This is a genomic window from Bacteriovorax sp. HI3 (assembly GCF_059738875.1).
Genome location: NZ_AP026946.1, coordinates 1,080,120 through 1,190,886, shown reverse-complemented (window position 1 = coordinate 1,190,886; position 110,767 = coordinate 1,080,120). Strand labels below are relative to the sequence as shown.

The following is a 110,767-nucleotide window of genomic DNA, read 5'->3' as shown; positions in this document are numbered from 1 at the left end:
ATGGAACGATTTAAAAATTGTCCTGGGGTCGCTGAAACAGATATCCCGAAGGCCTAAGCAATCTTTTTAAATGGATTGGTCACTTCTAAATTCTTTTTCTCCTGGAACATATCTTCCAGTTTCATGCGGTTTAAGAAATTAGAAAAGGCCATCCAGATCGCCAGACCATTGAGGTCTTTGATTTGTGGTGGAAGATATTTTGGCAGGGTAATCACACCCTCGTCATGAAAATCTTTTAATACCGGAAGCTCATCCAACGTCACTTTCCCGGCAAATAAAAATGGAATGAGGTCCGCTCGTCCTTCTTTAATCGACATACGCATGAAATTGTAAATCATAACGAAGCCTTTTAAATAAGAGATGTCTTTAGTGAAAGGAGATCCGCCTGTAATAGGCGCTCCTCTAAAAATACGGCCGGCGTTTTTAACGGCCTGGTAATCTTCCTGTCCTTTATCTTTAAAGAACCTGATGACTTCTAAAAGATCCGCTCCGTCTTCGGCCATCTGACAGGCCACAAGGCGATCGTTTAGCCTCTTTGCTCTTCTTGGGAACATGGCAAAGTTAAAGAGCTCCATCGTTACCGCAAGGCCTTCTTGTGTCGCCGTCGAGCACGGTGGCCCCTTCGCAAGCCATTTAGCGTAAGGCTGGTTTTGTCCATTGAGAGTTGTCCCTAAATGAACCCATCCTTCATGAACTTCAAAAATATCCAGGTCCTTTTTCGAAAACTTCAAATCACTTTTAATTTTAATATAGTCAGACCCGGCAGACGCATCAGAGATAATCCCGTCGGAGAGTTTAACTTTTATGCGTTCGTCTTTAAAGTATTCACCTAAACGGATTTTAAGCTCACCGACCACTTGCTCTGAAGAGAGTGTACGCTCCAGGCTCTCTCCCAGCATATTTTCATCAAGTGAATTTAAAAGTCCGCTCATCACATGGGCCAGGTCACTGAGTTTCGTTTTACCGTCGCCCATAACTTCATTAGCACTGCCATAAAGCTTTTTTGAATAATCGTAAAAATCGCTCTTTCCTCTGGCCATCAGCATGCGGATGACATCCTCATACTGGATGCAGTTTCTCGTCATGATCAATCCCAATGGATCGTTTGCTCCGAGCTCGCGCTGGATTTTCAAACGCAGCTCTTTAAACTCCTGGAGTTTTTTAAGCGGATCATACTTTAACGGGCGATTGTCGTAGGAAATTTCGGGAAGTTCTTTGAATTTATTTTTAACCAGAAAGTCTTCAACACCTTCTGACCATTTCACTGAATCGAGAATTTGAATGGGTTTTTGCAGCTCATTTAAAATGAGAGAAAGCTCCAGGATAATATTCTTGTACTTCTGGTCCTTCATCTATTTCTTTTCTGCTTCCTTAAAGCTGACATTGTAGCCGCTTCCCCAAAACTTTTTATCGACTTCTTCTTTGCTGGAAGGCTCGCCAAAATGTTTTACTTCAATTCGGTATTTATCTGAGTTGATATCCCTCTTATAAAACTTCACTTCAATCAAATCCTCTTCCCCTGCTTTAAGCTTGGGAAGATTTTTTAAATTAAGTGAAATTTCTTCATCCACATATTGAGTCATGTACATTAAACAATCGATAATGATTGAACCGTTGTACGGGTTAGAACCAAAATAAGTTTTTGCACACGTTCTGTAGTTATTTTTAAATGGCAGATCAACCTTCGCCGGTGTTTCACTCGTGCGTTTGATAAAAACCACATAAGGCTCATTATCGCGGCGGTAAAATGGTTTTCCTAAATCAACACTCTTTTTATCAAGCGTCACTTTTAAATCAGGTTCTTTCTCGGCGCACCCCGGGCATTTAGCTGGAAGAGTTCCGGCCGCTTTAACTTCCTGGTTAATGGTAGTGACGTCATGGAGATTTTTAATCATCTCATGACCGGCCTCCTGGGTATTTTCCTCGGCGTAAGAGCGAGTAACACCAAGAAACCCCAGTGATAAAAGCGAAAGAAAAGTAATGGTATTTAGGCTTTTCATAGTGGACTTATCGGCGTCTTTAAGGCTAAACTTGAGCGAGTTAATAAGGTTTATTTTCTCTATTAATTTCAAATGGTTAAACAATGAAAAACCGCCAGGGTTCCTACAAAAAAGTCCTGATGGCCGAAAGCTTTTTGGCCCCGCACAGGCACACCCTGATTAAAAATATTGATGCTCTCCTTGAACGCGGACTCTCACCCTTTGAACTTTGCACACTCTATATTTTATTGTTTCTAAGAGTCCGCCACCAAAAGAACTGGCTGCAAAAAAAAGAAAAATTCACTCCCTCTCATGAAGGAAAAAAACTGCTCGATCTTATTCCTGAGAGTTTTCAATTAACGGAATGGGAAAAACAAAAACTCGAAGGCATTAGCGCCGTCGAACTTTTTCAATACTTCAACTTAAAAGGCATACCTTTGGCCGTCAATCGTACGATGGTTAACTGGGCCCAGGGCACATGGAAGATTGAAGTGCTCACTCATATCCCAAGTCCTCGAGAGCTTCTTCGCATGCAGGTAAAAAACACCAGATGCATTACTCTCACAGTAAAACACGAAGAGATCGACCAACTGGTTCTCTCTTCGCGCGATCCTTTAAGTTTCGTGCTTCACGATCTTCACCATGCAGATCATTTCTTTAACAGTGAATACAGCTTAAAAGGACAGTTAGGTTTTTATTCACTCGTGGATAAAGTCTACGATCAGCCGCTTTTAAAAAAATCGCTTAAAGAAGATTCACAATTTAAATCTGAATTCGACTACGTGGTTTCAGACATGAATGCTTACGTGATTCATCTTTTTAAGTGCTTTAAGTCCGCTTTCACCAGAACAGATGAAAAGCTGGAGACAAAAGTTTTCCCTGAACTTCTAGAATGGTGGCAAATGCCTCTTGAGGCGAAGTCAGCGGCCCACAAACTCAACACACCAGATTTTCAGGAAGAAGATGAAACCCATTTGAGACTTTTCTTTGAAAACTCTCAGGAGATTTTTGCATGAAAAAGATTCTTATCTTAAACGGAAGTCTCACTGGAAAATCCGGCAACACTGAACATTTAATTACTGAATTAAGAAAGCACTTAAAAAACAGAAGCACTTCATGTGAAGTTGTTGAACTCAACGAGTTCATGGATAAAAAAATCTCACTTCCTGAGTTAAAAGAAAAACTTCAAGAGGCCCACGGTTTTATTTTTACCAGCGGAACTTACTGGGACAGTTGGGGGAGCCCGATGCAGTACTTCCTGGAAGCGACAACGGAGTTTGAAGCTTCTGATGTCTTCGTTGGTAAGTCTGCGGCCGTTTTAATCACAATGCACGCAGTGGGTGGAAAAGGTGTTTTATCAAGGCTTCAAGGCGTCTTAAACACCCAAGGGCTCCTTATCCCGCCAATGAGTGGAATGGTCTACTCCCTTGCCCAGCAACTGGCGCTCACAACAGAGTCGACTTTTGCTGAAGATTTCTGGAGTCTCGAAGACACAGAAATTATCGTCCACAACTTACTTGTAAGCTTAAATCAACAAACTGATTATAAAACCTGGCCGGTCGATCACAAAGACCCAAAAAGAATTTGGATCAAATAGCCCATAACCTGGAAAAAAAATGCTGACAAAAAAATCTGTGTTCATTAACTTTTTTGCTTTCTACGTCGCTTGGTGGGCCATGCTTATCTCTAACTGGAAAGGACAACCACTTATTGGCTGGGTTGTTTTCGCTCTGGTTATGGCCATCCATTTCTTGCGCGTTTCTATTAACAAGAAAAAAGATGCTATCGAAGTAACTCTGATTGCTCTCGTTGGTATCATTCTGGATACAGTTCTTTTTAAAACGGGTATCCTGACTTTCAACAACCCACTTCTCGGAACACTTCCTCCTGCATGGCTTTTAGGGATTTGGTTTCTTTTTGCCACAACGATTTCTTACACTTTTATTTTAATCAGAAACAAGATCCCGGCCCAGGTTATTGTCGGAGGTTTTTTTGCTCCTGTGAGTTATATCACTGGTGCTAAATTCATGCTTCTAAGCCTGTATCAGCCTTTTGGAGTCTATTACATGATTCACGGGGCCTGCTGGTTGGTTTTCTTCCCTCTTTGCTTTTTTATTTCTAAAAAGGTTAAGGGATATTAATGATTAAAACTCTCTTCATCCACATTCTACTTTTGGTGAGCACTGCGCTTTTGGCAGATGAGATCACCATTAAAGGTGAAGCCTTTGATAAGGATAAAAAGCTGATCTTTATCGAAACTCAACAGGTCAGAAGATCACCTCTGGGTGAATGGAATGAAGTTCAGGTTAAATACACACAAACCGACGGAAAACTCATTGCCGAGCTAAAGGCCGACTTCTCTAAAGACCTCTATGTTCCGGAGACCGTTCTTATTGATCATCGTTTCAATGAAAAAACAGAAGTGCATTTTGATATTCATAAACAAAACGTCATGATCAAAACGACAAACACTAAAACTGGCAGCATCAACGCTAAAAGTTTTAAATATGAGTCTACGATGGTTTCAGCACTGGGTCTGCACAACTTTGTTATCAAGCACTACGATACAAAAGAGGCCAGCATCAAGCTCTTGATTCCGGAAAAAACAGAGGCCTACACTTTTAACCTGGAAAAAGAAAAAGGTGTCATTGAAGGTCATAGCCGTTTTGCCTTCACTGTTTCAAGTTGGGTCCTGCGCGCTATTCTTCGAGAAATCATGATGGACTACAAAGACAGCGACCGCACCTTAGTTCAATATAGCGGTCTCACTGACATCGAATCAGATGAACATAATTCACAAAATCTAACTATCAGAATGAGTTACCATGGAGCAACCAATGACAAATAAAGTATCTGACATTTTCGACCCGAACCTATGGAATGAAATCCCTGGCTTCAATTTTAAAGACATCACTTACCACCGTGCTAAAGACCAAGGCACAGTGAGAATTGCAATCAACCGTCCGGAAGTAAGAAACGCTTTTCGCCCGCAGACTGTTGATGAACTTTACACGGCCCTTGAGCACGCGCGCATCTCTGCTGACGTTGGAGTTGTTCTCTTAACTGGAAACGGCCCCTCACCAAAAGATGCCGGATGGGCCTTCTGTTCAGGTGGGGACCAACGCATCCGTGGAAAAGATGGATACAAATACGAAGGACAAGACCATAACGGCACAGGCAATAACAAAGTTGACCTGGCACGCTTAGGACGTCTGCATATTCTTGAAGTGCAACGCTTAATCCGTTTTATGCCAAAAGTAGTTGTAGCCGTTGTTCCTGGATGGGCCGTAGGTGGAGGCCACAGTCTTCACGTCGTGTGTGACCTGACTCTTGCTTCAAAAGAGCACGCCATCTTTAAACAAACTGACCCGGACGTCGCAAGCTTCGACTCTGGTTACGGATCAGCTTACCTTGCCCGCATGGTGGGACAAAAGCGTGCACGTGAAATTTTCTTCCTGGGAAGAAACTACACTGCTCAGGAAGCTTTTGAGATGGGAATGGTTAACGCTGTTATCGCTCACGATGAACTAGAAAAAGTCGCTCTTGAATGGGCACGCGAAATGAACTCGAAATCACCAACTGCAATGAGAATGTTAAAGTTCGGCTTCAATATGATTGATGACGGTTTAGTTGGTCAGCAGCTTTTTGCCGGTGAAGCCACTCGCTTAGCTTACGGGACTGAAGAGGCCCTTGAAGGACGCAACTCGTTTGTTGAAAAGAGACCTAAGGATTTTACTAAGTATCCTTGGCACTATTAATTTTAAGATCAATTCCGATCTGGCCCAGGAGTGTATTCATGGTCCAGATCGGGCCTATTAAAAGAAAAAATAAATCTTTAAAAAAGCTCGGTTTTTTCCCTTCAATTTTGTGACCAATAAACTGCCCGATCCATGCCACAATAAAAATCCCTAGGCTGATCAAAAGAAAGCGCGGTCTCATGAGTTCAAGAATGAGCATCATCGGGATCACTAAAACTAAAATAGCAGCGATCACTCTGATGTTTTTAAAAGTGGCGTAATAGATAAAAGAAAGAAGGATAAAAATCGTGCTGCAATCAAGCCACAGAGGCCAGCTCGCAGGCACAGGAAGCGCCTTTAAAATCCCAAGTAAGCTAAACATAATCGCCGGCACACAAATCTTGTGGATCATGATATTAGTCGGGTTCTGGTGTGACTCAGAATACTCGTTAATGTAGCTTTCTAGGTTTCTCATAACTACTCAATCAGGTTATCAATCTGAACATTTGAAATCTGTCCAAATCTGTTAGTGATTTTTTCTGTCGTCGTATGGATGTCTTTAACATCTTTACTAACGTTATCAATGTGCTGAGCAAGTTTGTCCCAACGGATTTTGTAGCGGCCAAACTCCTCACCTAGTTTGTTTAATTCCTGGTGAATGATATTGGTGTACTTACTTCTCTCTACGTTCTGGATCACGACCTGAATTGTTGTCAGTGTGGCCATAAACGTTGTCGGGCTCACCAGCCAGACGCGCTTGCCTTGAGCGTGAGAGATGATGTCGTGGTGATAAGCATTGATTTCAGCAAAGATCGCTTCCGCTGGAAGAAAGAGAATCGCCTGGTCAGTTGTCTCACCTGGGATAATGTATTTTTCAGAAATATCGTTAATGTGCTTTTTAACGTTTGCTTTAAATTCTTTCGTGAACTCTTTTCTTTCGATCTCTGTAAAATTCAAATCGATCATCTTGCGGTAGTTTTCTAACGGGAATTTTGAGTCGACAACAATATTCCCCATTGTCCCCGGCATGAAGATAATAGAGTCACAGATGACACCTGTGGAAAGTGAGAACTGAAGTTTATAAACATTGTCGTTTTTCTCGCCAAAAACAGAACTTAGAATCTGGTGAAGTTGAACCTCTCCAAAAATACCGCGGCTCTTTTTATCCGTTAAAACATCTTGCAGGGACACAACGTTAGTTGAAAGAGACTCGATCTTCTTTTGGGCCTCATCAATTTTCGCCAGGCGCTCAATAACGCTGGTGAATGTTTCGTTGGTTTTCTTAAAGCCTTGATCCAGGTTCTCGCGAACGCGGTCAGAAATCTCATTAAGCTTATCCTGCATACTTTTTGTAAGTTTTTCGTTGGTGTTGGTTAACTCAAGGGCCATCTTCTCTCTCATGGCCACAAGTTCCTGAGTCATCTTTTCACGCATTCCTACTAAGTCTTGAGTCATGCGCTCTTTCATCATCACCAGGTCTTGAGTCATCTTCTCTTTCATCACGACCTGTTCACCAGTCATCTTTTCGTTAACCGCCACAAGCTGTTGAGTCAGGACGTGCTGGAAGTTACCAAACTTCTCGATAATCTCCTGAGACGTCTTATTTTGTTCGGCCGCAATTTTTTTAAATTTCTCTTCGATAATTTCTGAAACCTGAAGCCTGGTTACTTCTTTCTGGTTTTCAAAACGGGCCAGCATATTAGTTTCCAGCTGAACTAATTTATCTGAGAGAGGCTTCATTTCTTCTTTTAAGAAACTGAAGTCTTGGTTTTTAACTTTTAAGAAAATAAGGGCCACACCCAATAAAACAGCAACTAATAATACAACAAGGACAATTTGCATGAAGTCTCCGGTTTCTACTCTAAAAAGCGTAGAAGTTTAAAAGCAAGCTTACTCAATGAACTCGAATAAGGGGGAAAGTATAAATTTGAAAGAGTGAATCGCCCTTGGTGCAGGACTGCTCTTTCGTGAGAAAAAGTCTTAAAACCAAACACACCATGATAACTTCCGAGCCCCGAATGCCCCACTCCACCAAAAGGCAGATGAGGATTGGCCAGGTGAAGAACCACGTGGTTAATGGCAGCACCACCAGAAGTCGTACTTTTTAAAATCTTCTTAATCATCTTTTTATTTTTTGAGAATACATAAAGCGCCAGTGGCTTCGGGTTCTTTTGAATGTACTCAATCACCGTCTCAACGTTCTTATAAGTTAAGAGCGGCATAATCGGCCCAAAGATTTCATCTTCCATAATCGGGCTATTAAGACTTACGTCCGTTAATAACGTTGGTGGGATATAACGTTCATCTTTTAACGGCTGGTCTGCCAAGAGCTTTTTTTCATCCTGAATCTTCTGCGCCAGACGTTCATAAGCTTTCACGTCAATAATGCGGGCAAAGTCTTCAGTCTTTAAACGATCAAGAGAAGTCTCTCCAAAGCGTTTTTCGATTTGCTCTTTAAAAAGCTCAATAAATTTTTCTTTTAACTCTTCCGGGATATAAACGTAATCCGGGGCCACACAAGTCTGTCCCCCGTTCATAAATTTTCCCCAGAACAATTTCTCTGCGCAGTCTTTTAGATCCACCTCGCGGTCGATGATCACTGGAGACTTTCCACCCAACTCTAAAGTCACAGGAGTTAAGTTCTTTGCTGCTGCCAGCATGATCTTCTTTCCAACCTGCGTGCTTCCCGTAAAGAAAATATGATCAAACGGAAGCTCCAGAAGCTTTTCGGCCAGGTCAATTTCTCCAATCACCACACGGGCAATAGTCTCGGGAAAAACTTCATCAATAATTTTTTTAAGGATCAGTCCTGTTGCCGGAGTTTTTTCCGAAGGTCTGGCAATCACACAGTTTCCCGCAGCGATGGCAGCGACCAATGGATTGATCAAAAGGGCAAAAGGGTAATTCCATGGCGCTAATACCAGCACCACGCCCTTTGCTTCATATTGGATGTAGGATTTAGAACCAAAAAGAGCAATGGGAGTTCCCACGCGCTTTGGTTTCATCCAGCAAGACAGTTTTTTAACGGCAAAATTGATTTCATCAATCACCGTGTGAATTTCTGTCAGCTCACTTTCTGGATAAGGCTTTTTAAAGTCCGAATACAAGGCAGCCTTGATCTCTTCTCTTCTGGCCTCAACTGAAGCTTTCAGTTTTTTGAGAAGATCTTTTCTTTCTGCAGCACTCGTCTGAGACATGGCCCAGCGGTTATCACTTTGAAGTTTAAAAAGAGCGTTTAGATTTTCCATCGTACCTACGGTCTTAGAATATGGCACATATATCCCGAAGGATTTTTGATTAAATAGTCCTGGTGATAGGCTTCTGCCGTGAAAAATTCCGGCGCCATCATCACTTGCGTGACGACTGGATTTTTAAAAACGTGAGAGGCATCAACCTTTGCCACGTAATCTTTGGCCTTTTGCAGTTGCTCTTCTGAATAAGTGAAAATCACTGAACGGTATTGAGTCCCAATATCATTGTGCTGGCGATTTAGTGTCGTCGGGTCATGCAGTCTGAAAAAGACATCGAGCACACCTTCGTAAGAAATCACTGATGGATCAAATTCAACAAGGACAACTTCTGCGTGATCAGTCGCGCCCGTACAGACTTCCTGATACGTTGGATTTTTTGTCGTGCCACCTGCGTAGCCTACTTCTGTTGAAACAATGCCAGGAATCGTGCGGAAAATATGCTCCACACCCCAAAAACATCCGGCCCCTAAAAGTGCTTTTTCATTTGCCATAAAACCGCCTTATGTTGAAACGTAAATCAGGATTCCCGCCAAGATAAAGCTCAGCAAATCCCCGCCATAGTCTAGCCAAAAATCGCGCTTAGACCAACCATAAATTACCAGGTATTTTGCATTGGTAGCGATGACAAAAACCAGCCAGCAGCCGGCACTTACTTTGATCATATTGGGAAGAGAATCGACCACAAAATCTCTTTGAATGACATCTAGCCCCCAAACATTAAACAGCGAGCCAAAAAGGGCCGCTAGCCACACTTTGGGAGTTCTCATGGCCCTTTGTCTCATTTTTAGGTTCCAGAGATAAATAAATCCCAAATTAATCAGCGCAATGATTGGGATATGAAGCACTTGCATGACATCCAAAACGAAACTCCCTGTTGATTCATTCCACTATTTTAGATAATAAAAAACGAATGATCAAAAATACTCACTACAGTTATGACTATTCTCAGCCCGAGGACTACCGTTTTTCGCTAGACTCAGTGTTTCTTGCCCAGAAAGTCGCCCTAAAACTGGGTTCTCACCCGGAACCTGAGACCTTAAAGGTTCTCGATTTGTGCTCTGGCTGCGGAGTCGTGGGGTTAGAGCTCAATTTTCACCTGCGCGCTTTAAAAAAAATTGATTTCCTAGAAGTTCAGGATGTCTATCTTCCACACTTTGAAGAAAACGTCATCCAGGCCAAAACTGAAGACTCACACTTTCGTTTTCTCAATATGAACTATGCCGAGTTAATGAATGAAGAATTTAAAGAACACTACGACGTGATCATTTCCAATCCTCCCTACTTCTTTTTAGGTGAAGGACTCCTCTCTCCCAACGAATTTAAAAACCGCTGCCGCTTTTTCATCGACAGTGACTTTAACAACCTTATCAAAGCTGTGCTCTTTTCACTAAAACCAGGCGGACGCGCGTATCTTTTAGTGAGACCAGGATCACATCACGGCAGAAATCTTTTCGATGAAATTAAGGATCTATCCCTGGGATTTGCGGATGTTCAGATTCTTGATGAAGTCAGAGGCACTAACATCGTCGAGCTGGTTAAAAACCCGCTTGAAGTTAGCGTATAGTTGCTCTTCTAATTTTTCCACTTCCATTCCAAGACTCTTTGCTCCCTGCTGGTAAATATCAGCAATGGAAAACTCCGTCTGGTCTCCGGTTTCAAACATCAGATTCTTTAAGGGAGTGATCTTGAGCATGGAATCGTTTTTAAAAATCCTCTTCCCATAGGTGAAAGTCACATCGTATTTCAGATAATCATGCATCTCTTTTTCATTGCCGCCAAAAGCATGAAGCATAACGGGTTGCTGAAATTTTATTTTTTTTAAAATCCCCAAGAGATCAGAGTGCGTGCGAACTGAATGAATAATGATGGGAAGTTTTAATTCACGGGCGAGTTCAAAATGCTTAAGTAACACATAGACCTGGTCATCAATAGAAGCGATTCCTTCATGAACGCGGTCCAGACCACACTCTCCGACGGCCACAATGTCTTTGGCACTCGCTTTTACCTCTTCCCACTTTTCATCAAATCGCTGGCGATCAAACGGCAAGGTCAACTCCCACGGATGAACCGCTTTGGTGTGAACACCAACGAGGATTTGCGTATCGTTTGATTTTTGATGGGCATGAACATCTAGGTACATGCTTAAAGGTTATGCCAGATCATTTAATGCGGAAAGAACTTTTGCAAAATGCGGCCCTTTAAACTTCATTTTCGCCTTGGCCATGTAATCTTTCATCGTCCACTTTGGGTGATCCATAATAAAATGAGTCAAGTCATGAGAGACGATAAAGACTGTCGCCAGTGGAGTGATCTTATTGTACGCCAGTTTATTAGGATAACCATTTTCTTTAGGAAGCTCGTGGTGTTGCCTGACAATCATCCCGACATCGGGTGGGATCTCTTTGAGTTCATCAATTTTTTTAGCAGCAATATTCGGATGCTCAAGAACGAGCTTAAAATCCTGTGGAGAGAGCTTCTCTTTTAAAAGCTCCAATTCAAAATAACCACCTTTAATTTTAGCGAGGTCAGGTCTTTCTGAAAGGGCCATATCATGCAGGTAAGCTGCATAAACGAATTTCTCCAGTGTCTTTTCAGTATTCCACTCCATCTTAATAGAGATCCCCGTGGCAATGTTAATAAGCATTCCAATGTGAGACATAATATAATTGTCGGCCGAGCGGTCGATTTTTAACTCTGCAAAAAGCTGCTTGAGTTTGGTGTTCTTTTTTACTTGATCCATGATTTTATTCACTCGCTGCTCTAGCTGAGGAATTGGAAATGGAAGCTCGCACTTAACATCCGGAAGATCGTCATAGACAGGTTCTGGCTCAACAATTTTTCCTTCGCTAATCGCCTTCACCATTTCATGGAGTTTGTCGTGATCAAAAGGCTTCATCACCACTCCGGCAAAACGGCTTCCAAAGCGTTCTGCAAACTGAGAGTTAATGATCCCGCTGAGGATAATCACCGGACATCCATTGTTTTTATTGTCAGGGTTATCGACCAGAAATTTCACGACTTCAGCGCCATTTCGGCCTTCGAGATTAATATCCAGGAGAATGACAGACACAACAGTATCTTCCAGAACTTTCTGGGCCTCGGGGACGCTCCCCGCAGTAAGAATTTTATCAAACAAATCACCCAGAATCGTGGTGACAACATCGATTATCTCTTTACTGTCGTCTACAATAAGTAGTATTTTCTCCATAACTTTTATTTTTTAATTATACAGGGTTTTTACACTATCCGCATCGGTATAAAGAATGGGTCTCTTAAAAGAAAATTCAATCTATGCACTAACTCAAGAAGACCTTAAAAGTTTTTTAAGTGCCAATGATTTCTCTCTGGAATTAGCTCCCATCATTTTGCAGAACTTGTACAAAAAAAACAAAAGAACCAAAACACTTTCAGAAAAATTATTGAGTGCCCTCGAAGGGAATTTTTCTTTTTCTCTTCCTGAAATTAAACAAGTTTCAAAGTCTCCAGACGGAACTATAAAATTTCTCATGGGCTTTCCGGATCAAAAGACAGTGGAAACTGTTTTGATCCCTTTTCACAAACGCTTTACGGTATGTCTTTCTTCTCAAGTCGGATGTGCCATGAAATGCAGTTTTTGTTACACCGGAACCATGGGACTTTCCCGCCATTTAAAAAGCAGTGAAATCGTCGGTCAATATGTAGTCGCAGCAAACTACCTGCGAGAAGAGCTGGGACAAAAGCCCATATCGCCCAATATCGTGTTCATGGGACAAGGTGAGCCCCTTCACAACAGCGAAGAGGTTTTAAGAGCTATAAACGTTTTTATGGAGCCATTAGGTCTAGGTGTAGGGCCTCGTCAGATGACACTTTCAACGGCCGGTTTTTTACCCGGCATGAAAAAACTTGCGGACTTTCCCAAGATTAATATCGCGCTTTCTCTGCACTCACCTTTTAACGAAGTTAGAAAAGAACTCATCCCTATCAATCAGCACTACCCGCTGGAAGATGTTTTGGGAGCTTTGGATGAACTGGACCTGATGAAGAGACAATTCGTCACTTACGAATACCTTTTAATTGATGAACTCAACGACCGCAAAGAAGACGCCGATGAATTAAAAAGACTTCTGGGCAATCGCCCGGCCATCATCAATATTATTCCTTTTAATCCTTTTCCTGGAAGCTCGTACAAGCGCCCTTCAACAAACAAGGTCGAGAGCTTTAAAGAGATGCTGGTTGAGCGCAAACTGCGCACGATGGTGAGGACAACCAAAGGAAGTGATATCCTGGCGGCCTGTGGCCAATTGAAATCTAAAACGTAATCAAATTTTATTCAGAGACTTTTTAAGTTCAATAACAAAACTAGTGTGGCTGTCCTCGCGACGGTAATAAAACTTTCCTTCGTGAGCTTCAATGATTCCCTTGGAAATAGATAGCCCGAGCCCCGTTCCTTTGCCAATGTCTTTGGTTGTATAAAACGGCAGCATCATCTGATCGGCCACTTCTTTTTTTATCCCTAAACCGCTATCAGTCACATGAATGGCCACTTTCTCTTGTGTCTCACTGATGGAAATCTTCACCCATTTAACTGGAAGCTGTTGGATAGCATCGAGAGAATTATTAAGTAGGTTTACCAAAACCTGCACAATCTGCACTTCACGACACTCTATTTCGACTTCCGCCCCAAGCTCTAACTGTATCTCGATACCGTTATCACGGAACTTCTCCTGGCATAACTCAAGGGCCATGCCGACAATTTCACTTATGCGCTTTCGAGCAAAGGCATCGCCATTTGAATCACGAGAAAAAGCGCGTAGACCGCGGATGATTTTAGCAATGCGATCAACTGTCGCAATAATTCTCTCGAGATTCTCCTCATTTTTTTCCAGAGGGATGTTCGGGTCGCGAAGATTCTTTTTAGTCCGAGTTGCCAGGGCCGAAATAATCGTCAGCGGATTGTTGATCTCATGGGCCACTCCACTGGCCATTTCGCCTAATGAAGAAAGTTTAGAGGCCTGAATCGCTTGTTGCCTTTGCGCCTCAAGTTCTGATTGAGACCAAAGATACATAATAAGAAAAGAAGCAAAACCAATGACCACCATCACCATAAAAATAAGGTAAATAACGGTGCGTTTTTTCCACTCCTTTAAGACCTGTTCAACAGAAATACCAACTGATACTACATATGGGTAAAGCGAGAGCTTTCTAATGGTCAAAATTCTCTTCACACCATCAACAGGAGATTGGGCCTCTCTCGTAATAAGTGAATCGTCGCTTTTTACAAAATGCTTATAGCGTTCACTCTGAGGAATAGTCCTTCCGACTTGTTCCTCATACCAGGGAATACGTACGTGTGTGACCAGGTTAATATCATAAAGACCGATGAGCCCATCCTTTCCCAGGTCAAGTTTTTCGAACTGTCCTTTGAAATAAGAAAGTGGAATTGATCCTATGACTAATCCATCGAACTTTCCATGTTTGTCGAGCATCTTTCTGGCGACAACCACAACCCAGATGTGATTAGTCTTGCTGATGACAGGCTTTGAAATATGCATTTCAATCGTTGGATTATTCTTTAAGTATTGGAAGTACTCGCGGTCTTGGATATTGTTGTAATTCTGCAGGCCGCCATCATCGACAAGATAATTCCCGTTTTTATCAATAGCTTTAAAACTTCTTACCTGAGGAAGCCTCAGTCTTCTTTCTAAAAACAATCTATTCAAAAATTCATTGGGAAACTTTGCGCCTTCCGATCTTGCTCTTTGAATGACGTGCTGAAGCTCAAGAAGAACCAGGTCTGTTGAATGAAATGAGCTATCAATATGCTCCTGTAGGACGCGGCTTAAGTTCTCAGTCTCTGTCTCGGCCTTATGAATTTGTGTCTTGTAAGAATTATAGCTTTCATAAACAAACCCTCCTAAAAGTAGCAATGAGAATAAACAAGATACCAGTAAAAACCGGCTGTTTTTAGGATTTTCGATCAAGCTAGAGAGAGAAGTCATATCAATATATAGTAGTTCAAGTCGGATTTTTGTCTATGTAGAAATTACAGGATCAACCAAATTTTTTTTATCCTTGGTATAGTCGTCCAACTTTGAAATCAGGAGTAAAATATGTTTAATAAACTATTATTAGCGACCTCTGTTACCGCCTTGCTTGCAAGCTCTGCCTTCTCAGCTTCTATGCAGAGAAAAAATGAGAAAAAACTCTATGTCGGATCCAACTCAACTGAAGCTGTCCTGACATTTAATGGAGTTGTTGAGTACGAAGGAACGAAAGCTCCAAGCGCAAGAACAATGAATAGAGTGATTGAGTCTCAGATTGAACACACGATCGGACCTATGTCAGTTGCTCAATACACATCTGTCCCTAAAGGTGACCACACTATTTCTAACGTTCAATTACTAGGCAAAAAAGGATCTGCCTATCAAATTGGGTACACTTATGAAGGAACTGTTGTTCTAGAAAACGGTCCAAAAACTACCTACGATATTATTCTCGCAATCAACCCGGCAAAAATCTACGCTGCTGGTTTCGTAGGAGATCACAACCCATGTACAGACGATCACTACCAGTCAGAAGGTGACTTTTGGTATTTCTGGAACCCATACAATGACGGCTGTAAATTAAAAAAAGATAAAGACTACTCTATCGTAAAAGCGAAAGTTGCTCGTTTTGAAAATACAAAACTAACTTACCCTGAGTATCACAATCTTCCAGATGAAGCTGGCAACATCAACATCCACGTTCTATTTGGAATGGACGATAACTCGAAAGGAAGAAACCCGCTTAACAGTGGGGACATCAACGCTGAAAACTACCGCGACTTCAGAGAGTATCTGATCGGGAAAGGTTATACAGCTAAGAAGTGGACAGCTACAGAAATCAACAAAATCGCAAAAACTAAAAACGGCGCTGCTCCTTTCGTTGAAACACTTACAAAGGGAAAAATCGTTTACCGTTTCTTCTTCGGTCCATCAGCAATCGATGAAGATTCACTAGCGTTCCACTGGTTTTATAAAGATGCAATCGAAAACTCTTCTGTAATGGTTTACGGTGGTCACTCTGGACTTGGTGGACACCTTGACCTTGAATCAATCGAAGCGAGCCTGGGTGAAGAAATTAAGTTCAACACGAAAAAATACCAGATCTTCTTCTTTGATAGCTGTACATCATACAAGTACTACAACACTCAGTACTTCGATAGAAAAGCGACGACAAAAGATCCAAAAGGAACAAAGAAGCTTGATATCTTCACTAACGGATTATCAACTTACTTCCACGTAATGCCTGATTCAAACAAAGCTATGGCGATTGCTTTTGAAAAAGCTCTTGGATACGCTCAATCTGGAAACGGATTCGTAAGCTACCAGACTTTAGCAAAGCAGATTGATTCAGATAACCTTTTCGGCGTCAACGGTGACGAAGACAATGAAGCTCCAAAGCAAATTAAGTAATTTACTATTAGTTCTCTTTCTTACTCTGGTTTCTGCAAATCTTTTTGCAGAAACCAAGTGGGAAGTGGCGACTGTTTTTCTCGGTGCCCGAGAAAACGAAGAGTACCAGGCCGATGTTGAGGCCAATCTTAAAGAAATCTCCCGTATTAAAAACTCTGCCTTTTTAAATGTGTCGGCTTACCGTGAAAAAGAAAGCAGACCATCTAAAGCAAAGATTATTGCTTTCTTAAAAAATAGCTTCAAAGACCCAAAATCCAAAAAAGCGCTGGTTATTTATGGACACGGACAAGGCCCAGAAGGTCTTCGCGATATGCCGGTGTCTGAATTAAAATCACTTTTAAAAGATTTAAAAATGAAACTCGACATCACTTGGTTTGATGCTTGTTTTCTTTCAAATATCGAATTCCTTTATGAGCTAAGAGGCACATCGACCTACTCTATCGCTTCGGAAGAAGCAGAATTCAGCTCAGGACTTCCTTTTGAATCACTAAGCGATCTTCCGCAAAATGCTACAGCGGAAGCTGCTGCTTTAATGCTGGCAAAAAGTTTTATCGATTCTTACTCTTACTTAAAAGATGGGAAACAAAGAGATGCTGTTAGCACAAGTTCGGCAACAATCAGCGTAATCGACAACGCTGAACTAGAAGCATTTGTCACGGCCTTTAAAAAGGTCTCTGCCATTATCCAGAAACTCCCGGCAGCTGAGCAATCAGCTCTAAAAAGTAAGCTGGCGAAAAAATATGCTATGGATGAAAAATCCCTCGTGGATTTAGGAAGCCTGCTTATCGAACTTCGTCTGGCAATAAAAGACCAGGCCATCGACCAGGAACTGACGAAATTGATTCGTCTCTTAAATATTGAATCAGTTAAAAAACTAAAAACTAATCCTCGCATTAAGATTGAAGCTCCCGTTCCAGGTGCTCAAATGGTTTTTGGTTTCAACAACTGGGAAAACGGACATAAGGACGAATACCTGGACAATCCTCTCTTCAAAGAAATCCTTAACACTAAAACGTTTATCGCTGGCCCTCGTTCACAAGACTGGCCGATTAAAAAATTCGATGGTGCCAGCACAACGCTTTCTCCTTTTGCTCCAGGTGTGAACTCATTTGATTATTACTTTCTGGATGCCAAGGGAAAACTGATCAGTGAGGCTTTAACTATCACTCGCTCTCTGGATGTTGTTGAAGTGCCACAAACAAAAAAAGCGACCGGAAGCTTTCTTATTTACAGTGCCTACACTCAAAAAGTGGGATCAAAAGCAGAAAAGTACACAGGCGTGAATATCGCGCTTTTTAACTCTGCTCCTTCAATGGATTACTTTGAATTGGAATTCAATCAAACAGTAGGCTGGCTAAAACTATAACCCCATGATGACTCTCATCCCCTGGAGACAATCATTGGATGGAAGTTTAATCTGCACAGGAGCCCTCCCTCCCATCATTTTAAAGTAGCGTCTGGAATGCTCATTCCAGTAGTGGTCTTTTAAATTTAAAAGCTCTTCTTTTTGCTTCATCGCTTCGGCAAAACTCACCTTCCCATCCACAGCTTCCTGATAGGCCTCTTTAAAAGCTCCCATGAGGACAACTAGTTTCTTTTGATTCAGGAGCCATTCTTCATAGGACTTTGGAATGTATTCACCTGAAAGATTGCGCGCTTCTTCGAAATTATCAAAATACTCAAAGGACGTTCCAATAAAAAACACATGATTGCTTTGCAACTCTCTTCCTTCAAAAACAAAATGAGCAGTGTCATCAAACATGATTAACTCGCTCAGGTCCTTAGAGACTTTCGAGAGGTCTTTTTTATGTTTCTCTGAAAAGCGCCATTCAGGAAGTGCACCCGGTACATCAATCAGGTCTTCGTTGTTTAGAATTTTATAAGCGATGTCTTTTAAACTCTTTCCATTTTTAAGTTTGATTTTTGAAAGTAGCTCTTCGTTTCTTGATTTTTTCCCACCGCTATAAAAAGACACTCTCATTTCCGGGTGAGAGAGAATCTCGCTTACAAATTCTTCTAATCCATCGTTGATGTAATAGTGTTTTCCTTGCACTTCGATAATGCGTTTATTCTTTGACGTCTTAGACACCAGGGCCGACTCTCTCGTCACTTCAGTGACAATCGTCCAATCGATATCAAAAACCACATGGCGCGGCTTCGCGCTTTCCTGTGCAGGACTTCTAAACTCCTCATGAGCACATGAGAAAAGCAGAAAGAGGCAGAAGATAAATGTGAAAACAGAGCTCCATTTCATCCCAAACTTATCGGAATCCCAACGATTTAATAAACCGTCTTTTTTGATCAACAAAACGCTTTAAATATGGGATAATCCCCGCCATGGAAAAAGAAAAAATCTTATTATTCTGGAGCGGCGGCAAAGACAGTGCTCTTGCCCTACACGAACTACAAACCAACCCGGCCTACGAAGTCGTGGGCCTGGTGACAACTTTTAACCGCGATCAAAGCCGTGTGCCTTTTCACGGAATCCCGGACGTCATGGTCGTTGAGCAGGCCAAAATGCTTAAGCTTCCCCTGCAAAGAATCTTTCTTCCAACTGATGCCACTAACGAAGAGTATATCTCACAAGTCAGCTACATCCTGGCGATGTTTGCCAAGCGCGGGATTAAAACTGTGGCCTTTGGTGACATCAATCTTGAAGATGTACGCGCTTTTAAAGAAAAGATGCTCGCTGATCTTGGCATGAAAGGACTCTTCCCTCTTTGGGGGCGTTCAACTTTAGACATCACAAAAAAATTCCTGTCCACAGGACACAAAGCTTTAGTCACTGCTGTTATGACTGAGAAACTAAGCGATGAATTTTTAGCTTGTGAGTTCAACGAAAAATTTATCGAAAGACTTCCAGCAGGAATTGATCCTGCTGGAGAAAATGGTGAGTTCCATACTTTTGTGATTTTTGGGCCAAGCTTTAAAATGCGCGTAGGTTTCTCTAAAGCAATCGCTGTCCAGGAAGGTCCTTATCTGGTCACGCTGATAAAAGAGCCCTAATTGTCAAAAAACGGTGCCAGCGTTTCAACCAGTTCATCAAAAAGTACACGCACGCGGTGAGTTTGTCTTTTTCCCACTGAGGAAAGCAGCCACACATCTCCTACTGGATTGATGATTTCATTTTTTAAAATGAGTTCAAGTTTATTGTTATTGACCAGTTCAATGACGTTCCATAGTGGCCTGATCGCGATCCCCATTCCATCTACTGCAAGCTTAGTTAAAACCCCCGGGTCATTAGTGAGAAAGTCGCGGGGTTTAGTGAAGGCCTTAATTTTCATTTTGTTTGATTTGAACTGATACTCACCATGAGTGTTGATAAAAAGCACACGATGGTCCTTTAAATCTTCCAGTTGCCTGATCTTCTTGTGCTTCTTTAAATACTCAGGAGAAGCGACCATGACCATTCTATGCTGGCCAATTTTTCGTCCCTGAAAAGAAGTGTTCTCTCCGGGATTGATCCTGATGGCGAGATCAATATTATTTTCAATCATATCAAGCATACTATCAGTGGCCACAAGTTCGATAGTGAGTTCGGGGTGTTTAAGTTGAAAATCATTGAGCACGCGGGCAAGAATATCCTGGGCCATAGTTATCGAACACGTCACTCTAATAAGCCCCTTCATGGCATCGTCTTTACTAAAGGTCGCTTCAAATTCCTGAACGTGGTCAAGTAAGCGCTGGGCCTCAATAAAAATCCTATCGGCTTCAGGGGTTGGAACAATCTGGCGGGTGCTTCTGCGAAAAAGGCTATAACCCATCTCGAACTCTAAAAGACTCAATCTTTTGGCCATCGCTGCCTTAGACATTCCCATTTTCTTTGCCGCCTTAGTGAGACTCTTGGTCTGGTATATGGCCATAAACGAGCGAATCTGAGTGATATCCTTTAAAATCATTGTCAACCTCTGGTTAACATTAAATCAATTTCAATGAGTATTGTCCACAATTTAGAATTGGTCTATTGTGTAGAGAAGAATGACTAAGGAGCTTATAATGACCGCAACACTTTTATCACCTCTTAAACTTCGCGAGCTGACTTTAAAAAACCGCATCGTTGTTTCTCCAATGTGTATGTACTCGGCCGTTAACGGTATTGCTAACGACTGGCACCTGGTTCACCTCGGTGCACGCGCTTCTGGTGGAGCTGCTGTCGTCATCGTTGAAGCAACAGGAGTTGTCGCTGAAGGAAGAATTTCTGAAAGCTGTCTCGCTCTTTATAACCAGGCCCAAATGCTCGCTTTAAAACCCATCACAGCGTTTATTAAATCTCAAGGTTCCATTCCTGCTATCCAACTTGCCCACGCTGGAAGAAAAGCTTCAATGAGCAATCCATTTAATGGCGAAAGACTTTTAGGACTTAACGAAGGTGGATGGGAAGTTGTCGGCCCTAGTGCGATTGCTTTTTCTGAACGCTATGCTACTCCCAAAGCGCTTTCAGTAAAAGAAATCCATGAACTAGTCGAAAGCTTTAAACACTCTGCCCGCTTAGCACTTGAAGCGGGATTTGAAATCATCGAAGGCCACAGCGCTCACGGCTATTTGATGCATCAGTTTCTTTCTCCACTTTCTAACAAACGAACAGATGAGTTTGGAGGATCACTGGAAAATAGAATGCGTTTTCCATTGATGGTGGCCCAAGCTCTACGCGACGTCTGGCCCGCTCACCTTCCAGTTTTTTTCCGTATTTCTGCAACAGACTGGACAGATGGTGGCTGGAGCATTGAAGATAGTGTTGCCTATGTGAAAGAATTAAAGAAAATAGGAATTGATTTGATTGATGTCTCGACAGGAGGAAATGTTTCGGGAGCGAAAATTCCTCTGACTCCAGGATACCAAACACCGTTTGCTGAACAAGTCAAAGCACAGACAGGAATTGTCACTGGTGCCGTGGGGCTTATCACAGACTTTGATCAGGCCGAAGAAATATTAGAAACTAAAAAAGCTGATGTGATCTTGCTTGCACGCGAACTGCTCCGCGACCCGAACTGGCCGATTCGAGCAGCTCTTCACTTTGGCGAAAAAGCACAGGTGCCTCCACAATATGCGAGGGCCTATAAATAGGAACCAATGAATTTTCCTGCTCTAGAAAATAAGAACTTTAGAATCTATGTCGGTGGACAATTTATTTCCCTCATAGGGACTTCTATGCAGCAATTGGCGATGAGCTGGATGATCTACAAGCTCACCAATTCCCCTATGTGGTTGGGGTTCGCCGGCTTCTCTGCTCAGCTTCCCATGTTCGTCTTTGGCCTTTTTGCCGGAGTCATCGTCGACCATGTGGATCGGCACAAACTTTTGATCTGGACTCAAGCTCTCGCGGCCGTTCAGGCCATTTTACTTGCAATCTTAACTTTCACCGGACATGTCACGCTCGCCCATTTAATCATTCTCGACTTTACTCTCGGTACAATTAACGCTTTTGATATGACGACCCGACAGGCCTTTGTTGTTCAAATGGTTGGTTCAAAAAAAGATTTACCAAACGCAATTGCCATCAACTCGTCTGTCATTAACCTGACCAGACTTTTAGGTCCGGCCATTGCCGGAGCGATGATTGCGATTGTCGGTGAAGGAATGTGTTTTTTAATTAACGGAGTCAGCTACATTGCCGTTTTAATCGCACTCTTAAACGTAAAAGTTTCTCCTTACATTCCACCGGCCTTTAACCCGAGAAAAATTTTCTCTAACTTAAAAGTTGGTTACGAAGCAATCTTTAAAAATGAACACCTTCGCGCCGTCATTTTCTTTTTAACTTTTATTAGCTTCTTTGGGATTCCTTATACAACCTTCTTCCCAGCTATCGCTGCGAAAGTTCCCAATGGTGGGGCCACAGCTTTAGGATGGATTTCAAGCTGTGTTGGAGTCGGCTCACTTATCAGTGCCCTTTATCTAAGTAACCGCAGAGGTGCACCAACTCTTGCTCGCATTGTTGGTAGCGCAGGTATAGCTTTCGGGTTATTCCTCATGATTCTTTCTCAACTGGAACACTTCCAGTTTATTCTCTTTAGTGTTTTTACCACTGGTATGTCGATGATGCTTCAGCTTGCTTCAAGCAATACTATGATTCAAAGTACTGTTGATGATGATAAACGTGGACGTGTCATGAGCTTCTTTAACGTGGCCCTTTTAGGGATTGCCCCATTTGGTAGTTTATTGATGGGCTTTTCAGCTGAACACTTAGGACTGCACTCTGCTTTATTAATCAACGGAGCGATCTGTTTAGTTGGGGCCTTTATCTTCTATAAGAAAGCTCCAAGCATTAATGAGTACATTCTTTCTAAGGCCTAAGTCTCTTGCTAAGTCTCTTGCCAATTCTTCTTTGTGATCAGTCGTGCCCCTCTTGAGAAAGTGAGGTACGACCATGTCCATTGCATCAGAACAAACAGACGGTTTTTAAAACCAATCAGGTAGTAAACGTGAACAAAAAGCCATGCCAACCAGGCAAACGTTCCGCGCGCTTTTAATCCTTTAAATTCCATGACAGCAAGCTTTCTTCCAATCGTCGCCATCTGTCCCTTATCGAGATACTTAAACTCGCGCGCCTTCTCACCTTTAATCATACGGATGATATTTTTTGCTGAATGCGCGCCCATTTGAATCGCCACTGGTGCAAGTCCCGGCAGGACGCGGCCACCTTCTTCTTCAAAGTGTGCCTGGTCACCAATAACAAAAACATTTGGTGCAGCTTCAAGTGATAAATTCTTTGTGACAATAATTCTTCCAGCGCGGTCTAATGGCACACCCAAAGTTGAATTGATCGCTGAAGGCTTAACTCCAGCGGCCCACACAACAGTGCGAGACTTTATTCTTTCTTCTTTCCCATCAGGAAGCTTTAGCGCGACACCTGTGGCATTGATATCAGTCACCATTGTTTGGTTCATGATTTCAACCCCAAGATTCTGTAAGTCTTTTTTAGCATCAAGAGAGAGCTCTTCATTAAAACTCGAAAGGACCTTAGGTCCTGCTTCAACTAAAATAACTCTGGTTTTATTGGGATCAATATTTCTAAAATCTGCTTCCATTGTCTGACGGGCAATTTCTGAAATCGCGCCGGCCATTTCAACACCCGTTGGACCTGCACCAACAATCACAAATGTCAGCCATTCTGCTTTGATATTTTCATCAGCTTCTTTTTCGGCCATCTCAAAGGCCATCAGTATGCGCCTTCTAATCTCTGTGGCCATCTCTAATGTTTTTAACCCGGGAGCAAATTCCTCCCAATGGTCTTTGCCGAAATAACTGTGAGTCGCTCCACAGGCAAGAATTAAATAATCGTATTTAGCCGAGACACCTGTCGTCTCTAATGAATTATGAGCAATGTTAACGGATTTAATTTCTTCTAAATAGACAGTGACATTTTTTGCATCAGAGAGAACATTCCTGATTGGCATCGCAATGTCTGCAGGAGAGAGTCCTGCTGTCGCGACCTGGTATAAGAGAGGTTGGAATAAATGGTAATTTCTTTTATCGACGAGAGTGACTTCTACAAGATCGGGGTAATCGGCCAGGACTTTTGCTGCTTTTAAACCACCAAATCCTCCACCAACAATCACCACTCTTTTTTTCATTTTTTATCCCGGTATGATTTTATCAATTTAAATCCCCAAGGAAGCAGGGCCAGGATGATGAAGGCCAAGGCAACCTTTGGACTTAAAATATCCTCTAATCCCTCTATTTTGGCAAATTGAACACCCGCCCAAGTGTAGACCACTACCATCGGAATACGCCCCACCCAACTCGCCCAAAAAAAAGTCCACCAATGAAGATTAGAAACTCCCATAATAAGGTTGGCGACAAATGAAGGAATGAAAGGAAAAAGCCTGAACGACAGAAGTGCCATAGTTCCTTCGTTCTGCCATTCTTCTTTAAAGATCCTGGCATTTTCTCCGTAGCGTTTTAAAATCCATTCTTGCAGGAAATAGCGGGCGATGAAAAAACCAATAAGATTTCCCAGCGCAGTTGCGATTGATGAGAGCAAAGCGCCTGTGGTGAAGCCAAAAAGCATTCCTCCGATGAAGCTGATCATCGAAATCCCCGGCACCGGAAGAGCGGCCATCATCATGTTAAAAAGAAAAAAGAATAAAAGAATTTTTAGCGGAGCTTGCTGATAAATCACAAGCCAGCGGTCATGGTAACTTTTAATTGATGCCAAACTATCGAGCACTTCAAGTTCTGGCACCAAGTATTTTAATAAGAAAATAATTCCGACAATCGAAACAACAAAGACGAGAGGTTTTTTCACGCGTTCTCGTCTAATGATTCAATGATTTTATTTTCTTTCGGTGGGAAATACTCTTCAACGATAATAGGAAGAGCGCCGTACACCAATGAGGCCAAGAGAGGACCAACGAAAAGTCCTGGAAGACCTAAAACATAAACTCCCCCAATAACCGCAAGAAATCCAATAAAGGCCGGAACTTCTACTTCACCAAGGCTTACCAGATAGGGCCTGACTAAGTTATCCGCCACACCGGCAAAAGTCCCGATAATGGCCATCGCAATCCCCGCTCCCGTGCGTTTTTCCACAAAAGCAATAATGGCCAGAGCAAAGGCCATTGGAGCAGCCCCAATAACTGGAATAAAAGAAATAATAAATGTTAGAAAGAAAACAATGTAGAAATCACCAAGCCCACAAGCAAGGGCCCCTAGGGAAATAATCGTCGACTGAAGAATACCGGTGATAACATTTGAAAGAAAAACTTCACGGCAGCTCGATTTCAACACGTTAATAAAACGATTTGAATGATCTTTTGAAAAATAATAATAACGGTCAAAAATTTCTCTGATTTCATCCTCTTTTAAAAGGAAAAAATAAAAAGAAAGATTCATCACTAAAACCCCGAGTAACAAATCCGGAATTTGTGTGACCATGTCACTGAATGTTTTAAAAATCAATGTCCCGGCCGTCGTGATAAAAGTATTAAACTTCTCCTTCACCATTTCACTTTCTAAGTGATTACTTACGGCAAGCTGATCAATAAATTTATAAACGCTTTCTTGAGTTGTTTGAGTGAGTGTAGAGAGAGATTGTTTCGTAAAGAACTCAGAAATGATTCTTGCTCCTCTCATAAAAAAGATTCCAAAAGGAACAGCAATGAGAAAAAACAAAGCGGCACTCACGACATTAAGCGCTTTCTTTTTACTCCAACTATATTCCTTCATGAATTTGGCCACGAATGGGCTCAAGGCAAGGGCCAGCATCCCACCAAAGAAAAAAGCAATAATGAAAGGACTTAAAACGTAAAGAAAACCAGCGGCAATAACGAAAGCTGTCGCTAGCTTAAAGAAGTTTCTAAAAAACAATTCGTGAAATCCATTACTCATATTAATCTCTTTCTGGTTGATCTTTTTTTGGCTGAGCTCTTTTAGCTTCGCGCTCTTTAATAAAATCTAAAATAAGAAGACTGATCACTGATTCAAGTTGGTTGCCGGCCACTGGTGCCTGAGCAGGAGCTTCCTTTTTCTCAGCTTTAAAAATATCCAGCCAGTTGCTTTTGTTAGTCGCATAGACCATCACTCCAGCACAAATGGCCAGAAAGCCTAAAATAAACCAGATCGATGGAGTGAAAAGGGCCGCTCCGTTGTCGATGTTATTTAAAAATCTTTCAATCAAGTGGCTCATTCCCAGACAAAAAAGAGCTAAGCTTCCCAACATCAGGGCCACAAGAATAAGAATGCGCCTTAGTTGATTTAAAATTTCAGCAGAAATTTCCAGCGACTTCTCGCTGATCATATTTCCTCGGCCGATAAAGTAGTTCAGAAAAAATTCACCGATTTTAAAAATGTCGTTCATGAGCGCCTGCCTGAAAGAAGTTTGCCGATAATAAAGCCAATCCCAGCAGCAATCGCGATTGATGTCAGCGGATGCTTTTGAACAAACTCTGTTGTACGGTCTTTGATTTCACTTAACCTATCCTCGATGTCTTGTAATTGATCGCGATTTAGGCCAGGCAATTCTTGTAGGGTACTCTTAAGGTCTTTGTGGTCCATTAAAACTCCATTTTTTAATAGCTTAGATATGTTTAGTCATTTCGTCCACCAAACCCTTCCAAATATCACTAATTCTGGGATAGAATTTCCTAATGAAAAGTTTAAAACTTCTAAGTCTTCTTTCTCTTGTGATTATGGCGCCAAGCTTAAAAGCTGAGCTTAAGCTAAAACCCTTTGAGACAGACGGATGCACCATGTTCGCCGACGGAACTTACTCAAAGCCTGGGCTTTGGAAGCACTGTTGTACAGAGCACGACCTGCGCTATTGGTTTGGTGGAAGTGAAAACGATATGGACCAGGCCGATCTTCGCCTGCGTTCGTGTGTAGAAAAGGCCGCTGGCCCAAAATGGGGCTATGTGATCTACACTGGAGTACGTGCCGGACACCACTCTCCGATCAAAAATAAATATCAATGGAACTGGGGCTGGGAAGTGGCCCGCGAGAAAAAACCTCTGACTCCGGCCGAAGTTGGCTACGTCATTACAGAACTTCGCTCAATGAGTGTTGAAGATGTGAACATCGACAACTTCATCAAAGTTAACTTTCCTTAACCGAAAAGTTCTTTCGTTAAATCAAACAGCTTATTTTTTGCCAGGTAATTCTTCACGTAGTTTTTATTTTCTGGTTTGTACCAGAAGAAGAATGTTCTTTGGCGAGTCTTCTCATCAAGTGTGATGGCAGTCTTCACTTCTTTAAGAGTGTATGGATGATATCCTGAATAATAAATTTCAGTAGCAACAGTCATTGGTGTCGGAGTAAAATCCTGAACCTGCTCTAATCTGTAACCAAGCTTCTTTGTCTTCACCGCAAGTTGTGCCATATCCTCAGGAGTTGTTCCCGGGTGAGATGAAATAAAGTACGGGATCAATTCCTGGCGCAGACCTTTTTTTAGAGAGATCTCTTCAAACTTCTTCTTAAAAGATTCGAAGTAATGAAACGCAGGCTTTCTCATAAATTTTAAAACATGATCTTCTGTATGTTCCGGGGCCACTTTCATTCTTCCTGAAACGTGATGAGAGATCAATTGCTCGACATACTCTGCATCTTTTTTCGGGTCGCGAGATCTTTCGTTAAACATTAAGTCGTAACGAAGACCAGAACTAATGAAGGCCTTTTTAACTTTTGGATGCTTGGCAACTTCTTTGTAGAGTTCAGTCATCTTTTGAGGATTCGTATCCAGGTTTTTACAGATGACCGGGAAAATACATGAAGGAGCAGCACACTTATCACAGTGCTCTTGATCGATTCCCTTCATTTGATACATATTTGCAGAAGGGCCACCGATATCTGAAATATAGCCTTTAAAGTCCGGCATCTTTGCAATTTGATCCAGCTCTTTCATCACCGAGTCTTTTGAGCGACTGGCAATCATTTTTCCCTGGTGAGCAGAAATCGTACAGAAAGAGCATCCACCAAAACAGCCGCGGTGAGTGTTGAGCGAGAATTTAATCATCTCGTAAGCGGCAATCGCTCCTCTGTCTTTATATTTTGGATGCGGGTATCTCGTATAAGGAAGATCAAAAGAAGCATCAATCTCACTTTCCGTCATCGTCTGGTACGGAGGATTGATGATCAGGGTTTTTCCTTCTACTTTTTGCAGAAGTCTGTTAGCGAATTGTTTATTAGACTCTACTTCTACGTGCATGAAGTTTTTTGAATACGCTTTTTTATCTTTTAAGCACACTTCATGGCTTGTCAGTTCAAAATCATCCCAACCAGGCATCCCCATGGGAAGTTTGTCTTTTTGATCAATCAAAAATGCCGTCTGGGGAATGTTTCTAATTTCATTAAAAGGCACGCCTGCAAGAACCAGTTTCACTAGTTCTTTCATCGGCTGCTCACCCATTCCATAAACCAGAAGATCAGCTCCTGATGTCGAAAGAATGTTTGGCATTAATTTATCTGACCAGAAATCGTAATGAGTCACTCGGCGAAGTGAAGCCTCAATCCCTCCCAGCATAACGGGAGTCTCTGGATAGAGTTTCTTTAAAATGCGTGTGTACTCAGTTGTAGCGTAATCAGGTCTGAAGTCAGGTGATCCACCAGGAGTGTAAGCATCGTTTGAACGAAGCCTTTTTCCCGCAGTGTACTTGTTAACCATTGAGTCCATATTTCCCGAAGTCACTCCGAAGAAATATTTTGGGGCCCCAAATTTCTTAAAGTCGCGAAGGTCATCGCGCCAGTTTGGCTGGGCAATGATGGCAACTCTTAATCCCATTGATTCAAGAATACGGCCCATAACCGCCGTCCCGAAGGCCGGGTGGTCAACGTAAGCGTCCCCTGTTACTAAAATAACATCGAGTTCTTCCCATCCGCGCTTTTTTGCTTCCTTCATTGTAGTCGGAAGCCAGGCAGTAATAGGTAGTAAATCTGGTGATTGGACTCTTTCGTTTGTGCTCATAAGTGATCGCCAAAGTAGGTAAAAAGACAGGCTTTGGCAAGCGAGCATGGTGAAGTTTACAGGGTAAAAACTAGAAAAAACGCTTCCAGAAAGGGCGTTTCTTGTGGATTCTCTGCCACTGGGCCTCAGAAGCATCCCCAGTCTTTTTGACCAGGCCTCGTTTCTCCAGGCTTTTTAAAATAAGAAGCATTTGATCTTTGTCGAAATCGGCGAACTTTTTAAGGAGTTCCGTGTCCATATCAAAGACAATTTTAGAAAAGGACATCGGCTCATAAAATGAGAGTGTTGAAAGAATGAGGTCTTCAATTTCCTGGTTTTTGTCCATAATTCAATCTACACTTTTTTTATGTATAAATACAATATTCCTGAACAAGAATACGAATTAAGTTTTTCCAGAAGCGGCGGCTCTGGGGGCCAGAACGTGAACAAAGTAAACACGAAGGCCACCTTGCATTGGAATGTTCACACCTCTTCTCTGCCGCCAATCGTGCGCGAGAGATTTATCAAAAAATACCAGAATAAACTGAGTGTTGATGGAGTGCTGACGTTATCGAGTCAGGAGCATCGCACGCAGCATATGAACATTGAGTCTGTTGTTGAAAAGCTTCATGAAATGATTGAGTCAATCGCTCATCCGCCAAAAGTGAGAAAGCCAACCAAACCTACAAAATCTTCGGTGAATAAAAGAATCAGCTCTAAAAAGCAAAAAGGCGAAACGAAAAAATCCCGTCGTGAAAAATTTTATTAAATATAAAACTTAATCAGCTCTGGCAGATAGACTCTCAAAAGATCGAAGCTAAACCCAAGAGATAATCCTTTTTTATTAGGCATCATAAAGTCTTTATCAAAGCCAAATGGAGAATGATTAACGTCATTTGCTTCGTTGGCATACACTGCTTTTTTACCTGTGAGATCTTCAATCATATTCATCAATTCTCCCAATGAAATATAACCTGAACTCACGGCATTCACAGCACCAGTAAACGTATGCTCTCCAATGAATTTAAGAAAGGCCCCTGCTTCATGCGATTGAATAAAACCCATCTGTGTTTCAAGATTTGGAAAAAAGATTGGAGTTTGATTAAGTACAGCGTCCACATGAAATTTTAATCTTCCCGTGTAATCATCCTGACCTAAAACAATGGGAAAACGAACCATCACCACTTCAAATGAAGCCATTTGCGAAAAAACGGCCTCTGCCTGTCTTTTTGCTTCCTGATAATCATAAGGATTGGTGTCTTCAAGATTGATTTTATATTTCGTTTGATCAAAGAGCTCTTCAGAAAGCTCAACTCCCTTTGCAGGATCGTAAACGGAGCCTGTGCTGGTAAAAATATAACGCTTGCACTTGCCTTTAAAGGCTTCACAAGCGATGTGTGCGGACTGAGCTGACATACAAACCTGGTCATAGATCAAATCAAAAGGCCCGAGTGTGGCCAGCCTTTGCAGGTCTTCTAATTTGGTTCGGTCTGCTTTTTCAAAACGAACTTGGTCTTTAAATGGAAAATCCAGATTGCCTCGAGTGGCAACAGTGACATCGTGCCCTTCTTTAATAAGGCCTTTCACTAAATGAGTTCCAAAAAAACGGGTTCCGCCTAAGACGAGAATTTTCATAAGATCATCTTGAGTAAAGTCATGGTGTTTCTCTGCTGGTCATATTTTGCACGATACTTCTGCAGAAAGTCCAGTTTGTCAGGACGGTATTTAGTCATGGTCATTAAATGATCGACATTTTTCTCAATGACATAATTCACATTCAGTCCGTGCTCTTTCATCATGGCACTTTTAAGCGACACGACCCCATCGTTATTGCCGGCAAGATCCTGAGTGATATTTCTAAAAATCTCAAGTGGAGTATCCACTCCAAAAGCATTCGGTTTGTAACTTGCGTAATTAAGAAGTTTTTTATCAAGTGACTTTATAACTGAGCGAACGTCCGCTGAATCCATATAACGGCTTCTTTCTTTAATCGTCAGCGCTTCCATGCCCTTAGCACTTCCCCCCATCCATTCAAAAAGAGACTTTCCCGTCTGTCTTAAAAAATCGTTGTCGTACATCAAGCTTGCCACTTCAGAGCCCCAAAATGGACTTTGAACACTCACCCACCCATGAACTTTTGAGACAAGTTCAGGTCTAAGCCTTAAAGCTTCCAATGTATCCAAACCGCCCTTTGAATGTGAGTAAATCAAAACTGGTTTTTGTGATTTTTCAATTTCGCCGATGATAGTTAAAGCATTCACTTCAACCGGACTTTCAGTATCAATGGCCGCAAAAGAAAAATCGATCTTCTCTTTTGTGAGAAAAGCTTTTTGTTCATGAAAAGCATCTTCAAAAATAAATCCGACTTTAATCTGGTTTCCGCTTTGACTATCAAACGACTCGGCCAGAACGCCGGGGACTAAAAGGACTTTATACTTTTTTAATTCTTTGATTTCTTCTGCGGAAAAAGAGCTCTCCTTAAATTTAGAAAAATAGACAGAACTCAGGTCTGAGGCCCATGCAAAATTAAGCGCTAAAAAAAGCAGTCCCACTAATGTTTTCATTGGGGAATTCTACCAATTAGGAAATTTTAAAGGGCTTTTTTGTAAAGATTACAGGACGGAAAGGACTCTGCCGATCACCTCATCCGTCGTAAAAGCGGCCGGGCTCAGGCGAACCCCCGGTCCCCTGATCGCGAAATTACAAGGGATTGCCCTCAAACTCTCCACTGTCGTGGCCTTAGGGATGAAATTGACCATCGGAGTTTGGTGATTCTTAAGCTCATAGGGAGAATGCACTTCATACCCTTTTTGCTCCAGTCCCAGGCGAAGCATCTTGGCCAGGCGAATGGTTTCGGTCTCAATATGAGAGACTCCAGTTTCCAAAATCAGATTCACTGAAGCTCCAAGCGCAGTAATTTCTAAAACCTGTTTTGATCCTGCTTCAAATTTAGAGGCATCCAGTTTTGGAATACACTCCAAGCTTGTCGGATCATCGCATGTCCCAAATGTATAAGAGCCCACATTGTGCGGTTTAATTTTTCCAATGTGCTTTTGATCAATCGCCAGGTACCCAACTCCCACCGGACTAAAAAGCCATTTATGACTTCCTCCGGCCACGGCATCGACTCCCCACTTCTTCATATCAAAATGGTGAAGCCCAAGACCCTGGATGATATCGACAAAAAGAAAGATACCTTTTTCTCTCGTCACTTTTCCTAAGGCTTCGATATCGGTGCGGGCACCTGTTAAAAACTGCACCCAAGACACAGCGATAACTTTGGTTTTATCGGTGATCTTTTCAACAATCTTCTCATAAGGTGTCGCTAGGTTTTTTTCAGAAGAAACCAAAACAAGGTTGGCATTTTTTCTTTTACACGCTTCCTGCCACGGGTATAAATGCGAGCCATACTCTTCGGCCCACATGATCACTTCATCCCCGGCATTCAAAGGAAACTGCATAGCAAGCTGGCTCACCCCACCGGCCGTGCTTTGAAAAAAAGCAATCTCAGTGTGATCACAGCCAATGAGTTTTGCCAGCGATTGTCTTGAATGAAGGACATCATTCATGTAATCCAGGTCAGTGTAAAAGCCCTCTTCGTAAAAACGATTGCCCCAATAAAGAACCTTATCGCGGGCCTGTTTTGAAATAGGAGCAAGACCTCCATTGTTTAAATGGATGCGCTCACTGCCTTGGTAAAAAGAGTCTTTAAACTTTCCGATCACGACTACACCATGGTCTTAATTTCGTTTAATGCTTTTTCCAGACGGTCGTAGTGTAGCCTGAAACCTAGAAGGCAGAAACGAATCGCTAGTTTTCCATCAATCGTACACGACGATAAGAACAGCGTTCCTTTGTTGTTAATGTTTTCCATCAGCTTCTTCGTCTCAGCATCACCTTTTTTATGGGCGAACGTTAAAATCGAAAGCTCTGGTTTTGAAACCACAACCAGGTCAGGAATCTTGGCAATTTCTGTAGATAACCATTCTGCAAGTTTTAACTTCTCTTCCAGGTTTAACTGGAAAGGGCCTACTCCTAGAGTTTTGATTGGAAGCCAAACACGCAGACCTCTAAAGTCGCGCGAAAGCTCAGGCGTGATATCTGCATAATCGACCTGGTCCACTGGACGAGGTGGCATGTAAGAGTCATCTGATAAATAATCAAAAAGCATGTGATCTTTATTCTTAACTAACAAGCATCCTGTCCCATATGGAATTGAAAGGGCCTTATGAGGATCAAGAGCGACTGAATCAGTCTCTTCGATTCCCTTAAGAAGTGAGCGCCCTTTTTCTGTCAGCATAAATAGCGCTCCATAAGCGCCATCGGCGTGCACCCAAAGGTTGTGTTTTTTAGCGATCGGAAGAATTTCTTCCAGAGAATCTACACATCCCGTTTTTGTCGATCCCAATGTCGCAACAATCAGGAATGGTTTAAAGCCACGGGCCACATCTTCTTCAATCTTTTCACTTAAAAGCTTATTGTCCATCTTGTAATTTTTAAGTGGGATTTGTCTTAAGTTCTCTTTTTTAAGTCCTAACATCACCCATGCTTTAGCAATACAGTGATGAGAATCACTTGAAGTGTACGCTGTCACTTTACTGTAATCAAAGCCAGTGATCTTTTCTTTGCGGGCCATGGCCAGCGCAGAAAGAGTTGCCACCGAAGAGCCGGTTGTTAAGAAACCTTGTGAAGAGATTTCATCATAACCAATCATTGTCTGAAACCACTTGATAACTTCCATCTCCAGAGTCACGAGCCCCGGGGCCATCATGTAGTGACCAGAAAATGGGTTGAGTGTTTGAGCGATTAATTGAGCTGTATTAGAAATAAAATTTCCAGCTCCGGCCACATAAGCTGCAAAACCAGGGTGACCAGGGATTTGCGAGTAGCGGGCCATATCTTCAAAGACAGTCTTCATTAAGTTTTGGTAACTTTCCGGGTGTGCTGGGAAATTTTTAGTCGCGTGATAAGGAACGCTGAAATCTTTTTTCAGTCCATTCACTGCCGGATCGTGAGCTTCACCCATTGGCGACTTCGATGGCATACCCTGAAGGTATTTTAAAACCTGAGTTTCCGTTTGTTCGAAAATGGATTTCATTTCCGCATCGCTCATCTCAAGTGGCTGATCAATCTTCTTCCACCAGTCGTGCCCAATCATCTGATCTAAAATATTTGTTCTTCTCGGGTGAATATACTCCTTTTCTTTTACAAGAAAAGTTGCCCCGTTGTCGGCCGATCCATCAAGAGTCGCCGCCATTCTAAATCCAGAGTGCTGGTAAAAGTGCGGGCGGAAATGAAAGCGCGCCCAATGGCTGGCCTCATGACCACAGCTCATAAATGATCCTCCACGGATCATTTGGTGTTTTCCATCAAAGCATGGAGTTGAGAAGTCATCATAAAGACTGTTGACCTCAAAACCTGGCAAAGGATTGAATTGGTCCATTAACCAGTGCCATGTGTTTCCAAAAAGCTCATCACCTACTTCTTTTGGTGAAGACCATAGGAAGTTGAAATTTTCTTTGTACTCGTTTTGGTAGTCAGAGAAACCTTTGTAGTTTTTGTACGGTTGCTTTTGCAGAACCGGGTCTTTCACTTTAGGTTTAATCGCTACAAACTCTGCTTCCGTTAAAAGACGGTATTTTAGTTTCGTTTTATCACTTTCTGTTTTCCAATTACAGTAAGCAATCGCCTCGTGGTAATTCACTTCTACCGGCCAGCTCATTGGCATTGGAATGATTTCAAAAATTGTTCTTAGTTCATACTGGTGAGTTCCTTCCGGTCCCACTCCCACCCAGAATGTCGGGCGTTTAGTGTTTCTGAACTTTCTCCACTGAAGTCCTTCCGGTGCCCAGTACTTGTCGTTGATATAAGCACCACTTGAAACGAAGTCAAAATACTCTCCGTTAGTGATTTGATTTTTTGTGTATTCAAAATCTTTGATTTCAACTGTGCGGCTTCCGTACTCGTTGTCCCAGCCGTAAGACTCGGTCTCAAGTGGCTTTCCAACAGTGACTTTCTCCCCAGACTTCTTCACCCATGAATTTTCCGTCATTGTGTGAGGAGAATTTTTTGATGGATGCAGAGGTGCCCAGAAGCGTGGTGTTTCTAGGTACTCAATCGGAAGCTCGCGCATAAGAACACTTGATGTTTCAAAGTGGATCTTCTCATGCTCAATCCCCATCCACAAAGACCACCATGGAGAATCCTGATTCAGGCTTCCAATCGTATTTAAATCCGGGTGAGTTTTAATTAAGTTAACAATGATGTCGTAGACAGACTTTCTGTAAGCATGAACAGCTGCCACTTTTGGCCAGGCCATTTCATTCTTCGACATATCATCCCAGCTCATTTCATCTACACCTGTTTCTAAAACTTTTTCCAGGTAGATGTTAACTGCGTCTTTTTGAAGACCAGCGATGCGCAGTTTATTTAAGTAAAGAACAGCAGGGTGACCATAATAAAAAATCAGCGGGTGGCGAAGAGCGTGGTATGGAGGTCTGATGTAGGCTTCTTCTACTTTTAAACTTTGAAAAAGAAGTTCTGTCAGTGTCCACGAGTTATTGAAGTAAGCGAGGATATCTTCGCGTGTCGCTGTTTTTAAATTTAAAAGTGGCAGGGCCACTAAACAATTTCTTTCCTGATCAAAACCTGGACACTTCTCTGGAGCAAGACCAGTCCACCATGAATCGCCAAACTCTTTTTTGAGTAAGTGTTCAAACTCAGGATGCTTTCCTGCCTTTGAGAGATTAGGGTTTCTAGTGATCGTAACTGACATATAGCAAAACCTTGAAAAGAGATTAAAAATGTACTCTCATTTTCTTCCTTTTTACTATCTTTGTCATTGGAGAATTCGGCCGTCTGTCTTTTGACTAAGAAGGGTTACCAAACGGTAACCCTAAGGCTGAGGCACGAGTCTTAATATTTGCCCGCTATCCGTAGATAAATAAATGAATCCATCAGGTCCCTGTTTTACTTGCCTAAAACGCTCTTCTAAATCTTCCAGAAGCTTTTCTTCCCTAAGCATTTTGCGGTTTTCATCCATTACGACGCGGTGGAGATGACTTCCTGACAAAGTTGCCAGAAATAGGTTCCCTTTGAATTTAGGAAAGGCCGCTCCTTCATACACCATCAACCCTGAAGGACTAATTGAGGGCGTCCAATAAAACAGTGGCTGCAACATTCCTTCTTTTGCAGTCGTTCCAATCGAGGGTCCCCAGTACTCTTTTCCGTAAGTGATAACCGGCCATCCATAGTTCTTCCCTTTTTCAATCACGTTGACTTCGTCGCCTCCGCGTGGTCCAAACTCTGCTTCCCAAAGTGTTCCTGATGAATCGATCACCAGACCCTGAGGATTCCTGTGTCCATAAGACCAAATTTCAGGAAGAGCGCTCTTGTTGCCAACAAATGGATTGTCTGCCGGAGCTTTTCCTTCTTTGGTAAGCCTTAAAACTTTTCCCTGATGAGTGTCTAAATCCTGAGCGCGGTCTCTTTTATTGCGCTCGCCTACTGACATAAAAATAAATCCGTCTTTATCAATAACAATGCGAGAGCCAAAGTGAATCCCACCTGAAGCAATGGCCTTTGATTCAAAAAGCTTTGCCCCTTCCATTTTTTTCTTATCAGCTGAGAGCTTCCCTTTAAACAAACTTGTCGTCGCTCCACCTTTGACCGGCTCTGAGTATGTCAGGTAAAGAGCATTGTCTTTACTGTCGAAATAAACATCTAAAAGCCCACCCTGCGAATCGGTAAAAACTTTGGGAGATCCGGCAATTTCATGAGTCGCTTTCGTCTTTAGATTTAAGTAACGAAATTTTCCATCGCGCTCGCTAAAGACGATTTCATCGGGACTTAAAAAATCAAATCCCCAAATGACATCTTTGCCGGTAAAAAGTTTTTCAACCGTAAACTTTTGCCCCTCAGAGGTGTATGTTTTTGCCTGCAGTACACTTGAAAAAAGAGCGAGCAGTAAAATTATTTTTTTCATTACGGCAGTCCATTCACATTAGGTTTTAAAGTACAGAAGGCATAAGAGAAACCGCGCAACCAAGCTAAGAAATAAATTTCTTTCGTCTCAATATTCTGTCTTGCCCAATAAACCAGGGCCGGATAACCTTCAGCATCTTCCACATGGGCCGTTGCCGATGTCGGATGCCATGTGATTCGTCCCGCTTCAATCCAGTCCGGGCTCATTTCTCTTTTAGCATCTTCCAGTGACCAATCGGCCATATCATTTTTTTCACCAAAAAACTGCAGCACCGGAGACATATAGGCCCCTTTGGCATCAGTGTTTAAAAGCATTCCAATATAGTGAGTAGTATCCGGGTCCAATGAAGGAGAAAGATGGTTACACTCTCCTGAATACATTCCTGGAATAAATTTGGGGGCCGTCTGTGTGTTTAGAAAAGTCGAATACATCGCCTCCATTTTTTCCGTGCAGCCATCGTAACAGGCATTCTCTAAAATTTCAGGAGCGTCCCAGGCAAAAGCTTTAAAGCTAGTCAAAAGTGCAAGTAAAACCAGTGCATTTTTCATAAATTCCCCTTTTAAACTTTTAAGGTAAATGACAATTTATCTTCGCTGATACCGTTAACTTTGATGTTCCAGAAATGCTGACCACTATAATAAGTTCTCGTCGTCACCGGCTTGAGTGGAATATTAAATTCCACTTTCTTTTTTTCTTTTGGAAGAAGCTCGACACTTTTTCCTTTAAAACACTTAATATTGTGCTTGCTGTTTGCCTTTAACAAATGCACTTCGTGATCCAGGATAACTTTTAATTTTTTTGCGCCCAGATTTTGAAACTCAACTTCCACTTTAAGGGCCTTCCCCAAATCGACTTTTTTCGTCAGAATCTTTTGCGAGAGAACTTTCACTTTCCCCGACTCGACTCCGTGAAGTTTAAATGCCTGCGGATGACCTTTTTTAATCAAAGTCCTGCTAGCGTGACGAATAATCCAGTTGAGATTTTTGTCTTCTGCATTTTCTTTCTGCCATTCCAAGAGCTTCTTCACCACCATGTCCGGGTGATTTTTTGAATGGTCATTTAAGTGATTGGCCACTGATTTTCTGACGTACTCTTCATCATCATGTTTTAAAACTTCTAAAAGATCCCACGTGATCGACGGGTCCTTCACAAAACTTGGAAGTTTCTGTCCCCAAGGCAATAATGGGCGCGAGCCTTCACTCACTAGTCGTCTAACATGAACATTGTCGTCTTTCACCCATTTCTTAAAAAACTTGAGTGTCCGTTTTTCATCGGCAAGGAAAAAAGCGCGGACGGCCCATTCTCCGGTAAAAACTTTTGTCATCTCTTTTAAGACATCCATCGACAGGTCAAATTCATCCAGCCCAAAACGCGCCACATACTCTGTGAGTGGCCAGACTGAAAAACCTGAAAGGCCAATCGTGTCTTTATCGTTTTGCCGAATAGCACCCTCTAAAATTTTCAGAGATTTTTTCTGATCAGCAGGTAGATTTTCTTTGAGTCTCATCGCAACGAGAATCACACGCTCTTTGAGTTCAAGCGCTGCAAGCTCACTGGCAATGTCTTTGAGGAATTTTTTTTGGTTGAAGTCAGGATAATTTCTGGCAATTGCTTTCGCAGTTTGTGAAACAACCTTCTCATTTATCATATTCTTGAATGGTTCCATAGTGGCTAAAGTATAGTGGAGAAAAAAGTGTACGCAAAACGGGGTGCACAATATTCATTCACGTCACTTCTGTCATTGAAAGCACTCCGGCTCCATGTTTAGAATTCTTTAACAACAACTGGAGATTCTTTTTATGAAAAAAACATTCTTCCTCTCTCTTCTCATGGCCCTTTCACTTAAAGTCGTCGCTGAATCCATCGACACCATTCCAGAACGCGGAGAACTTGGCAGTCAGGTAAAAGTCGTTATGTACGGCGATTACCAATGCCCGTTTTCTGCCCGCGGGAATAAAACAATCAACGAAATGTCAGCAGACATTAGAAACGACTTCTCTTTTAGCATGCGCCACTTTCCACTGGAGTTCCATGAGTATGCCCGCTACGCTCACAAAGGATCGATTTGTGCCAAGGAACAAGGGAAATTCTGGGAAATGCACGACGCTCTTTTCAACATTAAATACGGGAGCTTTAATCCTAAAACTATTGATGGACTTGTAACAAAACTTGATTTAAATCTACCGGCATTCAAAAAGTGTATGACATCCAAAGAGGCCGAAGCCATTCTCAACCGAGATATAGAAGAGGCAAAAAAGCTCAAGATTTCAGCGACACCGACTTTTGTTATTATAGGACCTAAAGGACAAAAAATATTAGCAGGCGCTTATCCGGCCGAAGAATTCAAGAAGGCCATGAAAGAGGTCCTGGATTAACTAAAATGGAATGAGATGATTATCAAAGAGTATGTAGAAAACCTGTATCAAGCCACCGGGCTCCTTTCATCTTTTGAAAGACGTAAGGGCCTGGTGATTGAAATGCAGAACCTAGAAAACCAAACGATTCACTGTTTCACTTGCCCCGGCACCTGCTGTACATCACAGGCCAACTCCATGCAGATCACTCCGATCGAAGCCCTGGAGATCTTAGCTTCCCTCAACATCGACACTCTCACAAAAGAAGAAATCAACGACCTCAAAAAACGCATGCAAGACAATATTCAGTCTTACCGTTTGAATGTCGAAATCTATACTGGAAAAAAACACTCACAAGATTTGCGCAAAACTTATACGTGTCCTTTTTTTATGAATGGCTCTAAAGGCTGTGGCCTTTCCCGCAGCTCTAAACCTTACGGCTGTCTGGGGTTTAATCCTAAAGTCAGTGATGACAATGGAAAATCTTGTACGTCCAATATTCCACTGCTTTCTGAACGCGATGATCATTTTCTAGAAAAAGAAAACCTGGTCAATCAAAAGATTAGAGATGAATTAAAAATTTATTGGGGAAAATTGACAATACCTCAAGCGCTCTTGGATATTTTGAATAAATTGTATGCTTAAAAATAGAAGGAGGAGGTGTCCCTGCTAACCTCCCCCCTATATGCTAAAAGTGTTTTACTTAAAAAACTACTTTGTCGCTGCTTCTGTCGTCGCTGGTGCGCTAAGTTTTTCTTTTACGCATGCTTTAAGTTCTTTTTTAGTTTTTCCTTCAGCTTTACAAGCTTCAACTGCAGCTTTTCTAGCTTCTTTGTTAGCGTGAGCTTTTGTTCCAGCGAAAGATGCTGTAGATAGAGTAAGTGCAAGTGCCATTAGAAGTGCGTTTCTCATAAAATCTCCTTTTAGATTTGAGTCTTAAAAACCATTAACGTTTGTTGAATGATTTTGTTCTATGGACTCATGATCACATGAGAGAATTAAAGAAAGATTTAAAAGAGATTAATAAATTTTAATCTCTTTTAATCCTCTATTTATGAATGAATTCGGCTAATTAGGGTCAGAGAAGGATGCCTTTTAAGAATAGGCTCGCCACAGTAAAATAAATGACTAGACCAGTTACATCAACTAAAGTCGCAACAAATGGTGCAGATGAAGTCGCAGGATCGAGCCCAATTCTTCTTAAAAAGAATGGAAGCATTGATCCAGCAAGAGTTCCCCAAAGAACAATTCCCACCAAGCTAAATGAAACTGAAAGAGCGACTAAGATATAGTGCTCTCCATAGAGAGTTTCTTTTCCTGGCCATAGTAAAATTCTAAGTAGACCAATTAAACCTAAGATTACACCTAAGCTTAATCCAGAAATTAATTCGCGAGAAAAAACTCTCCACCAGTCTTTTAAGCGAACTTCACCTAGTGCCATCGCACGAATAATAAGTGTCGTTGCTTGAGACCCAGAGTTACCACCAGAACTAATAACAAGTGGAATGAAAAGAGCAAGAACAACGGCCTTTGCAATATCGTGTTCGTAGTGGCTCATGGCCGTCGCCGTAAACATCTCACCTACGAATAAGGCCATAAGCCATCCGGCGCGTTTTTTAATCATGTTAGGAAGACTGATATCAAGGTACGGCTCACCTAGAGCTTCCATACCCCCGATCTTGTGAATATCTTCTGTCGCTTCTTCTTCGATAACTTCAACCACGTCATCTACAGTAATGATCCCTTTCATCACGTTGTTTTCATCGACAACGGGAATGGCCAGGAAGTTGTGGTTAGAGAATGTTTTTGAAATAGATTCCTGGTCTTCATCCTGAAGGACTGTGACCAGGTCAGTGTTCATATTTTCCTGAACGGTGCTTCCCGCTTTTGCCAGGAAAAGTTCACGCAGGGAAATAACTCCAAGAAGCATTTGAGTTCTATCTAAAACGTAGGCGTAGTAAATGGTTTCAATCTGCGACTTTGATTGAGCGCGCAGGTAACGGATCGCCTCTTCTACTGTCATTTCCGGACGAAGACGGGCAAAACGAGAGTTCATCAAACCCCCGGCCTCATCTTCTGCGTAAGCAAGAAGGGCCTTTACTTCAACCAGGGTTGCGTAATCGAGGTAACGAAGAGCTTCGGCCTGAGTTTCTTCACCCAGGTTCTGAATTAAATCGGCAATATCATCCGGGGCCAGAAGCCTGATCCACGAGCGCTTTTCCCCATGAGGGATCTGCTCGAAAATTTCCGCCTGGTAATCGCTGGAAAGATTAATAAAGAGTTCTTCCTGGTCAATGCGACCAAGCATTCCAAAAACTTCTTCACGTTGAGCGTGCGTCAGCGTCTGCCAGTTATCTAGCAAGTTTTCTAGTGAGAAATCGTCGTTTAGAAGAGTTGTTTCCATTTAAGCACCATAGTATCAAAGTCAGTCGGTGGATCTTAAGTGGAGTTTAGAGTCTGATGGTAGTTAGGCCTTACACTCCACTGAGCTTTTCAATGCAAATGTTCCCTTGGGATCTTCGTCCATTTTCTTAGCCTCAGTTAGTGTTAGTAATATTTATGCAAAATCTAATCTCACTCTTTCTAAATGGCAAACACTTTTATAAGATCCGCCCGCCTATGAGTAAAAAAAACAGACTTAATACCGCTGGGAAAATCCAGGAACACCTGAAAGATTTGAACCGCTGGAGCCTCTACAAAAAAGGAATGTGCGAGACGTGCGAGGGTCTTTGCTGTTATATGCCTGTAGAAATTAAAACGGCCGACCTCATCCGCATGGGAATCCTAGATGAGTTTCATTTAGAATTGTCATTGAAGGAGCAAATTAAAGAGGCCTTAAAACATCCCGGGGTCACTCGTTATACGCCCTCAACTGAAAAATTCACCCTGGCCCAAAAGCCGGACAGCTCATGTTTTTTCCTGGACGCTCATAAAAGATGCACCATCTATGATAAGCGCCCGGACACTTGCCGAAACCACCCTAAGATCGGGCCTCGCCCCAATTATTGTGCTTACATGAAAAAAGAGAATTAGGAATTTTTATACTTATCACGGCAGGCTTCGGACTTGGCCTTGTATGTTTTCTCTAGACTCAGCTTCCCCTGACTTCTTGCGGCCATCCCCATTAATCGATAATAAAGAAAACGATAGCGGTTTGAGACTTCTGTTTCGGGCATGGCCAGCAGTTCTTTTTCTACAGCTTCAAATTCAAAGGCCAGGAGTCTATCGACTTGCTCCAGAGCTTTTTTACTTTCCACTGGAGACTTCAAATCTTTTAAGAAAGACTCCATCGCCTCTTTAAATTGAACTTCTTTGACGATCACCGAATCTTTTAGGGCCTTATCAAATTGCTCTTCTACAATCAATCTTCCATAAAAGCGCCCGTCCCAAACTAAAAGGGACTTAATATATTCCGGGTCGCTGATTGTTTCATAAGCACCACCACAAATCTTGCAGGCACTCAGTTTTTTATCTCCAGTCATCTCTCCAAAGCAGCACTCCTCACAGGCCGAAGTCACTTCCATATCGTCTGGATGGTGAAAGTAGCGGATGTTATGAAGCAGTTCATGAAAGACGACCCCTTGAAAGAAAGCAGGCTTCTCTTTGAATTCTTTATTGCCCATATTTGAAAGATATATATAAGGGTGTCTGCGAGAAGAGCCTGGACTTGAGCCAATGGCATAGGCCGTATCTGGAAGAGGTTTATCGCACTCGAGTTTTGAGAGATTTGATTTGTTGGAAAGAAGTTTTTGAAAAGACTCTAGGTCTCTTTTTACATTTTCTCCGCGCTCTTCGCGCTTCATGCAAGAGAGTCCTCTTACTAACATCTTCTGAAAAATGACTGCGATTTCTTTTTGTGGGTAAAGCTTAAAACAACTCTGATCAACCGCGATCCCCAGACCCAATTCATAATAACCCTGGGCATTTTTCTTAGAGACCAGTGCTTTGGAATCCAGGACAAAATCAAACCCCAGGGATTTTAAAATCTCCTCGTCTTTTTGCTCTTGGGCATAGACGGCCGACGTACTTAAAAAGTAACTAAGGATAAGGGCCGCTAAAGGGAGTTTAAACGTCCAAAACATGATTTCTTTTCGGCTTTATTTTCAATATCTTAACCATTCTTTAGAAGCCGGCATAAATCATTAAAATTTCTTTCAGGGGGCCATTTTAAAACCCTTTGCTTTGAAGTAATCTGCCCCCCATATGGAAAACAAGCGCGATTTTATTTTTGTCCAAGGGCCAAACTACCACATCCAAAGAAGACGTGAGATTCTCGCACGCCATCCGGAAGTCAGAGATCTTTACGGTCCTTATAGGCTCTCAGCTCTTTACATTGTTCTTGTTGTTTCATTTCAATTTGCCATTGCTTATTTATTAAGAGACCAGGCCTGGTGGGTGATTGGTCTTGTCGCTTACCTTGTTGGTGCTTTTGCCAACCACTCTCTTTACGTTATGATCCACGAGTGCACGCACAACGTGGTTTTAAAATCTGCTTTTGGAAATAAAGTGATGGGGATCGTTTGCGACTTCCCACTCGTTCTTCCTTCGGCCATGGGTTTTAGAAAGTACCATATGATTCACCACAAGCACTTAGGTGAATACTCTTACGACCCGGATATCGTCAGCTACAGAGAAGGTCACTTCATTGGAAACTCCGCCATTATGAAAGCACTATGGCTGATGTTCTTTTCTCTTTCTCAGGCGCTTCGTCCATTAAAAGTAAAATTCTATAAGCCCCTTAACGTATGGATGATCATTAATGGGTTAGTTAACGTTGCTATCAACGTGGCGATTTATATCTACGTGGGGCCGGCCGCTTTCTGGTACCTTGCCTTCTCAACTCTCTTTGCTCTAGGTCTTCACCCATTGGGAGGAAGATGGATTCAAGAGCACTTCATTACCAAAGAAGGTCAAGAGACATATAGCTACTACGGACCACTTAATAAACTTTGCTTCAACATGGGTTACCATAATGAGCACCACGATTTTATGAACGTGGCGTGGATCAACCAACCAAAGATCAAAAAAATGGCACCGGAATTCTACGATTCACTAGCAAGCTATGATTCGTGGACAAAAGTTCTCTTTAACTTCTTGTTCAATAAGAAAATGGATTCATTCACTAGAATGGTTCACCCAGACCGCCACCCAAAAGCGGCCGTTGATAACGAGAAGATTCTTTATTCTAAAGAAGTGATTGAGACTTTCTACTAAGTTTCATTTTTGTAACCTAAACGAATTTTGCTTTTCTCCTAAAGTTAATCAATAATAGGATTAATCACATCAAGGAGGATTGTCGTGTTTCAAAAAATTGCACTCGCTTCACGCCTATTGTTAGGTCTTATGTTCACCGTCTTTGGATTAAACGGTGTCCTACTTTCGTTCCTAGGTAAGGGTTTCATCCCAATGCCACCACCAGAAGGCGTAATGGCGACAATCATGGCCGGCTTCATGGCCACAGGCTACATCCTACCTCTGGCATTCTTATGCGAGCTCCTTGGCGGACTAGCACTTCTATCAGGACTATTTGTTAATGCTGGGATTATTTTCTTAGGGCCAGTGATCGTAAACATCCTGGGGATTCACCTTTTTGCTGAGCCAACAGGGCTTCCAATGGCGATTGTGGTGGCCGTGCTCTTTGTCATCGTTGTGAAATCGAGATGGGCGTACTTTAAACCAATGCTTAATATGCGATAGAAATAAAAAGGGCCTCACACGAGGCCCTTTTTTATAATGCTTTTCCGCTAAAAGTTTCTTTTGTAAGTGAATTTAAAAACTGAACCAGCTCCTCTTGTCTGCCTTTCGCTAATTCTTTGCAGGCATCACTAATACATTTTCCCGCCATTGATTTAGCAAACGTCTGAAGAATCCCCACTGTCGGCTTTAGTGTTGAATCACTTGTCCCTTCTTCTTGAGTGATGGCCAAAATTCTTGCGACACCAATATTTCCAAGAAAATCTAAAACATCAGCATCGCGGAAAAGTTGTGCTGCCTTGTTTGCTGGAGCAGCTGTGTAATAAGTGTGCCCTAAAATGATTTCTTTAACAGCTGGCCATTTGTCCATTGGAAAGCCTGCTTCACTTAAAAGATTTTCTGCCAGCTCAGCAGAGCGAACGGCGTGATCAACACCTTCAACTTCATAACCTTTTAATCCACCCAAATCGTGCAAGAAGCTAGCGGCAAAAAGAACATCGAGATCAAGCTCTACTTTTTCTTTTTCAGCGAGAACCTTTGTCACTTGATAATTGCGTTCAGCATGTGACAGTCCCCACGATGGATGGCGGACATTTTTCTTCGCGAAGTCGTGAATGGCATTTTTCCAAGATGAATCAATTAAAATTCCTGTTGGTGTTGCTTTGATTTCGTTTGAGTCTAATAAATTGATTTCAAGTGAAACATTTTGAGGAAGTGGTCTTCCTCCAGAAGGTCTTGATGGTGGGCAAACAGGTCTTGGTTTTGGCAGGTCACATTGCCCAGGCAAGCAACCAATGGCGGCCATCGCTTGAGAGCTGCAGATAAGAGCAAGCAAACATAATGTCGTTTTCATAGTTATCCCCAAATAAAGTTTGGATAACTTTGCCTTATGGGGAGAAAGATGAATGTTGATAGTTTTCTATGAGAGGTGGAGATTAATCAACGCTTTTACAAAACGGCATCTGCTCCAAATGCCTCTTAAACCATCCAGTCAACAGCGCTCTTCCACGCTTATCATTCTGGCGTAGCGGTCCCCAAAGAAGAATGCGCTTACCAAAAAGCTGGCCTTTTAAATCACGGCGAAGAAGTTTTCCTGAAGGTGCTGGTGCTCCTTTAAGTTGCCAACTCATGAGCTTAACCGCGCAACGAAGATGGGCCGCCGGATCAGCAATTTCTTCTGGAGTTAGCCCACACTGCTCTCTTCCCGTTCTTTTAGAGAGCTGAACAAGGCCGTAATTGCCGTGCCCGCCTTTAGGTGCTTTTGAGCGCGCGAGTGGATTAAAGGCACTTTCTGCACGTGTGAGACCAGAAAAGAAAACAATCCAGAAATCTTTTTTTGCTTCCAGGTCATCGGTCTTATTAAAACCTGGACAGCCAAGTTCCATTAGATCGGCGTGATCTAAATTCTCCGAGAGCATGTTCGAGTTTTCTTTTTGATCCAGCTCCAGCGAGATGGCTTCGTTCCATTCATTGTTCCATGAATGTTTTTTAAATGAGTCGATCTCTACTTTGGCGTGGAGTGCTCCACTAAATAAAGCGAGAAGGATGAGGCTTAACTTCATCCTTCCATATTGCCGTAACGCACACTTTTTTGTCTAGTATTTTGAGTTCTGCAGCTGAGTGACAGGAAAAGATAGATCGTGGGCCAGGTTTTTATATTCCATTAAAGTTGTCGGGTCCATCGTTGGCTGGCGAGACATGATCCAGAGAGATTTTCTGTTAGTTGATCCTACCATCACAGTGTCATAACCTTCGCCTAACTTGATGATCACGTACTCACCTTTCACACGAAATAATCTCGTCCAGAAATTATCAAACGTCACAATCAGGCGAGCATTGTTGGGAGCATCCTGAATCACTCCTTTTCCTCTGATGTCTTTTGTTTTGCCATTTTCTTTGTAACAGACGTTGTGAACGCTGATTATTTTTTCATTCACAATTCCATACTCAGCGGTTTGTCCTTCACAGTTGCGTGTGAAGAATTGAGGAAGCGATGAAATGACGTACCACTTGCCAATATAGCGGGCCACATCCACATCTTTTGCCGTTGGCAAAGGAGATGGCTTGAGCGGAACATCGACAGCAAAAAGACTAAAAGAAAACAATAACCCTGAAATTAATAATAGTGCTCTCATGAACTCCTCCCAAATTATAGTCCGTTGACTATAGACTCAAGAGCAAGATAGATGCCATCGTAATTGTCACTTCCTGGAATGTGGATAAAAGTCGCAGTCGTCTTTTTATTAAGGTTATAGAGCAATGTTTTATAAAGCAGATGATTGCAGACATACTCTCCTGCCGAAGTTGAAACTTTCATGGGAGTATTGCTCTCTTCTGCTAAAGTAAGAATCCTTTCAACTGGAATTGTGGTGAATAATCCATCGGGTGAACCCTCTTCGATTTTAGAAGACAAGATTTGCACTCCTGCATTATCAGGAATGCGAGCATCAACCCAGTTAATTCCAATGCGCTCAACTGTCAGCACAGTCCTGTTTTTTGCAAGACCAGTCATCACGATGACGTCGGGGCAAAATTCATCAATCACCTTTTTTAAGGTGGCAAATGCGCCATCAAAAGTCACAGGAAGCACCACTCCTTTTAGTTCGCGAGAGGAACTTCGTAGAGGCATTGATTTTGCTATCATCCAATTAACCCAGTCACCTGATGGGTTGGTTTTGTCCTGATCAAACGGTTCGAAACCAGCAATTAAAATTTTTTTCACAAGGAGATCCCTTAATTGATTACTTAACGCCTTTAGTAATTAGAGTTTCTTGACCAATGCCATGAAAGTGTCTAAAAACAATGGCCCTCACACACGGAGACAACGCACAATGAAAATTCTTTTCTCTTTCCTTATTTTAACTCTATCACTTTCAAATCTTCAAGCAGCAGTCTGGGAAGACACTCAGTCATGGTCACTTGAATACGAACAAAAGTATATCGACTGGGTTTCAAGTATCGCTGTTCGCGAAAAAATGTTTACTGATAAAAACTCTCCTTATTACGGAGTCAACACTGACTGTGCTGACACCGCTTATGCCTTCAGAGCAATCTTTGCTTACGAAAATAAGCTTCCCTTTGCCATCACAAACCCATCAGGGTCTCGTGAACCGAGCAAGACTCTAAACAACCGCACTAGCAAATTTGATTATGCTGGCCCGGAAAACAAAAGAGTTGTGGCACTTATTACTGAAATCGGAGACAGCGTTGGGACAGAGAACCTAACTCGTTTTGATACATTCCCAATGGCGATTAAATCAATTACTCCTGGCTCTCTTTTCACTTACAAGATGAAAGCGAGATTCGGAAAGTTCATCCGCCACACTTACAACATTAAAGGCATCAACCCGGTGGGGACATTTGATGTTATTTACTCAACACAAGCAAACCACGAAAAGAAAGGTGACCTTCTAAGAAGAAGAGACCGCGAATTTGAAAACCTGCCAAATGATCCATGGGGATTTAGAAAATTCAGATGGCCTGAACACATTGGAAAAGACTTAAGCGCAATTCCAGCTGAGCTTGGGCCTTCGACTGAGCAGTACACTCTCGCTTCACAAATGGATACGAGAACATTCTTCAAATATGTGGCAAAGTCTCTGGCAACAACAACTGAAACATCTGGAGACCGCTTAAACAGATTATTCAAAGCTGTTTGTCAGGAATCTCAAGCGCGTATTGAATACGTCAATGAAGCACTGGAATTTTTAAAACAAACCAACAACGCTTGTATGGACTACCAAAAGTTTGATGCTTTCTCGACTCCAGCTCGCGATGGCGCGCTAAAAGAAATGTACTTGAACTTGAAGCAAGCTTTTGTAGATGCAAAAACTCAAAACTCAGGAGACCCACAAATCCTGGCCTTTGCTGATTATATCTTTAACAAAAAAGGTGCTGTTCAAGCTGAACTACAGGCCGCTTGCCCAATTAACTACCGCGCTGGAATGACTATTGATATCGGTGCACTTTGGGGTAGAATGGATGCGGGAAGACTTTCAAGTCATCCAAATGATATTGTCACTGTCCGTTGGGGAGAAGTTACAAGTCCATTAACAAAGTGTAAGCGTTGGTACTAATTTGAAATCGAGAAAGAAGCTTTTACTTATTGTCCTTGCTCTTTTAATCATCGCTAGAGTGGTCATCACTTTAATGGAAAAAGATAAGCAACCAGCTGTTGCTGAAGGTCCGGGACAATCAGTCGATGTCGCTTTAGATACACGCGCCCTTAATCCGGATGCCAACCTCTCTAAAGCGCCAGATGAAGCTGTCACTTCTCAACATGCAACCAGCAAAGATACACTCTGCCAGAATTTGAGATCTCACTACCAAAATTTAAAAGAAATCAAACGCACAGAAAAAACCTCTGTGCGTTTTGTAAATGTTCATAAAAAAGTTGATGGCATCGTCTACCGCATGCGCTTTTTCTATAAAGATGCTGCTGAAAACGAAATCCCGACTTACCTGCTTTACCGTGAAGATCAAAATGAAGTTGAGCACTTGATTGAAACGTCTCCTTATAAAAAAGGAGTGAAGTATCAGGAAATCGATAAGGCCCAAGGTTCAATTATCTACACTGAAGAAGGTGTAAATCTTGGGGAAAACCAGGATCTGTTCCTACATTTTGAAAACAATGAACTCAAAGATCTTCAAGGTCTAAGCCCAATGCTTGCTGAAAAAGATTTTATCGAGTGTCGCTTCTAGCAACCAGTCCCAGCTGGAACCTCTGCCTGATCCTTACAGCTGTAATCGCCTTCTGAGCACGTTAAACGCAGGTGGAAATGCGTGCTATGAAGTTTTTCAATGCGAAGACGTCTCAGGGTCTCTACCGTTTCAGCATCCTTCATCAGGTTATTTTTCTTGGCGTACTCACAGAACATTTTTTTAATCGCTTCATCGACAAAGATGCGTCCAACTGGTTTAGTGTGAATCAGGTGTTTAAATAGAGCAAAGTTTCTCTCCAGGTAAAAGTTTGCACTCACCTTCCCATTCTTCACAAAATCTTCTTCCCAGTAAGGAGCATTTTGGGATTGCAGCTTTCCATTTTTTGTTAAGTAAACAATATCGACATCCAGACCATTCTGGTGACTGGCATGCTCTTTACAGGCGCCACCATTTTTATTGGCGATATCTCCCACCTGCAGGACTTCGGCCTCAGGATAAGTCTGGCGGACGAAATCAGCAGCATCGCTGATTGTCTCTTGCATGATTGCTGTTCCAAAAAATCGTTGTCTTTGTAAAAAGAGTTTTCTAATCAGAGTCCCTCTTTCCATAATCGACTCACCATCTTTTAATTTTCCATCAGAGTAGTAACCAATAGCTTCTGAGGCCATAAGAGTTGTCGATTGAAAAAGAACAAGAGCAAGAAGGATTCTTTGAAGCACTGGTCACATCCTGTGATAGAAGTTGAATACTTCTATTTTAGGATGCTGCTAGATTTTTTTCTTTGAGCGGAAAAAAAAGCCAGACTATTCTAGTTTTGTTTGCTGGAGAACTAGCCCCGAAGCGGGTGCCTGCCATTTTACAAAATGCGGGTCTTCTCTCTTTAGAGACTTTTCCAGATCAAGAAGGGTGATTTCTCCCATTCCCAGCCTAAATAAGGCCCCCATCATAAGCCTCACCTGGCCACGCATAAAACCCTGGCCTTTAACTTTGAAGCAGTAAGTGTTTTTAGGGAAGAAATTTGCTGAGAGTTCGGTGTTTTCTACGATCTCACTTTTTAAGATCTCTCGTTCAAACACTGTCCCTGGTTTTGGTTTATAAGCGTAATTAATGAAAGAGTGAGTGCCACAAAAAATCTCCGCTCCCTTTTTCATGACTTCTAAGTTGAGCTCTTCACGAATCAAAGTCATAAAAGGAGCACAGAATGGATGCAGAGACTCTTCATTAAAAGCAAAGTAGTAGTGATACACTTTTTCTTTGGTGTGCGCGAGCATGGTGAAATGCTCCGGCACTTCCTTAATTTCCAGGACGCGGATATCGGGAGGAAGTTTAGATAACGACTCTTCTAAATACTTTTGTTCAACAGCTTCATCAAACATGGCCAGGCAATAATTTTCCAACGCCGACACCATAGCGTCAGTACGGCTCGAAAAACGAGTCTTCACATGAGGTCCAATTGCTTTTTCCACACGCGCTTGAATGCTCGGATGCTCAGGCTGTTTTTGAACGCCGTGAAAGCGAATGCCGAGATACTGTAGTTTGATTAAAAATCTTTTTGAGTTCATTTTTTGTATTTAGTTACGTTATACTAATCTTACTTTAAAAAGAAGGGAGTGGGCACTCTTGAATTCATTAATTATTTTACTTTGTATTGTCCTCTATTTTATCCTGATTGTGGTGTTTTCACTTTTTAAGAAAACTTCGGAAGGTATTAATAACCCTTACTTAAACCTGATAAAACCTTTAATCCCTTCCTGGAAATTCTACGACGACTTTGAAGAGACAAGGCTGCTTTTTTTCCGGGCCAAAGTTTCAGAAGAAGAAGCGTTCGGTGAATGGGCCCCGCTTTATCAAAATCCAAAAGCAAGTTTCAACAATCTTTTCGTCAACCAGGGAAACCTGATCCTGGCCGCTCAATCTCATGTTCAGCAGTTATTACATGACATTGAAGTCCACGATGACAAAACTTCATTTGAAGACAACCTTTCATATAAGATTACAAAAAACCTGGTGACCTATGCGATCAGGAAAAAATACACCCAGAATTTCACTTATCAGTTTAAGCTCGCCTCAGTTGACCTGATGGCCCGCCCGAAAGATGACATCCTGGTCTCACCTCTTTACGAGGAGATCATCAGTGAATAACCCACAAGAAGTCTACACTCTCATCGCTCGTCTGATTGGAATCGCTGTCATGTTTCAGTCGCTGGAATTTATCAAAATGAAAGACAGTATTTCTGAAAAAGGAATCTGGAGATGGAGTGAACTTAGAAGCGAATACCTTTTCCTGCCAAAAAGAATGCTCGCCTTTCTCGATTGGATTATGCCTGAAAAGCGCTTTATGGAAATGATGACTATTCGTTTCTACACGGCCATCCTGGCGATTATCTATCCCTACTTTTTTATTATTTTCTTCATTCTCTTCTTCACTACTTTCCTGATCACTCTGCGCTGGAGAGGGTCTTTTAATGGTGGAAGCGATTATTTAACTTTAATTATTCTGCTGTGTCTTTGCATCGGTTACTTCAGTCCACTCTTAGCGAAGGCCGCTCTTTGGTACATCACTCTCCAGGTTATCAGCTCCTACTTTTTAGCTGGTCTCTATAAAGTGAAAGAGTACAAGTGGCGTTTGGGGACGGCCGTTTATGGATTCATCTCTTCGCCCAATTATAAAACCCCACGTTTTATCCTTGAAAAAAGTAAAGACCCCGCTTGGGCAAAAACTATTGCCTGGTCGGTGATTCTTTTTGAACTTTCTTTTCCTTTAGTTCTCTCAACGCCAATACTCACAAAGGCGTATCTGATTGCCGGAGTGCTCTTTCACTTAGGGAATTTTTTAGTCTTTGGATTAAATAGATTCTTCTGGGTATGGAGTGCGAGTTACCCCGCACTCTATTATTGCAGCTTGAAAGCTTAATTATTTATTGAAGATTAAAGAAAGTTCAAACACGCGCGATTTAAGTGGAGATTTTCTTTCTGTCTTTTGAATTGGCATAGAAAGCGTTGATTCATCTTCTACCACAAACCACTTTTGTCCCGAAGCGAAGTTGAGCGAAATTTTATGAACATCATTTTCGCCTTTTAGCAGGTAATAGTGGTATTCAGAAACCTGAAATCCTTCAAATCTTACAGTCGCAAAGATATCCCACTCTAAAAGTGAGTCACTTTCATTAGTCATTTCTGGGTCAAATGAACTGGCGATAAAATTAAAAAAGCGTCCATCCCAAGCGCGGTCAACTTCCGATTTAATTCCCTCTGGAAGCTCAGCACCTTTTATAAACTTCTGGCACATGAAGAAGTCGCCGCGAAGATAACACTGGTACTTATCCTTCACCAATTCGTTGTAGCGAGCTGTATTGAGGCTTGGAACCAGCTCTACATCACGAACCTGAGAGACTTCTACTTGTTTATAAGTATACATCCCATCGAGCCTGATTGCTTCGTTGGCGAACGTTGATAATGGAAAAACAATAGTTAAGGCCAAGATTAATTTTTTCATAGAAATTAGTTTAGTCGGCCTAGATTTGAAGAGTCAAGACAACTCACCTCCCGTTCTGCTATCTTTTACTAACTTTAAGATTGAACCTTAACCAAGGATTTTTATGATTACTCTTTATGGCCCTGCGCGCTCAAGTGCTGGAAGATGTCTATGGTGTCTGGAAGAAGCTGGCGTAGCTTACGAAAACAAACAAGTGGACATGAGAACAAAGGAACACAAGTCAGAAGCTTTCCTGGCCCTTAACCCAAATGGAAAAGTACCAGCTCTAGTAGATGGGAACACGACTCTCTTTGAATCAATGGCGATTAACTTCTACATCGCTGATAAATATAAACCAGAACTTTTAGGAATGAGCGCAGAAGAAAGAGCTCTTTCTTACCAGTGGAGCTTCTGGGCAAGTTCTGAACTTCAAGACCCAATTATCCAGGTTTTCATTCAAAAGGTTTTCATGCCTGAAGAAAAAAGATCACAAACTGTGATCGACGAAAACATGGCAAAGCTTCCAGCTTACTTCCAGGTTCTGGATAATGCTCTAGCGAACAAAACTTACCTAAATGGAAAGAACTTCTCTCTGGCTGACCTAAACACAGCTTCAGTTGTAAGCATCGCTCCTCACGTTGGGCTTGATATGAGTCCATACAAAAATGTGAACCTTTGGTTAAAAGCTATCGGTGACCGTCCGGCCTTCCAAGCATACTCAAACCTGAGAAAGGGATAAAAGATAAGGGGGACTTCGGTCCCTCTTTTTAGTAGATCTCGCGCAGAACGCTTCCTAAGATTTTACTTCTGTAAATTTCAATTAATCTCTCATGCTGAGAGATCTCTTTATCCAGAAGTTCCACATCGGCCTTTTTAGTAATTGCTGAGTTTTCTTTTTCGCCTTCAAAAACCTCAATTAGTCTTGAAGCAATTCTCTTTGATTTGATCTCTACAGCAATTTCATTACTCACGCTTGTGCTTCCTGTCCCGAAGTTGTGTGAGCCAATGATCACATGGTCTTCATCAAAGATAAGCACTTTCTCATGGACGTAATTTAACTTCTGGTTTCTCTGCCATTGGTAGAGCTCAATTCCATCAAGAACTAATTGACGGGCATCTGGTAGAGAATAAATGTATCCGGCATTGTTAGAGAATTTCGCCGACTCTAAACTGTTAGTGATGATTTCAATTGAATCCCCTTCCTTTAAATTTTTTTCCAGGAAGTCTCTGTAGCGTTTTGTCGGGATCATGAAGTAGTTATAAGCGCGAAGTTTTTTAAAATCGATCTTTGTCACTGTATCCAGGATGTCGTCTTGTTGAAGAAGACGCTCTCTTCTATTCATTCCTTTTTCAAACTGGTGAAGGACGGCTTCATGAGAAAGGATACGGGCCTCATCTCCGTCTTCATATGCAGGCTGCACCGGAAAAAAGTGTTTATCATTCTCACTAAAGATCATGCGCTTGTATGAATCCTCACATTTTGTCGTTTCATCTGAAGCACAATTCGTTTGAATCTTTTGCCCTACGATGAAATCAAACATGCGCTTAAAGTGATCTTGCACTTGATTAACAACCGGACCACGCAGCTCCACTTCCATATCTTTTCCAGAAAGTGAGCTATCAGAAATATTTCTTCCCCCTAAGATGGCCAGTTCACCATCCACCAGGAAAATCTTTTCATGTAAACTATGTGTAAGAGAAAATTGAGTGCCTGGAGTTAATTGTAGATAGGCAAAAACGGCATCCGTTGTCGGATCGAGCTCTTTTCTTCCTTGCCCAAAAAAGTCCACTCCAATCGTTGAGATAAAAGTCGACAGCACGCGGATTTCAACTCCACGGGCATTGGCCTTATTGAGCTCTTCAGCTAATCGCTTTGGAACATTCGTGTCGTCCCAAAAAAAAGTAATAATGTTGATGTGGTGCTTGGCCTTTTTAATAAGCTCAACTTTATAGTCTACGGCCGCAGCAGGATCTTCCAGAAGAGTTAAGCGATTCCCTTGGGTATGTTCATACACCTTAGCTTGTGTCTGCATAGAAAGACACAGCATGAATAAAATAGTCCCAAGTATTTTCCTCATATAAAGAGATGCTAACAGAACCCTAAAAATCAGGGGACTTGTTGAAAAGATTACAGGGGGCCGTCTTTTTTGTGCCTAAGTGATCTTGGCGAAATCAAGGACTTGGGCCTAAAAAACCTTTTAAAACCCCAGGTCCTGGGGTAGATTTTTGAGATGAAAAAAATATGTGTCATTACCGCAAGCGTCGGGAAGAACTTAGAACTAGCAGAATCAATCGTCACTCACCTTAAAAACAATAAGGCCGAGGCCCATCTATTGAACCTGGTTGAACTAAACCTTCCTCTTTATACTTCTCTTTCAGAATCTCACCACCAGGCAGAGGTTCTCGTGGCCCCATTCAAGGACCTCCTTGATGTCGATGGTTTTGTCATCGTAGCGCCTGAATACAACGGAGGACCTCCTCCAGTACTTAACAACTTTATTGCATGGGTTAGCCGTTCAACAAAAAACTGGCGCGACACTTTCAATAGAAAAACTGGAATGATTGCAACCAGCAGTGGTGGTGGCGGTATCAGTGTTCTATCGATTATTAGAATGCAGCTTTCATTTATCGGAATGAATGTAATTGGAAGACAAATCGTTTCGACATTTTCAAAACCGGTTCCACAAGAAGAAGTGGAAGTTGTTTGTAGAGAATTTTTAGAAGCAATCCCGTCACGTAATTAACAATTTTAAGACGATCGCGAGACACTCGCGGTCTTTTAAGCCCTTACCGATACTGCAGCAAAAATGTCATTTGAAAAACTCTTGCGACCTCTATTTTTGAGGCCTAGGGTTTAATTATGAAGACAGTATTGGTCACCATATTCTGTTCTCTCTTCACTTTCATGCCACCAGCACTGGCCATCCCTCCAGAGAGTCAAACATTCGATGCCCGCCACTACGAAACTTTTGAAATAAAAACAAAAATAGAAGCTTATGAGTATGAGGCCATCGTTTACAAACCAAAAGATATACCTATTAAAGCAATGCTGGTGATTTACCCGACGATTGGTGGAGTGAACTCCATTGAAGGATCAAACGCTCAGTATTTTTCAAAACGAGGTTACGTCGTTATTGTCCCTTATCTTTTTGAAACAGAACTCAACAAACCCAACCCCGACATGGATAAACTAGACAGCGATTACTACCGCCCGGTGGTCTCTGTTATTAGTTTTATCAACTACGTCGACTTCAAACTCAACCTTCCTTCCACTCTTCCTGTCTTTGCTTTAGGAGCAAGCCAGGGAGGAATCACTAGTATTTTGATCACTGCCTATGTCCCGCGAATAAAAGCGGCGTGGTTTGCGGTGGCCGGAGGAGACTTGCCTTACATTTATGCTCACTCAACAGTTTTACAAATCAGAGATTTTAGAGAAAGACACATGCGAACGCTTGGCATGAGTGATGTCAATCAATATGAAACTTATCTTCGTGGTTATTTAAAAAATGACCCTAGTCTTTCATGCAAAGACATTAAAGTGCCTTTCCATCAAGTGATTGCGCTAAAAGATACTGGAGTGCCGACAGTGACTCAGGAATTGTTGGCCCGGGAGTGCCCCTCTCATACCATAGACCGCTACAAACTAGGTCATGAGGCCGGAACGTTAACGACCGTCCTCATGAGAAAGAAAATCTTTGAATACTTTGAATCGTTTATTTAAGTCTTTTGATTAAGTGAAAACCAAACTGCGTGCGCACTGGTTCTGAAACTTCACCCGGCATAAGGGCAAAAGCGGCCTTCTCAAACGTTGGAACCATCATTCCCTTACCAAACTCTCCTAACATTCCTCCGTCTTTTCCTGAAGGGCATGTAGAGTAATCGCGGGCCAGGTCTTCAAATGAAACTCCTTCCGCTAATTTCTTTTGGATGTCTTTTACTTCGTACTCGTGGTTTACCAGAATGTGTTGAGCTGTAACTTTCATATTTTAATTCCTAGTTAAATGATTCTAAAAACGTCCACACCATTTCGCGTGACTCGTTCACAATTGAAGGGATTTTACTGTAGCTTGGGATTTTCTCTCTTCCTAACTCTGCCGCAAGTGCGCGAGTTCCTGACTTCCAGTAAAAGTAATCTGCACTACTTCCTTCGGCCACATAAATGGTTGTTGAAATTTGTCCCGCTTCGTATTGGTTTTCTTTGGCCATAGATTCAACCAGGTCTTTAAAGATAACCACGTCAGAGGCCGCTGGGGCCTTTCTCGTATAGGCCCATGGATACATGACTAGTTTTCCGTAAGCATGAAGATCAAGAGAGCCAGTGAATTTCATCTTATTTGTATAATCCATCATCGCCTGAATAACATCGACTGTTGGATTGTTTGGTTTATCCGGCCAAGGGTAACTTCTATTCGGGTCTTTTCTCTGCACGTATCTTTCGCGCGCTTCAAAACTATCCGGGCTTACAACTGGAACAATATAAATATCGCGGCCATTTAAAATTTTAGAAAGTCTTTGGTCTTTTCCATATCCGCTTAGAAGCTCATTAGTTAAAGAAAAAAGCACTTCAGTTGTGATGAGCTCATCCCCGTGAGTGGCCGCTGTCACCATAACTTTTGGTTTATTCTCGCCACCAGTAGAAATCTTTAGTGCGTAAAGGTTTCTTCCACCTTTAGAGACACCATAGGTCTCCAGTGTTGCCAGAGTGCCATAACTTGCGACAAGCGCTTTTAGATCAGCTTCTACATCAGCGTACTTTCTATATTGGTTGAGACTTTTTTCATCTCTTTCTACATGAATATTTTCCTGAAGAAGCTTCGCTTTTGGTGCCAATAGAAGGAAGGCCTTAACGTCTTCTTCCTGAACGTACACTTCAAAACCGTGAGCACGCTTTGCGACCACTTCAAACTGTGAAGCAATCTTATTCATTTTTAATGGGTTCACAGAGACTTCATAGCTTCTGATTCTTTCAGAACCAAAGGCCATATTTGAGACAAGAAGAGCGAGGATCAATAATCCTTTATTCATAAAATTCTCCACCTTGAGAAGTTGTATGAACAAAGTCTATGAGAACAAACTCTCTTTGTCTCTAAGTTCTCTCTAACTATTTCTAAACATCCGTCTGATCTTCTGCTGGTTGCTGAATCGTACGTCTTTAGGATTAGTTCCCTTTATTTTAAAAGCAGGCTCTTTAAACCTTTGTTTCTTCTTCCATTTTCTCTTGTCATAGAGGCGAGTTTTCTGTTTTTTAGCCTCGCGCTTCTTAACAATTTCTAACTCCAGCTCGCGCTCGACCTGGATCGGACTGGTCTCAGCATTCTTTAAAGAAGCTCGTTTGACCTCAATCGCATAGAAGCTTAGAAGACCTATGATTAATTTTCGTATGAGCATTTACACTCTCGCATTGAATGAAATTGATAAAAGAAAAAACAAAACAAATGCGAGATGTGTTCATGGCAAAACTCCAATAAATAAAAAATAAACAAACGTTAATTAATCAATGAAATGAAAATGTATAAGGGATTTAAATGGCGGGATTTTAGATATTCATGAAGCTATTATGCCATTGCTTCAGACTTGAAGCAATGGCCCGTGTATTTTTAACTACTTCTTAGGTGCAGGGGCAGGAGCTTCCTCTTTTTTATCCTTCGTTTCAGGAAGAACCTCTTCACATTTATCGTCGATTGGCTTCTTTACTTCCTTGCCGTCGATCTTACAGATCTTTTCTTTCTTAGCAGAGTTTACAGAAATACCATTTCCGATTGTCGTTCCCGATGGGAAAACTGACTTACAGATCGCCAGGGTAAAAATCATCGCAACAAGAATTCTCGTTTTCATACTCAATAACCGCCTATTCGTTAGTTGATTCGTTATCGGACGTTAGTTTAAACAATTGAGAGCAGATTTGATAGACCTCTTCTCCATCATCTTTACAAGAAAGTTCCACCAATTCAGCATGGGCCTTCTTTAAAATCTCCTGGGCCTTTTTATAGTTCTTCTTTTTCAGGGTGATCGTCGAACTTCTGATGTCTCTTTCATTAATCGGCTGATCAAAAATCGCCTGACGGGCAAACTGGATAAATTGGTCATGGTGCTTTTTAATAGCATCACTTGGGATGTTCTTATCAACGACAAAGTTCCCTTCTTTTCTCTTTAAAGTCTTCTTGTGATCTTCTAATAATCCCAGACGCACCAAACGAGCCACCGCTGCTTCAACCAGTTCCGGGTTAAGGCCACGCCCTAACTTTTTGGCCATCCACTCATAATTGAACTTAAAATTTTTAAGCTCGATCATCTCTAAAATAGCTGCGTGATACCAGTCATCAATGAAGCGGAAAGAGTCGATTGAAACTGAAAATTGTGAATTGATTGTATCTGGCTTGGTGGCCTCTAAAAGCTCCGTATACATCATTCTTTCCGCATCGTTCTTTGCATACTTGTACAAAATGAGAAGCTGAAAGTATTTCTGCTCTACTGTCCCTAAGTTAAGCTGGTGCCCGATTTTATCAGCAAGCTCAGTGCTTAACTTTCTTTCACCTTTTAAAACACTCGAAAGTAAACTTGGGTTCTCATACCCTAGAAGCTTAGCGTACGAGCGCAGAGAAAAGCGCGGGTTCACTTCTTTTTTCAGTGAGAATTGGCGGTTAACGTATTCAATTGGGTCATTAAATTCATAAATTTTCATAATAAAATAGTGATACCAAGACTCGTAAATCTTTGCAATTTTCTTGCGTACAAAGTGCACACAAGGTGCGTACACCAAACGCCTTTTTCACTCTCAGGGAAGTGGAAAAAGTGCGAACTTTCTGGCAATCTCACAGGACAATTAAACAGGTCTAATTTATGAAAAATCTATGGGTTGCACTGCTATTTTCGTCTCTTTTTGCTCCGGGCGTGCGCGCCATGGACATGAAAGACGTCACAACTTTCGGTTACGCCAGGGCCGGAACGGGAACCAACACTTTTGGTGGCGACCAGGAATGTTTTTATAACCAAGGGGCCGGCGGTTGGGGTGGCATTGGCAGAAACGAATTCCGTCTTGGAAACGAGTGCACAAACTACCTTGAATTAGCTCTTACTTTTCACCACGTAAAAACAGAATCGCAACACGTCTTCACTCAATTTAGAATTGCCAACAGTCACAATGGAGATGATGCCACAGAATCGAGCACTCAAAGCACCAACTTCGTTGAGGCCTTTGCTGAAATGTCAGGTGTGACTGAAATGCCGTGGAGCTTTTGGGTTGGAAAAAGATTCTACCGCGACCAAGATGTCTTTATTGATGACTATTACTACTTCGGCAGCATGAATGGTAACGGTGGTGGTATCGGCAACATCGACCTTCTTGGTGGAAAACTCTCTCTCGCCTACTTAAAGCGTGTCACTGACACTAGAACGAATATCGGAAAACAAGGAATCACTGTTTACGATGCCCGCTTAAAAAATATCGAACACACTTCGTGGTTAAAACAAAACGTCTGGCTTGCTTTTGGCCATGCTCCAGAGTCTACGAATTCGACAACTAAAGTTCACTACGAAAAATCCAGAGGCTTTGTCATCGGAACTCTTTTTGATTTCAACTTAAACGACAAAGGCTTCAATCACCTTGCTTTAATGTATGGCCAGGGAGTGATGAACAACTTCAACCTTTACGGGGATAGTTTAATCACTGCTGGAAATATGCAGAGAAAACAAAAGCGCCTGCGCTTTATCAATCACACCACTTTTGATGTGAGTGAGAAATGGGCCTTTCACCTTGCTTTAAGCCACGAGCGTTTTATTGAACAAGACAATACAAAAGAGCAATGGCTGAGCTTAGGTGCCCGCCCAATGTACAGAGTAACAAAAAACTTCCACCTCCTGACAGAAGTGGGAAGTAGTATCGTTCAAAATGGCGGGACAAGAAGACTGACTCGTCTGACCTTTGCTCCTCAATTAAGTGTGAATGAAAACATCTGGGGACGCCCAGTTCTTCGTGCTTTCTATACGCACTCATTCTGGAACAAGGCCAATCAGTCTAACGTTGCCCAGAACGCTCCTACTTACGCCAACAAACTGGCCGGTGGCTCTTACGGGCTACAAATGGAAACATTCTTCTAAGAGTTTTGTATGATTGAATTAAAAAATATTGTTAAGAGCTACGACAACAAACTGACTATCATCGACAATTTCAACCTGAAAATTAATCAGGGCGAATTCGTTGTTATCGTCGGCCCCTCTGGTTGTGGAAAATCGACGATGCTAAGAATGATTGCAGGTCTGGAAGAAATCACTGCCGGTGAATTTCTTTTAAACGGCAAAGACATCGCTCACCTTCCACCAAGTAAACGCGAAGTGGCCATGGTGTTTCAGGACTACGCCCTTTACCCACACATGAATGTTTATGAAAACCTGGCCTTTGGTTTAAGGATCAATAAGACCGACGAAAAGACTATTGATGAAAAAGTAAAGAAGGCCGCTCACATTCTCGATTTGACATCATACCTTGAGAGAAAACCTTCAGATCTTTCAGGTGGTCAGCGCCAGCGCGTGGCCATGGGGCGAGCGATTGTTAAAGACGCTAAGATCTTTTTATTCGATGAACCTCTTTCAAACCTTGATGCCAAACTTCGTCATAAGATGAGATCGGAAATTAAAAAATTTCATCTCGATCAGAAAGGAACATCAATCTATGTGACTCATGATCAGCTTGAAGCTCTCACTCTCGCTGATAAACTGGTGATCATTAGAAAAGGTGTAATTGAGCAAGTCGGCTCTCCTCAGGAAGTCTTCAACAACCCAAAAAATTCTTTTGTAGGTGAATTCATCGGAACTCCGGCCATGAACCTGATGGAAGTGGATTTAAGTTATGAAGCTGATGGAATCTATGCCACAGGAAAAGAGCGCGCTTTCCGTTTTAAACTTCCAGAAAACAAAACAATTTTTCATACTGTAAAAAAACTCTCTCCCACAAAAGCCGTGCTTGGCGTGCGCCCGACAGATATCGTTCTTCACAGCAGTGAAGAAGCGGGATGGAATGCTAAGTTTGAAGTGCTCTTCACTGAACTTTTAGGTCATGAGGCCAATGTGATTTTAAAATACGCCGACGGCGAAATCACGGGCCTTATCCCGGCGATGCATTTGCCAAAAGACTTAAAGAGCGCAGAGTTTTATTTCAAACTGCACTTCGCTCACCTTTTTGACAGCGTCACCGGCGACAACCTTAACCTTTAACTCCACCTTGAGAAAGTCCATCGACGATATAGCGGTGGATAGAAAAGAAGAGAAGTGAAATAGGAAGAGCTCCCAAAATAGAAGCGGCGGCAAACTGCCCCCAACGGCTGGCAAAAGATTCACTGATAAAAATCTGAATCCCTACGGCAAACGTCATTTGATCCTGCGATTTCAGAAGAATGGAAGGCAGGATAAAATCTGAAAATGTACTGATAAAAGTAAGGAGCCCAATCACCGCCAGCATTGGCGTACAAAGAGGCAGAACAATTTTAGTGAAGGCCTGAAAGTGTGTACAACCATCCATTCTCGCCGACTCTTCAATCGAACGAGGAAGCGTATCGAAGTAACCTTTTAAAAGCCAGATATTGAAAGGTGTTCCACCTAAGTAAATAAGAATCAATCCTCCGTGAGTATCAATTCCCAACCATGGGATATGAACGCCGATAAAATCCAACATAAAATAAAAGGCCACCATCGCCATCATGTTAGGAAACATCTGCATGACCATCAAAAACATCAGGCTCGCCTCTTTTCCCTTAAACTTAAAACGAGAAAGCGCATAAGCGGCCGTCGTTGAACAAAAGAGCATCAAAAATGCACTTAAGAGAGAAACTTTAAGACTGTTAAAAAGCCATCTCATCATTGGATAAGGAGAAACAACGGTTTCACCGACAGCGTTCTGGTAAGGAATCCCCAGGATGTATTTCCAGTTATCGAGACTAAACTCTGAAAGACTAAAACCTGATTTAAGAGACCCGCTCTTACTTAAAGAAATAGTCACGATCGAAAAAATCGGCAGAAGAACAATCAAAGCAATCCCGATCAACACCAGGTGAATGAGTAAACGTTCTGTGTTTTGTTTCTTTTTCGTAAACTGGCTCATGAGCGACTCAACTTTTTAGAAACTTTAAAATTAATCAACGTCAGCGCGACGACGATCACAAAGATCAACATCGAGACGGCCGCGGCCAGGGCAAAGTTTTGTCCCTGAGAGCCTTCAAAGGCCAAACGGTAGGTATAAGAGATTAAGATGTCCGTTTCACCAATGGGTGTGCTGGCATCAGAAATCACCGGGCCTCCTCCTGTTAGAAGATAGATCCCGACAAAGTTATTGAGGTTAAAAGCAAATGACCCAATCAAAAGTGGAATCATCGCTCTGAGCACTAAAGGAAAAGTCAGGAAGCGGAAGTTTTGAAACTTCGTCGCTCCTTCAAGTGATGAAGCCTCATAAATAGATTTAGGAATCGACTGAATAATTCCTGTGATAACTAAGAGCATGTAAGGAAATCCAAGCCACAGGTTGACCATAAGAACACTGACTCTCGCCCACATCTTCTGCTCTAACCAAGGAACAGGACTCACTGAAAAGAAACTTAAAAACTGATTCACTTCTCCGAAATCTTTATTAAGCATTCCCTTGAAGATTAAAACTGAAATAAAAAAAGGAATTGAATACGGAATAATAAAAACCATGCGGTAGAAAAATTTCGATTTCCCGCCCAGGTCATTGAGTAAAACCGCAAGAAAGGCCCCCAGAAAAAAAGTCAGCATCACCGACATAAAGGCCCAAGTGAATGTCCACACCATCGACTTTAAGAAAACAAATTTAATGGCCGGATCAAAAAAGAGCTCTTTGTAATTTTGTAGACCAGTAAAAGTGTAATACCCCGGCCCCACACTTTCGCCGTTGAGTTTAAACTGCCCTTCTTCTTTATCTTCTTTTAGCTCTTCACCTGTAAGAGTGTCCCTGAAACTTCCCGTCTCAGTCATCTCGTAACGAAGACGAACTTTGGCAATCTTGTCACTGCGAAAAAACGTATAGGCCCCAAAGGCCGGATGAACGATCTCAAAGCCCGGATGACTTTCAATGATCTCTAAAACCTCTGCTGGTGAGAGCTTCTCTCCTCCCGGAGGAAGTTTAGTCATTGACTCCAACGCCACAACTTTATAACCCTTCTTAAAAGAAGCGGATAAATTATCTACGATAAGGAGGTAGGAATCTGGGTATTTTAAAATTTGAAAATCGAGAACAGGCACGCGCGGTTGAATCACTTTTTCATTTTGAAAGAGTTCAACCACATCTTTTCTTTCTAAAAGATGCCCCGTCTTTAAATTAGTAAATGATACGTACACACTGTAAGAGATCGGCACCAAACTAAAGAGTACAAATAATACCAATGCAGGATAAAAAAAGCGGTAAGCATCTTTTTTTGAAAAACCGTAAACGTAAACCGCAACGATTCCTAGAATAAGCGTTGAAAGACTTAAGGCCCAACTTAACCACATACAGCTTTTTTCTCCACGCGGTCATTTTCAGCAGTGATCATCCCAAGCTTCTGCCAGTCGATTCTGCGCTCATCTTTAAACTCCAGCTTCCAGCTCCAGTTTTTAGGCTGCACAGTCCCCGGGTAATTAAAACGAGCTTCTGAACCAAGACCTAAGAGATCCTGGATTTGAATAAACACAATTCTTGAAGGTGACGACATTAAGACGCTAATCATTTCCCAATGATTAGGACTGACCACTTGCAGGTCGTGCTCCACTCTTTCCTTATCTTCTTTGGATAAACTCTTAAACCATCCCATTAAGGTATCGCAATCATGAGTCCCGGTATAAGCAACCGTATCAAACTCATAGTTTGTCAGCTTGTGTGGGTTATTTGCTCCACCCAACATGAATTCGAGAACTCGCATGCTTGGGAAGTTAAAAGTTTTTCTTAATTTTTCGACTTCAGGTGTGATGTAACCTAAATCTTCAGCAATGATCTCCGGGTAATCGCGAAGACTTCTAAAAAGCTCTTCTCCCGGTCCTTCATACCACTGACCTTCTGAAGCATCAGGAGCACTGACCTTAGAAATCCAGGTCGCAACAAATCCTCTGAAGTGATCAATTCTGATCACATCAAAATAGCGTTTTAAGAAACTCAGCCTCTTATTCCACCATTCAAAGTTGTCTGCTTTTTGCGCTTTCCAGTTATAAATTGGTGTTCCCCATTTCTGCCCAGTCTTACTGAAAGCATCTGGTGCCGCACCTGTTTCGTACTCCATTTCCAGTTTGTCGTTTAAATAAAACTCTTGAGGGTTTTTCCAAACGTCCATGCTGTTATAAGAAACAAAGATTGGGAGGTCTCCAACCAGTTTAATATTTTTTGAATTAGCGTATTTCTTTAATTCTAAAAGTTGAGAGAAACAAACAAACTGGCAAAAGAGATGGAAGTCCACCAGTTTTTGCTCCTCACTCGTCAGCTCTGCTTTTCCCCATGCCCTGAAATCCTGGCCACGGGTCTCACTCAACGTCCTAAAGGTTGCGTAGTCGACAACCCAGTCCTTCTCATCTTTTAAGAATTGATGAAAAGCTGATGAAGGAAGAAATTTAGCGTAAGCAATTTGGAGCGCTTCTCTTTTATTTACTTTTGCACGCTTAAAATCTACGCGCTCGGTATTTAAGATAAACTTATGGTAAAGGGCCGGATCAATTTCATAATCCTTCATCAATAGATCTGGAGAGACATAATAATCAGCGCAGCCAAAAGCTGAGTCCGTGGCATACGGGCATCCTGAATCATCAGTGTTCCCAATCGGAAGGATTTGCCAGTACTTTTGCCCAGATCTGGCAAGATCGTCAATAAAGGCATAGGCCTGAGGCCCAAAGTCACCAATCCCGTACGACGTCGGAAGACTGGTGACATGACATAAAATCCCAGAATGTTTTTTTCTATCCATCAATTAATACCACATCATGTATCCGTACTCGAACGGATGAACCAGGAAGTTGTCATGGCCATACACTCTAAAACGAATTTTTTTCGAGTCATTAGATTTGAATTTTAATTCAAAGTGCCCCACACCATCTTCAAGCGGCCCTTTCAGTCTTAGTTTTTCAGTTTTCACTTCATCCGTTTTTAAATCACAAATGACAGCTTCAACAACTACAGACTCAGGTTTTAAATCGCCCAGGTAAGTCCCCAGGTGAATGTGAGCTTCATTGGTTTCAAACACGCGACCTGGAAATGTAAATTCTGCCGGATACTCCACGTGGTGAAGTGGCGAATTCCAGCTCTTCTCAAACTGCGAAGGCACTTCAACATGGTTTCCATCAAAATGAACATAAGTGAAATACATTCCTTTCCAGTTCATCTTTAGAGCACGGCGGTTATCAAGGTAAGTCTTAATCAGGTCGCCATTATTTTTATACTTGTCTCCGTAAGCTACGGCCGGAGCATAAAACTTCGTCATATAGTCTTGAACCATACGATGAGTTGAGTAACGCGAGATATTTGTCACGAAACTGATCTTCGTTTTTTCAATCCAAGCAGCACTTGATCCATTTTCTCCTTTTGCTTTATCAGCGTAATAAAGCGGCAAGATCGTCTGCTCCAGGGTCTTGTAGAAATCCATCGCATCTTCGTAGTCCTGGATTTCATCGTTGGCGAAGTCTTTTTCTTCACCGATGGCCCATCCATTGTTTCCATCAAAGGCCTCTCTCCACCATCCATCAAGAACAGAGAAGTTTAGACCAAAGTTAATAGGAACTTTTTGTCCAGATGTTCCACTCGCTTCCATTGGGCGTCTTGGGTTATTTAGCCAAACATCTGAGCCGCTTACTAAGTGGCGAGAGATGTTCATGTCGTAGTTTTCAAGGATAATAACTTTTCCTTTTAAACTCGGCATGCGTGAGAATTTATAAATCTCTTGAATGTATTTTTGTCCTGGAACGTCTTGAGGGTGAGCTTTACCTGAAAAGACAAAGGCCACTGGACGATCTGGATTATTAACAAGTGCTTCAAGTTTCTTTAAGTCTTTAAAGATTAAAGTTGCACGCTTATAAGTTGCAAAACGACGGGCAAAACCGATCACGAGTGTTTTGTCATCAAGGTAAGTGTCTACAGCGTCGATCTCTTGTTGAGATTCATTGTTTTCTTTTAACTGTTTTTTAAGCTGAGCGCGAACCAGGGAAATCATTTTTCCTTTCAGAGCAACTTTCGTCTTTCTGATTTTAGAGTTAGAGATATCCCCTGCTTTTTTCCAGAAGTCGTGGTTAGCAAGTTCATCTTCCCACTTTGTCCCGACTGTTTCATTAAGAAGATTTTTCACATCAAGGGCCATCCACGTCTGAACGTGAACACCGTTAGTGATGTGAGACATTGGGTTTTCTACTTCCGGAACTTGAGGCCATTGGTCGCGCCACATTTTCTGCGCGATTTTTCCGTGAAGCTCACTTACCCCGTTATAGAAACGGGCCACATTGATCGCAAACACAGTTAAGCTAAAATATTTGTAATCACTTTTTTCCGGAACAATTCCTAGTTCAACAAAACGCTCCCAAGAAATATTAAATGCCTTGATCATTTTAAAGAAATGCTTATGCATTAAAGGAAGTGAGAAAGCTTCATTCCCTGCTGGAACCGGAGTGTGTGTCGTAAATAAACAGTTAGAAGCACAAAGAATTTTAGCTTCATCAAAAGTCATTGAACGCTCTTTCATTGCGTTTTTAATTCTTTCTAACTGGAAGAACCCGCTGTGCCCTTCGTTCATGTGGAAAGCCGATGGCTCAATCCCTAAAGCTTTAAGCAGTTTTACTCCCCCAATTCCCAAGATCACTTCCTGAGAAATTCTCATCTCTCTGTCTCCCCCGTAAAGCTTTGCCGTTAATAAACGGTCAGCTTCAGAGTTAGCCGGGTGGTTTGAATCAAGCAGGTAAAGTTCACTTGAACCAACCATCGCTTTGTGGGCCTGAACTTTAATTGTTCTTTCTGCCAGTTCCAGGTCAAAAACCAGAGTCTCTCCATTTTTTGTTGTCACTGGAGTTAATGAAAGGTTTTCCGGCTGGAACTTTCCATAAAGGTCCAATTGTTTTCCCTCTTCATTAATTCTTTGAGTGAAGTATCCGTTTGAGTAGAAAAGCCCTACGAACACCATTGGGATACCTAAGTCAGAAGCTGACTTTACATGGTCTCCTGAAAGAACTCCTAATCCACCACTGTAAATAGGAAGTGCCTCATGAATCCCGTATTCCGCTGAGAAGTAAGCAATCGGCCCTTTGACGTTAGCAAAGTTTTTTGCAAACCAAGTGTCTTTGCGGTTTAAGTAAGCCGTCAGTCTTGAGTGAAGATCACCGACTTTCTTTTTTAGGTCTTCATTGTTTAAAGACGCTTCAAGGTCTTTCGTATTTTTAAGAACCAGAACCGGGTTTCTTGTCTCGGCCCAGACTTCTTTGTTAATTGATGAAAAAAGATTCCATACGTCCTGATTCCAGCTCCACCAGTAGTTGTAGGCCAGGTCATTTAATTGCGATAAAGTCGTCATACTTGTCTCTCTCATTAAAGTTTTTCAAAATTATAAGTGTAATTTCTCATGTTAAATTTAAAAATATATTTCCCCGCATTCAGTGTCGTGCGGACGTTTTCCGAGTTTGGTGTGTAAGTCAAAAAGCGTGGGTCCACTGATTTTCCTAAATCAATGTTCCAGCTCTTGCTTCCAAGTTTAAAATCCAGCGCTCCCGTTTTAGTGATATCAATTCTCGCTACGAGCTCTTCTTGATTGGCAGGATTCACTTTTAATTCTGTCGATTCATCTGCCAGCCAGTTTAGAGCATTAGTGCGGAAGTAAAGTTTTTTAGAAAGAAGTGGATTTTTGCTCGCTTTAAATAAATAGAAGCCCGGTCCTTTTAGGCGAAGCAAGTTCTTTCTTCCCCCTACCGATGAGATGACGTTTTGAAAAATATCACTCGTGCTTCCAAAGCGCGGGTCAGATGAGTTGATCATCTCGCTCCACCAGACATCTTGATTTCCCGGGAACTGAATCCACACTCCGCCCATATCTCCGTTGAAATTTCCAACAACGAAGTAGTTATCGCGGGAAGTGCTTAGTTCATACGTCACGGTCTTGGCATTGTTATCAATGCGCACGTTCTGAGCATCCTGATTGTTGATTTCTGGATTGGCCTTTTTAAACTTGATCATTTCCTTAAAGAAACTCAAGTGGCCGCTAAAAAGATTCTGGTCTTCTTCAGTGACAAAATTTAACAATGGATCTTTTTTGCCACTGATTAAATCATAATAGTGCCAAGTCATGCGGTGAGAGCCAACATACTTGTTGATGTTTACATCTTTACTTGGGAAACGATTGTCCTTTAAAGCGTTAACGTAGGCCCACTCGTTTTGGATATTTAAGTCCTGAGCGATCTCTTCCCCTTGATAGAAAAGGGCCCCACCAGGTTTAGTGAAAAGAATCCCGTAAGAAAGTCTCACCAGCGAGTGGCTGAATTGATTGTGGATTTTTCTAAATGGGATGCGCAGGTCACCCGGCTCTTCAAGAGGGTTCACTCTCCTAAAGATATTTGAGTCTTCCTGCTCGTCGCTATCATAATTTGTTACGATTCTGATCATCGGGTCTTTGTTTCCGATAAAATCGTGAGAGCCCAGGTAGTTCACCGTTCTTTGTGGATGGCCGAAGTGATACCACACGCCCGGAGACATCTGATGATCGCTGTAGCCTTGAAGAGAATTTGATAAGTGAGTTAAGTCCACTGAGCGTTTTGATTCATTGTAGTGATCAAACTCTAACTCAAAGAAGTTTTTAAAACGATCGTTCCACTGAGAATCAAACCCTAACCCATTTTCTGAAATCGGGTACGTGACCCAAACATCGTTAGGAAGCTGTTCTGCTGAATTATAAAAACGTGGATTGTTTGCTTTAATGAGATACATTAACTCTTGAAGGAAGCGGTATCCTCCGCGAGTCCCGTTAAAAATTGAATCCGTCATATCAAAGCGGAATCCATCCAGGTGGTACTCGGCCATCAAATGCAGAAGTGAGTCTGTGATCCACTTTCTTACCCAGACACTTTCAAAGCGCGGCTTTGGCCCCCACGGAGTGTCTCCTCCGTAGAACTTTGAAGAGTTCGTTTGAGCATTAATCGGCTCTCTTAAAAGATTGTTATTCACATGGTTGATAACCACATCAAAGATCACGCGCAGCTTATTGCCGTGAAGTTCATCAATAAGTTTTTTCATCTCTGGTTTAGTCCCCAGAGTGCTTTCTAAAATAATAAGTGAATCAAGAGCATACCCCCACGAAGCGCTGAATCTGCTTTCATGAACGGGAAGAAATTCGACCGCGTTCACACCAAGATCGCTCAGGTAAGGAATTTTAGGAGTGATGTCTCCAAACTTCCCTTGGACATAGGCCCCATCGATGCGTTTTGGGTTAAACGTTAAAGGCCATAATTGATAAATAATCCAGTTATTGTAGTCGAGTTCGCTGACGTTTTTAAAAGCGCTGTCGTTTTTCCAAACATACTCATTATCACGGGCCACCACTCCACGCGGATTAATATAGCCGTTAAAGCGTCCACCTTTAGCATCGTACGTGAGCTCTCTGGCCATAGGGTCCACTTTGATTGGACTAAAAGTATTGTAGTTGGCCACTTCAAGAGTTTCATACTTACCGTTTTTAACAAACTGGTAGTGGTACTTATCTTTAAGGTTTGAGTTTTTAATATAGGCAAAGTGAAAACGTCTTTCGTCGTTTAAAGGATAATCAGAAAAAAGTTTAATGGCCTTATTGTCGTTAAGAAATAAATGCACTTCATCTGAAAGCGGTTCCCACACTTTGTAGTAAATCCCACCCCCCACAACAGGAGTTGCTCCAAAAGCTCCAAGATCAATCCACGCATCGATCTTTGACTCTTGAGTTAACCGGTAGAGAGGAATCAGTGAATTGGTGATACCTTTGAAGTAATGAGGAGCTGAAGTGTTGTCTTCGATTTTTAAAACGTACTTAAGGCCATTGATCGTTTCTAAATTCCTGATCTCAACTTCGTACCAACAATAACCTTCAGGAGAGAGCCCGTAAATTTTAGGAGCGTTTTCTTTTGAAAGGATTCTAAATGCTGAAGTCGATCTATTTTTGTTTTCTTTTAAAACGATACTGATATTTGAAATCTGATCACATGATGAAGAGTTTACGCGAATAAATTGTTTGAAGCCGTCAGGATAAAGAGTCAGGTAAAAAGAATTGTCGTCAGTGTAAAAAGTCTGCGTCCAATCGTCTTTAAACGGCGAGCGCGCAAAAGCACTCGTCGATACAAAAATAGCTAAAAGTAAGCATAGGAACTTGCTCTTAAAACTCATTGTTTTCCCTTGGAAAAAGGCCAAAAAATTGAGTCTTTTTTATACGAACTTTTTCGCACTTTGGGAAAACAAAAGTCCTTTAATTGTGGTCTGTGAAAACTTTCTTACTTGATCTGAGGTCTAACTAGTTGAAGGGCCTCTTTCGCTGGGGTCTTCTGCTCTAAACTTAGGCTTAACGCCTTGCCCATGGCATTCCAAACTGAACCCATTTGCGGGATGTTTGGCATTGCAACACCATTTTCAGCACTCTTTTTTAGGGTGAACAAACGCTCATCTTTTGCGCTCAATTCATTGAGTGCATCGATTCTTGCCGGCGCTCTGTTGTCGTACTTATAAAAGAGCTCAATCCCTTTTTTCGACAGCAGGTATTTTTCAGCAAACTCTTTTGCACGCAGTTTATTCTGACTTGAACGTCTAATCATAAAACCGTGAACACCAACAAAAGGTTTGGCCACTTTATTTTTTAGCGTTGGAAGAACAGCAATGCCATAATTCACTTTCGCTGCATCTAAATCTTTAATCGCCCATGGACCGTCGATCGTGAAAGCAAGTTTGCCTTCTTTGAAATGCTGAAAAGCAATCCCGCGGTCAGTTGATGAAGGAATCAGGCCTTCATTACTTAAACCTTGAAGAAAAGAAAGGCCTTCTTCAAAACCAGTGATTCCTACATCGTGCCCGTTGAGTCCATTTTCGTTTTCGCCAAAGATATAACCATTGGCCGCATTGAGAATAGGAAACGAAAAGAAAAACGTCTTGATGTCATAGAGAAACCCATAGGTGTTTTTCTTTGGATTGTTCAGTTTTCGGGCCATACTCACCAGCTCTTCAAAACTTGAAGGCGGCGTTTTTACCAGGTCTTTATTGTAAAAAAGAGCTAGCGATTCAACCGCGTACGGGTAGCCGTAAAGTCTTCCTTTGTATTTGAAGGCCTTTAAAGAAACGGGAAGGAAATTATCCGTTAAATCCGGGATTTCATCGAGAGGTTCAATCAATCCTGATTGAGCAAGCTCACCACTTACATCATTGGCCCACAAAAGAATGTCTGGCCCTTTTTTTGTAAGAGATGCCGTCTTAAAAAGTGACGTTAAGTCTTTGTTTAAAACCTCAACAATCACTTTCGTTTTATATTCAGTTTCAAAATCTTTTTTAATTTCATTAATGGCCTTCGCGGCCCCTTCGTTCGAAGTCCAGATCAAGACATCTGCTGCCAGGGTTGTCTGAGCAAAGGCCAAAAAGAAAAGACTAAGGAAAAAGTTTTTCACTGGCATAAATCATGGCCCCAAAAAGCCCCGAGCTATCGCCCAGGTGATTGATGTAAATGTCAGGACAGTAATCTTTTGAAAGAAAGATATTTTCTTCCAGGTCGGTTTTTAAATCTTCAAAGAGAATGCTTTGAGAAGAAAGCCCTCCCCCAAAAACAAAATAGTGAGGATTAAAAAGATTATTGATAATGCTTAAAAACTGCACGAAATGAAGGCGGTAATCAATCATTGTCTGCAGCACTTCCTGAGAACCTAAGTTGGCCTTGGCGAAAAACTCCTGGGAGTTCATCATTTTATTGATGGCCGTTCCTGAAAGATAAGTTTCAGCACAGCCCTGCTGGCCGCAGTAACATCTGTTTCCACCTGCTTCAAGGACAATGTGCCCAACTTCTAAGGCCGAACCATGAGCCCCACTTAAGATTTTTCCTTGAGAAACAAATCCTCCACCGACTCCTGTTCCCAGAGTGATTCCCACGACGACTTGCTCTTTAAAAGAGACACCTTTAGCGGCTTCGTAGTGCTTGCCTGCTCCACCCCATGCTTCTGCCAGGGCAAAAAGATTGGCGTCGTTTTGAGCGACAATTTGCACTTTAGAACCTAGTTTTTCTTTAAGTATCCCAAGCACATCGTGCCCGATAAGAAAACGAGTGTTCCCATTGAGCATAATAGAAGTTTGTGGATGAAGAGTTCCAGGAAGGGCCATACCGATGGCCAGCAGGTCATCTATTTTTAAAGCACTCTCCAGAAGAAGGTCGTTAATTAAAGCGACGAGTGAATCGACAAAAGCTTCGTGATCATGAATGGTAGTGATTCTTTTTTTAGAAAGGACATTAATTGAGCGCTCAAGCAGATTTAATTCTGCAACAGCACCTTCAATCTTTGTTCCACCAACATCGATTCCCAAAAACATTTGTCTTTTCATAGAGACAAAATGTAACCCGGCAAGGTTCTTATGTCCATAAAAGCCTTGCCGGGTTAGGGGGATTAAAGTGCTAAAGCACTAATGTGCGGTGACCTCGCGGTCGAAAGCATCAACTTGTGACCAGTTGACGACTTTCCAGATTGATTTTAAGTAATCTGCTCGCTTGTTTTGATAGTTTAGGTAATAAGCATGCTCCCAAACATCCACTGCAAGAATAGGTCGACCTTTAGTTGTCGCTACATCCATGAGTGGGTTGTCTTGGTTAGCAGTTGTTGTAATGGCCAGCTTCCCGCTATTGTCGCGGATCAGCCAAACCCATCCGGAACCAAATTGAGAAGCTCCGGCCTTTTCAAAGGCCTCTTTAAATTTATCAACTGAGCCGAAAGTCTTTTCGATTTCTTTCTCCAGTCTTTCAGGAATTTTTTGTTTTTCTTTATCACCACTTAAAATGTTCCAAAAGAATGTGTGGTTAAAATGCCCTCCAGCATTGTTTCGTACTGCTGCTTCTTTGCCTGAAACTTTACTCATAATAGTCATCAGGTCATCTTTTTCTTTGCCGACGGCCTTGTTTAGATTATCGACATAGGCTTGATGGTGTTTGTCGTGGTGAATTTCCATGGTCTTCTGGTCAATAACTGGAGCAAGAGCTCCTGTTGCGTATGGAAGAGCAGCTAATTCGAATGGAGGTTTTTGACTTCCAATTTCTTTAAGGGTGATTGCGTGTGCGGAAGCGGCCAGTCCTAAAGCTGCTGCTCCTGCAAGAATAGTTTGATGCATATAAGAGACTCCTTTTAAAACTCAGAATGATTAAGAAAAAATCATTCGCTAATAGACTCTGACATGCAAAAGTGAATCCGAATAATTCGTATTATTAACCAATTTATTCGTTTTTATGAATGATGCGCTTTAAATATCTGAGATTAAAGATGTTGGGACAGTGATTCAATATACTCTTCTGGTAAATTATTCTCTTCTGCTCCGCGAATGATGGTTTGCAAATAGCGAAGCGAAGGACGGAAATTCCCCACAACAGTGATTTCATAGGTCATACATTCCACCGTTTCACCATCGATATCAATGGGAACTTTCACTTCGTTATAGGCATTGAGATGCGCCTCTCTTCCGTGAATGTAACCTTCAAAGACGCGAAGTTTTTCTACATCACTCATAGTCAGTTCAAAGAGAACTCCCCAGAGCTTTTTTCCTGCAGATGTTTTGTAACCGGCAACTCCACCATTCCACGATTCATAAAAACTTGGAAAACAAATTTCAGCATCGTTCATAAAACCAATACCGATTTTTTTTGAATCCGGGCAGCGCTCCTGCATCTGCTTTAAGTTCATATTTGAGCCGTAAGAAAAATAAAGTGTTTTCATCTTAAAATTCGTTATACTTTTTTGAGTTCCCGCGGGCAAGTTCCACCGGGTATTTTTTAGCATTCTTTTCCATTTTGCGGATAACGGCTTCTTCCAGGTTGATATCCGTTTTGCTGGCAATTCTAAGAAGGTAGACAAAAATATCTGCGACTTCCTCTTCTACTTTCTGCATCTTTTCCGGTTGAGAAGAAAGGTTGTTTGAGTCTGCTTCACTCATCCACTGAAAGATTTCCAAAAGCTCAGAGCTCTCTACTGAAAGGGCCATGGAAAGATTTTTTACCGAATGAAACTGATCCCAGTCGCGCTCTTTGGCAAAGTTATTCACTAATTCTTTGAGTTTACCTAAATCCATTTCATTCTCCCTTAAAACTCCAGGCCACAAAGCGGCTAATCTTTTGACCTTGAGACATTTCTACAGTCTCAACTTTTAAAGCTTTATTTCTTTTTAACTCTCCGTAAATGCCAGAGAGATTATCTTTTGAAGACACGAGTGTTGAAAACCATTTCACCTGATCTTTAAAGAGCACACTCTCTAAAATCATTTTTTTGATAAACTCGCCTTCTCCACCTTCGCACCAAAGTTCTTGGGCCTGGCCTCCGAAGTTTAAGCGCTCTTTTGTCTTCAGGTTTTTATTTTTTCTTGCCGTGCCTTTTTGCGCCTCCTCTTTTGAGGAATGAAAAGGTGGATTACAGACAGTTAAGTCATATTGCTCATTAGGCAAGATGATTCCCTGGAAAATCTTAGTGCGGTCATTTTGCCTTCGAATTTCAATTTTTGATTGAAGGTTATTTTTTTCGACATTCGCCTTCGCTGATTGAAAGGCCCCTTCATCAATCTCTGCGCCTACAAACTTCCAGCCATACACGCTCTCTCCTAAAAGTGGATAAATGCAGTTAGCGCCCGTGCCGATATCGAGTACACGAAGAGCTTCATTTTTTCCCGGAGACTTTAATAAGTCGGCCGCATAATGGAGATAATCGACTCTGCCGGGAACTGGTGGGCATAAGTAATTTTTAGGAATGTCCCAAAAATGAATTCCGTATTCAGATTTTAAAAGTGCGCGGTTTAATAGCTTCAATCCTTCTGGATTAGAAAAATCAATAGTGTCGTTGCCGTTAAATTTATTTTTAATAATAAAGTTCGCAAGCTCGGGTGTGCTTTTTTTTAATTGAGCAAAGTCATAACCAGCACGATGCTTGTTGCGAGAATGAAGATTCGTTTTTTCCACTCAAGCATTTTACTCTGTTACTGGCCGACTATTCAACTATAGTGTTGTGTGCAGATAGACTAATGCCGAGTGGCATACCTATTGCTTAAATAACCTCGAACACTCCACAGATACTGTGGCGCTTTAGGAGGTTATGATGTCTTCATTTTATAAACAACAAGCAATCAATCACTACTTGGAACATATTGATAGTGACTTAGACCAGAATATCAATAAAGTTGATGATGTTGTCTGGGTAAACGCCGATAAAATTTTAGCTGTTTTACAGGAGCACGCAATTTTGCGTGAAAGCCTGGCCATAAAAATTCCCGAGACACATGTGGCAAATTGGGACGATGAGGAAGAGGAGCTTCCAGAGTTTGACCGCATTCTCCAGCAAATCCTCTATCAAAATCGCACTCTCCACTAGTAAGAAATAATTCTCTCTAAAAGAACACCATAGTCCTGGCCACTGGTTCCGTTGTCTCTGGTTGTTCTTTGAACAGAGCTATCAATATACCAGCCTTTTCCGAGGGAGCGTCTGACTCCCGCGGAATTGAGCCCGGTTCCCGAGCCTCCTACGCGCAGAGAGTTTTTTGAACCCAGTCCGATCTGGGCAGAGACTTCATTTGAATCCGGGTCATAGCCAATGGACTCAACCGGAGAGCCGGCAAAATAATAAAGGACGGCAAGAGATAAAATTCCCTGTGAAAGAAGTTGATTGGATTTTTTAGCCGCTGTCCTGTCATCGGGATCAAGTCCGCTTAAAGGTCGGCCGAATAAAATGACAGCATAAATATCATCCAATGGAAGTGGAGGCACGCTTGAGAAGGCCTGACGTGGATTTGATAGTGGGCCTTCTAATTCCAACTTCACTTTATACTCGGGAAGATGAAACTCCACCACGGCAATGATTTGCGGCTCCAAAGGAGCTTTGAAAACAAGTCTTAAAGACGGGATCACAATCTTTCTTTTAAAGATGGTCGTCGTTAGAGAAAAGCTCTGGATAAAACCTTCTTTGATTTCTCCGTTTACAATCAATAAATCAAAGTTAAGTCTTAGTGTTTCATCCAACAGGTTGGTATTAATGTGAAGAGCATTTTCTCCCAATGCCTGTAAGTGCATATTGATATCGAGGTTTTGTTTCGGCGCCTTCTTTACCTTCGCCGGGAGATTTTGCTCATTAAGATTCTCTCTCACGACTACACTCGTATTTTTAAATCGCTTGTCCGGGATAAGTTGTGGCGGAAGCGCCGTTCTTGAGAGCTTTGGTAGAAGAAGCTTCACCTTCTCCAATTCCAATCCTAAATTGATCGGCCCCAAAGTGTAATCTTTAAGTTTAACCGGCACACCTGTATTGACTGCAAACTTTAGATCCTGCTTAGGACCGCTCATATCAAGTTCAGTTTTAATTTTGAATTCAACTGAATCTTTTTCTATGTAGTTTGTGGTCGCTAGACGAATTCTTAAATTCCCTTCCATTGCATTGACAGGAGCAGGAAGAATATTAAAAGGTGGTCTCACCAGGCGATACACAGTGTCTTTTACTTTTGTCACCGACAGCTCTGCCGTCGTAACGAGCGCCACTTCCTTCATAAACTTTGGCGTGGTCAAGTCTTCTTTTAGTGACGATTTTAAAATATCCGTCTGCATTTTAAACTGGGCCGATTCAATCTTTGCCGTCAAAAGCACCGGTATGTGAGTGTCTAAAATATTGGCCTCAAGTTTAATCTGATCAAAGTACAAAGGATTGGTCGTCTTTAAATCGTAAGGAACCAGGATCTTCTTGGGTGCAAAAATAGTTATTTTCTTTTTTGTCGCTTGTAGATTAAAACCCGAAGCCTCAGCCTCTAGGAGTTCTGGTTTTTTAGTGACGTTAAGATCAAAGGATAAAGGTTTATCCTTTTTTAAAATATCGATTTTCTTCATCGTCAATTTAAAATCAGGAATCAGAGGATTCCACATCATATCCCAATAAGACATGATATCTGGCGGAGGTGTCTCTTCTGGATTATCTTTTGGTGCAATCACTAACTTTGAAGACTCAACTTCTAAAGGCTCATAGATCACATACTTGAAGCCCTCATTCATACTCCAAAAAAGCTCTACGTTCCACGAAACTTTTTCCATGCAGGTATCAACATTTACATCTGGATTGTCATACACCAGGCACAGGTCCTGAAACCCTCCGTAAAAGCGGCGCTTATTCCAGGCAATCCACTGATGATTGATCTGGGCGTCTTTCCACGACCAGCTTTTTAAAACCTGAGTTTTAGTTAAAGCGTAATCTAGATTTTTTGGATTGATGAAAAGTGTCGGGTTATAAAAGAAAGTCACGGCGATGGCGATAACCGTGATCAAAATCAATCCGATAAATCCACAGATGATCAAAAAAAGGCGGAAAAAAATCTGTTTAGGAGAGATCTTCACTTAGAATACTCCTCCCAATCCCAGATAAAATAAATTCCCATTGTCTTTTACTGTTTCATTAGAAAGAGCGCGGGCCCAAAATCCCTGGACAATCCCTATAGGAGAAAGCCAACGAAGCCCTGTCCCAGGTGAATACCATAAGCGTTTTTCAACTTCCCAAGGTTTCTCACCAAAGTATGTTGTATCGACAAAAGTAAAACTTTCAATCGTGGGAATAAAAACATAGGTCTTTCTAAATTCAAATTTTAAACTCAGTTTCGTCAAGGCCCCAAGACCATTGTTGCTTGGAAGTGAACTCAACTTATAACCTCTGACATCATCACTTCCTCCGCCATAAAACTTAACCGATGGAGGCAGTGAAGCTAAATCAACCCGGTCAGGGACCCATGTTGTGGCCGTTGTCAGCCTGATTCCTCCAATCGCCTCACCTCTTCCCAGCTCACCTAAATGAAGTAGTGTCAGGTAGGATAGATTTAGTTTTAAAAGTGGATCGACGAAACCAAAACTAGGATGACGGAAATCGAAATTAAAACTTAATGTATTTCCCGATTCCGGGTGCAAGTCATAGACTTCGTATTCGTGACTAGTCGTTTCGAGTTTTCCTTCCAACGCTCCAGTATTGATTCTCCTCGTATCCGAATCATTTGTTGCCGACTTGTATGAACCGGCAATTAAAGTAGGCCCAGTCGTCCACGTCCACTGCCTGGAGCTTCCGTCTCTGGTCCATTTCATGTGCGGTTTAAGCTTAGCGGTGATTTCTTCGTAAGTTGTCTGGTTATCTCTTTCCAGTTCAACTGAAGTTAAAAGCGATCTGCGAGGAGCATCACTCCACATAAAACGATCTGAGGTAAAACTAGCAAACTGGTTTTTAAATGAGAGCTGAACATTAAACTCCCACAAAGAGGCCATCGGTCCCGATCTTTGGTTGGACCACTTCCCTCTAAACATCGGCCCGAGCTCTGTACTGGCACCAATCCCTAAACGAATCGTCCGACTCGTTCCCAAGATAAATTGTTGAGAGAGAGAAAATGAATTGTTTTTTAAGTCACAACTTTCCTGAAAGTAAGTTCCTTGCACAACTCCTGCGCGTATAAAGCGTTTTTCTGCTAACGTCAGGTCGCGCTCTGAAAAATAATCGCCACTGGTAAAAGGATAAAAACGCTCAAAGGCCGTTGACTCCAAACCAGGAACAGCTTCTTTTTTGATTTCACCAAACTGAAATGGAACCAAGTCCTTTAATGTGACAGTCACTTCACCTAAAGTTGCATCGACACTGGAAGCAACTTTAGCACATGGATAAGTGTTGTTGCGCAAATAAGTCAGTGACTGGGCTTCAATGGCGTCCAAAAGTTTAGGAGTGATAACTTCTCCTTTAAATTTTCTGAACATTTCTTTTTCTACCATCTTCGAATCATCTTCATGATCTGAGACAACGATGATTTTTTCTACGAATGATTGCTTGCCCGGATAAACATGCAGCAGGTCTCCTTCGTATTCAAAACGAGGAGTCGAGTATCCTTTGGATTGTAGAAAACCTGTCAGCATGTAGCTGGCCTGGTAGGAAGGAATCACTTTGTAAGCATCTTCTTCAGGATCACCACAAATCAAGCGTTTTTCTGTGTCGCTTAATGAAAAATCAGATTTATCTGAATGAATAAAAATCTTTGGGCACACTCGCTCGTCTTGCTTGGTCGTTGCACAACCAGAAAGCAGTGAAATAAAAATGAATATGAAAAAAAGAGTTACGTGATTCATTAGGGCCTGTTAACACGGTCATTCGCCTCTTGTTTATACGCAAAATGACACGTTTTATCCAGCACAAAACACCTCTTGGTACTTCCTAATTCGAAAGTCTACGACGCTTAGTTCTGAGTTCTTTTTCTTTAAGGCCAGGTATTCTTTATTCTTAACCAGCCCGCGGACGGCATTAGGAGAGGGAGAAATAAGAACAGTATGAGTCAATCCAGGGAATTTTCCTATATGCTTTTTAAATTCCTGGTGGACATGCTTGGAAGTAAAGATCAATTCCACAATCCCCTTCTTTTCAATCAGCCCAGCTAATTCCTGATTATAGGTTTTATCATAAAGAGCACTGTCTAGAGCGCTCCCTTTCAGGCGCCTGCAAGACAAAAGAATATCAGCGACTCCAATTTTATGCTCGCTCAAAAAGGCCTGAATCTTTTTTTTACTATCCAGCCTCACATCAAAACATAAACCAATCAAAAACCACAAACGATTTGTTGAACCTCCATAATAAAACGGAATGTCCCCTTCCTTCACTTCATGAAAACGCTCAGGATTAGAAAACTTTCCTATGGGAAAATTCCCAATAATCATCTTTTTTGCATGAGGTGGAATGAAAGGTTTATACGGATGGTGTTCAAGAGGGTCCATACAAATAATTTAGCATAATGCTCTCTTCAACAAAATTAGATTTTTGGGACACACCAAAAAGACTTTTTACCCCAAACAATTCTTCTCTTCGCGTGAAATAATGGAATTTACGTCAATGAAAATTGGCATCTATACTGCACTTAAAAATGTAGCACCAGAAGAGATTCTGGTCGGGACGAAAGACAAAGGCAAAGATTATTGTGATCGCCATTGTGTAGACTGAAAAACTACTCCCACACATCATCAATAAGAAGCCACCTTCGGGTGGCTTTTTAATTCAAGGAGCAACAGCATGACAAATCCAATTGAATCCAAAACAAGTTCGATTTCTCAAGTTGGAATTAAAAAGAAACTTGAAAAAAAAGAAACCATTAAAGAAACATCACAACAACAGCATGCATCTGATGCTGCCCCTAATGTGAGTCCAATAAGTACCATTGTTCATACCGTACTTCATAAAGCTTCAAACAGAGGTAAATAACTATGAACTATCAAGAAATCATCGATTTCTGGTTTCGTGAAATAAAACCTGAAAATTGGTTCAAGAAAAGCGACTCATTGGATCTTCTCATCACTGAGCGATACATCGCTCTCCACGCTTCTGTCGTTGCAGGTGAGCACTCTTCATGGAGAAATGAAGCGCTGGGAAGACTTGCCGAAATCATCGTCATAGATCAATTTTCCCGCAATATCTACCGCGATGATCCTAAGTCGTTTATCTATGATCCCATGGCCCTCGCACTTGCCCAAGAAGCTGTTAGAAGCGACATCCACAAAGACTTCTCACCTGCTTTAAAACAATTTCTTTATATGCCCTTCATGCACAGTGAATCCAAATTGATCCACCAGACGGCCATGATGCTTTTTGCAGAGCCAGGACTTGAGGCCAATTTTGATTATGAATTAAAACATAAAGAAGTTATTGATCGTTTTGGCAGATACCCAGAACGCAATAAGGCCTTAGGTCGAGTCAATACTCCAGAGGAAGAAGCTTACTTAATGGACAATGCTCCACTCTATGCCAGTGCGACGATAAAAGAAGAAATCCGCATCTCTCATTAGTTAACTAAAGATTGATACTGATGGGTATGTAGAGACACTAAAAATTCCGAGACGGCCTTATTGAAGGCCTGGGGATTTTCCATATTACTTAAGTGTCCCGCTTTTGGAATCATCTCCAGTCTGCTATTGGCAATATTCTTATGCAGATGTTGAGCATCGCTAAAAGGAGTCACTTTATCTTCTTCTCCAACCAAAATTAATGTGGGCACATGAATGTCTTTTAACATATCCGAGCAATCCATCCTTGTGGTTAAACTAACCAGGCCAGAACTAATTCCCTCTTCAGTGTTTCTTTCTGTAATCTCATAGAAATTTTTTTTGAGTTTTAAATTGTCTCGAGAACTCTTTCCCACCATCGACAACCACTGCTTTTCCATAAACTCTTCACGATGACTATGAAGTTTTTTAATAGAGCTCCAGCGTTTTTCCTTCCCCAAGTTGTCATCTGGTGCAGATTTAGTGTCTGCCAGAATAAGGCCGCTACATAACTCAGGTGCTTTTTGATAAAGCCTCAAGGCAAGATAGCCTCCCATAGAAAGACCACACCAGACAGATTGTTTAATGCCGGTTTCTTTTAAGAAGTTCTGCACCGACTCTACATAATGTTCAAATGTGATCGCATGTCCAGGAAGTGTCCCTTTTCCAAATCCCGGAAGATCAGGGGCCAGGGTATAATGAGTGCGGGAAAAAAATTGCATCTGCTCTTTCCACATATCGGAAGCCAAGGGAAAAGCGTGCAGAAAAATTAAAGGTTCTTTGCCGTAACTTCCCTGTGTCTGCACGTATAATGCATTAACATCCATGTTACCTCCATCCTTTTATTGCTTAAAAGATTTCGTCAGCTCTTTTGAGGCCATCTCTTGGGCCTCGCGGGCTTCTTTTAAGACCGGGGCCATGCCGAAGAACTCGTGAGTGACGCCTTTAAAATTTTTGTATTTTACATCTACGCCATAGGATTTCATTATCTCTGCCAGCTCTTTTCCTTCTGTGCGAAGAGGGTCAATTTGAGCTGTGATAATGGTGGCGTTATTTAAGTGTTGAAAGTTTGCTTTGAGGAGATTGATACGTTTATCATCTCTTTCAGAAGTTGAATGAAGATACTGATTCATAAACCAGGTCATCATATCGCGGTTTAAAGGTTTCGCGTTGGCGTTTTCTTTGTAAGAGCTTGTCGATAAATAGTTTCCTGCAACCGGATAGACAATCAATTCGTGAACTGGCATTTGGATTTTTTCATCGCGCGCACGAATCGCTACATTGAGCGCCAGGTTTCCTCCCGCACTCTCACCAGCGACCGCAACCCTTTTTGGATCACCATCAAACGTTCGGGCATTTTTTAAAACCCATTGGTAAGCTGCATAGGCATCCTCGTGGGCCGCCGGGAATTTATATTCGGGAGCTTTACGATACTCTATAGAAACAAAGATCGCCTTTGTTTTATCGGCCAGAGATCTTGGAGTTGCATCGTAAGTGTCATTGTCAGCAAGAACCCATCCGCCTCCATGAAAGTACACAACAACTGGCATTGGTTTATTTGCACCAGCAGGCGTATAGATGCGTGCGGGGATTTGTCCATCACCTCCATCGACCTTAATATCTTTAACTGTCACGAGAGGTTGAGCTTCAATCTTTTTATTCTTCATCAATGTCTTCACAGCATCAGCAGGCGTCGGCTGTTTTCTTGCTTCTTGTGCACTCAATGTCTCAATAGGTTTTCCTTTTTGGGATTCCAGCGTCTTTAAGACTGCGTCCATTTCCCCGGTAGGTTTGCCCATTTTTGCCAGGGCATTTTCAAATGAAAAAACAATCAAAAGCGGCAGGATTACTTTTTTTATCATGGGTTTAACCTCTATTTTAAACTCAAAGCGCTCATGATAGCGCAATAGTTAAGTATTAAAATGCAAGCCCCGGGCCGAAAAATAACTTCGCCTTTTAGGGATTTTTTCCCCATAATAAAAAAGATGCAAAATACGAAAATGTCGCCGCAAGAATTTATCACCATCCTTCATAAACTTTTAAGTGAGAAAGTCCCTACTGAAGCGCTTATCACTCTCGGTTCATCAATTGCCACTCTCAATTTCAATGACTGGAAATCTGTAGGTGGAAATATAGTCATGAAAGACTTAAAACCAATTTATCAATCTTCAAAAAAGAAAGTGATCTCCCTTAAAGAGTTAAAGAGAAACATTAAAGAAGAACACCCGAAGAATTTTTTCCAAAACCTGGCGAAAAATTCTGCAGAGGCCATCAAAGGCTCAATCAAAAATGCGACAGTCAGTATTCCTGAAGCAAAAAACCGTTTGAGCGATTTTTCAAAAAAGATTGTCACTGATTACAACAAACTTGAATCCAATGAAGATAAAGGACGCTACATCTTAAAACTTTCACTTTACGCCAGCGTTTTTGCCATTGCTTTTAACAAAGGAAGCAAACAAAAGATGCTTTCGAAATCCACTGTACCGCTTATTGTTTTAGGAATCACTCTAGTGGTTATTAACCGAGTGTTGGAGCAAGCGGAAGGAAAACTTGAGCACTCTCCTGAAGCAAAATCTCTGGCCTCAGACCTGCGCTCTCTTCTGCGCACTCTCAATATGGGCTTTAGTTCCGGAATGACTTTAAATGTGGTTGTCGATGGTATCGTCGATCAGAAAATCAACATCAACGATGTCGATGGAAAAACCATCGGATCGCTGATGCCAAAATCTATTATCGACAATATGATTTATGCTACTTTGATGGGACTTTTTTCAACTGAAGCTAAGACGTAGCTTTTGCTTTATCAATATAACCCCAGAATTTCGGCAAGCACAATGCTGTTAAAAAGACAGCGATAAAACAGATCACACCACCACTCATGATACTTGTTGAAACACTGCTAACAGACGCAATATAACCTGCGCGTGCGTTTCCTAAGAGCGGTCCGGACATATAAGAAATCATTTCAATCCCACTCAATCTTCCACGCAATTCATTTGGCACCGTTTGATTCCAGATGATCCCGCGAAAGAGCCCACTCAACATATCGGCCGCTCCGGCCATCACCAGGCAGATAAAGGCCACTGGAAGTGAATGAGCAAAACCCAAAAAGAAAATAAAGACGGCCCACAACATCGCCGCAATCACCACCGCACGCCCGTGGAATTTTACTTTTCCTGACCATCCACTTAAAAGTGTCATAATCATCGCTCCTGTTGCCATTCCCGAAAACAGTATCCCGGCCGCTTTAGCGCCTCCAAATCCTTCGGCCATTGCCGGAAAAAGTGCAACCGGAAAAGCAAACAGCATCGCAACGATATCGATCAAATATGTTCCAATCAATTCTGGTTTTGAAACAGCAAAACGCAATCCTTCTTTGATATCTTGAAGTGGAGAATGCTCACGTTTTTCTGGATTGGGAGTTCTCTTCATTAAGAAAATACAAATCAAGGCCCCCATAAAAGTGACCACATCAAAAAGATAAGCTCCTTTGACTCCAAACTTAGCAATGATAAGTCCACCCAATGCCGGTCCAATAATCGCTCCTACTGACCAACGGAAACTGCCAAGTGCTCCAATGGCAGCGTAGTCTTCCGGCTCAACCATCTTTTGATTAAGAGCATCCATTGCTGGTCTGTGAAAGCCAACAACAGACTGGAGTAAAAATACCGTCACAAAAATAAGGGGCACACTCGGCACATCTCTAAAAGCATTCCAAGCAAAAATACTGATGAGTAAACACATCAACACTTCTGAAACCAAAAGTAGCTTGCGGCGATTGAGCCTGTCGGCATAAGCTCCACCGATAATCCCAAATAAAATAACTGGAATTAATTGAGCAATACTGACAAGCCCTACAATCTTATTGTCTTTAGTTAAATCGTAAACTTCGTAGGGGATCGCCACATAAGTCACCATACTTCCAATAAAGGATAAAAACTGACCGATATAAAGAAGACGGAAATCGCGGTATTTGGTTAGGGGTTTGATATTGATAAACATGGAAAAACCTTGCTACTTATTTGGGCACACGCCTTATACTTACGTACAGACTAATGGCATATAGTTTATGATTGTTTTTCATTATAGACTTCCTCTCTATGAAGACAACACCAAAAAAAGTTAAATATTCTGTCCTTGATCTCGCTCCAATCGCTGAAGGGTATACGGCCGCGGATGCATTCAATAATTCAGTAAGCCTCGCTCAGCATGCCGAGAGCTTAGGGTATAACCGCTTCTGGTTAGCTGAACACCACAACATGGATGGAATCGCGAGTTCGGCCACTTCTATTTTAATCGGCCACATCGCCGGGAAAACGAAAACTATTCGCGTGGGTTCAGGTGGAGTGATGCTACCTAATCACGCTTCACTCATCATTGCCGAACAATTCGGAACGCTAGAAACACTCTACCCAGGTCGCATTGATTTAGGTTTAGGCCGCGCTCCCGGAAGTGACCAGGCAACAATGAGAGCGATCAGACGCGATCTCATGTCAGACCGTTTCCCGGAACAAGTTCAAGAACTCTTCCAGTATTTTTCTGATAATCAAGAAGGCGCACGCGTGATCGCAAATCCTGGACGTGGATTAAAAATCCCTGTCTGGCTTTTAGGTTCAAGCCTCTATAGTGCAGAGCTTGCCGGGCGCTTAGGTCTTCCCTATTCATTCGCTTCGCACTTTGCTCCAGATCTTATGATGGAAGCGCTTCACGTTTACCGTGAGTTTTTCACGCCTTCTATTTACTTAAAAGAGCCTTACTGCATGATCGGGGTTCAAGTCGTCGGTGCTTCAACTGATGAAGAAGCAGAATTTCTTTCAACGACAGTTTATCAACGCTTTCTTGCTCTCATTCGTGGCCAGTCTCTAAAAATGAAACCACCGGTAAAAAGTATGGATGGTCTTTGGAACACTCATGAAGAACAATACGTAAAAGCGAAGTTGCATACCAGTGTCAGAGGTGGACCAGAAAAAGTAAAGGCCCAGCTTCTCCATCTGGCTGAGTTCACCGGTGTTGATGAATTGATGATTGTTTCTGATTTGTATAAACATGAAGACCGTCTGCGATCATTTACCATGGCCGCAGAGGCCTTGAGATAATTATTTCTTTTCGTCTTTTAAGATTTTAGCAATCAGCTCTTTGTGGGATTTTTCAAATGCGTCCAATTTATCATGGAGTGTTCTGATTTCCATTTCGGCCTTTAAGTTGATCATATAATCAGAACGCGCTCTTCTTCTGTCTTTTTCTTCCTGACGATTTTGGCTCATCATAATGATTGGTGCCTGCAGGGCCGCAAGACATGAGAGGATCAGGTTTAATAAGATAAAAGGAAATGGATCGACTGCTTTTGATCCCTGATAAGCATTAAAAATAATCCACAGGACTAAAAAAAATGAAAAGCCCAGGATAAATGTCCAGCTTCCTCCGAAGTCTGCAACATTATCAGAAACTCTTTGCCCAAAAGTCGCATCATCATCATTTTCTACTTCATGAAGCTTTCGAGTTAGAAAATGCTCATCCTCAATGGCCATATGGACCAGTTCATCCATCTTTTTAATCTGGATTTCTTCTTCATTTAAAATCTCTTTAATGTCCATTGCCCACCTTCTTAAATTTAAAAATAAAACTCGCTAAACTTCCGGCCACTAGTCCCCAAAAAGCGGAACTAATACCAAAAAGCATCACACCAGAAGCCGTTACAAAAAATGTTATCATTGCCGCTTCTCTATCTTCTTCGTGAGTCACGGCACTTAAGAGTCCATTATTGATAGTCCCCATCAAAGCAAGACCTGCAATCGCCATTACCAGCTCTTTTGGAAAAGCATTAAACACACCAACAACAGCTCCCGAAAAAAGCCCGGCAGGAATGTAAATTAACCCTGAGCTAATGGCCGCTGTATAACGCTTCTTCGGATCAGGGTCAGCTTCCGGCCCCATGCAAATCGCCGCCGTGAGCGCTGAGAGATTCAAGGCATATCCCCCAAAAGGAGCGACTAAAAGATTGGTTAATCCAGAATAGGTAATGAGTTTTGAAACTTCAGGTTTGTAATGATTTGCTCTCATAACGGCCAGCCCAGTCATGTTTTGTGAAGTCATCGTCACAACAAACAATGGAAGACCGATACTAAAGAGCACCTGCCAATTTAGAGTTGGAGTTGTAAAAACCGGCTTCATTAACCCAAACTCAATCGGAGTGAAGTTCATGAGCCCTTGAAGCCACGCCACCATCATCCCGATACATAGAACGATCACGATATTAAAACGCGCAAAAAATCTTTTTCCAACAGCGTAGACAATAAACATACTCATCACTAAAAGCATGTGCGTTTTCATTGAAGTAAAAACATCAAGAGCAAAATGTAAAAGAATCCCCGCCAGCATCGCCGAAGCAATCCCCACTGGAATCTTCTTCATGATTTTTTCAAAAAATCCCGTCACACCAGAAAGTAAAACAAGAAGTGAAGAAAAAACGAAAGCGCCAATGACATCACTTAAAAGTTCACCGCGCAGACTTCCAATTAAAAGTGCTGCTCCTGGAGTCGACCAGGCAAACATCACAGGGCTTTTATATTTTAGTGACAGGACAACTGTCAGGACCCCCATACTAACACAAAGGATACCAAGCCATGAGCTCGCCTCTGCACTGCTTGCTCCAGCTGCAGCGGCTGCTTGAAAAACAATAACGGCAGAACTGGTATAGCCCACAAGCACAGCGATAAGTCCCGCAACAAACGTCGATAAAGTAAAGTCATCCCAAACATTTTTCATACCAACTATCTTAAGCGCGGCGAGCAGTGTTGACAACCAAATCGGCCGAAAGTTAGTGTAAGGGCAACATTCAATCAGGAGGCCCTATGATTTTCGAACTTACAGTTCCTCAATTCATCAAAACATTAAAAAACCTTAACGGTTTCTTAGATAAAGCTGCGGGATATGCAGATTCAAAGAAATTTGAAATGGACGTTTTACTAAACTCTCGCCTGGCACCAGACCAATTCCCTCTTACTCGCCAAATCCAAATCGTTTGTGACACAGCAAAACTTGGAGTGTCTCGCCTGACAGGAAAGTCTGCTCCTGTAAATGACGATACTGAAAAAACTCTTGCTGAAGTTAAAGCGCGCATTCAAGGGACAATCGCTTACCTAGAAAGCATGAAACCAGAAGATTTTAAAAACGCGGCGACAGCAACAATCACAACTCCACGTTGGGAAGGAAAAACTCTTACTGGAAATGATTATGTTATCCACCACGTAATCCCTAACTTCTACTTTCACGTAACGACTGCTTACGCGATCATGAGACACAATGGTGTTGACCTAGGGAAAAAAGATTTCTTAGGTGAAATCCCTTACAAGCTTCCATAATTTTGACATAAAAAAAGGGCCCAACCGGGCCCTTTTTTTATCTAAACATTGCGGCTTCACTCGCCTCAACTTCAGCTCTGTGTTTTAGTTTCTCTTTTTTTCTTTCCTGTTTTTCTTTAATCGTAAGTTTATGCTTAAACTTGTTTTTATCTCTATCTTTTCCTTTATCTAATCCTTTTGCCATAAATGGCCTCCTTGTAAGGTTTAGAGCTTAAGATAGATTTTACGCCTGATAATTTTTGATTGCATCTAAAAAGACAGTCCCATAGCTTTCCAGTTTACTTTGACCGACGCCATGGACTAATAGAAATTCTTCTGCATTTCGAGGCTTTAACACGCACATATCATTTAATGTCTTATCGTTGAACACGATATAAGAAGGAAGATTTTTTTCTTTTGCCAAGCGGTTTCTTAACTCTTTTAGTGCAGTAAAGAGACCATCATCTCCACTAGTTGCACCCGTGCGTTTTTTATCCACCTTCGCGGCCGTTTTAGCTTTAGCAACTTTCTCATCCTGCATGCGCAGGTCGAGTTTAATCTTGCCGCTGAAAATATCCTGGGCCTTTGTTGTCAGCGCCAGGCTTCTGTATTCCCAGTTTTTAACAGCGATATAATTTAAATTGAGAAGCTGTCTTAAAACACTTCCCCAGTGCTCTTTGGATTTATCTTTTCCAATTCCATACACTGAAAGCTCATGATGTCTTCTCTCTGTAATCTTGGCATTTTTACTTCCGCGGATCACATCAATTAAGTGACCTGCTCCATAAGACTGCCCAGTTCTAAAAATGGTCGAAAGAATTTTTTGAGCATCGACTGTCGCATCCCAAAGAGTTGGCGGTTCAATACAAGTATCGCAATACCCACAAGTCTCGGCCCCATTTTCTCCAAAGTAGCGAAGCAGGTAATGTCTTCTACAAGCTGCCGCCTCACACAGGGCCAGCATACTATCTAATTTGAAACGGGCAATGCGTTTGTAGTTTTCATCTGCATCCGTCGTCTCAAGCATTTGAGCAAGTTTTACAATATCCCCAAGACCAAAAATCATCCAGGCCGTTGAAGCTTTTCCATCTCGACCAGCTCTTCCCGTTTCCTGGTAATAGCTCTCGATACTTTTTGGCAAATCCAAATGGGCCACAAAACGCACGTCTGGTCTGTCGATTCCCATTCCAAAAGCAATCGTCGCGACAACAATAATCTTTTCTTCTAAGTTAAAGAGCTCTTGATTCATGGCCCTTTCATTAACTGAAAGACCTGCATGATAAGGAACGGCCTTGTAACCTAATTTGTTAAGAGCTGCGGCCACTCTTTCAACCTTATCGCGCGAAAGACAATAAACAATCCCGGTATCATCCGGGTGGTGAGTTTTAATAAACTCATCTAATTGTTTAATCTCATCACTGCGCTCAAGGATCATGTATTTAATGTTCGGGCGATCAAATGACGACACAAATGTGGCAGGATCTTTCATGCGAAGCTGATCAGCAATATCGACTCTGGTTTTAGCATCCGCCGTTGCAGTTAAAGCAATAACCGGGACATCAGGGAACCTGTCTTTAAGTTCTCCAAGTCTCGTATAATCTTTTCTAAACTCATGCCCCCATTGAGACACACAGTGAGCTTCATCAATAGCGATTAATGAAATTTGAACCTGATCAAAAAAACTCATCAGCGCTGGACTCAAGACACCTTCTGGTGAAACGTAGACGATCTTCGTTTTGCCATTAAGAATTTGTGCCTTGGCCTTTTGTGATTCACTAAAACTCTGCGATGAATTTAAGAAGACAGATTCAACTCCGTATTCTTTTAGATTCATGACCTGATCCTGCATTAGTGAGATCAATGGAGAAATAACCAGAGTCACTCCATCTAAGTACAAGGCAGGAATTTGATAACAAAGAGACTTCCCTCCACCCGTTGGCATAATCGCCAGCGTGTCTTTTTTATCTAAAATAGAATTGATGATATTAAACTGCTCAAAACGAAATGATTCGTATCCGAAAGTCTCTTTTAATATCTGGTGAAGTTTTTCTGATCTCATTGCATCTTTTTTATATTCATCACGAGCTCTTCAAGCCCGTTGAGTTTGATTTCGTACAAAAGCCCTAACAACTTTCCCAGCTCTCCTTCAGGAAAGCCCTGGTCGTAAAACCACAGGACATAATTTTCTGGAAGTTCAATCAACGTGCGTCCTTTGTATTTACCAAAAGGCATAACAACAGTCGTTAACTTCACTAAGTCATTTTGTGCAAAATCCATGTGATTATTGTGCCTTGTAACACTTGAGTTTGTTAATAAGTTTTTAGGTTCTTAGAGCTTTTTTTGAGCACTCGCCTTGACACTTATTCAAATGACCACATCTTAACTAGTAAGAATGACTTATAAAAGACGTTCTAAGGGAGGAATATCATATGAATAAATTTGACAGCATCGTTGAGGGGTCTCTGGCCATCGCTCAGAGCGAGGCCCTAAAGAGAAAGCATATAGAGCTGACCCCATATCATTTAATTTTGGGGTTAATGAATAACCCTCAGTCATTTTCACATAGAGCACTGAAAAAATACTCGAAAGATCTCGAGAAACTTTTAGATACAGTTCCAACGACTAAAAATAAAATCGAAATGGAAAACCTAAGAGCGTCGAGCAAGCTTTCTGAGTGGTTGACGTACGCTTCATCAAACGCCATTCAAAATGGCCGTGGTGAAATCACGGAAACCGATCTTTTAAAGTATCTGCAACAAATCGTTCCAGAGTTTAAGATCGACTACAACGCTCTAAAAACAGAAAACGCTGATGGAGTTAGCGAAAAACCTACTTTCTTAACCAACCTGAATGAGCTTGCTGAAAGCGGTAAACTCGATCCGGTTATCGGACGCTCAAAAGAGATCCGCGCAGTGATGGAAATTTTAGGTCGCCGTGGGAAAAACAACCCCGTGTTGGTTGGTCCTGCCGGTGTTGGTAAGACGGCCATCGTTGAAGGTTTAGCTGACGCCATCGTAAAAGGAAAAGTTCCTGATGTCCTGGAAGGTAAAACTGTTTACTCGCTGGACCTGGGTGCTTTAATGGCCGGGACAAAATACCGTGGTGAATTTGAAGAGAGACTTCAAGCTCTTTTAAAATTTATCAAGGATCAAAACGGCCAGGCGATTTTATTTATCGACGAGCTTCACCAACTTGTTGGTGCGGGCCGTACTGACGGTGCAATGGACGCCGCCAATTTACTGAAACCTGCACTAGCTCGCGGAGAACTGCACTGTATTGGTGCAACGACACCCGAGGAATATCAAAAATATATTCTCAATGACTCCGCTCTCGACCGACGCTTTAGAAGTGTCCCAGTTGATGAGCCTACCAAGGAAGATGCCATTGAGATCCTGATGGGAATCAGGGAGAAGATGGAGATTCACCATGGAATTAAAATTTCTGACCGCGCTATCTACGATGCTGTGTTTTTATCTAGCCAGTACATCACTGATAAAAACTTACCTGACAAGGCGATTGACCTTATCGATGAGGCCAGTTCCGCTCTCAAGTTATCAGCAGAAGCGATGCCCGCCGACCTCGTTGAACTAGAAGCAGAGATCAGAACAAAAAAGATCTATGCGAAGTCGCAGGTAAAGGCCCACGATATTGAAAGAGAAATCGCGGCCCTTGAAGCGAAATTTAAAGAAGGCAAAGAAAAATGGGAAAAAGAAGTCCTTGCCTTAAAACAAGTGTCTGAACTTAAACATCAGTTAGAGAGATCTAAGTTTGAATTAGAGCAGGCCCAAAGAAACCAGGATTACGAAGCAGCTTCAAAGCTTAAGTATTCGGTGATCCCGGAAATAGAAGGCAAGCTTTCTCACTCGGACAACAACTGGGTTTTATCTACTCAACACATTGCCAATGTCATCTCGAGACAAAAAGGCATTCCGGTTGAGAAGATTTTAAAATCTAAGCAAGAGCAGATCTTAGAGCTTGAAAGTTACTTAAAGAATAAAGTGTTTGGACAAGACAAAGCACTTAATGAAATCGCTGAAGTCTTAATTACCGCTCACGCTGGTTTGTCAGACCCTACTCGCCCACTTGGATCATTCTTACTAAGAGGTCCATCAGGTGTCGGTAAAACTGAAACCGCTAAGGCCCTTGCTGAATTCTTATTTGGTTCGCAGGAAAACCTGGTGCGCTTTGACCTTTCAGAATTCTCAGAGAAACACTCAGTCTCAAAGCTGATTGGTGCTCCTGCGGGTTATGTGGGTTATGAAGAAGGCGGTATTTTAACTGAGGCCATCAGAAAGAAACCTTACTCGGTTATCCTTTTTGATGAGGTGGAAAAGGCCCACCACGATTTCTCAGACATCCTTCTCCAAATCCTAGATGACGGACGTCTAACAGATAACAAAGGTCGCACGATCGACTTTAAGAACACGATCATTTTAATCACGACTAACTCGAAAGACTTAGAACATGATTTTAAACCGGAAGTTCTTGGACGTTTGGATGCGATGTTGACTTACAACGCTCTTGATAACTCGATCATGGCAAGTCTGATCGATAAACAAGTTAAGCTTCTTAATGAGCGCCTTGAAGGAAAAGAACTTCATATCGAGCTTGATAAGAAAGTTTACGAAGAGCTGGCAAAACGTGGATACGACCCGCGCTTTGGAGCACGTCCTCTACAATCTGTGTTCTCTCAGATTGTCACTCGACCTCTTTCAAAGAGAGTGCTTGAAGGACACCTGGAAAAAGGAAACATGAAAGGCGTTTGGAAAGATGACAATGCTGAGCATGTGACTTTTGAAATGGTACAGTAGAAATAAAAAGGGCCCGTTTTTCGGGCCCTTTCTTTTTTTAATTATTGATTAAATCCACCACACGAAACCGATCCATTCGATCCGGCCTGACAGCCATCATACTGTCCACCACATGAGACAGTTCCATTCGTTCCGTATTTGCATCCGTCATAAAGACCCCCGCAAGAAACTGATCCGTTTGTTCCGTACTTGCATCCATTGTATAAACCGCCACAAGAGATGTCCCCTTTTGAACCAATTTTACATCCGTCGTACTTTCCACCACACGAAACACTTCCATCGCTTCCGTACTGGCAGCCATCATAAAGTCCACCACATGAAACTGATCCGTTCGTTCCGTATTTGCATCCGTTGTATAAACCACCACAAGACACTGATCCGTTTGTTCCGTACTTGCATCCGTCGTAAAGACCGCCACAAGAGACGTCACCTTTTGAACCGATTTTGCATCCGTTATAAAGTGATCCACATGAAACACTTCCGTCTGTTCCGTATTTGCAGTCACTGTAGCCGTTGGCCATGACGAGTGTTGAAAAACAAAGAAAAACTAAGGCCAAAAGAGTTTTCATGGGTCCCCCAAATTCATTAACAATTAGTTTAAGTCATATCAAATGAAAGATGGGTTATAAATAAAAAAGAAGAGAGGGATTAACCTTCAATCCACGACTTATGATCATCTGAGATTTTTAATAAGCGTGCTTTCTCAGCGCGTTTAGGACTTCTCTCAATTCCTTGCGCATTCATCCCTAAGATATTCGCAGCTGCTAAAACACTTCCTTCCCCGCAAAACGGATGAACAATGCGATTAGACTGCGTATGGTTTTTGATGAAGTTCACAATCATCAGGCAATTCTCTAGCCCCATTCCTCTCTCCCAGGTTTTTTCTCCCAGGTCAGGAATAACATCGGCGGTAGATTTTCCTAAATCAAGTAAACGAACATTTTTTGAAAAACACAGAACATGTGAATAAGCAGGGCGACCGAAAGTAATGTAGCCAGGCTTCACTCGGCAAACAATTTTGTGCCATAGAAGTTCAAGGCCCACTTCTTCAGCAGCTCTTTGAACCAGATAACCTTTATCAACCCACACACCTTCATACTTGATGTCTGATTGATAAAAAACCACGACTCCATCATCTGGAACTTTTGTCATGATAAGGGCAGCAGTTGATTTAAACCACTCCTTCCATTTCTCTAGTGACCATTTCGGGAATTCTGAAATATCGGGCATCGAAGCCACCAGGGAAGCTCCTTCGAGTTTGCCCTGGGCCTCTAACCATTCGATGGCGTCAGCGCAAACGACGTCGCGCTCTGGTTTATTTTCCATAAACCTTTTCACCAGCAATATAGACAGACTTAGTGGCGCGGTCGTCTCCTAAAGTCATCAGGATGAAGAGAACTTCATTGATGTCTTTACAGAAACTCATTCTGAAATCAATTAATGGTGTCGCCTTTAAATCTAAAACCAAAAGGTCTGCTTCCATTCCTGCTTCAATTGATCCGATCTTATCTTCTAGGTAAAGCGACTCTGCCGCTCCCCTTGTTGCCAGGTAGAAGGCCATGACAGATGAAAGAGAGTATCCTTCAAGCTGAGCAATCTTATAAGACTCATTCATCGACTGAAGTTGAGAGAAACTTGTTCCCGCACCGATATCTGTTGCCAGACCTACGCGCACTGGGCGTTTTTTATCTTTTGCTTTTGGAAATGGGAAAAGACCACTTCCTAAGAATTCGTTAGAAGTCGGGCAATGAGAAACAGCTGAACCCGTCTCATGCATTCTCTCCCACTCGCTATCTGTTAAGTGGATGGCATGACCGAAAATCGAGCGCGCTCCCACTAGACCGTAGTGATCGTAAACATCAAGGTATCCTTTTCTTTCCGGATATAGTTCTTTTACCCACTCAATCTCACCTTTATTTTCTGAGATGTGAGTCTGCATGTAAACACCTGGGTGCTCTTTCCAAAGAGCTCCCGCTAGTTCTAGCTGCTCAGGAGTTGATGTCGGAGCAAAACGTGGAGTGATGGCGTAAGAAAGTCTTCCCTTCCCGTGCCACTTATTAATGAGCGCCTTTGAATCATCGTATGAACTCTGGGCCGTATCTAAAAGCTCCGGTGGAGCATTTCTGTTCATTAAAACTTTTCCGGCAATCATGCGCATATTGAACTTTGAAGCTTCTTCAAAGATTGCATCCACTGAGTGCGGGTGAACTGTTCCATACACTGCTGAAGTCGTCGTTCCTGCGCGGAAACTCTCCTGCACGAAAACCTTCGCCACATTCTTTGCGTGCTCAAAGTTTGCGAACTGTTGTTCAGCGATGAATGTGTAGTTATTAAGCCAGTCGATTAACTGCTTTCCAAAAGCTCCGATGATCTGGGTCTGCGGGTAATGGATGTGAGTGTCGATAAAACCTGGAACGATCAATGAATCTTTATAAACCTTAACCTCAACTCCCGCTGGGATTGAATTTTTAAGTGAATCGTAAGAACCAAAAGATTTGATTTTGCCGTTTTCGATAATAATAAGCGCGTCGCTTTCATAGTGAAGAGCGGCTTCGTCGCCAACAAGAAATGGGTCTGCTTTAAATGTGACGGCCGGGCCACGTAGGATTTTTGTATTCATAGAGGCCTTTATAACATGCCGGAAATGAATCGACCAGACTTACAAGAGGAAGAACTCCTTTTATAAGTCTGGCGATAATCAGATATTAGTTCTGTCTAATTGTTTTTAGGTTTCCATCGATCACGCTTGATACTGTTGAAGGATCAAGAGTTTCACAGTTGATAGCTTTTGCTACGTTTACGCTTCTGTTTGGAGCAACTTGTACGAAAAGGTAGGCTAAATCTACGCTTTTCCCGTTAACTTTTACTTCTGTGTAATATTGGTTTCCAAGCTTGATTGTCTCTAACTTTACTTTATTTACCACAGAAACCTTGCTCACTTTTGCTCCGCCTTCATTACATGGCTCACAGTAATCAGTGATCACAGCATTTTTTTGAAGTAAAAGAGCTGCTCTCTCTGCTTCAGCCTGAGATACGGCCTGGCATTGGTCTGCCATAGCATTGATTGAAAAAAGAGTCGCGATTGTGAATAAAACTGCTTTCATTTTTATCTCCTGAGAGTGGGTATTATCGTTGTGTATGAAATCGTTTTATCACAAATCGCGATTTGCCAATCGTTTTTGTAAAAATTACAGACCTGTTCTATTTACGTTCACAATAGGCCAGGAACGAATGCACGAGTTTTTGAACCTTTTCATGCTGAGCTGGGTCCTTAAGATTTCCTTCCTCATCAAAGGCCTCATGGGCCTTGGAAAGACCAAAAATCTCCGGGTATAGATAATTGCCTAAATTCTCAAAAGGAGTGCGGGCATGGGCCAGTCCTCTAATCGCCCCTAAGGCCCCAGGAGAGGCTCCCAAGAGAAGAATCTGTTTTTTACTTAAAGGCATGGGCTTTACTCTCGAAACCCAATCGATCGCCGTCTTTAAAGCACTCGACATTGAACCATTGTATTCTGGAGTTGAGATAATTAAGACATCTGCATCAGCGATAGCGCTTGCTAATTTTGTCGCACCTTCTGGCATTCCTTTGGCCTCAATATCTCCATCATAAACAGGTAGGTTGAGCGGTTGCAAATCTATTATAGTAGGCGTTCCCTTTCCTTCTTTTTCAATGATTTTCGAGACAACTTTTACCAGCTTCTTATTAAGAGAATCCTTTCTCAAACTTCCTGCGAACAATAATACTTTCATTTAAACTCCCTTGATGATTTTACTCGGCCATTGTGGATAACTTTCAGAGTGAATGATTCAAAATTGATTCCATCACCTTTTTCGCCTCAGCACTAAACCTAATTTGCCTCAATTGTCTTATAAAAATGATTAAAACTAAATCAAAAGCTTGGCATGCTTTATGCTTTGCCACTTTTCATGTAATCAAAACACGGAGGATCTCATGGTACAAAACAAAAAAAACTTTTCATCGGGAAGAAAATTAGCTGAAGACGCACAAGACATGGATAGAAAATCAGGTGCGCGCCACACTGAAAGAGCGGCCGACACAAGTCGTTCAGGGAATCTAAAACAAACAGGAATTTCAAAAGACAAAGCGAACATCTCTAAAAGAGATATGGGTTCACGCAAATAATTATTTGCTGTTGGACGTTGAGGTGCTCACTCACCTGGGCACCTCCTCAAAAGAAAAAATATGCAATCTGGTTCCCACCTAACTAAAAATTTAAACGTTGTCAGTCTTTCAATATTTGGTATCGGTATTATCATCGGTGCCGGTGTTTATGCAGTTTTGGGAACAGCGGCCGGTGTCGCCGGAGACTCTTTATGGTTGAGTTTCCTTTTTGCCGCCGCTGTAGCTGTTCTCACTGCATTCTCCTATTGCGAACTGGCTTCGATATACCCCTTTGCCGGGGCCGAATATATTTATCTAAAACGAGCGTTTCCTAAATTAAAACTCCCATCTTTTTTATTAGGATTCGTCTTGTTTTTGGCGGGGGCCGCGTCAGCGGCCGCTGTCTCTCATGCTTTTAGTGGCTACTTGAAGAATTTTCTTGATACCCCTGAAACCTTCACTTCATATGGGCTTCTTATTGCCGTGACGCTCATTAATCTCATGGGCATTCACACTTCAAGCCGCATCAATTTAATTTTTACGGCAATCGAAGTCGCAGGTCTTCTTGCTGTCATCTGGTTTGGTTTTTTTCACGAACCTAAGCGCCAGATGGACTTTGTCTTCACCACTAAAACGTTTACCGTTTCTTCGCTCGTCTTTTTTGTCTACTTAGGTTTTGAAAATATCGTCAATTTGGCAGAAGACACAAAAGAAGCTGAGAAAAACGTTCCCAGAGCGATTATCTGGAGTCTTGTTATTACAACTATTCTCTATGTAGCGGTGGCCTTGGCCGCTTTAAGACTGGCGTCTCCTGAAGTTTTGTCAGCGAGTGATTCACCATTGGCAGATGCGATTAAAAACGTTGCTCCACGATGGGTCAACGTACTCAGTGCTATTGCACTGTTTTCCACTGCCAATACGGCCCTCATTGGTTTGCTTTCCATCAGCCGAATGATTTATGGAATTGCAAATGAAGGGGACCTGCCCAAACTCCTGACTAAAACAACAAGTGAATCCAAGACACCCGTCTATTCTATTCTGGTATCCAGCTTTGTTGCGGCGATCTTTTTGCTCTTAGGAGAATTGGAAATTCTCGCTCGGGTTTCAAGCTTCGCCGCACTTTGTGGATTCTTTATCGTCAATTCACTTTTAATTGGTATTCGTTATAAAAAACAAACAAGCAAAGCAAAATTTAAATCCCCTCTGAGTATCGGGCGCTTTCCCACTCTCGCCTTCATCGGCGCTCTCTCGGTTATTGCTCTTTGTACACAGTTTGAATTTAAAATTTATCTCATTACATTCTGTATGCTTGCCCTTGGAGCTTTGGTTTACTTCCTAACAAAACAGTTTAGTTAGTTTTTAATGCGCCATTCTTTTTTGCCTCAGCACATCTTACAAATTGCCCCATAAGTAGCTTCGTAAATCTCTATTTCATAGGGTTATTACGCCAAAAGTTTGGCACAGAAGATGCTTTATATAAAAGTGGAAGTCGAGCTTGAGTGTAGTGAGCGATTACTACAGCAATATGAAAGACGATTCTAACCTGTCTGGTACTTTTGTCTAAGATTGTCATCAGGTAGGAAGAAAGTCCAACAATTGCAAACGGATCAAAAAAGAAAACGTGAATACCGGCCTAACGTTTAATCTTTGAGATCTTTTTCTTGAGCATAGATGAGATACGGCTGGCAATAGATAACAAAAAAGAAAAAGATTGCAGAACAAAAACCAACGACAAAAATTAAGGAGGAGATTATGTCGCCGGAACTAAAAGAGTATTACCGAACCAAAAGAAGAAGAATGGCTTTTTATATCGTCGAAAATGAAAGACACAATAAAGAGAATCCTCCAGAAGTATCAGCTATTATTGGATTGGATAAAGAATTAGAAGCTGTCTATTATGCATCAAGAAGACCTCCCCTCGAAAAAAGAGCACCAATGCAATTGGGGATGAGAATAAACAGAAGTATTACTTCAACCAAAAAAGAAAAAGAAGATAAAGACAAAGACAACAAGAACAGAAAAGTACAAAAAAGAAACGGAATCCATTGTCCTAGCATGCCTACACAATGGAGAAACAATTTAGATATCATTATTCCTAAAGCTGAATTTGGACACTTTGTAACGACAAGAAAGGTTACAAAAGAGGTTATAAAATAGATGAGGTTATTTTTATACATTCACGAATCTTAAAGCGCTGAAGACATCTATGAAAAAACTAGAAAGTATTTGGCGCTTTTTTTATACCCACAAAAAATCTCCCCCTAAAATCATTAAATCAACAACAGGAACATTCTATGCGCATTGAAAAAGACAGTCTTGGTGAATTGTCCATTCCCGATGATGTTTTCTATGGAATCCAGTCTTTTCGCGCCTCGAAGAACTTCCCTATCAGTGGCACCCAGGTGCATCCACAGTTAATCAAAAGTTTTCTCCTGTTGAAAAAAGCTGCTGCTAAGGCCAATCAAGCGGCCGGTGCCCTTGATGAAAAAAAAACAGCTGCGATAACCACAGCGGTCGATGAACTGCTCAAAGACAATTACCTAAAACATTTTATCGTCGATGCCTACCAGGCAGGTGCCGGGACATCTCAAAACATGAACGCCAATGAAGTGATCGCCAATAAAGCGAATGTTTTACTGGGAGGTAAGCTGGGGACTTATGATCACGTCCACCCCAACGATCATGTGAACATGTCTCAAAGTACCAACGACACATATCCAACGGCCATGAGACTGGCCACTTTGGTTTTATCAAAAGAATTAGTGAGTGAATTACAACGCTTCTCCAATTCTTTTAAACAAAAGGCACAGGAATTTGACCTAGTGATAAAATCTGGACGAACTCATTTACAAGACGCCGTCCCTATCCGCCTCGGTCAGGAATTCTCGGCTTACCAAAAAACCATTGAGCATCTTATTGGTCTCGTCATTCATTCACAGGATTATTTAAGAGAGCTTGGAATCGGTGGCTCTGCTGCCGGCACAGGCATCAATGTCCCCAAAGGTTTTCGCGAGGCCATCATCATCGAACTCAAACACGATTTTGAAGACAGCGATCTCACACTCTCCGATAACATGTGCGCGGCCATGCAGTCTCAATTGCCCATGATGGTTTATTCAAATGCTCTAAGGGCCTGTGCTTTAGAGCTCACCAGAATCACCAACGATTTAAGACTGCTTAGTTCCGGGCCAGCTAATGGTCTGGGAGAAATTAATCTGCCTTCAACCCAACCAGGCTCAAGTATTATGCCAGGGAAAGTGAACCCTTCTATACTCGAAATGGCCAATCAGGTTTTTTTCAAAGTCCTGGGAAATGATCAAGCGATGGCCTTTGCCAATCAGGCTGGACAACTCGAACTCAATGTTATGATGCCCGTAATGGCCCAATTAGCGCTTGAGTCCTCTATGATCCTCACCAACACCTTAAAGACGATGCGCGAGCTTTGTATAAGCGGAATCACGGCCAATAAAGAAACCTGTGAAAAATACGCTAGTCAGACTTCACAGATAGTGACGGCCCTCAACCCTGTGATTGGTTATGCAAAAGCTGGAGAGCTGGCGAAAGAATCAATCAAAAGTAAAAAGACAGTTATTGAATTAGTGAGAGAGCAAAAACTTCTTACAGACAAACAAATCAAAGATTTATTAGATCCAAAAAAACTAACTGTCCCGCATTAGTACATCACGAGGCATAATTCTTGGAATTTTGCCTCGAATAAAATGCTCCACAACGTAATTTCAAATTGTTTTAGTTAAGTTTTTTCGGCATGGCACCTGCAATAGAAATTCATAATTAAGAATGTAAGGAGAAGGTTTCTTACATTCTAAATCGCGAAGATCTCGTACAAGTTATTATAAGAGCGATAATAACTTGAATCCATCTACGATTTAAGCCACTCTCCGGAGTGGCTTTTTTGTTTTAGCGATGAACGAAATCTCACCGACACTTACTGTTTCTTACATTTGGTACTGAACTTGCTCTTTAAGTAAGTGACCAGTCAAAAAGAATGGTCACCAAACAAAAACAAATAATCAGTGCCCGTAATCAGGAGTGTTTTATGAGCGAGAACAAACAAGGAGAAAAAGGACTATTCGAATTGCTTGAAGAAAGAAGCCCTGACTTTATGGCGAATTCAAAGCAAGTCAGCAATGTTGAAACACTGGTTTATAGCAATGAAGATGAACACTCTAAATTCGAATTTCTCGTTCAAGATATGTTTTTAGATCATTTCTTTCCTTAGAAAATATTTCTCTGACACGACCATCAACGAAGAAAAGGGTCACCATTATGGTGGCCCTTTTTTTTAGTTTTCCACACGAAAATGTGAATAACTCATTAAACAAATCGGGATTACGGGGCACTTTGTTGGGGATTCTTGCCACAACACTTTTCCGCATCAATGCAATTACAGTTATTTCCGGTGATAAAAACTTGGCACAGGAGATGCAATATTAATAGTAGAAGCTAAGAAGGCATTCGTGTTTTCTTAGTGGAGGATCGCAAGACAAAAGTGAAAAACGAATTGTAATAACTTTTGTACAAGTTCGATAAAGAAAGGAATTGTCCACTCAGAGAGAGAACTTTCGGGTTCGATTCGAAGACAGACAAAAAATGGGAAAGGTAAAACTTTCATCCACTCCTCTCTAGAAACGATCTTGGTTCCGCAATCACAATTAGAAGCCATCCTTCGGGGTGGCTTTTTAAATAAATATATTCTTTAGCTAAAGTAGAGGAAAAAATTAAATGTTTAAGTCTAACTTATTTTGTGCTCTTGTGGCCTTGATAACGGCGGTAACTATTTCTTCTGCTTTTGCTAAAGGATATCTACACAGCGATGGTGGCATCGCTATGGCCAAGGGCCAGGCAGTAGTAGAAAAGATTAAATAATAATTCATTTTAGGGGACGTAAGACTTGGAGAGACGTATCAATAAACCATTTGTGCAAACTCACGTTTGATCCCTACCTATTGATATAAAAGCCACCTTCGCCGGTGGCTTTTTATTCTAAACATTCACCTAGTTAAATTCACGGAGGATTTATGGTTTCAGAAACAAAGAAGTCACCCCCGAACAAATCAAAAGATATTCTCACTTTTAAAGAAGACGATATGTCGCCTAAGGGAAAAACTAAACATACCGTTGAACCAGACTGGCCGACAAAAGATTCAATTCCAGGAAAGCGAAGGAAAATAAAAAGGACAACAACAGGTCGGTTACCATAAGGAGGGTACGAATATGATGAATCAATCTATAGCTACAGATAAACCATTAGCGGTCATTGCTAGTAGTTCATGTTCCGATGGATATGATTTAGCAAGACAATTTGCTGAGCACGGATATGACATTATCGTCGCAGCAGCAAACCCCTCTGTCGTTGAAGAGGCAGAAGACTTTAAAAAATTAAAAGTCGATGCCGTCAGCTATCAGCTTGATCTCTCTTCCCCAGAAGGAGTTGAGCAGCTTTATAGACGAATCGTCGCAACAGGAAGGGCCGTAGAAGCTCTCGTTATTAACACAGGTTTAAGTGATAACTTAGAACAGGAACAAATCCTGGCAAGAAAAGTTCTTCATGATATGGCCGACAGAGGTTTCGGACGCATTCTCTTTGCTTCATGTGGAGACCAAAAAGATGCGGACAAACTTTGTGAAAGCTTAAAACACGATGTTGAAGGTACGGGTGTTACATTGAAAGCATTGAGCCCTGATGAGCAAGTCGTGTATTTTTTAGATGAAGAGTTTATTGAAGATAAAAAAGAAGCAACTGCACTCCTACACTAGGAGTGCAGCTAAAAAAACCTAACGATCCGGCCACATCATTGTGTGGCTGTCATCGCAAATCTGGCTTAAAGGCTCGGTCGAGTTTTTGATTTTCTCTTCCATCGTCGCCCAAATTTTAAAGTTTGTGTTTTTCGGGTGTCTTAAAATCGCCACAGTTCGTGGATCAATTCCTTCAGCGCCACGGATAATCCCTTCTGTGAAGGCCACAGTATACGTCTTAAAAGGATTAACTTTCTTGCCGTTAACTGTAATCGTTCTGATTTTGAAACCGAACGGTCCGCGCTCATACTCCATTTTAATACCAGAGAAAGTCAGCGGCTGCCCAAAGTATGACAGAGCATCAAGAGTCAATCTTAACCACGCCCCTTTGATTCTTGTCGTATAAATATCCCAACCGTATTTTTGATCAAACTCAAACACTCTTGGCATTGAATTTAAAATCGTGCGTCTTGTGATATCCCCTACCGGGTAATTTGATCCATTCATTTCCGGAGCGTGAATCGCGATATCTGCTCCTGCTTTTTCTTTTAGTGCATCAGTGATGAAGAAAGCCCACTTGCGTGCCCCAAGAGTGTCTCCTGGTTTTAAATCAGAGTAACCTACTTTTTCAGCAAGCCATTCCTGTCCGTAAGAAGCGTCTAGTTCTGTGTCTGCTTCCTTCACCAATTCCGTCATTTCTGGATCGGCCATTGCTGAATCCATTTTTACCGGAACAAGTTCATAACTGACGATCTTAAGCGGTTTGCCTTTTACCAGGTCTACGACTAAACGACCAAGGTACTCCGTGTGCATTCCCGCTTGAACGATAGGTACTTTTAATTTCTTTTTATTTTCCCCGTACACTGGCTCATAAAGAGCAGTGTGCGAGTGACCACCAACAATCAAATCAATGTATTTTGTTTTTTCCGCCAGCTTCACATCTCTTAAAACTCCAATGTGAGTCAAAGCGATGATGAAATCGTTGCCGCGATTTTTTAATTCTTTTTCGTATTCTTGGGCCACGTCGATTGGGTTTTGAACCGCACCACGGGCCAGGCGCCACTTATAAAAAATTTCATCAGTCGTTAAACCAAGAAAAGCGATCTTTGTTCCATCAATATTGATTTCTTTATAAGGTTTAATTTTGCTGCTGATATTTTTATACTTAGAGCTCGCGTCCATGTTGGCCACGATCAGAGAAAACTTCAGATCGATTTCGCCTAAAATTTTATCCAGCTCTGCTGATCCCATCTGGTAGTCATGGTTTCCAAGCGTCCCAATGTCGTATCCCATTTCGTTATGGATGTTGAACGTTGCACGACCATCGCGGGCCATGTAATAAATATTCCCTTCAAGGAAATCACCTGCATCTACGGCAATCGTTCTGATTCCCTGAGCTTCAGCTTGCGCTTTATACATATTCATCAGCGCCTTTAAACGCGCCATTCCTCCTCTCGTTGTCGAGTGAGTTGAATTGTCTAAATAAGAATGGGTGTCATTCGTATGAAGGATTTGTAAAAGCTTGGCATGAGAGGGAGATGATCCCATGAAGGCCAGAGCCACCAGAACAATTGTAGTAAATGTTGATTTTTTCATTGCTCGAGACTTATCCCGAAAAAAGAGTGTGGCGTCAAGGTTTGGGAGCCTTGACGCCACACGTTTTCTCAATCTTTTTCGCTAATTTCTAGTACCAGTATTTAAGCGCTAGGCCTGCAGAAAATGAGTCCTGGGTTCCCGTCGTCCAAAGGTACTTCGCTTGAAGACCTAAAGATAGGAAATCACTGGCCTTATTTTGAAGAGGAATATCAAAACCGGCCAGAGGTCCAACCGACCACTCTACGTTATCGCCATCAACAAACATAGGCCCAGTGGCAACTCCCACAAAGCTGCTTCTTAAAACAGGAATGTCTCCACCGAAGTTATAACTTCCGCGTGCAAGCACTGAGGTTCTTTGCACATTGGAATCCCCCAGCTCCGCAGTAATGACTTCTGCTCCTAAACCAAAAGGGATGTAAGGCTGAAAGCCTACGTTAATACCAAACTCTGGTGAAGATTCCGCATCACCATTTGGCGAGTTCACACCAGCAGTTAAACCCATGTGAATTTTGTACTCTGATTTATTTTCAACTTCTTTAGGTTCAGGGAGTGTTCCCTCTAATCTGCTTTCAACATTTCTTTTTTCACTCTCAGACATCTGCGCGAACGCTGTAAGTGATGAGGCCATAATTGTGAGAGTTAATAAAGTTTTGAACATGATTCTTCTCCGTAGTTAAGTGCATACTGCATTACTGAGTATGCTTTGATGTTGGAGTGAAATTGCAAAGCATGTACCAACTAAACTGTGGCATTTTAGGGGGCTTTTTTGATGAATGTCCAAAATTGTCTTCTATAGATGGGGCAAATCTTCGGTTTCCTTATCATTATATACTGGCGCGAACTTTGCTCTTTTTTTGAACGGGAGATCGTGTGTGAATATGCGTTTAAAGATTTTATCCTACAATATTCATAAGGGATTCGATTGGAATAATCGAAAATACTGCCTGCAAGAAATGAAAAATCTTATCAACTCCTCTGAAGCAGAAATTGTTTTCCTACAGGAAGTTGTCGGAAAAAATGAGAACTTTAAGAAACAAGGTCTCATCGATACCCAGTTTGAATTTTTAGCAGATGAGCTCTGGCCGCATTTTTCCTATGCACAGAATGCACTGTATGATCACGGCCATCACGGCAACCTGATCCTTAGCAAATACCCTATTGAGACTTTTGAGAACCTGGATCTTTCAACGAATAGTTGGGAAAAAAGAGGGATGCTGGTTTGTAAAATTAAGATTCCTCCACTAAACAACAAACCTGAAAGAGTTATCTATGCAGCATGCTTGCACCTCAATCTCTTACATATGGGGCGCAAAATTCAATACGAAAAAATTAAAACTTTCGTTGAGCAAAAAGGTGATCAGAATGTGCCTTTTATCATTGCCGGAGACTTCAACGATTGGAATCAAAAATCATTTTTAGTTTTTGAAGAAATGCTTGGTATGCAGGAAGTTCATAAACAGATTAATGGAAGTTTTGCCCGCACTTTTCCTGCCAAAGTCCCTATACTCTGCCTGGACCGCATCTACGTAAAAAACCTGGAAGTCATCAACTCTCACGTCGTCTTCTATGACCAACACCTCTCTGATCATCTTCCCATCTTTTGTGAGGTGGACATCTGATGAAAAAAGAACTCTTTCCCGTTAGCAAAAATAACCATGTCGAATTCTATCAGGATGGCGATACTTATTATGAAAAGTATCTGGAAATGATAAGATCCGCTCAAAGAAGTATTCATCTTCAGACTTATATTTTTGAGATTGACCAATTCGGCGAGCGAGTACAATACGAATTGATTGAAGCAAAAAAAAGAGGAGTTGCTGTTTTTCTACTGGTCGACAGCATCGGCTCAAGAAACTTAAGCATTGAAACAGAAAATGAACTCGTCCGAAATGGCATTGAGTTTTGTCGCTTCAACTCTATCCACTTTAGATGGTTTTATCGCTGGGGCCGCAGGCTCCATCATAAGATACTTCTCATTGACCATGAATCAGCGATGATTGGTGGTATTAACGTTCTCTACGCCTGTCTTCCAGGATCATCTGTGCCTCAATTGGATTTTGCCGTTTACTTAAAAGGCCCGGCAATTGGGCCCCTCTCTCTTTATTGCCAGCATATTTTTAAAAGAGCATCCCGAAAAAATATTCCACTAGAAAAGGCCGAGCATATCCGCCATAACCCAAATGGATACGACGTAGGAATATCCGTCAACGACTGGATTCATGGACGCTCACGCATAACCAGACAATACTCGCGCATTACCACCGAGGCCCAAAGAAGTATCACCATCATTAATTCTTATTTTTTTCCGCGAAAGAAATTTATGAAGCAGTTAGTGGAGGCCCAGGCCCGCGGTGTGCGTGTACGATTGATTCTTCCTAAATATTCAGACTGGCCTAGTTATATTCTCGCCTCTGAATACCTCTACGATTATTTTATAAAACGTGGGGTTGAGATTTATCAATGGAAGCGCTCTGTTCTTCATGGGAAACTCGCCACTGTAGATGAAAGCTGGTCAACGATTGGCTCCTTTAACCTCAACTACACCAGTTACCAGCAAAACCTGGAGATGAATGTCGACATTTACTCAAAAGAGTTCACTCATCATCTCAATCAACAAATTGAGGACATTATCTCTCTTGGATGCGACAGAGTGACCTTAACTGATTTACACGAAAAATCTCCGCTAAAGATAAAAGCTTTTCGCTTTATTTTTTATTTAATCCTGTCGCTGATTGCTAACTTTTCAATTGGACTTTCTTTCCAGGAAGATCACAACAAAGAGCATCGCTTTTACCACATCCTGCGCATCGTAGGCTCTATGTTCTTCTTTATATTAGGAGTTCTGGGTTCTCTGCTTCCCATCATTCCAGGTTTTCCTTTTTTCATTATTAGTTTTCTTTTGGTCTACAAACAAATCCTTCTCAATAAGAAGATTGTGTGATTAAAGAGGAGTCGTGAAATACAAAAGAATTTTTAACACTATTTTTTTTGCTGTCGCTGCCTACGCTATCTACTTAAGACTGCCGGTGATACTGAGCCATTTTGAGTTTCAAGATAAAGTCATTCCCAACTTTAAAATGCGCACACTGGATGGTGGCGAGTTTGAGCTTTATCAGCAAAAGAAAGTGGCCCTTGTTTTTTGGGCAACTTGGTGTGGTCCTTGTGAAGTTGAACTTAAGCGTATCAACAAAATGATCGTCGATAAAAAGCTCCGTCCAGAAAATGTACTTGCCGTTGCTGGCCTGGAAGATCAGAAGCTCATTGAAGAAACCATGAAAAAAAATGGTTACCAATTTCCTGTTGGCCTAGACTTCGATGAAAATGCTTCGAAAATTTTTAAAGTTCAGGCCACTCCGACGATTGTCTTTATAGACGAGAAGCACACTGTAGAATGGATGACTTCAGGACTAAGCCCAACACTTGAATACCGCCTCTCTTCATTTTTAAGATAAACACTTTATAGACAGACGGACGTTTGCCTCATCACTTGAGCAAACTGCCTCATCTTCTTTATTTTTCTCTCTAAAAATCCATCGTTTATAGCGCTTTTCTTGGCATCGGAAATGCTTCTTATAAGGAAGTAAACATTCCAAGGAGGACTGTATGGTACAAGAAAAAAAATTCAATCAACAACCGCAAAGAAACAAAGAAGAGTTCGCCGGACAATCGAAAACAACACAACGTCCGGAAATCGACCTGCCATTAAAAGGCGGTCGCTCAGAATCAGATTTATCATCTAAAAACCAACCTAAAAAAGATGAAAGAAGCTCATTTGATAAACCAGTTCGCAAGTAATCCGGCTTAAATCAAATTATTTGATCTAAGCTGTGCAGGCAGGCCTAGGGGTTATTTATTGATGACACCTAAGCCTGCTTTTTCACAACTCTCCCAATGAAATTTGGCAAATTGGCCGTCTAATTTTTAGACATCCGCCATGGATTTCTTTCAACTAAGCTAAAACCACCCCCTTTTAGTGTAGACTGATTTTCAAATGAAAACTCTACTACCTAAAATGATTCTGGTGCTGGGAATCCTTGCGCTTTTCCAAGGATGCTCATCTGTTAAAACGACAAAAAACTCAAAGGGCAAATACGCCCGCGAGAAGTTTGGAAATTTTGATAAGGTCTACATTCCGAATGAAGCTCCGCTTATCGCTCAGATGATTTCCATCGTGCAACCAGAGCTTGAGATCAATGCACGCAATAAAATCGCTAACGACATTCACCATGCGATTAAAAAGCATAAAGTTGAACCGCAAATCATCGTTGCTCTTATTGATACCGAAAGCAACTTTCAATACAACAAAGTTTCTTCAACTGGAGACCTTTCTCTAGGGCAGGTAAACGTAGAAGTTTGGAATGCTGAATTTAAGAGAATGAAATTACCACTGATTCAAAAAGAACTGCTTATAGTTGAAGATCAGGCCTACGCCATGGAGAAAATGGCGCAAATCTTGAATATTTTAAAATCGCGCCACTCGAAAAAAGACAGGCGTTGGTACGCTCGTTACCATTCCAATACGACTAAGTATAAACTTGATTACCTTCGAAAGATTGAAGTCCGCATGAAGATGCTTTCTCAGGCGAGATTAGTATCGACAGAAAAATCCCTAGCACTTTCAAACCAAATTGCCCCAAGTAATTAAAGTTAATTTTGCTTACATCATGATAAAACAATAAATTAGCTAAGACTTTGGCTTCGGCATGATATTTGAAAATATCCTCCTAGAATAGGAGGAATTATGAACCATGATTCTCATTCCCAACTCGACATTACTATAAGCGAAAAAGTCAAAGGCCTCCCTGGACTCTTTGGACTACAACTTGAAGAGCAGGCCCCTTACGATATTCTAAAAGTCGATGGAGGCATTGAAATCCGCTCATACAAGCCTCAAACTCGCGCCTCTATATCTGTGACAGGGGAATTCAAAGAAGCTTATAAAGAGGCATTTACCGGGCTTGCCGGCTATATTTTTGGAAACAATAAGACCAGTGAGAAAATACGGATGACCACTCCTGTGCTCTTGCAAGAAACAGCATCAAAAGAGTGGACTATGTCTTTCATTCTTCCTCAAGAATTTGTGGCCCAAAACGCACCAAATCCGGATGACAATAGAATTCATCTGGAAGAGTGCCCACTTCACCTGGTGGCGAGTATTAGTTATGCGGGAATCAACAACGAAGAAAAGATTAACGAGTATACCGGAATTTTAAAGAAGTGGTTAA

122 protein-coding genes (2 of these 122 only partly in view) are annotated in these 110,767 nt (G+C 41.8%); 51 read left to right on the top strand and 71 right to left on the bottom strand.

Annotation, left to right across the window (positions count from 1 at the left end):
- Window positions 1-57, top strand: the end of a protein-coding gene (locus AC6JA8_RS05975) for a glutathione S-transferase family protein (protein ID WP_102242886.1). Its footprint begins 534 nt before the window's first position; only the last 57 of its 591 coding nucleotides appear in the window; its start codon lies beyond the left edge, outside the window; it ends in the stop codon at window positions 55-57.
- Here AC6JA8_RS05975 and AC6JA8_RS05970 read toward each other — a convergent pair.
- Window positions 54-1,352: a peptidase MATCAP family protein gene (locus tag AC6JA8_RS05970; protein ID WP_497976226.1), complete on the bottom strand. Its 1,299-nt coding sequence runs from the start codon at window positions 1,350-1,352 to the stop codon at window positions 54-56. The two genes, AC6JA8_RS05975 and AC6JA8_RS05970, sit on opposite strands and share 4 nt — an antisense overlap.
- Window positions 1,353-2,000 (bottom strand): hypothetical protein, encoded by a 648-nt coding sequence (locus AC6JA8_RS05965; RefSeq protein ID WP_497976225.1) that lies wholly within the window; start codon window positions 1,998-2,000, stop codon window positions 1,353-1,355.
- Between the two features lie 83 nt (window positions 2,001-2,083).
- On the opposite strand from AC6JA8_RS05965, the gene AC6JA8_RS05960 reads away from it, so the two are divergent.
- The 5 genes from AC6JA8_RS05960 to AC6JA8_RS05940 are packed head-to-tail and all read left to right on the top strand — an operon-like array spanning window position 2,084 to window position 5,737.
- A complete protein-coding gene (locus tag AC6JA8_RS05960; RefSeq protein ID WP_497976224.1) occupies window positions 2,084-2,995 on the top strand; it encodes a hypothetical protein in 912 nt (303 codons plus the stop codon).
- A complete protein-coding gene (locus AC6JA8_RS05955; RefSeq protein WP_497976223.1) occupies window positions 2,992-3,576 on the top strand; it encodes a flavodoxin family protein in 585 nt (194 codons plus the stop codon). Before AC6JA8_RS05960 ends, AC6JA8_RS05955 begins: the two co-directional genes overlap by 4 nt.
- A 19-nt stretch (window positions 3,577-3,595) precedes the next feature.
- Window positions 3,596-4,120, top strand: a complete 525-nt coding sequence (locus AC6JA8_RS05950) for a DUF2878 domain-containing protein (protein ID WP_497976222.1) — start codon at window positions 3,596-3,598, stop codon at window positions 4,118-4,120.
- Window positions 4,120-4,827, top strand: coding sequence for a hypothetical protein (locus tag AC6JA8_RS05945; protein ID WP_497976221.1), 708 nt, complete (start codon window positions 4,120-4,122; stop codon window positions 4,825-4,827). Before AC6JA8_RS05950 ends, AC6JA8_RS05945 begins: the two co-directional genes overlap by 1 nt.
- Window positions 4,817-5,737: a 1,4-dihydroxy-2-naphthoyl-CoA synthase gene (locus AC6JA8_RS05940; RefSeq protein WP_102242879.1), complete on the top strand. Its 921-nt coding sequence runs from the start codon at window positions 4,817-4,819 to the stop codon at window positions 5,735-5,737. The genes AC6JA8_RS05945 and AC6JA8_RS05940 overlap by 11 nt, the downstream gene beginning before the upstream one ends.
- Here AC6JA8_RS05940 and AC6JA8_RS05935 read toward each other — a convergent pair.
- From AC6JA8_RS05935 to AC6JA8_RS05915, 5 genes are read right to left on the bottom strand one after another with little or no spacing between them, the layout of a single operon-like run.
- On the bottom strand, window positions 5,715-6,191 hold the full coding sequence (locus AC6JA8_RS05935; protein ID WP_497976220.1) for an Mpo1 family 2-hydroxy fatty acid dioxygenase: 477 nt from the start codon (window positions 6,189-6,191) through the stop codon (window positions 5,715-5,717). The genes AC6JA8_RS05940 and AC6JA8_RS05935 overlap by 23 nt on opposite strands.
- Before the next feature lie 2 nt (window positions 6,192-6,193).
- Entirely contained in the window at window positions 6,194-7,558 is a 1,365-nt protein-coding gene (locus AC6JA8_RS05930) for a DNA recombination protein RmuC (protein ID WP_497976219.1), read from the bottom strand.
- A gap of 14 nt (window positions 7,559-7,572) precedes the next feature.
- The gene (locus tag AC6JA8_RS05925) at window positions 7,573-8,964 is read right to left on the bottom strand and encodes an aldehyde dehydrogenase family protein (protein ID WP_497976218.1); all 1,392 of its coding nucleotides are present in this window, start codon (window positions 8,962-8,964) and stop codon (window positions 7,573-7,575) included.
- A gap of 5 nt (window positions 8,965-8,969) precedes the next feature.
- Window positions 8,970-9,458, bottom strand: a complete 489-nt coding sequence (msrA, locus tag AC6JA8_RS05920) for a peptide-methionine (S)-S-oxide reductase MsrA (RefSeq protein WP_497976217.1) — start codon at window positions 9,456-9,458, stop codon at window positions 8,970-8,972.
- Window positions 9,459-9,467: 9 nt separating this feature from the next.
- On the bottom strand, window positions 9,468-9,827 hold the full coding sequence (locus tag AC6JA8_RS05915) for a hypothetical protein (RefSeq protein WP_133566724.1): 360 nt from the start codon (window positions 9,825-9,827) through the stop codon (window positions 9,468-9,470).
- A gap of 50 nt (window positions 9,828-9,877) precedes the next feature.
- On the opposite strand from AC6JA8_RS05915, the gene AC6JA8_RS05910 reads away from it, so the two are divergent.
- Window positions 9,878-10,531, top strand: a complete 654-nt coding sequence (locus AC6JA8_RS05910; RefSeq protein ID WP_497976216.1) for a methyltransferase — start codon at window positions 9,878-9,880, stop codon at window positions 10,529-10,531.
- Here AC6JA8_RS05910 and AC6JA8_RS05905 read toward each other — a convergent pair.
- On the bottom strand, window positions 10,436-11,107 hold the full coding sequence (locus AC6JA8_RS05905; protein WP_497976215.1) for a TatD family hydrolase: 672 nt from the start codon (window positions 11,105-11,107) through the stop codon (window positions 10,436-10,438). The genes AC6JA8_RS05910 and AC6JA8_RS05905 overlap by 96 nt on opposite strands.
- Window positions 11,108-11,116: 9 nt before the next feature.
- The gene (locus tag AC6JA8_RS05900) at window positions 11,117-12,175 is read right to left on the bottom strand and encodes a response regulator (RefSeq protein ID WP_497976214.1); all 1,059 of its coding nucleotides are present in this window, start codon (window positions 12,173-12,175) and stop codon (window positions 11,117-11,119) included.
- 55 nt (window positions 12,176-12,230) lie between these two features.
- Between AC6JA8_RS05900 and rlmN the strand changes: the two genes are divergently transcribed.
- Complete coding sequence (gene rlmN, locus AC6JA8_RS05895) at window positions 12,231-13,265, top strand: dual-specificity RNA methyltransferase RlmN (protein WP_497976213.1); 1,035 nt, start codon at window positions 12,231-12,233, stop codon at window positions 13,263-13,265.
- Here rlmN and AC6JA8_RS05890 read toward each other — a convergent pair whose 3' ends face one another.
- Window positions 13,266-14,873, bottom strand: coding sequence for an ATP-binding protein (locus tag AC6JA8_RS05890; protein WP_497976212.1), 1,608 nt, complete (start codon window positions 14,871-14,873; stop codon window positions 13,266-13,268).
- 183 nt (window positions 14,874-15,056) lie between these two features.
- On the opposite strand from AC6JA8_RS05890, the gene AC6JA8_RS05885 reads away from it, so the two are divergent.
- Together AC6JA8_RS05885 and AC6JA8_RS05880 are read left to right on the top strand one after the other, a co-directional pair.
- Window positions 15,057-16,400 carry a hypothetical protein gene (locus AC6JA8_RS05885; protein WP_497976211.1) on the top strand — a complete coding sequence of 448 codons (1,344 nt, stop codon included), beginning with the start codon at window positions 15,057-15,059 and terminating at the stop codon, window positions 16,398-16,400.
- Entirely contained in the window at window positions 16,375-17,766 is a 1,392-nt protein-coding gene (locus tag AC6JA8_RS05880; protein ID WP_497976210.1) for a clostripain-related cysteine peptidase, read from the top strand. The genes AC6JA8_RS05885 and AC6JA8_RS05880 overlap by 26 nt, the downstream gene beginning before the upstream one ends.
- Here AC6JA8_RS05880 and AC6JA8_RS05875 read toward each other — a convergent pair.
- Window positions 17,761-18,654, bottom strand: coding sequence for an NIF family HAD-type phosphatase (locus tag AC6JA8_RS05875; protein WP_497976209.1), 894 nt, complete (start codon window positions 18,652-18,654; stop codon window positions 17,761-17,763). The genes AC6JA8_RS05880 and AC6JA8_RS05875 overlap by 6 nt on opposite strands.
- Before the next feature lie 83 nt (window positions 18,655-18,737).
- Between AC6JA8_RS05875 and AC6JA8_RS05870 the strand changes: the two genes are divergently transcribed.
- The gene (locus AC6JA8_RS05870) at window positions 18,738-19,406 is read left to right on the top strand and encodes a Dph6-related ATP pyrophosphatase (protein ID WP_497976208.1); all 669 of its coding nucleotides are present in this window, start codon (window positions 18,738-18,740) and stop codon (window positions 19,404-19,406) included.
- Here AC6JA8_RS05870 and AC6JA8_RS05865 read toward each other — a convergent pair.
- The gene (locus AC6JA8_RS05865; protein WP_497976207.1) at window positions 19,403-20,299 is read right to left on the bottom strand and encodes a LysR family transcriptional regulator; all 897 of its coding nucleotides are present in this window, start codon (window positions 20,297-20,299) and stop codon (window positions 19,403-19,405) included. The two genes, AC6JA8_RS05870 and AC6JA8_RS05865, sit on opposite strands and share 4 nt — an antisense overlap.
- A gap of 97 nt (window positions 20,300-20,396) precedes the next feature.
- Between AC6JA8_RS05865 and AC6JA8_RS05860 the strand changes: the two genes are divergently transcribed.
- A complete protein-coding gene (locus AC6JA8_RS05860; RefSeq protein ID WP_497976206.1) occupies window positions 20,397-21,464 on the top strand; it encodes an NADH:flavin oxidoreductase/NADH oxidase in 1,068 nt (355 codons plus the stop codon).
- Between the two features lie 6 nt (window positions 21,465-21,470).
- Window positions 21,471-22,691: an MFS transporter gene (locus tag AC6JA8_RS05855; protein WP_497976205.1), complete on the top strand. Its 1,221-nt coding sequence runs from the start codon at window positions 21,471-21,473 to the stop codon at window positions 22,689-22,691.
- An 8-nt stretch (window positions 22,692-22,699) separates the two neighbouring features.
- Here AC6JA8_RS05855 and AC6JA8_RS05850 read toward each other — a convergent pair whose 3' ends face one another.
- From AC6JA8_RS05850 to AC6JA8_RS05830, 5 genes are read right to left on the bottom strand one after another with little or no spacing between them, the layout of a single operon-like run.
- On the bottom strand, window positions 22,700-23,971 hold the full coding sequence (locus AC6JA8_RS05850) for an NAD(P)/FAD-dependent oxidoreductase (protein ID WP_497976204.1): 1,272 nt from the start codon (window positions 23,969-23,971) through the stop codon (window positions 22,700-22,702).
- Window positions 23,968-24,645: a TVP38/TMEM64 family protein gene (locus AC6JA8_RS05845; RefSeq protein WP_497976203.1), complete on the bottom strand. Its 678-nt coding sequence runs from the start codon at window positions 24,643-24,645 to the stop codon at window positions 23,968-23,970. Before AC6JA8_RS05845 ends, AC6JA8_RS05850 begins: the two co-directional genes overlap by 4 nt.
- Window positions 24,642-25,727 carry an AI-2E family transporter gene (locus tag AC6JA8_RS05840; RefSeq protein ID WP_497976202.1) on the bottom strand — a complete coding sequence of 362 codons (1,086 nt, stop codon included), beginning with the start codon at window positions 25,725-25,727 and terminating at the stop codon, window positions 24,642-24,644. Before AC6JA8_RS05840 ends, AC6JA8_RS05845 begins: the two co-directional genes overlap by 4 nt.
- Window position 25,728: 1 nt before the next feature.
- Window positions 25,729-26,196, bottom strand: a complete 468-nt coding sequence (locus tag AC6JA8_RS05835) for a hypothetical protein (RefSeq protein ID WP_497976201.1) — start codon at window positions 26,194-26,196, stop codon at window positions 25,729-25,731.
- Complete coding sequence (locus AC6JA8_RS05830; protein ID WP_497976200.1) at window positions 26,193-26,393, bottom strand: ElaB/YgaM/YqjD family protein; 201 nt, start codon at window positions 26,391-26,393, stop codon at window positions 26,193-26,195. Before AC6JA8_RS05830 ends, AC6JA8_RS05835 begins: the two co-directional genes overlap by 4 nt.
- A 92-nt stretch (window positions 26,394-26,485) precedes the next feature.
- Here AC6JA8_RS05830 and AC6JA8_RS05825 point away from each other — a divergent pair, with 92 nt between their 5' ends.
- Window positions 26,486-26,944, top strand: coding sequence for a hypothetical protein (locus AC6JA8_RS05825; RefSeq protein WP_497976199.1), 459 nt, complete (start codon window positions 26,486-26,488; stop codon window positions 26,942-26,944).
- Here AC6JA8_RS05825 and AC6JA8_RS05820 read toward each other — a convergent pair.
- Window positions 26,941-28,794, bottom strand: coding sequence for a YgiQ family radical SAM protein (locus tag AC6JA8_RS05820; protein ID WP_497976198.1), 1,854 nt, complete (start codon window positions 28,792-28,794; stop codon window positions 26,941-26,943). The genes AC6JA8_RS05825 and AC6JA8_RS05820 overlap by 4 nt on opposite strands.
- A gap of 70 nt (window positions 28,795-28,864) precedes the next feature.
- Entirely contained in the window at window positions 28,865-29,119 is a 255-nt protein-coding gene (locus tag AC6JA8_RS05815) for a hypothetical protein (RefSeq protein WP_497976197.1), read from the bottom strand.
- A 21-nt stretch (window positions 29,120-29,140) separates the two neighbouring features.
- On the opposite strand from AC6JA8_RS05815, the gene arfB reads away from it, so the two are divergent.
- Entirely contained in the window at window positions 29,141-29,542 is a 402-nt protein-coding gene (gene arfB, locus AC6JA8_RS05810) for an alternative ribosome rescue aminoacyl-tRNA hydrolase ArfB (RefSeq protein WP_497976196.1), read from the top strand.
- On the opposite strand, the gene AC6JA8_RS05805 is transcribed toward arfB, so the two are convergent.
- The 7 genes from AC6JA8_RS05805 to AC6JA8_RS05775 form a co-directional block, all read right to left on the bottom strand.
- Window positions 29,539-30,408, bottom strand: coding sequence for an NAD-dependent epimerase/dehydratase family protein (locus AC6JA8_RS05805; RefSeq protein WP_497976195.1), 870 nt, complete (start codon window positions 30,406-30,408; stop codon window positions 29,539-29,541). The genes arfB and AC6JA8_RS05805 overlap by 4 nt on opposite strands.
- Window positions 30,405-31,337, bottom strand: a complete 933-nt coding sequence (locus tag AC6JA8_RS05800) for a hypothetical protein (RefSeq protein WP_497976194.1) — start codon at window positions 31,335-31,337, stop codon at window positions 30,405-30,407. Before AC6JA8_RS05800 ends, AC6JA8_RS05805 begins: the two co-directional genes overlap by 4 nt.
- A 48-nt stretch (window positions 31,338-31,385) precedes the next feature.
- The gene (locus AC6JA8_RS05795) at window positions 31,386-32,498 is read right to left on the bottom strand and encodes an aminotransferase class V-fold PLP-dependent enzyme (RefSeq protein WP_497976193.1); all 1,113 of its coding nucleotides are present in this window, start codon (window positions 32,496-32,498) and stop codon (window positions 31,386-31,388) included.
- Window positions 32,499-32,500: 2 nt separating this feature from the next.
- Window positions 32,501-35,548, bottom strand: coding sequence for a 5-histidylcysteine sulfoxide synthase (ovoA, locus tag AC6JA8_RS05790; RefSeq protein WP_497976192.1), 3,048 nt, complete (start codon window positions 35,546-35,548; stop codon window positions 32,501-32,503).
- A 120-nt stretch (window positions 35,549-35,668) separates the two neighbouring features.
- Entirely contained in the window at window positions 35,669-36,757 is a 1,089-nt protein-coding gene (locus AC6JA8_RS05785) for a PQQ-dependent sugar dehydrogenase (RefSeq protein ID WP_497976191.1), read from the bottom strand.
- Window positions 36,757-37,305: a hypothetical protein gene (locus AC6JA8_RS05780; protein WP_497976190.1), complete on the bottom strand. Its 549-nt coding sequence runs from the start codon at window positions 37,303-37,305 to the stop codon at window positions 36,757-36,759. The genes AC6JA8_RS05785 and AC6JA8_RS05780 overlap by 1 nt, the downstream gene beginning before the upstream one ends.
- A gap of 11 nt (window positions 37,306-37,316) precedes the next feature.
- Window positions 37,317-38,423: a DNA alkylation repair protein gene (locus AC6JA8_RS05775; protein WP_497976189.1), complete on the bottom strand. Its 1,107-nt coding sequence runs from the start codon at window positions 38,421-38,423 to the stop codon at window positions 37,317-37,319.
- A 133-nt stretch (window positions 38,424-38,556) separates the two neighbouring features.
- On the opposite strand from AC6JA8_RS05775, the gene AC6JA8_RS05770 reads away from it, so the two are divergent.
- Together AC6JA8_RS05770 and AC6JA8_RS05765 are read left to right on the top strand one after the other, a co-directional pair.
- Window positions 38,557-39,132: a DsbA family protein gene (locus tag AC6JA8_RS05770; RefSeq protein WP_497976188.1), complete on the top strand. Its 576-nt coding sequence runs from the start codon at window positions 38,557-38,559 to the stop codon at window positions 39,130-39,132.
- Between the two features lie 15 nt (window positions 39,133-39,147).
- Window positions 39,148-39,756, top strand: a complete 609-nt coding sequence (locus tag AC6JA8_RS05765) for a hypothetical protein (RefSeq protein ID WP_497976187.1) — start codon at window positions 39,148-39,150, stop codon at window positions 39,754-39,756.
- A gap of 66 nt (window positions 39,757-39,822) precedes the next feature.
- Here the strand turns inward: AC6JA8_RS05765 and AC6JA8_RS05760 are convergent, their stop codons facing one another.
- Window positions 39,823-40,023 carry a hypothetical protein gene (locus AC6JA8_RS05760; protein WP_497976186.1) on the bottom strand — a complete coding sequence of 67 codons (201 nt, stop codon included), beginning with the start codon at window positions 40,021-40,023 and terminating at the stop codon, window positions 39,823-39,825.
- Window positions 40,024-40,189: 166 nt separating this feature from the next.
- Complete coding sequence (gene mgtE, locus AC6JA8_RS05755) at window positions 40,190-41,515, bottom strand: magnesium transporter (protein ID WP_497976185.1); 1,326 nt, start codon at window positions 41,513-41,515, stop codon at window positions 40,190-40,192.
- Between the two features lie 215 nt (window positions 41,516-41,730).
- Here mgtE and AC6JA8_RS05750 point away from each other — a divergent pair, with 215 nt between their 5' ends.
- Window positions 41,731-42,144 (top strand): YkgJ family cysteine cluster protein, encoded by a 414-nt coding sequence (locus AC6JA8_RS05750; RefSeq protein ID WP_497976184.1) that lies wholly within the window; start codon window positions 41,731-41,733, stop codon window positions 42,142-42,144.
- Here AC6JA8_RS05750 and AC6JA8_RS05745 read toward each other — a convergent pair.
- On the bottom strand, window positions 42,141-43,193 hold the full coding sequence (locus tag AC6JA8_RS05745) for a hypothetical protein (RefSeq protein ID WP_497976183.1): 1,053 nt from the start codon (window positions 43,191-43,193) through the stop codon (window positions 42,141-42,143). The two genes, AC6JA8_RS05750 and AC6JA8_RS05745, sit on opposite strands and share 4 nt — an antisense overlap.
- A gap of 121 nt (window positions 43,194-43,314) precedes the next feature.
- On the opposite strand from AC6JA8_RS05745, the gene AC6JA8_RS05740 reads away from it, so the two are divergent.
- Window positions 43,315-44,325, top strand: a complete 1,011-nt coding sequence (locus AC6JA8_RS05740) for a fatty acid desaturase (protein ID WP_497976182.1) — start codon at window positions 43,315-43,317, stop codon at window positions 44,323-44,325.
- 84 nt (window positions 44,326-44,409) lie between these two features.
- The gene (locus AC6JA8_RS05735) at window positions 44,410-44,808 is read left to right on the top strand and encodes a hypothetical protein (protein WP_497976181.1); all 399 of its coding nucleotides are present in this window, start codon (window positions 44,410-44,412) and stop codon (window positions 44,806-44,808) included.
- Between the two features lie 31 nt (window positions 44,809-44,839).
- On the opposite strand, the gene AC6JA8_RS05730 is transcribed toward AC6JA8_RS05735, so the two are convergent.
- The 4 genes from AC6JA8_RS05730 to AC6JA8_RS05715 form a co-directional block, all read right to left on the bottom strand.
- On the bottom strand, window positions 44,840-45,658 hold the full coding sequence (locus tag AC6JA8_RS05730) for an HD domain-containing protein (RefSeq protein WP_497976180.1): 819 nt from the start codon (window positions 45,656-45,658) through the stop codon (window positions 44,840-44,842).
- A gap of 82 nt (window positions 45,659-45,740) precedes the next feature.
- Complete coding sequence (locus tag AC6JA8_RS05725; RefSeq protein ID WP_497976179.1) at window positions 45,741-46,367, bottom strand: lytic transglycosylase domain-containing protein; 627 nt, start codon at window positions 46,365-46,367, stop codon at window positions 45,741-45,743.
- 33 nt (window positions 46,368-46,400) lie between these two features.
- Window positions 46,401-46,940 (bottom strand): lipocalin family protein, encoded by a 540-nt coding sequence (locus AC6JA8_RS05720; RefSeq protein ID WP_497976178.1) that lies wholly within the window; start codon window positions 46,938-46,940, stop codon window positions 46,401-46,403.
- A 14-nt stretch (window positions 46,941-46,954) separates the two neighbouring features.
- Complete coding sequence (locus AC6JA8_RS05715; protein ID WP_497976177.1) at window positions 46,955-47,527, bottom strand: pyroglutamyl-peptidase I; 573 nt, start codon at window positions 47,525-47,527, stop codon at window positions 46,955-46,957.
- A gap of 109 nt (window positions 47,528-47,636) precedes the next feature.
- Here AC6JA8_RS05715 and AC6JA8_RS05710 point away from each other — a divergent pair, with 109 nt between their 5' ends.
- Window positions 47,637-48,881: a hypothetical protein gene (locus tag AC6JA8_RS05710; RefSeq protein ID WP_497976176.1), complete on the top strand. Its 1,245-nt coding sequence runs from the start codon at window positions 47,637-47,639 to the stop codon at window positions 48,879-48,881.
- A 1-nt stretch (window position 48,882) separates the two neighbouring features.
- Window positions 48,883-49,506, top strand: a complete 624-nt coding sequence (locus AC6JA8_RS05705) for a hypothetical protein (protein WP_497976175.1) — start codon at window positions 48,883-48,885, stop codon at window positions 49,504-49,506.
- Here the strand turns inward: AC6JA8_RS05705 and AC6JA8_RS05700 are convergent.
- Together AC6JA8_RS05700 and AC6JA8_RS05695 are read right to left on the bottom strand one after the other, a co-directional pair.
- Entirely contained in the window at window positions 49,503-50,186 is a 684-nt protein-coding gene (locus AC6JA8_RS05700; protein ID WP_497976174.1) for a penicillin-insensitive murein endopeptidase, read from the bottom strand. The genes AC6JA8_RS05705 and AC6JA8_RS05700 overlap by 4 nt on opposite strands.
- A gap of 84 nt (window positions 50,187-50,270) precedes the next feature.
- Window positions 50,271-51,029 carry a tRNA pseudouridine synthase A gene (locus AC6JA8_RS05695; RefSeq protein ID WP_497976173.1) on the bottom strand — a complete coding sequence of 253 codons (759 nt, stop codon included), beginning with the start codon at window positions 51,027-51,029 and terminating at the stop codon, window positions 50,271-50,273.
- Window positions 51,030-51,087: 58 nt separating this feature from the next.
- Here AC6JA8_RS05695 and AC6JA8_RS05690 point away from each other — a divergent pair, with 58 nt between their 5' ends.
- Both AC6JA8_RS05690 and AC6JA8_RS05685 read left to right on the top strand, forming a co-directional pair.
- The gene (locus AC6JA8_RS05690) at window positions 51,088-51,609 is read left to right on the top strand and encodes a hypothetical protein (protein WP_497976172.1); all 522 of its coding nucleotides are present in this window, start codon (window positions 51,088-51,090) and stop codon (window positions 51,607-51,609) included.
- Complete coding sequence (locus AC6JA8_RS05685; RefSeq protein WP_497976171.1) at window positions 51,602-52,381, top strand: HTTM domain-containing protein; 780 nt, start codon at window positions 51,602-51,604, stop codon at window positions 52,379-52,381. Before AC6JA8_RS05690 ends, AC6JA8_RS05685 begins: the two co-directional genes overlap by 8 nt.
- Here the strand turns inward: AC6JA8_RS05685 and AC6JA8_RS05680 are convergent, their stop codons facing one another.
- Complete coding sequence (locus tag AC6JA8_RS05680) at window positions 52,382-52,963, bottom strand: hypothetical protein (protein WP_497976170.1); 582 nt, start codon at window positions 52,961-52,963, stop codon at window positions 52,382-52,384.
- Window positions 52,964-53,066: 103 nt separating this feature from the next.
- Between AC6JA8_RS05680 and AC6JA8_RS05675 the strand changes: the two genes are divergently transcribed.
- The gene (locus AC6JA8_RS05675; RefSeq protein WP_497976169.1) at window positions 53,067-53,681 is read left to right on the top strand and encodes a glutathione S-transferase family protein; all 615 of its coding nucleotides are present in this window, start codon (window positions 53,067-53,069) and stop codon (window positions 53,679-53,681) included.
- Window positions 53,682-53,709: 28 nt separating this feature from the next.
- Here AC6JA8_RS05675 and AC6JA8_RS05670 read toward each other — a convergent pair whose 3' ends face one another.
- The gene (locus AC6JA8_RS05670) at window positions 53,710-55,020 is read right to left on the bottom strand and encodes a phospholipase D-like domain-containing protein (RefSeq protein WP_497976168.1); all 1,311 of its coding nucleotides are present in this window, start codon (window positions 55,018-55,020) and stop codon (window positions 53,710-53,712) included.
- A gap of 153 nt (window positions 55,021-55,173) precedes the next feature.
- On the opposite strand from AC6JA8_RS05670, the gene AC6JA8_RS05665 reads away from it, so the two are divergent.
- Both AC6JA8_RS05665 and AC6JA8_RS05660 read left to right on the top strand, forming a co-directional pair.
- The gene (locus AC6JA8_RS05665) at window positions 55,174-55,686 is read left to right on the top strand and encodes an NADPH-dependent FMN reductase (protein WP_497976167.1); all 513 of its coding nucleotides are present in this window, start codon (window positions 55,174-55,176) and stop codon (window positions 55,684-55,686) included.
- A 116-nt stretch (window positions 55,687-55,802) separates the two neighbouring features.
- Window positions 55,803-56,663 carry an alpha/beta hydrolase family protein gene (locus AC6JA8_RS05660; RefSeq protein ID WP_497976166.1) on the top strand — a complete coding sequence of 287 codons (861 nt, stop codon included), beginning with the start codon at window positions 55,803-55,805 and terminating at the stop codon, window positions 56,661-56,663.
- On the opposite strand, the gene AC6JA8_RS05655 is transcribed toward AC6JA8_RS05660, so the two are convergent.
- The 5 genes from AC6JA8_RS05655 to AC6JA8_RS05635 form a co-directional block, all read right to left on the bottom strand.
- Window positions 56,656-56,925, bottom strand: coding sequence for a peptidylprolyl isomerase (locus tag AC6JA8_RS05655; protein ID WP_497976165.1), 270 nt, complete (start codon window positions 56,923-56,925; stop codon window positions 56,656-56,658). The two genes, AC6JA8_RS05660 and AC6JA8_RS05655, sit on opposite strands and share 8 nt — an antisense overlap.
- 10 nt (window positions 56,926-56,935) lie before the next feature.
- Entirely contained in the window at window positions 56,936-57,967 is a 1,032-nt protein-coding gene (locus AC6JA8_RS05650; protein WP_497976164.1) for a M14 family metallopeptidase, read from the bottom strand.
- Between the two features lie 72 nt (window positions 57,968-58,039).
- Window positions 58,040-58,330, bottom strand: coding sequence for a hypothetical protein (locus tag AC6JA8_RS05645; RefSeq protein WP_497976163.1), 291 nt, complete (start codon window positions 58,328-58,330; stop codon window positions 58,040-58,042).
- Between the two features lie 213 nt (window positions 58,331-58,543).
- Window positions 58,544-58,777: a hypothetical protein gene (locus tag AC6JA8_RS05640; RefSeq protein WP_497976162.1), complete on the bottom strand. Its 234-nt coding sequence runs from the start codon at window positions 58,775-58,777 to the stop codon at window positions 58,544-58,546.
- A 13-nt stretch (window positions 58,778-58,790) separates the two neighbouring features.
- Complete coding sequence (locus AC6JA8_RS05635) at window positions 58,791-59,624, bottom strand: TIGR02147 family protein (RefSeq protein WP_497976161.1); 834 nt, start codon at window positions 59,622-59,624, stop codon at window positions 58,791-58,793.
- 158 nt (window positions 59,625-59,782) lie between these two features.
- Here AC6JA8_RS05635 and AC6JA8_RS05630 point away from each other — a divergent pair, with 158 nt between their 5' ends.
- Complete coding sequence (locus AC6JA8_RS05630) at window positions 59,783-61,039, top strand: carbohydrate porin (protein ID WP_497976160.1); 1,257 nt, start codon at window positions 59,783-59,785, stop codon at window positions 61,037-61,039.
- A gap of 9 nt (window positions 61,040-61,048) precedes the next feature.
- The gene (locus tag AC6JA8_RS05625; RefSeq protein WP_497976159.1) at window positions 61,049-62,152 is read left to right on the top strand and encodes an ABC transporter ATP-binding protein; all 1,104 of its coding nucleotides are present in this window, start codon (window positions 61,049-61,051) and stop codon (window positions 62,150-62,152) included.
- On the opposite strand, the gene malG is transcribed toward AC6JA8_RS05625, so the two are convergent.
- The 11 genes from malG to rlmF form a co-directional block, all read right to left on the bottom strand.
- Entirely contained in the window at window positions 62,142-63,035 is an 894-nt protein-coding gene (malG, locus tag AC6JA8_RS05620) for a maltose ABC transporter permease MalG (protein WP_497976158.1), read from the bottom strand. The two genes, AC6JA8_RS05625 and malG, sit on opposite strands and share 11 nt — an antisense overlap.
- Window positions 63,032-64,438, bottom strand: coding sequence for an ABC transporter permease subunit (locus tag AC6JA8_RS05615; protein ID WP_497976157.1), 1,407 nt, complete (start codon window positions 64,436-64,438; stop codon window positions 63,032-63,034). Before AC6JA8_RS05615 ends, malG begins: the two co-directional genes overlap by 4 nt.
- Complete coding sequence (gene malQ / locus AC6JA8_RS05610; protein ID WP_497976156.1) at window positions 64,429-65,874, bottom strand: 4-alpha-glucanotransferase; 1,446 nt, start codon at window positions 65,872-65,874, stop codon at window positions 64,429-64,431. The genes AC6JA8_RS05615 and malQ overlap by 10 nt, the downstream gene beginning before the upstream one ends.
- Window positions 65,875-65,877: 3 nt before the next feature.
- On the bottom strand, window positions 65,878-68,457 hold the full coding sequence (gene glgP / locus AC6JA8_RS05605; RefSeq protein ID WP_497976155.1) for an alpha-glucan family phosphorylase: 2,580 nt from the start codon (window positions 68,455-68,457) through the stop codon (window positions 65,878-65,880).
- Window positions 68,458-68,471: 14 nt separating this feature from the next.
- The gene (locus AC6JA8_RS05600) at window positions 68,472-71,285 is read right to left on the bottom strand and encodes an alpha-amylase family glycosyl hydrolase (RefSeq protein ID WP_497976154.1); all 2,814 of its coding nucleotides are present in this window, start codon (window positions 71,283-71,285) and stop codon (window positions 68,472-68,474) included.
- Window positions 71,286-71,389: 104 nt separating this feature from the next.
- Entirely contained in the window at window positions 71,390-72,553 is a 1,164-nt protein-coding gene (gene malE, locus AC6JA8_RS05595) for a maltose/maltodextrin ABC transporter substrate-binding protein MalE (RefSeq protein WP_497976153.1), read from the bottom strand.
- Complete coding sequence (locus AC6JA8_RS05590) at window positions 72,528-73,469, bottom strand: ROK family protein (protein ID WP_497976152.1); 942 nt, start codon at window positions 73,467-73,469, stop codon at window positions 72,528-72,530. Before AC6JA8_RS05590 ends, malE begins: the two co-directional genes overlap by 26 nt.
- A gap of 78 nt (window positions 73,470-73,547) precedes the next feature.
- A complete protein-coding gene (locus AC6JA8_RS05585; protein WP_497976151.1) occupies window positions 73,548-74,246 on the bottom strand; it encodes a superoxide dismutase in 699 nt (232 codons plus the stop codon).
- A 143-nt stretch (window positions 74,247-74,389) separates the two neighbouring features.
- Window positions 74,390-74,845, bottom strand: a complete 456-nt coding sequence (locus AC6JA8_RS05580) for a gamma-glutamylcyclotransferase (RefSeq protein WP_497976150.1) — start codon at window positions 74,843-74,845, stop codon at window positions 74,390-74,392.
- 1 nt (window position 74,846) lies between these two features.
- Window positions 74,847-75,197 carry a nucleotide pyrophosphohydrolase gene (locus tag AC6JA8_RS05575; RefSeq protein ID WP_497976149.1) on the bottom strand — a complete coding sequence of 117 codons (351 nt, stop codon included), beginning with the start codon at window positions 75,195-75,197 and terminating at the stop codon, window positions 74,847-74,849.
- A 1-nt stretch (window position 75,198) separates the two neighbouring features.
- On the bottom strand, window positions 75,199-76,074 hold the full coding sequence (rlmF, locus tag AC6JA8_RS05570) for a 23S rRNA (adenine(1618)-N(6))-methyltransferase RlmF (RefSeq protein WP_497976148.1): 876 nt from the start codon (window positions 76,072-76,074) through the stop codon (window positions 75,199-75,201).
- 133 nt (window positions 76,075-76,207) lie between these two features.
- Between rlmF and AC6JA8_RS05565 the strand changes: the two genes are divergently transcribed.
- Entirely contained in the window at window positions 76,208-76,483 is a 276-nt protein-coding gene (locus AC6JA8_RS05565; protein ID WP_133566720.1) for a hypothetical protein, read from the top strand.
- On the opposite strand, the gene AC6JA8_RS05560 is transcribed toward AC6JA8_RS05565, so the two are convergent.
- The 3 genes from AC6JA8_RS05560 to AC6JA8_RS05550 are packed head-to-tail and all read right to left on the bottom strand — an operon-like array spanning window position 76,480 to window position 80,877.
- The gene (locus tag AC6JA8_RS05560) at window positions 76,480-78,483 is read right to left on the bottom strand and encodes a translocation/assembly module TamB domain-containing protein (protein WP_497976147.1); all 2,004 of its coding nucleotides are present in this window, start codon (window positions 78,481-78,483) and stop codon (window positions 76,480-76,482) included. The genes AC6JA8_RS05565 and AC6JA8_RS05560 overlap by 4 nt on opposite strands.
- Window positions 78,484-80,238, bottom strand: coding sequence for an autotransporter assembly complex protein TamA (locus AC6JA8_RS05555; protein ID WP_497976146.1), 1,755 nt, complete (start codon window positions 80,236-80,238; stop codon window positions 78,484-78,486).
- Between the two features lie 54 nt (window positions 80,239-80,292).
- Window positions 80,293-80,877: a uracil-DNA glycosylase family protein gene (locus tag AC6JA8_RS05550; protein ID WP_497976145.1), complete on the bottom strand. Its 585-nt coding sequence runs from the start codon at window positions 80,875-80,877 to the stop codon at window positions 80,293-80,295.
- 100 nt (window positions 80,878-80,977) lie between these two features.
- Between AC6JA8_RS05550 and AC6JA8_RS05545 the strand changes: the two genes are divergently transcribed.
- The 3 genes from AC6JA8_RS05545 (at window position 80,978) to AC6JA8_RS05535 (ending at window position 81,939) form a co-directional block, all read left to right on the top strand.
- On the top strand, window positions 80,978-81,100 hold the full coding sequence (locus tag AC6JA8_RS05545) for a hypothetical protein (protein WP_497976144.1): 123 nt from the start codon (window positions 80,978-80,980) through the stop codon (window positions 81,098-81,100).
- 69 nt (window positions 81,101-81,169) lie between these two features.
- Entirely contained in the window at window positions 81,170-81,358 is a 189-nt protein-coding gene (locus AC6JA8_RS05540; protein WP_497976143.1) for a hypothetical protein, read from the top strand.
- A gap of 2 nt (window positions 81,359-81,360) precedes the next feature.
- On the top strand, window positions 81,361-81,939 hold the full coding sequence (locus AC6JA8_RS05535; RefSeq protein WP_497976142.1) for a DUF924 family protein: 579 nt from the start codon (window positions 81,361-81,363) through the stop codon (window positions 81,937-81,939).
- On the opposite strand, the gene AC6JA8_RS05530 is transcribed toward AC6JA8_RS05535, so the two are convergent.
- Window positions 81,936-82,742: an alpha/beta fold hydrolase gene (locus AC6JA8_RS05530; protein WP_497976141.1), complete on the bottom strand. Its 807-nt coding sequence runs from the start codon at window positions 82,740-82,742 to the stop codon at window positions 81,936-81,938. The genes AC6JA8_RS05535 and AC6JA8_RS05530 overlap by 4 nt on opposite strands.
- 15 nt (window positions 82,743-82,757) lie before the next feature.
- Complete coding sequence (locus AC6JA8_RS05525; RefSeq protein WP_497976140.1) at window positions 82,758-83,777, bottom strand: alpha/beta hydrolase; 1,020 nt, start codon at window positions 83,775-83,777, stop codon at window positions 82,758-82,760.
- Window positions 83,778-83,900: 123 nt separating this feature from the next.
- Here AC6JA8_RS05525 and AC6JA8_RS05520 point away from each other — a divergent pair, with 123 nt between their 5' ends.
- Window positions 83,901-84,707, top strand: coding sequence for a hypothetical protein (locus AC6JA8_RS05520; RefSeq protein WP_497976139.1), 807 nt, complete (start codon window positions 83,901-83,903; stop codon window positions 84,705-84,707).
- Here the strand turns inward: AC6JA8_RS05520 and AC6JA8_RS05515 are convergent.
- Window positions 84,697-85,917 carry an MFS transporter gene (locus AC6JA8_RS05515; RefSeq protein ID WP_497976138.1) on the bottom strand — a complete coding sequence of 407 codons (1,221 nt, stop codon included), beginning with the start codon at window positions 85,915-85,917 and terminating at the stop codon, window positions 84,697-84,699. The genes AC6JA8_RS05520 and AC6JA8_RS05515 overlap by 11 nt on opposite strands.
- Before the next feature lie 98 nt (window positions 85,918-86,015).
- Between AC6JA8_RS05515 and AC6JA8_RS05510 the strand changes: the two genes are divergently transcribed.
- Window positions 86,016-87,011, top strand: coding sequence for an LLM class flavin-dependent oxidoreductase (locus tag AC6JA8_RS05510; RefSeq protein WP_497976137.1), 996 nt, complete (start codon window positions 86,016-86,018; stop codon window positions 87,009-87,011).
- On the opposite strand, the gene AC6JA8_RS05505 is transcribed toward AC6JA8_RS05510, so the two are convergent.
- Window positions 87,012-87,509, bottom strand: a complete 498-nt coding sequence (locus AC6JA8_RS05505; protein ID WP_497976136.1) for a DUF1003 domain-containing protein — start codon at window positions 87,507-87,509, stop codon at window positions 87,012-87,014.
- Window positions 87,499-88,680, bottom strand: a complete 1,182-nt coding sequence (locus tag AC6JA8_RS05500; protein ID WP_497976135.1) for a benzoate/H(+) symporter BenE family transporter — start codon at window positions 88,678-88,680, stop codon at window positions 87,499-87,501. Before AC6JA8_RS05500 ends, AC6JA8_RS05505 begins: the two co-directional genes overlap by 11 nt.
- A gap of 86 nt (window positions 88,681-88,766) precedes the next feature.
- Between AC6JA8_RS05500 and AC6JA8_RS05495 the strand changes: the two genes are divergently transcribed.
- Window positions 88,767-89,276 (top strand): DUF1993 domain-containing protein, encoded by a 510-nt coding sequence (locus tag AC6JA8_RS05495; RefSeq protein ID WP_102242794.1) that lies wholly within the window; start codon window positions 88,767-88,769, stop codon window positions 89,274-89,276.
- A 37-nt stretch (window positions 89,277-89,313) separates the two neighbouring features.
- Here the strand turns inward: AC6JA8_RS05495 and AC6JA8_RS05490 are convergent, their stop codons facing one another.
- Genes AC6JA8_RS05490 through AC6JA8_RS05480 form a run of 3 tightly spaced genes read right to left on the bottom strand, consistent with a single transcriptional unit; the run spans window position 89,314 to window position 91,532 of the window.
- Window positions 89,314-89,460: a hypothetical protein gene (locus tag AC6JA8_RS05490; protein ID WP_158649574.1), complete on the bottom strand. Its 147-nt coding sequence runs from the start codon at window positions 89,458-89,460 to the stop codon at window positions 89,314-89,316.
- Window positions 89,461-89,499: 39 nt separating this feature from the next.
- Entirely contained in the window at window positions 89,500-91,314 is a 1,815-nt protein-coding gene (gene recQ / locus AC6JA8_RS05485; RefSeq protein WP_497976134.1) for a DNA helicase RecQ, read from the bottom strand.
- Window positions 91,311-91,532: a DUF3820 family protein gene (locus tag AC6JA8_RS05480; protein WP_102242792.1), complete on the bottom strand. Its 222-nt coding sequence runs from the start codon at window positions 91,530-91,532 to the stop codon at window positions 91,311-91,313. The genes recQ and AC6JA8_RS05480 overlap by 4 nt, the downstream gene beginning before the upstream one ends.
- 152 nt (window positions 91,533-91,684) lie before the next feature.
- Between AC6JA8_RS05480 and AC6JA8_RS05475 the strand changes: the two genes are divergently transcribed.
- A complete protein-coding gene (locus AC6JA8_RS05475; protein ID WP_497976133.1) occupies window positions 91,685-94,066 on the top strand; it encodes an ATP-dependent Clp protease ATP-binding subunit in 2,382 nt (793 codons plus the stop codon).
- 41 nt (window positions 94,067-94,107) lie between these two features.
- Here AC6JA8_RS05475 and AC6JA8_RS05470 read toward each other — a convergent pair whose 3' ends face one another.
- The 5 genes from AC6JA8_RS05470 to AC6JA8_RS05450 form a co-directional block, all read right to left on the bottom strand.
- Complete coding sequence (locus AC6JA8_RS05470; RefSeq protein ID WP_497976132.1) at window positions 94,108-94,635, bottom strand: hypothetical protein; 528 nt, start codon at window positions 94,633-94,635, stop codon at window positions 94,108-94,110.
- A 79-nt stretch (window positions 94,636-94,714) separates the two neighbouring features.
- Window positions 94,715-95,392 carry an SAM-dependent methyltransferase gene (locus tag AC6JA8_RS05465; protein WP_497976131.1) on the bottom strand — a complete coding sequence of 226 codons (678 nt, stop codon included), beginning with the start codon at window positions 95,390-95,392 and terminating at the stop codon, window positions 94,715-94,717.
- A complete protein-coding gene (gene guaD, locus AC6JA8_RS05460; RefSeq protein ID WP_497976130.1) occupies window positions 95,382-96,686 on the bottom strand; it encodes a guanine deaminase in 1,305 nt (434 codons plus the stop codon). The genes AC6JA8_RS05465 and guaD overlap by 11 nt, the downstream gene beginning before the upstream one ends.
- 85 nt (window positions 96,687-96,771) lie before the next feature.
- Entirely contained in the window at window positions 96,772-97,170 is a 399-nt protein-coding gene (locus AC6JA8_RS05455) for a hypothetical protein (protein ID WP_102242787.1), read from the bottom strand.
- A 97-nt stretch (window positions 97,171-97,267) separates the two neighbouring features.
- Entirely contained in the window at window positions 97,268-97,816 is a 549-nt protein-coding gene (locus AC6JA8_RS05450) for an NADPH-dependent FMN reductase (RefSeq protein ID WP_497976129.1), read from the bottom strand.
- A gap of 202 nt (window positions 97,817-98,018) precedes the next feature.
- Between AC6JA8_RS05450 and AC6JA8_RS05445 the strand changes: the two genes are divergently transcribed.
- The 8 genes from AC6JA8_RS05445 to AC6JA8_RS05410 all read left to right on the top strand — a co-directional run bounded on the left by AC6JA8_RS05445 (window position 98,019) and on the right by AC6JA8_RS05410 (window position 103,967).
- A complete protein-coding gene (locus AC6JA8_RS05445; RefSeq protein ID WP_497976128.1) occupies window positions 98,019-98,210 on the top strand; it encodes a hypothetical protein in 192 nt (63 codons plus the stop codon).
- A 60-nt stretch (window positions 98,211-98,270) separates the two neighbouring features.
- Window positions 98,271-99,545 (top strand): APC family permease, encoded by a 1,275-nt coding sequence (locus AC6JA8_RS05440; RefSeq protein ID WP_497976127.1) that lies wholly within the window; start codon window positions 98,271-98,273, stop codon window positions 99,543-99,545.
- Between the two features lie 396 nt (window positions 99,546-99,941).
- Entirely contained in the window at window positions 99,942-100,346 is a 405-nt protein-coding gene (locus AC6JA8_RS05435; protein ID WP_497976126.1) for a hypothetical protein, read from the top strand.
- 137 nt (window positions 100,347-100,483) lie between these two features.
- On the top strand, window positions 100,484-101,866 hold the full coding sequence (locus tag AC6JA8_RS05430; RefSeq protein ID WP_497976125.1) for an aspartate ammonia-lyase: 1,383 nt from the start codon (window positions 100,484-100,486) through the stop codon (window positions 101,864-101,866).
- Window positions 101,867-102,246: 380 nt separating this feature from the next.
- Window positions 102,247-102,429, top strand: a complete 183-nt coding sequence (locus AC6JA8_RS05425) for a hypothetical protein (protein ID WP_497976124.1) — start codon at window positions 102,247-102,249, stop codon at window positions 102,427-102,429.
- A 503-nt stretch (window positions 102,430-102,932) separates the two neighbouring features.
- Window positions 102,933-103,076: a hypothetical protein gene (locus tag AC6JA8_RS05420; protein ID WP_497976123.1), complete on the top strand. Its 144-nt coding sequence runs from the start codon at window positions 102,933-102,935 to the stop codon at window positions 103,074-103,076.
- A 152-nt stretch (window positions 103,077-103,228) separates the two neighbouring features.
- A complete protein-coding gene (locus AC6JA8_RS05415; protein ID WP_497976122.1) occupies window positions 103,229-103,411 on the top strand; it encodes a hypothetical protein in 183 nt (60 codons plus the stop codon).
- A 13-nt stretch (window positions 103,412-103,424) separates the two neighbouring features.
- Entirely contained in the window at window positions 103,425-103,967 is a 543-nt protein-coding gene (locus tag AC6JA8_RS05410; protein WP_497976121.1) for an SDR family NAD(P)-dependent oxidoreductase, read from the top strand.
- An 18-nt stretch (window positions 103,968-103,985) separates the two neighbouring features.
- Here the strand turns inward: AC6JA8_RS05410 and AC6JA8_RS05405 are convergent, their stop codons facing one another.
- Entirely contained in the window at window positions 103,986-105,542 is a 1,557-nt protein-coding gene (locus AC6JA8_RS05405) for a bifunctional metallophosphatase/5'-nucleotidase (RefSeq protein WP_497976120.1), read from the bottom strand.
- 88 nt (window positions 105,543-105,630) lie between these two features.
- Window positions 105,631-106,200, bottom strand: a complete 570-nt coding sequence (locus AC6JA8_RS05400; protein WP_491634371.1) for a hypothetical protein — start codon at window positions 106,198-106,200, stop codon at window positions 105,631-105,633.
- Window positions 106,201-106,420: 220 nt separating this feature from the next.
- On the opposite strand from AC6JA8_RS05400, the gene AC6JA8_RS05395 reads away from it, so the two are divergent.
- From AC6JA8_RS05395 to AC6JA8_RS05370, 6 genes are all read left to right on the top strand, one after another.
- Window positions 106,421-107,161, top strand: coding sequence for an endonuclease/exonuclease/phosphatase family protein (locus AC6JA8_RS05395; RefSeq protein WP_497976874.1), 741 nt, complete (start codon window positions 106,421-106,423; stop codon window positions 107,159-107,161).
- Complete coding sequence (locus AC6JA8_RS05390) at window positions 107,161-108,483, top strand: phospholipase D-like domain-containing protein (RefSeq protein WP_497976119.1); 1,323 nt, start codon at window positions 107,161-107,163, stop codon at window positions 108,481-108,483. Before AC6JA8_RS05395 ends, AC6JA8_RS05390 begins: the two co-directional genes overlap by 1 nt.
- Window positions 108,484-108,496: 13 nt before the next feature.
- A complete protein-coding gene (locus AC6JA8_RS05385) occupies window positions 108,497-108,994 on the top strand; it encodes a TlpA family protein disulfide reductase (protein WP_497976118.1) in 498 nt (165 codons plus the stop codon).
- A gap of 151 nt (window positions 108,995-109,145) precedes the next feature.
- Window positions 109,146-109,337, top strand: a complete 192-nt coding sequence (locus AC6JA8_RS05380; protein WP_497976117.1) for a hypothetical protein — start codon at window positions 109,146-109,148, stop codon at window positions 109,335-109,337.
- Between the two features lie 196 nt (window positions 109,338-109,533).
- Window positions 109,534-110,187: a transglycosylase SLT domain-containing protein gene (locus tag AC6JA8_RS05375; RefSeq protein ID WP_497976116.1), complete on the top strand. Its 654-nt coding sequence runs from the start codon at window positions 109,534-109,536 to the stop codon at window positions 110,185-110,187.
- A gap of 96 nt (window positions 110,188-110,283) precedes the next feature.
- A protein-coding gene (locus AC6JA8_RS05370; RefSeq protein WP_497976115.1) for an SOUL family heme-binding protein crosses the window boundary here: on the top strand, window positions 110,284-110,767 show its 5' portion. Its footprint extends 119 nt past the window's final position; only the first 484 of its 603 coding nucleotides appear in the window; the start codon lies at window positions 110,284-110,286; its stop codon lies off the right edge, out of view.

Bases quoted from the DNA above. Each gene is read 5' to 3' on its own strand.
- AC6JA8_RS05835 (WP_497976201.1), bottom strand. From the start codon at position 26,196: ATGAACGACATTTTTAAAATCGGTGAATTTTTTCTGAACTACTTTATC.
- AC6JA8_RS05420 (WP_497976123.1), top strand. From the start codon at position 102,933: ATGTTTAAGTCTAACTTATTTTGTGCTCTTGTGGCCTTGATAACGGCG.
- AC6JA8_RS05925 (WP_497976218.1), bottom strand. From the start codon at position 8,964: ATGGAAAATCTAAACGCTCTTTTTAAACTTCAAAGTGATAACCGCTGG.
- AC6JA8_RS05510 (WP_497976137.1), top strand. From the start codon at position 86,016: ATGAAGACAACACCAAAAAAAGTTAAATATTCTGTCCTTGATCTCGCT.
- guaD (WP_497976130.1), bottom strand. From the start codon at position 96,686: ATGAATACAAAAATCCTACGTGGCCCGGCCGTCACATTTAAAGCAGAC.
- AC6JA8_RS05535 (WP_497976142.1), top strand. From the start codon at position 81,361: ATGAACTATCAAGAAATCATCGATTTCTGGTTTCGTGAAATAAAACCT.
- AC6JA8_RS05410 (WP_497976121.1), top strand. From the start codon at position 103,425: ATGATGAATCAATCTATAGCTACAGATAAACCATTAGCGGTCATTGCT.
- AC6JA8_RS05770 (WP_497976188.1), top strand. From the start codon at position 38,557: ATGAAAAAAACATTCTTCCTCTCTCTTCTCATGGCCCTTTCACTTAAA.
- AC6JA8_RS05430 (WP_497976125.1), top strand. From the start codon at position 100,484: ATGCGCATTGAAAAAGACAGTCTTGGTGAATTGTCCATTCCCGATGAT.
- AC6JA8_RS05390 (WP_497976119.1), top strand. From the start codon at position 107,161: ATGAAAAAAGAACTCTTTCCCGTTAGCAAAAATAACCATGTCGAATTC.
- AC6JA8_RS05760 (WP_497976186.1), bottom strand. From the start codon at position 40,023: ATGAGAAACGCACTTCTAATGGCACTTGCACTTACTCTATCTACAGCA.
- AC6JA8_RS05880 (WP_497976210.1), top strand. From the start codon at position 16,375: ATGAAGCTCCAAAGCAAATTAAGTAATTTACTATTAGTTCTCTTTCTT.
- malG (WP_497976158.1), bottom strand. From the start codon at position 63,035: ATGAGCCAGTTTACGAAAAAGAAACAAAACACAGAACGTTTACTCATT.
- AC6JA8_RS05395 (WP_497976874.1), top strand. From the start codon at position 106,421: ATGCGTTTAAAGATTTTATCCTACAATATTCATAAGGGATTCGATTGG.
- AC6JA8_RS05500 (WP_497976135.1), bottom strand. From the start codon at position 88,680: ATGAAAAATGTTTGGGATGACTTTACTTTATCGACGTTTGTTGCGGGA.
- AC6JA8_RS05445 (WP_497976128.1), top strand. From the start codon at position 98,019: ATGGTACAAAACAAAAAAAACTTTTCATCGGGAAGAAAATTAGCTGAA.
- glgP (WP_497976155.1), bottom strand. From the start codon at position 68,457: ATGACGACTTTATCGCAATTAAATGACCTGGCCTACAACTACTGGTGG.
- AC6JA8_RS05545 (WP_497976144.1), top strand. From the start codon at position 80,978: ATGGAATTTACGTCAATGAAAATTGGCATCTATACTGCACTTAAAAAT.
- AC6JA8_RS05625 (WP_497976159.1), top strand. From the start codon at position 61,049: ATGATTGAATTAAAAAATATTGTTAAGAGCTACGACAACAAACTGACT.
- AC6JA8_RS05950 (WP_497976222.1), top strand. From the start codon at position 3,596: ATGCTGACAAAAAAATCTGTGTTCATTAACTTTTTTGCTTTCTACGTC.
- AC6JA8_RS05615 (WP_497976157.1), bottom strand. From the start codon at position 64,438: ATGTGGTTAAGTTGGGCCTTAAGTCTTTCAACGCTTATTCTAGGAATC.
- AC6JA8_RS05780 (WP_497976190.1), bottom strand. From the start codon at position 37,305: ATGAAAAATGCACTGGTTTTACTTGCACTTTTGACTAGCTTTAAAGCT.
- AC6JA8_RS05740 (WP_497976182.1), top strand. From the start codon at position 43,315: ATGGAAAACAAGCGCGATTTTATTTTTGTCCAAGGGCCAAACTACCAC.
- AC6JA8_RS05865 (WP_497976207.1), bottom strand. From the start codon at position 20,299: ATGATTTTAAAGGATATCACTCAGATTCGCTCGTTTATGGCCATATAC.
- AC6JA8_RS05440 (WP_497976127.1), top strand. From the start codon at position 98,271: ATGCAATCTGGTTCCCACCTAACTAAAAATTTAAACGTTGTCAGTCTT.
- AC6JA8_RS05450 (WP_497976129.1), bottom strand. From the start codon at position 97,816: ATGAAAGTATTATTGTTCGCAGGAAGTTTGAGAAAGGATTCTCTTAAT.
- AC6JA8_RS05475 (WP_497976133.1), top strand. From the start codon at position 91,685: ATGAATAAATTTGACAGCATCGTTGAGGGGTCTCTGGCCATCGCTCAG.
- AC6JA8_RS05405 (WP_497976120.1), bottom strand. From the start codon at position 105,542: ATGAAAAAATCAACATTTACTACAATTGTTCTGGTGGCTCTGGCCTTC.
- AC6JA8_RS05375 (WP_497976116.1), top strand. From the start codon at position 109,534: ATGAAAACTCTACTACCTAAAATGATTCTGGTGCTGGGAATCCTTGCG.
- AC6JA8_RS05635 (WP_497976161.1), bottom strand. From the start codon at position 59,624: ATGAAAATTTATGAATTTAATGACCCAATTGAATACGTTAACCGCCAA.
- malE (WP_497976153.1), bottom strand. From the start codon at position 72,553: ATGCCAGTGAAAAACTTTTTCCTTAGTCTTTTCTTTTTGGCCTTTGCT.
- AC6JA8_RS05660 (WP_497976166.1), top strand. From the start codon at position 55,803: ATGAAGACAGTATTGGTCACCATATTCTGTTCTCTCTTCACTTTCATG.
- AC6JA8_RS05540 (WP_497976143.1), top strand. From the start codon at position 81,170: ATGACAAATCCAATTGAATCCAAAACAAGTTCGATTTCTCAAGTTGGA.
- AC6JA8_RS05785 (WP_497976191.1), bottom strand. From the start codon at position 36,757: ATGAAAAAAATAATTTTACTGCTCGCTCTTTTTTCAAGTGTACTGCAG.
- AC6JA8_RS05530 (WP_497976141.1), bottom strand. From the start codon at position 82,742: ATGGATGTTAATGCATTATACGTGCAGACACAGGGAAGTTACGGCAAA.
- AC6JA8_RS05415 (WP_497976122.1), top strand. From the start codon at position 103,229: ATGGTTTCAGAAACAAAGAAGTCACCCCCGAACAAATCAAAAGATATT.
- AC6JA8_RS05945 (WP_497976221.1), top strand. From the start codon at position 4,120: ATGATTAAAACTCTCTTCATCCACATTCTACTTTTGGTGAGCACTGCG.
- AC6JA8_RS05455 (WP_102242787.1), bottom strand. From the start codon at position 97,170: ATGAAAGCAGTTTTATTCACAATCGCGACTCTTTTTTCAATCAATGCT.
- AC6JA8_RS05465 (WP_497976131.1), bottom strand. From the start codon at position 95,392: ATGGAAAATAAACCAGAGCGCGACGTCGTTTGCGCTGACGCCATCGAA.
- AC6JA8_RS05380 (WP_497976117.1), top strand. From the start codon at position 109,146: ATGGTACAAGAAAAAAAATTCAATCAACAACCGCAAAGAAACAAAGAA.
- AC6JA8_RS05855 (WP_497976205.1), top strand. From the start codon at position 21,471: ATGAATTTTCCTGCTCTAGAAAATAAGAACTTTAGAATCTATGTCGGT.
- AC6JA8_RS05435 (WP_497976126.1), top strand. From the start codon at position 99,942: ATGTCGCCGGAACTAAAAGAGTATTACCGAACCAAAAGAAGAAGAATG.
- AC6JA8_RS05930 (WP_497976219.1), bottom strand. From the start codon at position 7,558: ATGCAAATTGTCCTTGTTGTATTATTAGTTGCTGTTTTATTGGGTGTG.
- rlmN (WP_497976213.1), top strand. From the start codon at position 12,231: ATGGGTCTCTTAAAAGAAAATTCAATCTATGCACTAACTCAAGAAGAC.
- AC6JA8_RS05820 (WP_497976198.1), bottom strand. From the start codon at position 28,794: ATGAGCACAAACGAAAGAGTCCAATCACCAGATTTACTACCTATTACT.
- AC6JA8_RS05805 (WP_497976195.1), bottom strand. From the start codon at position 30,408: ATGAAAATTCTCGTCTTAGGCGGAACCCGTTTTTTTGGAACTCATTTA.
- AC6JA8_RS05665 (WP_497976167.1), top strand. From the start codon at position 55,174: ATGAAAAAAATATGTGTCATTACCGCAAGCGTCGGGAAGAACTTAGAA.
- recQ (WP_497976134.1), bottom strand. From the start codon at position 91,314: ATGAGATCAGAAAAACTTCACCAGATATTAAAAGAGACTTTCGGATAC.
- AC6JA8_RS05725 (WP_497976179.1), bottom strand. From the start codon at position 46,367: ATGAAGTTAAGCCTCATCCTTCTCGCTTTATTTAGTGGAGCACTCCAC.
- ovoA (WP_497976192.1), bottom strand. From the start codon at position 35,548: ATGTCAGTTACGATCACTAGAAACCCTAATCTCTCAAAGGCAGGAAAG.
- AC6JA8_RS05775 (WP_497976189.1), bottom strand. From the start codon at position 38,423: ATGGAACCATTCAAGAATATGATAAATGAGAAGGTTGTTTCACAAACT.
- AC6JA8_RS05940 (WP_102242879.1), top strand. From the start codon at position 4,817: ATGACAAATAAAGTATCTGACATTTTCGACCCGAACCTATGGAATGAA.
- AC6JA8_RS05710 (WP_497976176.1), top strand. From the start codon at position 47,637: ATGAAAATTCTTTTCTCTTTCCTTATTTTAACTCTATCACTTTCAAAT.
- AC6JA8_RS05670 (WP_497976168.1), bottom strand. From the start codon at position 55,020: ATGAGGAAAATACTTGGGACTATTTTATTCATGCTGTGTCTTTCTATG.
- AC6JA8_RS05830 (WP_497976200.1), bottom strand. From the start codon at position 26,393: ATGGACCACAAAGACCTTAAGAGTACCCTACAAGAATTGCCTGGCCTA.
- AC6JA8_RS05840 (WP_497976202.1), bottom strand. From the start codon at position 25,727: ATGAGTAATGGATTTCACGAATTGTTTTTTAGAAACTTCTTTAAGCTA.
- AC6JA8_RS05575 (WP_497976149.1), bottom strand. From the start codon at position 75,197: ATGGATTTAGGTAAACTCAAAGAATTAGTGAATAACTTTGCCAAAGAG.
- AC6JA8_RS05910 (WP_497976216.1), top strand. From the start codon at position 9,878: ATGATCAAAAATACTCACTACAGTTATGACTATTCTCAGCCCGAGGAC.
- msrA (WP_497976217.1), bottom strand. From the start codon at position 9,458: ATGGCAAATGAAAAAGCACTTTTAGGGGCCGGATGTTTTTGGGGTGTG.
- AC6JA8_RS05680 (WP_497976170.1), bottom strand. From the start codon at position 52,963: ATGAAAAAATTAATCTTGGCCTTAACTATTGTTTTTCCATTATCAACG.
- AC6JA8_RS05580 (WP_497976150.1), bottom strand. From the start codon at position 74,845: ATGAAAACACTTTATTTTTCTTACGGCTCAAATATGAACTTAAAGCAG.
- AC6JA8_RS05765 (WP_497976187.1), top strand. From the start codon at position 39,148: ATGATTATCAAAGAGTATGTAGAAAACCTGTATCAAGCCACCGGGCTC.
- AC6JA8_RS05800 (WP_497976194.1), bottom strand. From the start codon at position 31,337: ATGAAAACATTAGTGGGACTGCTTTTTTTAGCGCTTAATTTTGCATGG.
- AC6JA8_RS05555 (WP_497976146.1), bottom strand. From the start codon at position 80,238: ATGAATCACGTAACTCTTTTTTTCATATTCATTTTTATTTCACTGCTT.
- AC6JA8_RS05565 (WP_133566720.1), top strand. From the start codon at position 76,208: ATGATGTCTTCATTTTATAAACAACAAGCAATCAATCACTACTTGGAA.
- AC6JA8_RS05885 (WP_497976211.1), top strand. From the start codon at position 15,057: ATGTTTAATAAACTATTATTAGCGACCTCTGTTACCGCCTTGCTTGCA.
- AC6JA8_RS05750 (WP_497976184.1), top strand. From the start codon at position 41,731: ATGAGTAAAAAAAACAGACTTAATACCGCTGGGAAAATCCAGGAACAC.
- AC6JA8_RS05965 (WP_497976225.1), bottom strand. From the start codon at position 2,000: ATGAAAAGCCTAAATACCATTACTTTTCTTTCGCTTTTATCACTGGGG.
- AC6JA8_RS05900 (WP_497976214.1), bottom strand. From the start codon at position 12,175: ATGGAGAAAATACTACTTATTGTAGACGACAGTAAAGAGATAATCGAT.
- AC6JA8_RS05600 (WP_497976154.1), bottom strand. From the start codon at position 71,285: ATGAGTTTTAAGAGCAAGTTCCTATGCTTACTTTTAGCTATTTTTGTA.
- AC6JA8_RS05935 (WP_497976220.1), bottom strand. From the start codon at position 6,191: ATGAGAAACCTAGAAAGCTACATTAACGAGTATTCTGAGTCACACCAG.
- AC6JA8_RS05630 (WP_497976160.1), top strand. From the start codon at position 59,783: ATGAAAAATCTATGGGTTGCACTGCTATTTTCGTCTCTTTTTGCTCCG.
- AC6JA8_RS05400 (WP_491634371.1), bottom strand. From the start codon at position 106,200: ATGTTCAAAACTTTATTAACTCTCACAATTATGGCCTCATCACTTACA.
- AC6JA8_RS05520 (WP_497976139.1), top strand. From the start codon at position 83,901: ATGCAAAATACGAAAATGTCGCCGCAAGAATTTATCACCATCCTTCAT.
- AC6JA8_RS05695 (WP_497976173.1), bottom strand. From the start codon at position 51,029: ATGAACTCAAAAAGATTTTTAATCAAACTACAGTATCTCGGCATTCGC.
- AC6JA8_RS05470 (WP_497976132.1), bottom strand. From the start codon at position 94,635: ATGAAAACTCTTTTGGCCTTAGTTTTTCTTTGTTTTTCAACACTCGTC.
- AC6JA8_RS05480 (WP_102242792.1), bottom strand. From the start codon at position 91,532: ATGGATTTTGCACAAAATGACTTAGTGAAGTTAACGACTGTTGTTATG.
- AC6JA8_RS05720 (WP_497976178.1), bottom strand. From the start codon at position 46,940: ATGAGAGCACTATTATTAATTTCAGGGTTATTGTTTTCTTTTAGTCTT.
- AC6JA8_RS05960 (WP_497976224.1), top strand. From the start codon at position 2,084: ATGAAAAACCGCCAGGGTTCCTACAAAAAAGTCCTGATGGCCGAAAGC.
- AC6JA8_RS05905 (WP_497976215.1), bottom strand. From the start codon at position 11,107: ATGTACCTAGATGTTCATGCCCATCAAAAATCAAACGATACGCAAATC.
- mgtE (WP_497976185.1), bottom strand. From the start codon at position 41,515: ATGGAAACAACTCTTCTAAACGACGATTTCTCACTAGAAAACTTGCTA.
- AC6JA8_RS05730 (WP_497976180.1), bottom strand. From the start codon at position 45,658: ATGAAAACGACATTATGTTTGCTTGCTCTTATCTGCAGCTCTCAAGCG.
- AC6JA8_RS05970 (WP_497976226.1), bottom strand. From the start codon at position 1,352: ATGAAGGACCAGAAGTACAAGAATATTATCCTGGAGCTTTCTCTCATT.
- AC6JA8_RS05640 (WP_497976162.1), bottom strand. From the start codon at position 58,777: ATGAAAACGAGAATTCTTGTTGCGATGATTTTTACCCTGGCGATCTGT.
- AC6JA8_RS05650 (WP_497976164.1), bottom strand. From the start codon at position 57,967: ATGAATAAAGGATTATTGATCCTCGCTCTTCTTGTCTCAAATATGGCC.
- AC6JA8_RS05675 (WP_497976169.1), top strand. From the start codon at position 53,067: ATGATTACTCTTTATGGCCCTGCGCGCTCAAGTGCTGGAAGATGTCTA.
- AC6JA8_RS05425 (WP_497976124.1), top strand. From the start codon at position 102,247: ATGAGCGAGAACAAACAAGGAGAAAAAGGACTATTCGAATTGCTTGAA.
- AC6JA8_RS05825 (WP_497976199.1), top strand. From the start codon at position 26,486: ATGAAAAGTTTAAAACTTCTAAGTCTTCTTTCTCTTGTGATTATGGCG.
- AC6JA8_RS05495 (WP_102242794.1), top strand. From the start codon at position 88,767: ATGATTTTCGAACTTACAGTTCCTCAATTCATCAAAACATTAAAAAAC.
- AC6JA8_RS05645 (WP_497976163.1), bottom strand. From the start codon at position 58,330: ATGCTCATACGAAAATTAATCATAGGTCTTCTAAGCTTCTATGCGATT.
- AC6JA8_RS05585 (WP_497976151.1), bottom strand. From the start codon at position 74,246: ATGCATCAAACTATTCTTGCAGGAGCAGCAGCTTTAGGACTGGCCGCT.
- AC6JA8_RS05850 (WP_497976204.1), bottom strand. From the start codon at position 23,971: ATGAAAAAAAGAGTGGTGATTGTTGGTGGAGGATTTGGTGGTTTAAAA.
- AC6JA8_RS05515 (WP_497976138.1), bottom strand. From the start codon at position 85,917: ATGTTTATCAATATCAAACCCCTAACCAAATACCGCGATTTCCGTCTT.
- AC6JA8_RS05860 (WP_497976206.1), top strand. From the start codon at position 20,397: ATGACCGCAACACTTTTATCACCTCTTAAACTTCGCGAGCTGACTTTA.
- AC6JA8_RS05875 (WP_497976209.1), bottom strand. From the start codon at position 18,654: ATGAAATGGAGCTCTGTTTTCACATTTATCTTCTGCCTCTTTCTGCTT.
- AC6JA8_RS05525 (WP_497976140.1), bottom strand. From the start codon at position 83,777: ATGATAAAAAAAGTAATCCTGCCGCTTTTGATTGTTTTTTCATTTGAA.
- AC6JA8_RS05745 (WP_497976183.1), bottom strand. From the start codon at position 43,193: ATGTTTTGGACGTTTAAACTCCCTTTAGCGGCCCTTATCCTTAGTTAC.
- AC6JA8_RS05505 (WP_497976136.1), bottom strand. From the start codon at position 87,509: ATGGACATTAAAGAGATTTTAAATGAAGAAGAAATCCAGATTAAAAAG.
- AC6JA8_RS05550 (WP_497976145.1), bottom strand. From the start codon at position 80,877: ATGGACCCTCTTGAACACCATCCGTATAAACCTTTCATTCCACCTCAT.
- malQ (WP_497976156.1), bottom strand. From the start codon at position 65,874: ATGGATAGAAAAAAACATTCTGGGATTTTATGTCATGTCACCAGTCTT.
- AC6JA8_RS05870 (WP_497976208.1), top strand. From the start codon at position 18,738: ATGGAAAAAGAAAAAATCTTATTATTCTGGAGCGGCGGCAAAGACAGT.
- AC6JA8_RS05590 (WP_497976152.1), bottom strand. From the start codon at position 73,469: ATGAAAAGACAAATGTTTTTGGGAATCGATGTTGGTGGAACAAAGATT.
- AC6JA8_RS05955 (WP_497976223.1), top strand. From the start codon at position 2,992: ATGAAAAAGATTCTTATCTTAAACGGAAGTCTCACTGGAAAATCCGGC.
- arfB (WP_497976196.1), top strand. From the start codon at position 29,141: ATGTATAAATACAATATTCCTGAACAAGAATACGAATTAAGTTTTTCC.
- AC6JA8_RS05815 (WP_497976197.1), bottom strand. From the start codon at position 29,119: ATGGACAAAAACCAGGAAATTGAAGACCTCATTCTTTCAACACTCTCA.
- AC6JA8_RS05655 (WP_497976165.1), bottom strand. From the start codon at position 56,925: ATGAAAGTTACAGCTCAACACATTCTGGTAAACCACGAGTACGAAGTA.
- AC6JA8_RS05490 (WP_158649574.1), bottom strand. From the start codon at position 89,460: ATGGCAAAAGGATTAGATAAAGGAAAAGATAGAGATAAAAACAAGTTT.